The organism is Nitrosopumilus piranensis, assembly GCF_000875775.1.
Classification (GTDB): Archaea; Thermoproteota; Nitrososphaeria; order Nitrososphaerales; family Nitrosopumilaceae; genus Nitrosopumilus; species Nitrosopumilus piranensis.
Genome location: NZ_CP010868.1, coordinates 1,221,975 through 1,334,487 on the forward strand (window position 1 = coordinate 1,221,975; position 112,513 = coordinate 1,334,487).

Below are 112,513 nucleotides of genomic sequence, written 5' to 3' on the forward strand. Positions count from 1 at the left end.
CATTAGAGAAAAAAAGTCAAAACTTAGATCAGTGGTTTTAACTAGATTGTAATTTAATAACTAGTTGTTACAATTTTAAAAAATGCCACAAACGGAAGCAAGAAAAACACTCAAAGATGCACCAGTAATGTGGAGAAGAATCAACTCTATTGGGGCAATATTAGATTGTAATTCCACATATGCTTCAAATCTAGGATATGCCAAATCCGAGATTTTAGGTAAAACAATCTTTGAACATGTACCTAAAGAAGAATGGGAGACTATGAATAATTCCCTCAAAACATGGTTTGAAACAGGCAAAGTGACAGATAGAAAAATTACCTTTAAAAGACAAGATGGAAGTACATTTCCAGGATTATTGCAAGCCACTAGCCTATATGATGAAAACAAGAATCTTCTTGGAAGTAATACAGTTATTTTTGATTTAACTCAAATGACAGATCAAAAAATTAACGAATATCAAAAATTTTTCAAAGATGCAAATGACAGATTAGATGAGATTAAAGAGAAAGAATACAATGAATTTGACAAAGAATCAAAATCAGAATATGACGGACTAAAAGAGATGTTCAAAATGTTATCTACTATGGACTTAAAAAGTCTTTAACAATTAATCTGAATTTTGTATTGATTTTTGAATCTCATCAAATGCTGTTTGCACTTCAGTAACAGCAGCACCATCTTCCAAAGTACTAACATCACCAATCTTTTCATTATTTCCAATTGCCTTTAATAGTCGTCTCATAATTTTTCCACTTCTTGTTTTTGGTAATTTTGATACAAAGTAGATTTGTTTAGGCGTTGCAATTGCACCAACATCATTTCTAATCTTTTCAAATAGTTCTTTTTCTAAAATTTTTGTGTCAGTGGCAACACCTTGTTTGAGAACAACAAATGCAATTATTACTTCACCTTTTACTTCATCAGGAATCCCACATACGGCAGACTCTGCAACATCATCATGAGACACAATACAGCTCTCAAGTTCTGCAGTTCCAATTCTATGACCTGCTACTTTGAGAACATCATCAGCTCGTCCAAGCAACCACAGATATCCATCAGAATCTTTTAGTGCATAATCACCAGGATAGTAACAGTTTTTGTATTTTGACCAATACACCTTTTTGTATTTTTCATCATCACCCCACAATGTCAAAAGCATCCCAGGCCAGGGGTTTTTGATGACTAGATATCCCTTAGTGTTAGGTGCAACGTCTTCTCCATTTTCATCTACAACTGTAATATTCATACCTGGAATTGGACGAGTTCCAGAACCAGGTTTCAGAGGGATTGTCTCCAGGCCAGGCAAAGGGGAAATTAGCATTCCTCCAGTTTCAGTTTGCCACCAAGTATCAATAATTGGACATTTTTCTTTGCCAATAGTCTTGAAATACCATTTCCATACTTCTGGATTAATTGGTTCGCCAACAGTTCCAAGTAGCCTCAATGAAGAAAGGTCAAATGAATTTGGAATATCATCTCCAAATTTCATAAACATTCGAAGTGCAGTAGGAGTTGTGTAAAAAATAGTTGCGTTGTATTTCTGTAAAATATCCCACATTCTAGATGCATCTGGAAAATCTGGTGCACCTTCATACATAATTTCAGTTGCACCATGTAGCAGTGGAGCATATACAACATAGCTATGGCCTGTCACCCATCCAATGTCAGCAGTACAAAAAAATACATCAGAGTCCTTAATGTCAAATGCCCATTTGAAAGTAGAATAAAGATGAGTTAGGTAACCACCAGTACCATGTAAAACCCCTTTTGGCTTACCAGTAGTTCCCGAAGTGTACAAAATGTAAAGTGGATGTGTGCTTTGTAATTTTTCAGGAGGACATACATCGGATGCATCTTTCAGCAATTCATCCCAAAGTTTGTCTTTGTCTGTTATTGAAATTTCATTTTTTGTTCTTTGCACAACAATTACATTTTCAACAAAATCAAATCCCTGTATTGCCTCATCAACTACCTCTTTTAGTGGCACAATCTTTCCACGTCGATACCCACCATCTGCAGTTACAATGACTTTAGATTTTGAATCATCGACTCTATCTCGAATAGAAGTTGCACTAAATCCTGAAAAGATAACAGTGTGAATAGCACCAATTCTAGCACAAGCCAGCATCGCAATTGGCAATTCAGGAATCATTGGGAGATACAAAGTTACACGATCTCCTTTTTGAACACCTAAAGATTTGAGTGTATTTGAAAATTTTTGAACTTGGGCAAACATTTCCCCATATGTAAGAATTCTAGAATCACCATTTTCACCCTCCCACAATATTGCGGGTTTTTTAGATTTTGAGTTTTGATGGACATCCAACGCATTGTATGAGGCATTAATTGTGCCTCCAACAAACCATTTTGCAAAAGGTGGATGCCAATCCAATGTTTTGGACCAAGGCGAAAACCAACTCAAGTTACGTGCCTGCTTATCCCAAAAGGAGACATAATCAGAGTCAGCATTTAGCCTAGTTTCAGCATCATTATTTCCAAGTCCAATGTTATAGGTCTCAGACATCAAAGAGTGTATGTACTAAGATCTTTCTAAATGTTAAAAAAATAATTAAAAAAATTATTGTGCTTCCATTCTAGCAAGCCAATCATTATCGTTGTTATCTTTTGGAGTTTCTGCTGTCACCTGTTGGGGTGGTTCTGGAAATGCAAATGTTACTTCAGATTCTGTTGGAGGTTCTGGCATAGGGGCTGCCTCAGCTTCAATTGGTTCTGAAGGTGTTTGAACGGGTTCTGTTGGTGCTTCCGGAAGACTTGTTTGAACAACTTGTTGTGGTTCATTTGTCTCCAGATATGAAACGGCGGATTCTTGGATGTCTGGTGTTGGAGGGGCTGTTATTTCTTGCACTTCCAATCCTAAATCTGCAATTCTACTCTTAACATTTGCAATTTCTGCTGTTTCGTGAGTTACATGCTCAATTACCTCAGTTGTGCATGATTTCACAGTTTCAAATGTTTCTTCAGAGATTTCATTGCTCTTGAATTGTACTTTTGCATCAAACAATAACATTTTTGCAGACTTCATTTGTTCATCTAGCTCTGTCAATCTTGCCTCAAGTTTGGCTTTGATTTCACTTTCTGTCTCATCTAATGATACAAGTTTTGACTTGTATTTTTCATGAATGATTTCTGCATCTTCTTTCATGTCATCATTTTCTGAAACAATATCAATCAAGGCCTTTAGACGACGTAGAGTTAGTTGTTTTTCACGAATGAGTCTTTGAGAGTCGAGTCTCCATTTTGGAATGTATATAACAACATCACCTTGAACTACCAGTTGCTCATATTGGATTTGCTGTAATCCTTGAGAACCGCAGTCAATGCCGACGGATTGAATACTACCATCGATGTCAGTTATAGTTCCTGCGACTTTACCCATGAATGTTCCGTACATGTCTTTGACGTTTTTACCGATTATCTCGATATCATCTTGGGTCATGTGAGTAACTTTAGAGATACGTATAACCGACAAAGTGTAAGGAATCTTTTTAGTTTTAGTAAGATTAATTTCACTAACTCAAAAACACGAATTTTATAGTAATTTTAAAATTTAGAGGCCAAATAGTAGGCTCATGATTCAAAGAGAAGAACTAGAGCAGATTTTGAGTTTTGTATCAAATAGATGGACTGAAGTCAGTAGAGAAAAAGAAAGCAAAATCATGGAAAATCTGCCAAGTGACTTTTGGATGAATTCTGTAGGAGGAAAAACTGCCAATGGCGGATTTTGGGTAACAACTTTGATGTATACCGAAAATGAAGCTGATGCAGCTGCATTTAAAGAAGTTCTACTCAGATGGCAAGCTAAGGGTCAAGACAAGGACAAAGACAAAGGACCCGATCTAATTCAAATTGGAAAAAAGAAATAGACTATTAATAATTGAAAATCCTGACAGGAATATTGTCAGAATTTTCATCTAATGAAAAAAAGATTCTATCAGAACATTTTTCAAATACGGATGGAAATGTGTTTGCCATAATTACTCCACAACAAGTTGATCGTGGAGCACTGATGTCAAGATACAGTAGAACCGACAAAAGTATGAGACGAATATTTCTTGATGAGTTTTTGAAAAATAAAAACAGAGGGGAGGAATTTTACAACAGAGTTCTTTTAGAATATGGGGACGACTCTGTTGCAGAACTTGGTGAAGCACAAATTGCAATTGAAGGGTTATCAAACATTGCAGTAAAAAAAATTGAAGATAGAAGAATTGGATTATCATATTTAGAAAAATCATCAAGATATGTTGCATGGAATAAAAAAGAAAATGGAAAATACAGATTTTATCGAGACCCAAAAATTATGAAATCGAGATTTGCAGATAGGTATGAAGAAACATGTAACTTTTCATTTGATGTTTATTCAAAAAATATTGAACCCATGATAAATTATGTGAGAGAAAAATATCCAATTGAAAAATATAGTTTTAAAGATTCTAAGGATGGAAAAGAAAAATCATTTTCTAAATTAAAAAATGAAAATGATATAAAATCAGCAAACATGATTTACAAAGGTTCAACAAAAGCCAAAGCACTAGATATTTTGAGAGGATTACTGCCAGCATCAACTTTGACTAATGTAGGAATTACAGGCAATGGAAGAGCGTTTGAATATTTATTAACAATTTTAGGCTCATCAAATCTCAAAGAAGAGCAAGATTTAGCCTCAAAAATCAAGAAAGAACTAGACAAAATCATCAAATCATTTGTTCGAAGAGCAGATGACAAACATGGAAAAGCGTTTCAGAAATACCTTCGAGATGTAAAAAATAAATCAAAAACAATTTCTGCCAAAGAGATCAAGTCCAAACCAAAAAAAGGTAATAGAACAAAATTAGTAGATTATGAATCAGAGAAAACTGCAATTGATAAAATAATTACCAGTATAATGTATGAACAATCCCCGAGTACATCGTACCAAGACATTTTGCAGCAAGTAAAAAAAATGTCAATTAAAAACAAAACAAAAATTATTGAAGAATTTGCAAAACTTAGAACAAATAGAAGACATAGACCATCACGTGCATTTGAAAATGTATACTATACATTTGATTTGTATAATAATTTTGGAATGTTTAGAGATTTTCACAGACACAGAGCACTAACATTAGAAAGACAGTTACTTACAACAGATCATGGGTATAATATCCCCAGTGAAATTAAGATTCTAGGTATTGAAAAAGACTTTAAAGATTGTATGAATAAAACTAAAGAAACATTTGATAAAATCAGAAAAAAGTATCCAGAACAAGGACAATATGTAGTAAACTTTGCATACAACTATCCCTATTTTATGAAATTTAATCTAAGAGAAGCTTGTCACTTAATTGAACTAAGAACTGTGCCACAAGGACATGTAGATTATAGAAGAGTTGCACAACAAATGTTTACACAAATCAACAAAGTTCATCCGAACTTGAGTAAAATTATGAAGTTTGTAGATATGAAAGAGTATGACTTAGAGAGATTTGAGTCAGAAAAAAGAACAGAAGAAAAAAGAAAGAAGTTGAAATAGAAAAAATTCAAATATTTTAAAAAGGAAAACATATCATGACAGAAAAGATCACAAAAACTACAGAAGAATGGAAAGAACAGTTAACTCCAGAACAATATGAAATTTGCATAAATCATGGTACAGAACCCCCATTTTCAGGAAAATATAACAATTCAAAACTAGAAGGAAAGTTCAAGTGCACTTGCTGTGGAGAAGAGTTGTTCTCATCAGATACAAAGTTTGATTCAGGTTCAGGATGGCCAAGTTTTTGGAAGCCAATTTCAGAAGACAAGATTGAGTATATTTCAGATACATCATATGGAATGGTAAGAACTGAAGTTAATTGTAACAAGTGTGGAGCACACTTAGGACATGTTTTTGATGATGGACCCAAGCCTACAAATCAGAGATACTGTATCAACTCTATTTCATTGAAACATGAAAAAGATGATGAAGAGCAGTAATTTCAAAAATTATTAATAAAACACATTTAATGATAAGAAAATCAAATGAAAAAGAAAATGAGCAACAATCATGGAAAAAGGAATGACGTAATTTGAGGATAATATTATGTGGATTTGGTGTTGTTGGCCAAAGTTTAGTGAAATTATTTGAGTCTAGATCAGAGGACTTGTATGCAAAATACGGACTCAAACCTAGAGTGGTAGGGGTTTTTGATAGTAAGGGAAGTGCTGTCAATTCTTCAGGATTGGAATTAAACAAACTCATTGAGGTAAAGAAGAAATTTGGAACTGTAAAAAATTATGGAGGTACAAAAAATTCAATGTCAGGCATTGATATGCTCAAAAATGTTGAGGCAGATGTTCTGATTGAAACTACTGCTAGTAATTACAAAGATGCAGAGCCAGGAATGACACACATTACAACTGCAATGAAAAAAGGGATGCATGTAATCTCAGTAAACAAAGGACCACTTGCGCTTGCATTTCCATCTCTAATGGAGCTTGCAACATACAACAGGGTTATGTTCAAATTTAGTGGAACAGTAGGCGGCGGAACACCAATTCTAGATTATGCAAAAAACAGTCTAAGTGGTGAAAGAATCACGTCATTTGCAGGCATCCTCAATGGCACTACAAACTACATCCTAACAAACATGGCAACTGGAACATCTTATGAAGATGCACTCAAAGATGCGCAAGACAAAGGATATGTCGAAGCTGACGAGGCATTGGATTTAGATGGTCTTGATGCTGCTGCTAAATTAGTAATTCTGGCTAATTGGATTATGGGAATGAAAGTTACAATGCCAGACATTAATTGTACAGGAATTCGCAAGGTAACAACAGAGGACATCAAAAAAGCTGCCAAAAATAACTGTGCAGTAAAATTAATCGCATCATGCAATAAAGAACTAATTGTTGCACCAAAAGAGATTCCAAATGATGATCCACTTTGTGTAAATGGAACACTAAATGCAATTGCATTTACATCAGAGCATTCAGGGACACAGACAATAATTGGAAGAGGGGCAGGAGGAATGGAGACTGCTAGTTCCATACTAAGAGATTTGCTAGACATAAGACAAGAGATTGCTAGAACTTGAAGTCAAATTTAATTTCAAAGAGTGAAACATCTGCACTCTTGAAAACAGTTTCAGAACAATGGGGGATTGAATTTCCTAAAATTAAAAATCTCAAAGTACATCAAATTCTAGACAATGCACAAATTATTACAGGTAATGGGATTAAAATTCTAAAAATCAATGACGAGTATCTCCCATTTTTATCAGAAACTAAGATGTTGGAGAGATTTCCAAATGTAACAGTGGACATGGGGGCAGTCAAATTCATGTGTAAAGGTGCAAATCTGATGAGACCAGGAATTAAATCATTTACAGAATTTGAAAAAGATAAACTAGTTTGCATTGTTGAGGAATCTCAACACAAGGTTTTGGCAGTAGGAAAATCAGTGGTGTCAAGTTCAGAACTAGAAAAAATGGATAAAGGTGAAGTTCTAAAAAATCTTCATTATATTTCAGATAAATTCTGGGAAACAGGAAAAACAATTTACGATTAAAAAATTTATTTTATTTCTTCTGTAAATTCTTCAGTACCATCTTTAGTAATGACAAGAACATCCAAGCCATCACCACTAGCAGAATCTCGTAAAGATGCAGCACGTACTGCACGTTTTGCCAAATCAATTGCTTCATCCTTAGTCATGTTTGGCTTAAATTGTGGATCAAGTACGCCTAATGCCATTTCAGCTCCAGTTCCAACTGCAGCATATTCATCAGGAAGAACAGAACCCAAAGGATCAAGAGTATACATAATTGGTTTATCAACAACTCCGCCAACAATTACCTGAGTCAATAACGGAAAGTATCTTCTCTCATACATCATATTTGACATCATTTTAGCGACAGTGTTTGGAGGAACATCACGTTTAAGTTCCATTTTTCTAATTTTTGCAAGAGCAGCAATTTGCAATGATAAGATTTGCATATCTGCGACAAGACCAGCACATGTTGCTCCAACTTTAGGAGTTATAGGAAATGTCTTCTTGGTTGTTTTGCTAACAAGAAAGTTTCCAAAAGCGATCCTTTTTTCACTGGCAAAAACTACACCACCATCAAATGTAATTCCAACAGCAGTTGCTCCTGGCATATACATGGACATATTTCAAATAATTTTGCAGCATAATAAAGGGCTTTCTACATTCCACACAGAAATAATAGGAAAAATAGTTATACTGAAAAAAGCTGTTAGAGTGCATGGCTACTAGTGAGATTAGCAAAAGAAGCGTAGTAGACATTTCGTTTATGGGATTACGATCATCAATTGGAGTAATCTTTATTGTTGCAGGCATGTCCAAACTAAGCAATCCAGGATTTGGAGGATTTTTGAGCAGTCTTGGCATGCCAGCAGAGATGCAAGTTCCAATTGCATTAGCAGAATTGATTCCAGGAATTTTGTTAATCATAGGTGTTTTGAGTAGATTATCTGCATCATTATTATCAATAATTATGCTAGGAGCTATTTTCCTTGTAAAGGAAGCTCAAAGTCTAACAGGAGATGGAGGATATCGTATTGATTTGATCTTGCTAGCAGCATGTCTGGTAATTATTGCAGGAGGTCCAGGTAGAGTATCATTATCTCACATTGTGAAAAAATTACCTAGATGTCTTCACTAGTCTTTACCAAAATTTTCCATAATTATACACATACACTTTGTTGTCTTCTTTAGCAGATCAATTCTTGCAAACTCATTTGGGGAATGAATTCTAGCAAACATGTATGTGCTTCCAATTGCAATGCATGGTGCCTTTAGAACATCAACAAATGAGTACATAGGACCAGTACCAGCATTTGAGACATTGAGAATTGATTTTCCAAAAGACTTGTCTGCAGCCATCTTTACCTGATTTACAAAGGGTTCAGAAGAATCAGTCCTTGCAGCTGCCTCCCCATGAAAAACTTTGATTTTAACATCACCAAATCCTTTGGATTTTAGATGTTTTTTTAATCGCATAATCTGCTTTTTTGGTTCCATTTTTGGAATTAATCTAAAATCAATTTTGACTAATGCCTCGCCAGGAAGAACAGTTTTTGCACCATCCCCAGTATAGCCAGAAACAAATCCGGCGATGTTACATGTTGCATCTCCAACTAGAGCTTTTTTTGCATCCAATCCTTTCTTAGCACCAACAAATGATTTGATGCCAAACTCTTTTTTGAAAACATTTTCATCAAAGGGCTCTTTTTTTATAATTTCTAAATCATTTTTTGAAAGTGGAGACACTTCCTTGTACCAATCTTTAATGAGAATTTTTCCATCAGAGTCTCTAAGGGTTTTTACAGCATCAATTAATCGCCATGCAGGATTTTTTATTAACACTGCCAAGCTGGAGTGGGCATCTCGAATTGATTCTTTTACAGATAATTCAACAAACAGCAATCCCTTCATTCCAAGTCCAATAATGGGTCTGTTTTTTGCATCAACATATCCAAATTCCCAGATAACACCATCGCATGAAAATTTCTTTTTGTATTTTTTCAAATATTCTTCAATATGAGCACTGCCAGTCTCTTCTTCTCCTTCAATTACAAATTTTATGTTACAAGGGACATCACCTGTTGTTTTTAGACAAGCTTCAACTGCTTTGATTCTAGTAATCAATTCACCCTTGTCATCAGTAGCTCCGCGTCCAAAGATTTTGTTTCCTTTACGAGTTCCACTAAATGGAGGAGCATCCCACAGTTCAAATGGTTCTGCAGGTTGGACATCATAATGATTGTAAAACATGAGTGTTTTCTTTGGATTTTGTTTTGATTTTATTTCTCCATAAACAATAGGTGCAACACCTTTTTTTAGTCGTAGAATTTCAGATTTTATTCCAGATTTTTTTAATAATTTTTGCACCAATTTTGCACATTCTTCAATTCCTTCATTTTTTGCAGAAACACTTGGTTGTCTAATCAGGGTTTGAAGATCTGAAATTAAATTTTCCATGTTAGTATCAACATGTTTTAGAGGGTTCATTGTATCACACTATTTTATCAAAGGGTTTCATAACTAATGGAATCTCGGATAAGAGATCCATAGAAGTCATATGCAATCCTAATTTCTTTTGCACTACCTTTCCTGCCAATCCATTGATGAAGGTCGCAGCTGCTGCAGATTCCAAGGGCTTTCTGTTTTTAGATAACAATCCTGCAACCAATCCAGACAACACATCGCCAGTTCCACCAACAGTCATTGCAGGAATTTTTTTCTCATAAAGATAAGTTGTAGTTCCATTAGAAATTACATCAGTTGAGCCTTTTAGTAATACTGTAATTCCAAATTTCTTTGCATTTTTTTCTACTAGTTTAACTCGTTCGTTTTTTGAGGAAGGTGGAGATTGTCCAAATAATCTCTTAAATTCACCAGCATGAGGAGTAACTACCACATTTTTGTTTGCTAAAAGTGGCAAGACATCAGGAATCAATGCACTAGCATCAAGAGACAATCTAACATCCCGATCAAGAAGGGATTTTACAAGGTGTAAAAGAGAGTTTTTCTCCTGAATTGCCAATCCCATTCCAATTGTAGCAGAATCAAGATTACGTGGCAATGCACCCAATAGTTTGTTTACCGCACCACGAGTCAATTTTTGATCAACTAAGGGAATTACAATCAGGTTTGGAGATACTGATCTAGTTGATGCAACGTTAATTTTTGGAACAGAGGTGTAAACCAAATCAGTACCAGACCTCAATGCCGCAATTGAAGATAAAATTGGGGCGCCATGGTAAATGTAACTTCCTCCAACAACTAGAACAATCCCATTTTCTCCTTTACGTGATTTTGATTTTCTAGCAGGGATGAATTTTTTTACAATTGTAGAAGTTAGAGTTTTTTGCGCCAATATGATATCTCTAAAGAATAGATGAATAAATCTTGTTTTGAAGATTATGATGATTTTTTACGTGTCTTTTTAGCAGTTTTCTTGGCAGGTTTAGTAGTGGTTTTAGTTTTAGTAGGCTCTTTTGATTCTCTTCCAAAAAACGCCTTTCTTGCATAACAGAGGTATGTAGTGTGGCCTATGCCTTGAAATGAATGTCTTGTCTTTCCTTCTCGAGCTTCTATTGTACGTAAAACATGTTCTGTTGATTCGATATCAGTAAACTCATTTTCAACTAGAGCCATAGTTAATTTTTCTAATTGATTCATAGTAGGGCAAATAGCAAAAATTGAGCCACTGCCCTTTAACATTTTTCTTACTTGTGGAATAACTATCCAAGGATCACCAAGATCAATCAATGCAACATCCATATCTGCCAGAGGCATTTTCTTGACAGTCTTCAAATCCAAGTTATGCTGGGTGACATATTTCGAAACACCTGCCTTTTTGATGTTTTTTTCTGCAATTTTCATAAAGTTTTCATCAACATCAAATGTGTAAACATGACCACGGGGTTTTACAATACTTGCAACACATGAAGTCAAAGAGCCACTGCCAGTTCCAATTTCTAGAATCTTTTGACCGCTTTCAATTCCTGCTCTTGCAATGATATAACCAATGTCTTTTGGATAAACAATCTGAGTGCCATGTTGGATTTTCATTACATAGTCATACATCGTAGGTTTTAGCAGATAGACATACTTGTCCTTGTTTGTGACAAGTCTAGAACCATACTCCTTACCTATGGCATCAGAGTGTTTGATGACTCCAATATGAGTATGAAGGGATTCTTTTTTAGATATTTTTACAAGCCATTTTTTTGAATGATTAAAGTAGAATAGCACTGGTGAATTTTGTTTAATTTTATCCATAGAGTTTGCTAAGAAATTTTAGATAAGAATCTACTGGTTTTTCATCTTTTAACTGATATCCACTACTGTTAAAAATAGCCAAGATTAGATTGAAATCATGACACGAAAGAAAAAAGATTTGAAACAACGCCAGAACCTTCAGTGTCATTGGCATTGCCCGTGCGACGATTGCAGAGCTGATGAAACTCAGCAATATGCTTAAGTTGATAATTAGCGCAAAAAATTCATGGATCTTAACGAGTTACACCAAAGAGAGATAGATTCGCTTAGAGATGAAAATATCGAATTAAGAAAAAAGATAGAAGAACTAGAGGCCAAAGTCAAAGAATTAGAGAGCAAAAAATGAATTTCAACTGCGTATTCCCAGATTGCAATTACAAGCAAAACGATATTACAGAAGATGAATTTCTAAAACACTTGAAAGAAAACCACCATGAGGAGATTATTAGAATTTCAAAAAAGGAAAACATACCAATCAAGATGGCAGAGATGATTACAATATCAAACTCCAAAGTATTCATTAATTCATAGATTAGAATTTTCAACAAGTTAGCATTAGGTGATAATCAAGATCAATCTTAAATATCAATTTGGCGTATAATTAGTGACGAGAAAACCGTTATTCTGCGTCGTAGAATAAAGGTATGGAAAGCATTTCATGTTAGGTTTGCGTCCTAGGAAAAACATGCTTTCCGTGTGTCTCGTTGTTTTCTAAAAATCCATTTTAATACAAATAGTATTTTAATGCCAAAATAAAGAACAATTTGAAATGACTGAATTAAAAGTTCAAGGTTCTGGAGGATACGTAATAGCAGATTTAACAGAAGAACAAGCAAAAAAAGCAGATTTAGGGGTTGGAAAATTATTTTTGGCTCCAATCGGAAAGATTGAAACTGAAAAAATGCTTAAGCATTATTGCAATAATTGTGAAACAGAATTTGATAGTCCACCAAAAATTCAGTTAGAAGAAAGTCCTAATGAAGAAGTTGCAGATAATTTGATCCTAATTGAAAGAGGTCAATACGTCTGTGAAAAATGCAGTTCTGTTATCGGCGAATACAGAGAATTCAAAAAGAAAGACGAATCAAGCGATGTTGGAAATGCAAAACCTACTGGATGATAGGCATATAATTAATCCGTATTCAATAAATACAGCAAATTTTGATTAAATGCATGGCAAATCAAAAATGCGTTTCTTGCGGCATAGGATTTTTCTCACCAACAGGTTCAGACAAATGTTCTAGATGTGCAGGAAAAGAAACAGAGGGTCATGGAGGACATGATTCCTGTGGTTGTGGACACAGCCATTAGTCTCTTTTTTCTATAACATGCATATATTGCACAAATGATGAGTGGTTTTATGGTAAAAACTTCAGAAGAAATGAAAAATCTTGTTGAAGAGTTTATCAAAGTAACTAAGATTAATTATGAAGACCAAACAGAAAAAGTTAGAGAGAAAAGTCAGTTAATTGAATGGCAATTCCGAGTCGGAACAAATGTTATTGTCAGTAAAAATGCAAACAGAACAGATAGAATTCATTTGAATGTAAACATGAGATTTCCAGCAGAAGATGCAAAATTATTGGTGATAAAAAATCCATCATTTTCAAAAGCAGTTATGGATATTAGTGAAATTTGTACAATGTGTAATGTTGGACATCAATGGGTTAAAGACAAAAACGACATTGTAGGTCTAGCAGTATTCTCACATGTAGATGAAGAGATTCTAGACAGAGTTTCATTTCATGATACGTGGGATAATGTGGCACGAGTCACAGCACATATACAAAAAATCTTACGTTCAAATTTTAGTGGTTTTTCAGGACAGCCAAACCCAGCAGATGAAACTACTGAAAAATCAATGTATGGATAATTTAGTTTGAGTTAATCATCGGTTTTGTGTTTTTTGTGAGTTTTTTCATGTGCCAATACTTTATCAAATGAGTCAGGGAATCCTTCCCAAGAAAATTTACAATCTCGACAGTTGTACTTCATTTGTTTTCCTCATTTTGGAATTGTTTCTGAAACATCAAATACCCAAATCCACATTTTGTTGGTTTTTTAGTCCTTTGAATCGATTTCTTATGGTAACTTCTGTAACGTTGGCAGCTTCTGCAAGGTTTCGTTGAGTCATGGCTTCCTTATTTTTAAGGCAAGAGATGTACAATGCAGTGGCTGCAAGCCCCATAGGGTCTTTTCCAGCAGATTCTTTGTTATCCTGAACATCTTGAAGAATTTTTACTGCATGTCTTTTGGTTTTTTCTGAGAGTTCCAGTTTACTTGCAATTCTTGAAATACATTGGATTGAGTTTACAACAGGCATCTTTAGTTCCAATTCATGATGGAGCAATCTGTAGCATCGTGCAATATCTTTTCGTTTTACATTTGCAGCAGTAGATATATCATTTAGAGTTCTGGGAGTTTCTGTATCGCGACATGCAGCATAAAGGGATGCTGCAATCATTGCAGAGATAGATCTGCCTCTAACTAGTTTCTTATCCAAAGCCTTTCGATACAGATAAGCAGCCTTTTCAAGAACATTTGCAGAAAGTGCAATCTTGTCTTTTAATCTAGATAATTCGTTAAGAGCTTGTCGAAGATTTCTATCAACAGGGGCATGAGATTGACTTCTACTATCCCAGGTTCTTAACCGCTCAATGGTGCTTTTCATTGATGTAGAAAGCGGTTTACCTGTTGCATCCTTATTTTGAGGATTAATTACGGTAGATAACCCCATATCATGCATCAAAAGAGAAGAAGGGGCACCGGCTCTTGCAGGATTTACATTTCCTTCGGTTGAAAAAGATCTCCATTCAGGACCAGATTCATTTGATTTTTCAGAAACAACATACCCACATTTTGAACAGAACTGTTCTCCAGTAACATCATCAGTTAGCAAAGAATTTTTTCCACAGCGCAAGCAGTTAGAATTTGTGGTTGAAACTACCATGTAAGGTGCTGTTATGCCGCCACCTTTTTGATTGTGTTTTTAATCAAGTGGAAATCTTTTTTAAAATTTTTAAATTCTGTAGTTTCAGCATCACCTATCATGGTATCTGAGGAAATGGTATTTTTAGTTGTTAATGCATCACGGAATTTCTCCAACATAGTTCCATCCATGTTAGCTTTGAAAAATAGAAATTCTAACTCTAATCTCTTTAGTCGATTCATTTCTGCTAATTCCTCTTCGATTCTTTTTGTCATAATTCTATTTCAGTTCATTTCATTTAAGAATGATTGTTTTTTAGGCAGTTACAACCACAGTCAAACATTCCTGCTTTTCCCATGCATTGATCATGATGTTCATTATAGCATTTATTGCAAATTAACAAAATATTTCGTTTATTTCCCTATCTCTTTTGCGCAGTTTGATGAGCATGTGGAATCATTAGTCAAACTTTCATATTCCAATCCACAATGAACACATGTTCTAAAAGACATGTTATCTTTACTTGTTCATACTATAAAAGACAGATAGATTTGTGAATAATTTTATCATCACATTTAGTCACTGAAAAATGATGTATTTTAGGTCAAAAGAAGAAAAATTAGTTGAAAAACAAAAAAAAGTTCAAGTTAATTCAAATAAAACAAAGAAATCCAGGTTAGGGATTGAAAATAACAGGCATTCAAAATTTTGACATTCAATACCAACGTTAATAGCATTAGAAAGGCGTAAAATGCGTTGGGAAAACGACAAGTAAAAAATGAAAGTGCTCTAAAAGAAATCAGACTTCCTGAAACAGATGAAGAGATGTTTGGCAGAGTCATCAAAATGTTAGGGGGAGAAAACCTTCTAGTCAAATGTCAAGATAAAATTGTAAGAAGAGGTCGAATTAGAGGCAAACTAAAGAGAAGAGTTTGGATAAGAGACAACGATGTAGTAATAATTGCACCTTGGACTTTTGGGAAAGAGGAAAAAGGGGACATTTTGTGGAGATACACATTATCTCAAGTTGAATGGTTAAAGCAAAACAAACACATCCCGTTGGATTTTTAGTTTACAGATTAATTTAGAATTAATAATGCACCACGAAAATGCTTTGAAACATCCTCAATAGTACTTGGAAAATGAATCTTTTCAAATCTGGTGAGTTTTTTCAATCCCATAATGATTAGATCTATATCATTTTTTTCAGTGAATTCAAGAATTGCTTGAGAAGGCATGTTGGTTTTAACCAGTTTAGATTTTAGTGAAACACCATGATCTTTTGCAAAAGATGCCAGTCTTGAGTGTTCTTTTAGGATCAACTCCTTTTCTTTTTCAGATTCTTTTTTGTTAGTTTTTGTCTTAAACAAGCCAAATGTAGATTTATCTTCCATACAAGTCAAAATGGTGATTGTGGAATTTTCCAATACTGCTAAAGATATTGCTTTTTTGAATGCCTTTTGACTGCCTGGGCACCCATTATAGGGAACCAAAATATTGTTAAAGGCTTTATCCATCTTTCCTCATAAAAGTCATAATTACAAATACCTTCTGTTTAAAACAATTAAGCAAAATAAAATAGTCAATATTTTCATCTAATATCGCCTCCTATGTCACCTACAATTTCTTCTAGTAGATCTTCTATTGTGATAATTCCTTGCAAATTCTCATTGTCATCTAAAACAACGGCCATATGGCTCTCATTTTTTTTAAGTTCCACAAGCAAAGCACTGATTTTTTCATCAGAATAAACAAAAAATGGTGTTCGCATAATTTTTCCAACTTTTATTTTGGCAAATTTATTTTCAGGAATTTTTGCAATATCCCAAATATGTAATATACCAATTATGTTCTCAAATGTTTTAGAATAGACCGGTATTCGAGAAAACCCTTTTGTAACAATTAATGAAAAAACCTCAGATAGTAGGATTTGATCATCTAATGAAAAAATATCATTTTTGGGAGTCATTACATCAATGATAGGTTTGTCATCAAATTCAAGGGCTTTTTTTACAAGTCGATGCTCTTCTTTTTCAATAGCTTTTTCTGACAAACCTAGATCAACAACTTCTTGAATGTCTTCTTCAGTAATGGGTTTTGGGTAAGATTGTCCTCCTATCAATTTCAAAAATGATTTCGTTAATTTGTCTAAAAACCAAACAAATGGGTACATGAGATATGTAAATGCTAGAAGAAAATTACTGAAACGTAAAGCCATTTTTTCAGATTGTATATGAGAATATGTTTTTGGAAATATCTCTCCAAACACCAAAATAATAAAAGTCATAATGCCTATTGCAATTCCAACACCCTGATTTCCCAGCATTTTAATTGCAACATCTGCTGCAAGGACAGATGACGCCACATTTACCAATGTATTTCCCAGATTAACGCTCGAAGTCATCATACTTGGGTTTGATTTTAATTTGTAAAGAGCTGATGAGCCACGTATTTTTTTACGATATAATCTCATAACCTTTGAACGTCGAATTCCAACTATGGCAATTTCTAATCCACTAAAAAGTGCGTATAACCCAATGAGAATGATTATGGCAGAGATCTCAATTAAAAGAAAATCCAATTAATACCAGTGGTTTTGTTATAAGTTAAAAGATTTTTAGAATATCATATTTGAGAATGAATTACAAATAAAATCATTAATTAAATTTTTTGAGTTAATTTGGTATTTTTGACATTAGAAAATATTTGAGTCATTATTTGTCATTTTTACTTCGGCTGATTTTCACTTCATCATGAAGGTCTTTGACCATAGATATCAATAATTCCACCTCATGTTTCTCAAGATTTTCAATCTCCCGAATTTTTTTGATAATTAGAGCTTTTGTAGATGATTCAACGGATTCATGTTTTTTTAATCTAGAACCAATAAGCATAGCACCAAATGCAGAGATAAAAGTACCAATTATGGCAATTCCAACAAACATTAGCCCTATTCCCAATAATCTTCCAGCTTCGGTGACTGGAACAACATCACCATATCCTACAGTAGTGACAGTAGCAGATGCCCACCAAAAAGCGTCAATTAGATTTGTGATTTGAGCGTCATCATGAGGAGACTCAATAAGGTAGATGGCAATACCGCTTCCCCCAACCACAAGAAATGAAACAATAAATAGGTAAATCAGTAATTTCAACGAGTATTTTATCAAGACATCTTACTAAAACTAAATTAAGATTTTCAACTCGGAGAATATGACTACTTTTTTTATTAGATAAAACATATCACATGGGATGGAGATAAGGTCTTTTACACATTCTATTCCTCAAATAAGATATCTCATAAAGAAGAAGCTTTGGGCGCAGGTACTTGTAGCGCTATTTGTAGGATTGTTAGTAGGCCTTGCATTAGGACCAGAGACAAATTGGGTTGAAAAAGAGACTGCTGAAACAATTACAGAATGGCTGTCAATTCCTGCCAATCTATTTCTAAAAATTATTCAGATGATTATAGTGCCTCTAATTTTTGCATCAATTATCAGAGGCTTGACATCATCAGGTAGTATCGAACAACTCCAAAAACTTGGATTTGGTGTTGCGATATATTTTGTAATTACTACTGCAATTGCGCTTACCATCGGAATCTTGATTGTTACAACAATACAGCCGGGCAATTTTATTGACAGTGACTTGATTAGAGAAAGTTTTGGGATTGAAGATTTAGAGATAGTTGAAAGTACGGATCTTTCGATTCAAGATATTCCTCAAAGCATAATTGGTTTGATTCCAAGCAATCCACTTTCTTCGTTTATGTCGGGGGAAATGCTGAGCATAATCATTTTTGCATTAATTGTGGGTGTTGCAATGATTACGTTACCTCCAAAAAGCTCAAAGTCTATTCTGGATTTGCTAGAATCCATACAGGATTTCACAATGAAAGTTGTATCTTGGGCAATGCGTCTTGCACCATTTGCAGCATTTGGCCTTATGGCAGGAATTGTTTCAAAGGTTGGGCTTTCTGCATTAACAGGACTTGGGGCATACATGGCAACAGTAATTGCAGGATTATTTGTAATGATGATAGTCTACATCATCATCATCAAGTTTTTTGCAAAAAGACCACTTTCATCTACATTGACAGCAATACGAGATCCACAGCTTTTGGCATTTTCAACATCTAGCTCTGCTGCAGTAATGCCAGTATCTATCAAAACAGCAGAAGAAAAATTAAAGATCAAACCTAAAGTTTCTCAATTTGTTATTCCCTTAGGAGCAACAATTAACATGGATGGTACTGCCATGTATCAAATAATTGCAGTATTTTTCTTGGCCCAGCTCTTTGATGTGAATCTAAGCTTTACAACCATAATCCTAATTGCATTAACTGCTCTTGCCGCATCAATTGGTGCACCATCAGCTCCTGGAACTGGAATCGTAATATTATCAACAATATTAATTGCTGCAGGAGTTCCAGCTGTAGGAGTCATTTTACTTTTAGGAGTTGACAGGTTATTAGATATGACTAGAACGATGATAAATGTGACTGGAGATCTCACTGCCTGTATGTTCTTTGATAAGAGACTCAAGATAGATGATAATAAGAATCAAAATCATGAGGTAATTAAAAAATGAAATCTATGATTTGTGATGCATTATCTTAAAAGTTTGATTTTTTGATATATTCAGATGTAAAAATCTACAATTATTTTATAACTTTGACACAGTATAAGTTACCAAATGGAAATAATTGTGATAAGGGCAAAAGACTACAAGGATTTGCCTGATCTAGAATTGTGTGTTGAGGGATTAAAAAAAGATGGAATTCTAAAAGCCCTTGGTGAAAAAAATAACATCACAGTTGAAGAGTTATTAAAAAAACCATTTTTAGAAAAAAAGGCTATAATTTTTGAAGATACAGAGTATACTGATTTTAAATCAGGAGATATTCTTATTTATCAAAATGGGAATTTTAAAATCTTTACAGGAATTAGTAGAGATGAATAAAGAATAGTAATTGTTTTCAACAATGATAATTTCAGATGGGTTTAATTGTAGATTTTAGGGATTAAAATCATGGAACTAAAAGGAATGTACATGCTAAACATACCAGAGTACACTGAAGAAAAAGTTCAAGAATCACTCAAATTATTATATACAGATAGACAAAATGAATTTAGCGTAATTGCTGAAGTGTTTCTAGGAAAAGAAAAATTATCGCAAAATCCCAAGTGGAAGGAATTTGTGTTGAATTTTTGTCTAGATGTGGAAGACTCTTTTAAAACGTGGTCTGGTCAAAAACCACCATCTGCGACATCCCCACAAAAGGCTTTGACTATTCTAAGACAGATTGGTAAGGATATGAAATCAATGAATCAATTAACGCACATACTAAATATTTCATATAACATCTCAAAAGAATTTAAAGAGATTTACAGACGCCTGAAATAATACATTGAATTCATCTTAGCCCTGCTTAATTAATAATCAAGTCTATAATGATTGATAGGTTTCAATTTGAATTAAATTCTTGATTCAGCATATAGAGTCACATAATTGATCTATATTGTTATCAACAAATTCCTAAAACGAATAATGGTTTTGAAATTATTATTGAGTTAAATATGATTAAAACGGTAATCACTTATGGCAATTGGAATTTACTTTGGCTCACAAACCGGCAAGACTGAGATGGTATGCGCCAAGATAAAAAGTGAGTTAGGTGACGCAGTTACAGATCCTAAAGATGTTTCTGAGATTGGAGGAGATCCAAGTCAATTTACAGAAATGGACGGTCTCATTTGTGCTATCCCTACATGGAATACAGGCGAGGAGGAAAATAGATCAGGTACTGCATGGGACGACCTATTAGAAAAAATTGGCAAGTTAGACCTCAAGGGAAAACCCGTTGCAATATGTGGCCTAGGTGATGCTGCAGGTTATGCTGACAATTTTGTTGATGCAATGGAGGAATTACACAGATATTTTGAAAAAGCAGGGGCAAAAATGGTCGGACATGTAGGTACAAATGGTTATACTTTCACAGGTTCAAAGAGCATCATTAATGGAAAGTTTTGTGGACTGCCAGTTGATGAAGACAGTGAATCAGAACATACAGATGAAAGAATCACAAAATGGTGTTCCCAACTAAAATCGGAAATGGGTTTGTAAAAATAATTCCATTTTCTGTCATTATTTACAATCTAAATTCTAGAAGTTTGAATCGTTCATGAGGATTAATTTTGAATTTTAAACCCGAGTTCTTTTAGTTCGTCTCGAATATTTTGCTTAATTTGATCCAGTTCTGCCTTTGGGATATCAAGGCTAACCATTTTTACAATTTGATTATACATAACACGACCATCCCGATCATCAGATAGTTTTTGCCCAGACTCTTGAAATGTATAATATGCTTTCATAATTTCTAATCTTTGCTCTCTATCATCGTCTTGAGGATTTTCCATCCATTCATCAATCATTACTCTCAAGTCTTGCTGAGTTACAGGTGGGACAGGTTCTGGTTTTGTATCAATAAACCCAAAGTAGGTATCTTTGTTTTCTCTAAGATTAGAATTAGTCAATGCAAGTACAAATACAGTAATGGCAATTGCTGCAATTCCAATTCCCACAAGTGTTGTTTTGTTCACAAGATGTTTAGAATTTGTAATTATTTAGATGAATCGATAGAAGTTTGAATCATTTTCGGTCTTCAAAAAAGGCCTGTCAAATTGTTACAAGACCCCAAACAATAAGATCCAGAATAATTAAGAATTGGAAATGAACATTAAGAACAAACAAGATTATTGATTTAGTGTTTAAAATAATTTCAATTATATCGTAACATGCTTCCAATATTTTGCTTTCGTGATAATACAACTAAAGAAAATACAGATATCGTTAAAATCACTAAAACTATTTCGCCAAATTCAGGAACAATTGTTGTTCCGTCCACAACAATAATTTTAGAGTTAGGAGGTATATCATTTATTTCCAAAATAATCATATCATTTTCAAATTCTTGAGAAAATGTTTCAGAAGATACACCATCAATTGTAACTGAATTAATACCATTAATCAAACCAGATGGCAGTAATAGCATCAAGGAGTTATCATCGCTGAAAGTATTACCTTTTAATTCAAATACAATGGATTTGGATTCTTCGACAACGCTCACATTATTAATCAGTCGATTGAATTTGTATTCTACATCAAAAAATGTTGTTCCATCTCCAGCATCCATTCCAACATTTGATAAAGTTCTATAGCCGCTAACTACGCTAACCATACCAGTTCGCCATGGATGAATTGTACAATAATATTCAAATTCACCGATTTCAGAAAATGTTCTTTGGAAAAATTTGCCAGGTTCAATAGTGCTATCAAAAATTCCATCAGGTCCAGTTTGAGGGTTTCCCGAAGTTATAGTATGAGAAACAGAGTCCGCATTTTTCCAAAATATAGTGTCACCTACAATAATTTCAATAAATCCAGTTGCATCACCATCTTTTTCACTTGACCAATGAAAGGGGGCATTTTTATCAGATGAACCAGATGGGATGTTAATATCATATTGTGATTCAGAATATGCATCATAGATTGGAAATAGTAAAAATATCATCAAAGTAAAAACCATGAGTAATTTCAAGTAATTTTGTTGGTCAGATTAGAATTTAAAAATTGCTAAAAATCCCACCAGTGAAAGTCCATGAGTAAAATCCAAACATTTATGGCTTAATTAAGATTAATGAACAGTAATTGGTTTGCACGCCAACAACCCAGTGAGACAGCCAACATTCGTGTAGTGCACTCACTGGGACATTACATTTTATCAGGAGCAGTTATTCCAAGAAGGTCTAATGCCTTTTCTATTGTAATCTTAAATGAGTTTACTAAACACAGTCGTGAATTTTCCAGTTGTTCATCTCCTAAATCAAGTACTTTAGATTTTTCATAAAAAGAGTTGAATGCTACTGCCAAATCATGACAATACCTGGAAATTACTTTTGGAGATAAATTATTTACAGCATCACGAACTTGTAAATTAAAAAGACCAATTGTTTTTACTAAATCAATTTCAGAGTATTCTTTTAGTAAAGAAAAATCAACATCAATAGAGGGTGTACGGCCTGACTTTTCTAAAATCCTTGATGCTCGAGCATGAGTATATTGGATGTATGGTGCAGTGTCACCTTCTAAGCTAAGAGATTTTGTTAAATCAAATGTAATAATTTTGTCTAAATCTTGTTTTATCATTTCGTAACGTAATGTTGCAACAGATACCGAATGGGCAATCGAATTAATTTCAACATCATCCATTTCAGGATGTCTCTTTTTTGTCTCTTCAATTGTTTTTTCTTTTAATAGATCATAAACAGAATCTGCATTAACATACAGTCCTTTTCTACCAGACATTTGTGTTTGCTTTCCGTCAGTCTCCAAACCAAGAACTTTGGCAGTGTCAGAACTCAATGTAACTGATTCATAGCCAAGATGAACATATGCATCAGGAACTGATTTGAATTTTCCCATAAGAGATGTGATGATTTTTTGTAATCTTGCCTGTCTTGAATCAATTACCGTAATTACTTTGTCACCAGAAAAGTTTTGAGGTTTTGAATCACTGCCATATAATGTGGTTTGCCACAAAATACGGAAATTTGGTTGCGCTTTCTCATATTTTTCATAATTGAATGGATCATCAAGTAATCCCAATTTCCAGGCAGCATATGGAATATCTTTTGCAATATAGGTTGCAGTACCATTACTTCTAACAATCACTTTATCTTCTTCCTTACCTTTACCGCGAATAACCCAGCATCCAGCATTTTTCCCCCCATTTTCAAATTCTATTAGGTTCATCTTCTGTAATTTCTCAAAGATACCATTCCACAATCCTGAACGGATTATTTGTGACTCAAAATTCAGACAGTCATAGTATACCGCAAGATTCCAGCAGGTTTCAAGCTGGTTTGACAACACACGACGAGTGATCTTATCTGCAAACTGTGCAGTCTCAGAATCTCCATCTTCTAACTCTTTGAGAATGTTTTTTCTAATTTCTTCAAGACTAGGATCTTGGTCATATTTTTCAGTGGTCTTTACATAAACATCATCCCCACAATAATGATCAAACTTCTTTCCGTTTGGAGGTTCTATATCAAACCCAAAATGTTTGAAACCAACAATAATGTCAGCAACTTGAAGTCCAGAGTCATCAACATAATTTAGAACATTAACTTTGTAGTTTGCTTTTTTCAAAATTCTAGATACAGTATCACCAATTATGATATTGCGTATATGGCCAATGTGTAATGCTTTGTTGGGATTGACACTTGTATGTTCAACTACAATTGTAGAGTTTTTTCCAATATTTACATCACCAAATTCTGGAAGATGAGATTCAGATAAAATTAGTTGGTTTAATTTTTCCCAATCAGCATAAAAATTCAGATATCCAGAGGGATGAGATTCAGATTTTGAAACTAATGTACTAGTACATTGAGAATATTTTTCAGACAGCATTTGAGAAATTTCTTTTGGACTTTTCTTGAGTTGTTTTGCAAGTAAGAAAGAGACATTAGAACTGACATCACCAAATCCAGGTTTTGCAGGTTCTACAGAAAATTTTACATCATCAATTGAAAAGTCATCTAAAATCTTGTTAAGATTATTTTCAACTTCATCAATTATAGATTTGAAAGTCATAACTATATTTCAGATAATCTAGGTGCTAATTTATCTAATGCTTCAAGGACACCATCGCCAGCATGTGCAGATACAGTAATTGTGGCCTCAGATTTGACATCATCTGACGCATTACCCAAAGCAACACTTGTTTTTGCTACCTTGAACAATGGAACGTCAGTTGCACTATCACCAATTGCAATGACATCGTCTTTGGAGATGGCGAATCTTTTCATAATTTCTTGAAATCCAGTACCCTTGTCAATTCCAGAAGAGTTGATGTGGTAGGCATACTGACTATCAGACAATTTTACATCCAGATTATGTTCAGATAGTATATCCCTAGCCAGATCTAGATCAAATGTCCTTTGTAAAACGACTTCAGTCATTCTAGGAAAAACGTATTTTTCTTCTACATTATCTAAATTATTTTTTAGAACATCTAGTGCATTTTTGCACTCATCAATATTGCCCAGCAAAACGTGATCGTTTGAATCAAGAGTGATACATCCACCATTTTCACCCACAGCAACTTTGGTCATTCCACCAAAAACTGAGAGCAAAAACCCTTCAACAGACGATCGTCCGGTAACAAAAATTACATCATGACCCATGTTGGTAAGACGTCTTAATGCATCTAGGGCATCTAAGTGAATCCTACCACCTCCATTTTCAGTTATAGTTCCATCAATGTCTACTGCAAAAGTTCTTTTTATCACATCAATGATTTTTTGTACTGAATAATATTTGCTACGCATGAAACAAGATATCAAAAAATTTTGTTTCACACATAGCAAAAAAGAAATGCGTATTGTTCATTAATGCAGTGATTTTAGTGGAAATGTGGTAAAAAAAGGAGCAATAGAGGAGATTTTCAGTAAAGCAAAATTTGCAGATGAATCAAAATCATACAAAATTTTCTATAGAAATTTTGAAAAAACTGTTGAAACCACATTGCCAGAATTTTTAATTCAGTCAGACAACTTGCAAACCATACCAATAAGCAGAATAAAGAAAATTAAAAAAAATAATACGGTTTTATTTGAAAAGAAAATAGCAAGAGGTGAATAGTATTGGGAATTCCTGAAAAAATTAAAGCCATTCAAGATGAAATGGCAAAAACGCAGATCAACAAAGCAACAGAGCACCATCTAGGATTACTAAAAGCAAAGATTGCAAAACTCAAGCGAGAGCAAGAAGAAAGTGTTGCAAAAAAATCTGGAATGAAGTCAGATGGATTTGATGTTAGACGAACAGGGGATGCAACAGTGGTGTTTATTGGATTGCCAAGTGTTGGAAAATCTACACTACTTAACAAATTAACTGGAGCAAAATCAGCTGTCGGGGCATTTCAATTTACAACACTAACAGTGGTTCCAGGAATGATGGAGTATAGAGGAGCAAAAATCCAAGTACTAGATCTTCCAGGAATCATAAAAGGAGCATCAACAGGTAAGGGACTTGGAAAGAGAATCCTCTCAGTGGCAAGAACTGCAGATCTTGTCTTACTAGTTCTAGATGTCTTTCAGCCATATCACGAAGATGTACTAATTAATGAATTAGGAAACATTGGAATTAGATTAAACCAACTTCCTCCAAACATAACAATTGAGAAGGCATCGATGGGAGGAATTGCAATTGCCCAACAAGTTAAACTTACAAAAATTACAGAAAAACATCTAAAAGACATTTTACATCTTTATGGAATTGTTAGCGCCCGTGTTGTTGTCAGAGAAGACATAACATCTGAGCAATTGGCAGATCACATTGCAGGAAATATTAGTTATTCAAAAGCACTTACAATTTTAAATAAAATCGATCTAGTTGACAAGAAGTTTTTGAAGGACTTGAAAACAAAAATAAAATCAGATGTAATTGAAGTGTCTGCAAATTCAGACATAAACATAGAATTACTAAAGGAGAAAATTTACGAGAAATTAAAATTCATTAGAATATACATGCGTCCAAAGGGTGGCGAGACAGATTTCAAAGAACCATTAATTGCAAGAGAAGGAGATTCAGTTGAAGATATTTGTAACAAGTTGCATAGAAGAATGAAAAGGGAGTTCAGATACGGATTGGTGTGGGGTAAAAGTGTAAAGTTTGGAGGACAGAGAGTAGGATTAAATCATATTTTACAAGATGAAGATGTATTAACAATTATCAAAACTCGTGGAACATAATCAAAAAGAAAGTGCAATATGGATCAAGAATTTGAACATCGATGGTGCAAATTTTGCATGACAAAAACAAAACAAGAACTAGTTTTTCTTCCAGAAATGGCAACATACAAGCGCAGACGGAAGTACAAATGCACAATTTGTGGAAAAACTAGTTGGTTGCAAGGTAGAAGACCATCAGCTGAAGGTGTTTACTGAAAATTTTACGATCATGAAAAAATTTTTTACAAAAAAATTACTTGACAATTTGTAATCAATTTGTGTAAATTTCTTTAGTTTAACCACTGAAAAACAATGAAAATGTCGATCCAACATGGCAGCTAAACGAAAAGCAGCTCCAAAGAGAAAAGCAGCTCCAAAGAGAAAAGCAGCTCCAAAGAGAAAAGCAGCTCCAAAGAGAAAAGCAGCTCCAAAGAGAAAAGCAGCTCCAAAGAGAAAAGCAGCTCCAAAGAGAAAAGCAGCTCCAAAGAGAAAAGCAGCTCCAAAGAGAAAAGCAGCTCCAAAGAGAAAAGCAGCTCCAAAGAGAAAAGCAGCTCCAAAGAGAAAAGCAGCTCCAAAGAGAAGACGATAATCTCGTCAGTAAATTAACAATCGTCACAAAGACGAATTGTTTTCCATTTTTCTAACAGCGATTAGTGAGAACTGTACAAAAATGAAAAATATTTTAAAAAAATATTTCTAAAAATTAGTAAAGATAACTCATTAGTTTGATTTGGTCTTCAGTGGAAATTACATTTTTCTCAGTTAATATTTCCAATAATTCTTTGAATAATGCTTTTTGTTCAGAAGACATTCCACCTGCAGGACCTTTTTCTCCTGGTGGACCGGGAGGACCTCTTGGACCTGGGGGACCTACCGGGCCTTGTTCTCCACGTGGACCTTGTTCTCCAATAGAACCAATCGGACCTGTTGGGCCACGTTCACCTTGAGGACCTTGAATTCCTTGTGGGCCTTGTGGACCTTTTTCTCCCGATGGACCTGTTGGACCACGTTCACCTTGAGAACCTTGTGGACCTACCGGGCCTTTGTCACCGGGTGGACCCGTAGGACCAGTTAATCCTTTTTCTCCTGTGGGTCCCTGTGAACCTTTTTCTCCTTTTTCTCCCTGAGGACCAGGAACTCCTGTAAGACCTTTTGCGCCAGCTGGACCTTGTGGACCTTGTGGACCTTTTTCTCCAATTGGTCCTTCAGTTCCTCTAACACCTTTTTCTCCAATTGGTCCTGGAGGACCTACCGGGCCTTTGTCACCGGGTGGACCCGTAGGACCAGTTAATCCTTTATCACCAAGCGGACCTGGAGGACCAAACGGACCTTTTTCTCCTGCGGGACCTATTGGACCTTTTTCTCCAATTGGTCCTGGCGGTCCTTGAATTCCTTTTTCACCTTGAACACCTGTTTGCCCTGTTGGACCTTTTTCTCCGGGTGTTCCAATTGGTCCAGTTAATCCTTTTTCTCCGGGAGGACCTTGGGGACCTTTGTCACCTTTTTCTCCTGGAGAACCTCTTAATCCAGATAAACCTTTATCGCCAGGTGGACCTGTTGGACCTTTTTCTCCTTTATCACCAGTAGGTCCTTTTAATCCAGTAGGACCTTTATCACCAATTGGTCCTGTTGGGCCTTTGTCACCTTTGTCACCGGGTGGACCAGGTACACCTTTGTCACCTTTATCACCTTTATCACCAGTAATTCCTTTTTCTCCAGTTAGTCCTTTATCACCTGAAATTCCTTTGTCACCTGGGGGACCTTTGTCACCAGTAGGTCCTTTGTCACCTGGTGGACCTTGAGGACCTTCAGGTCCTTTGTCACCTGGTGGACCTATTTGTCCAGGTGGACCTGGGGGACCTTTGTCACCTGGTGGACCTTGAGGACCAGTGGCACCTTTGTCACCGGGTGGACCGGTTACACTAGAACTTGTTTTAGTAGAACGTTTTTGTTTAGGAATTTCAGAAATTGTTTTAGTTTCAGTAGATGTTTGAGTAGATGTGGTTGATTTTGATTTTGATAAAGGAACATCAAAAACAGAATACAATGATGAAAATAGATCAGTTACAACTATCCATATTGTATCTAATTCTAATACAGAAGAAGGAATTGGGTTTTCAGGGGTGCCAATTGTTTCAGAGAATACTCCATCTTTTACTCTAAGATGAAAATTACCACGCCAAAGAGAAGTAAACTGTTTTGACTTTATTTGTTCATCAGTAGGTCTACTTCCAGTAATTGAGATTTGAGTCTCATATACACCTGATTGCTTGAATGGTGCCTGGCCTTGGATTTCTAATTTAGACTGAGATGACACAATCGTTTGTTTATACTTCAAGTATTTCTGTATTTAGATCGCATAAATTGATTCTAAATCAAATTATTTTCAGGCTCGCGGAGGATAGTATTTATCTAGATAATGAGGCATTTTGAGCTAGTGAAGAAACCATTCGGAAAAAAATCAGAGGAAAAAGAAGATGAGACTAGTTTAGAAAAAAAGAAAGAAGAGACCGCACTAGTCGATGTTGACTATAATCGCAAGAAACTGTTCAAGAAAGGGGTCAACTTGATGGCAGATGAAAAACTCGAAGAGGCCATCGTAGTCTTTGAGCAGGCCCTGAGAATAGATCCGGACAATGTAGAGACATTGCTAAAATTAGGATATGCAAGATTTCACATTGATGATCATAATGAAGCATTAAAGGTATATGATAGAATTTTAGATATTGATGTAACAAATCCAGAAGCTTGGAATCTTAAGGGATTGGTTCATTATGAACAAAAAAATTATTCAAAAGCTTTGGATTCAGTTGAAAAGGCAATTGAGACTGACCCAACATATGGAATGGCATGGTACAACAAAGCATGTTTCTTATCATTACTAAATCAAGTTCCAGAATCACTAGAAGCATTAAAGCGCTCAATTGAAATTGATGTAAAGAATGCAAGAAAATCAATTAGAGACAAAGATTTTGTTAATGTTAGAATCGAAGAGGGATTCAAAAGAATTCAAGAAGTTGTAGTTTTAGAATCAATTAGACAAGGATACCACACATTGGGTTCAATTGTATGGACAACATTTCTAGATAAAAAAGATGCAGAAACTGCATTAAGAAAATTATTAGAAAAAGGATTGATTGTTCAAAATGAAAAAAGAGATGGTCTAAGTAAAATTCCAATATATGATCTTGCACCAAATGTTGCAGAAAAAATGGGTAAAGAAAAGAAAGGTTTGTTTGGAATTACAAGAAAGAGATTACCAAAACCAGTAAAGAATCTCAAAGAACTAAGCCAAGCAATTCAAGATGCAAGAGAAGCAATTGAGGAAGAGAATGCAGAAAAAGCAATTGAGATATTTGATGAGTTTGTAGACCCTAAAAAATCAGGAGAACAGATGATTGAAAATTTCTTTGATGAACACAGAGAAATAAGATTGTGGAAAATAAGACTAAAAGATAGAGGCGATGATTACATTGCTGAAAACAAAGAAAAGATGTTAATGTTATTTGGTAATGTCGAAGTTACAATCACAAAAAAACTTAGAAACGAAATTTCTTAATTATTCAGCAGACAAATCCCAGTAATTTGCATCTTCTTGTTTTGCAGTAGGTTTTTGAAGATTCTTCCATTCCTTAAAAGAGCGAACATACAGTTTGGCATTTGGCAGTCCAGCAGTTTTTAGTGCATAATAGGCCAATCCAGAAAGAGTTCCCACACTTCCACAGTACGTAATAATTTCAGAATTCCCAGTCACGCCACGATTATCAAGCAAGCGCTTCATGTCATCTTTTGGTCGTAAAATTTTATCATCTGATGCAAGGGTTCTGTATGGAAGGCTAATTGCCCCAGGAATATGTTGCTCAAGGAAATTTAGACGCTCTCTATTATCAATTAGAATCACATCATCTCTTTGTTTTGCAGTCTCTAGATAATCAGAGGTGGCCAAAATATCAGGCTGTAATTTCAAAGAGTGTCCCTTACTTTGTACGTCAGGAGTCTGAGAATCACTTTCCAATCCAAGAGACTTCCAATTACTATAAGTTGTTTCAAGAAGACTAACATCTGCATGTCCAAGATATTCTAATGTCCAAGCAACTCTTGATGCTAGAGCACCAAATGTATCATCATAAACTACAACACGAGTCTCATCATCAATTCCCATTGAATTTACTAATTTTAAAACACGATCAGGGCTGTCATCAGACAATAGATTTGCCAAGGGTAAATTTACAGCAGTAGAGATATGATCTTTTTTGTAATCATCTTCTCGTCTCACATCAATTACTCGAACGCTCTTATCTCTAATCTCAGAACGTAAAGAATCTACGTCGGTTGTTATTTTACCAGATTCTGTCAAGCAGCGCATTCACCCTTTCCAGTTTTAGTATGGTAACTAGTATCGCTGCCATAATCAAGATAGAAATCAGGATCCTCATCTTTTGTTGGAGGAGTTGTTAGTGGTTCAATTGCTTTTCTAATGTCATTTATGGATTTGATTTGTGAGTCCTCACTATTATTTACAATTCTATGAATCCAAGATTTGAGAGTATCATCAGATTTTTTATTTTCTTTGAACAGTTCAATAATCTTCAAAATTACTGGGATTACTCTTTTTGCAGGAACTCTGTGACAAATTTGTCCTAACATTGTATCTCCATCAGAACGACCACCAATCAACATCTGGTAGTTTGCATACATGTCTTTTCCAAGACGTGCACCTCCACCAAAGAATCCAATTGTTGCAATCCCATGTTGACCACAAGAATTTGGACAGCCACTAATTTTGATAGAGGAATCACGAAGATCATCATCTTCATCAAGTTTTAATTCCAAGAATTTTCTTTGGATTTCTTTTGCTAGTCTATGTGAATTGGTTAATGCAAGATTACAAGATGTAGTACCAGAGCATCCAATAGGAGCAGTCATGGTAAGGGCACCAGATTTTGCCAATCCAATCTCAAGGAGTTTAGAATACAAACGTGGTAAATCATCTTCATGGACATAACGTAATGCAACATTTTGAACAAAGCCTGCACGTGCTTTGCCTTCAGAAGAAAAGTCGCGAATAATATCAGCTAGTGCTTTTAGTTGATTAGAAGTGATATCTCCTGCTTCAAGAGTGATAAAGACTGTGCGATAATCAGTTTGTTTTTGTTTTTCAGTGTTTGTTTTTAGCCATCTCGCATAACCATCAGGTGTTCCACTTCCACTCTCATCACTAATTCGAATTGGTCGTTTAATTTCATCAGGAGTGTGGTCTAAATCAAGTTGCGTAACTATAGATTGTGTAGCTTTTACAACAGCTCTCTCTTTTAAGACAAGGTTCTGGAATTTCTCCCAACCCATATCATTTACAAGATAACGCATTCTATTTCTTGCAAGATTTTTTCTATCCCCTAATCTATCAAATATTCTCAATACAGCAATTGATGTGTAAAGTAAATCTTCTTCGGGAGTAAAGTCTTCTAATTGATGTCCAACAAATGATCTATTTCCCAATCCGCCACCAAGGAAAATTTTGAATCCCCTTTGAGGAGTTCCATCTATTTCTTTGATTTGAGGAATTAATCCAACATCTACCATCCTTACCATTCCATGTTTCTCACAACATGTGAAATTGAATTTGAATTTACGAGGAAGGTTTTGAGCCATTGGATTTCTCAAAAAGAATTTTGCAGTAGCAAGTGCATATGGTGTAGAATCAAATTCTTCATCAGAACAAACACCAGACATTGGACTACACATTACATTTCGAACACTATTTCCACATGCTTCCCTTGAAGTTAATCCAACATCAGCTAATCCTCTAAAGATTTCTGAAACATCTTCAAGAATTACCCAATGTAGTTGAATGTTTTCTCTTGTTGAAAAGTGAGCACTTCCAATGGAATATTGTTCGCTGAGTTGAGAGATCTTTTCAAATTGATGAGGATAAATTTCACCTGCAGGAAGTTTAATTCTAACCATTGCATAGTCGCCAGTCATTCTAGTACCATATGCACCATGTTGAAGTCTAAATCGTCTAAAACTATCTTCGTCATATTTTCCCTGACGGAACAGTTTTACAGTTTTTGCAAAATTATCTGCCTCTTCCATTCTTGCCCAATTAATTTTAGGCTTGGGAGAATCAGCTGCAGATTGTTTAAGATCAGATATTGTCAATACAAGGAAATTCCTTTGTGTTGTGATATAAATTTTTGAGAAATGGAGGTTTTAGGGCTTAAACTTTCATGGACGACACAATATTTCCTATATTTTTTGAATAGTTATTTTACCAATATAGAATAATTAGTTGATCCTAATTTTTGATGTGCGTGGGAAAGTATTAATGGGTTCTAGGTAACAATTTTTTCATGCAAGAAGCTACAGTAGCAGAACAATCAACAAAAATATTTACTGATGTTCGCGAAGTCGAAATTACTCAAGCTATTGCAAATGAATTTCATGAGGTTTTAATTGACAGAGCAGAGTCTGACGTTATCATTATTGGTGCAGGTCCTGCCGGTCTTACTGCAAGCAGAGAACTATCAAACTTGGGTTTCAAGGTTTTAGTTATTGAACAAAACAACTACCTAGGCGGAGGATATTGGCTAGGAGGATATATGATGAATCCAGTTACTGTAAGAGAACCTGCACAAAAAATTTGGGATGAATTGGGGATTCCATACAAAAAAGTAAAGGAAGGATTGTATTTGACACCAGGACCACATGCAGTATCAAAATTAATTGCAGGCGCATGTGATGCAGGAGTAAAATTCTTACAACTAACAAAGTTTGATGATTTAGTTCTAAAGAACGGAAGAGTTGCAGGAATTGTTGTAAATTGGATGCCAGTTTCAGCATTACCACGCAACATTACATGTGTTGATCCAGTTGCATTTGAAGCCAAAGTAATCATTGATGCTTCAGGTCATGATTCTGTTGCAGTAAAAAGACTAGTAGACAGAGGTCTTGCAGAATGGAAGGGAATGGAACCAATGTTTGTAAACGATGGAGAAGAACATGTAGTTCACAAGACAGGGGAAATATATCCAGGACTTATTGCAGCTGGAATGTCAGTTACTGAAACTCATGGTTTGGCAAGAATGGGACCTACATTTGGTTCAATGTTGTATTCTGGAAAAAGAGCAGCTGAAATTGCAGCTGAAAAAATCAAAGAGCTAGAAAGATAAAGCAATTCGTTTGTTACTAATCTTTAATTAACTTGAAAAAAATGCGATGTAATTACAAATCAAAATCTACTTTGTAATGTTTTCATGCATGCCCCATTTGAGATGATATTCCTTTTCCGTAATTGGAATTCTGGATTTGCATTTTAGACACCTACGAATTTTGTTATGTTTAGAATATCTCCAAACATGGGCTTCACTTTTTTTATGACAGTTCATACTATTGTATGGCATACTAGTATTTAGGAAACGAGACATAGACGGTATATTTTCTAATCAAAAAGTGTAAGAATTACGCCGGTATATATCAAGGGAAAACTACACATAGTATGTTTAAAAAAATTATTGAAAAATTACGATTTGGTTCTTCCAAAATCAAAGCAGTAAAAGATGTAAATGCATTTGAAGAATCCAAGAATAAGAAATCCAAGGATGCAGGAAAATAAATGACATATCATTGCAAACATTGCAATTTTACTTGGGATGCATCAGAAGATAATTTTCAGAAATTACTTCTCCATGAAAAGAGTCACAAAAGAAAGGTTTCAAATTGATGTCAAGTGTCAATGAACCCAATAACAAATATCACATAGATATCAAGCAATTCAAATTACAAGTTTTTGTAAAAGGAGTTCTACAAAATGAAGTACAAATGTAAGGAATGTGATTTTCATTGGATTGGAACATCATACACATTTGATGAGGTACGTAAACATGAAAAAACTCATTTGAAAAGCAAAGTTAAAACAATCAAGCCTAAAATATCCAACACTCAAAATAAGATTTCCAAAAAATAATAGAATGATTTTGAATTAGATTATTACTTACGTTTAGAACATTATTTTTATTGTGAATTCAGTGAAGGCAGACCTACATCGCATGTATAAGGTAGCTGTCTTATCACGAATTCACTAATCAATTATGTCATTTGTTATTATTAAAACAGATTAGAGTTGATTTAAGTCTGGATTAGATCATCTTACTTATGGATTATATCCATAATTGATCTACGGTCACTCATGAAACAAATGAGAAATCAAAAAGCAATAATTAATACACAAATCGGTCCCATGTTGCCATCATCTCAAAAAATTAATCAAGATATATCAGATTTTCAAGAGTCATTTAAAACAAATGCCACAATAGCAAAAGATTTTGTGATTAAAGAAAAACGGGCTAGACTAAAAGATTTGAATGAGAAAATTACCAGTATTCCAGACAAGGTATCAACATCAGAGTACTGGAATAAACTAAAAAATTCTACAAAAACAACATCTAAAATTATTCAAAACGCTACTAAAGATGGATTAAAAGAGTCAAGAGGCCCCATAAACAAATTTAAAAAATTTGTTACAGGCATGTTCATCAGAGAAAAATATCCTGGAGAAAGGGATCTTGAACTTTTAACAAAACTTGCAGAATTAAAACAAAAGAAAATAATTACTCAAAAAGAATTTAATTCAAAAAAGAAGAAAATTCTTGCAAAAATCTAAGAAAGACTTGCACAGATATCAATTAGAATCCATAACTACTTATCAGCATCTGAAAAACATAAGAGATGAATAAAAATATCCTAATTTTTTCATTAGGAGTTGCCATAACAATTTTGATTGGCATTGTGATTGTAACTAATTTTGATTGGTTTTCACAAGAGTGGTTGATAGGATTGGCCATAATTGTGATAGGTTTTGCAGCCATTGGGATTTTTGTGTATTCAAAAATTAAAAAGAACATATAATTTCTAATTGCTACCTTAAATTTTGTAAAATAGCATTACATTGATTTGATTAAATTTTTTCAACATCAATCAAAGTTACAGGGCAAGATACGTTTTCAACTACTTTTCGAGATACACTACCCAAAGAAAGCAGTTTCTTGACTCCCTTTAACTTCCTACGTTTTGCCATAACAACTAGATCTACATTTTCATTCTGCACAATATTTAGAATTTTTTCTGCAGCATTTCCCATTTCGACTTTAACTTGAACATTTATGTTTTCATCTTTGCATTCCTGACTTCTTTGTTCCATCTCTTTTACCATTTCTTGACGGATTGATTCATTAGCTTCTTGTATACTGTTTAACATTTTTTCTCGTTCTGATTCAGATAAAGCAAATGTGGCAGGGTGTTGAATTTCTTCAATTACATGTAAAAGGATAATTTTAGAAGATGATTCCTTTGCGGCATGTATTGCATGTTTGAGTGCAAGATCTCCAGCTGGAGTTCCCCCATGAGGTACTAGAATTGTTTTGTACATGTCGAATTCTCATTGAATTAGTAAATAAACTATAAAGACATTTATCAAAAAAGAAATTTTGTCGAAATAAATATTGTAAAGGCAGAAATCAATCCAATAGCCATAGCATTAAGCACGAGACCATGTTTTACCATTGCTTTAATTGGAATCTGTGCTTTTTCATAAATTAAAGCATTAGGGGGAGTGCCCATTGGAAGTAAAAATGCAAACGATGTGGCAACAGTTATGGCAAATAAAATTGGTAATGGAGTCCACCCGTTAAGTAATGCCATGGTTCCTACTATCGGAATGAATATTGCTGCAGTAGCAGTATTTGATTTCACATTGGTTAGAAACATGATCATTGCTACTAAAATGACAATCACAAACTCAAATGGATAATTCCCAACAAATGCAAAATATTGTGCAATCCAGTTTGCCAAACCAGAATCTACAAATGCTAATGATAATGCAAATCCCCCTCCTAACAAAAACAACAATCCATAAGGAAGTCTTTCAATACCAGCCCAATTCATTAAACTTTCAGAACGGGTTTTTGGTAAAACAAAAAGAGAGATACCTCCCAAAATAGCAATTACTGAATTTGTAATAAAAGAATTATCTGGTTGCCATAACGGAATAGTAAACATTAGCACCAACACCACCAACAGTACTACCAGAACTGTTTTTTGTTCCAGGGTTATTTTTCCAATTTGTGATTTTTCAAGTAACAAAGTGTTTTTAATTTCAGATGTGGTTTCAAAGTTAGATTTCCCAATTTGTCTACTCATATAAAATCCACAAATTATTAGCATAGAAAATGCTAATGGAGCTCCAAACAGAGACCATTCTGCAAATGTCACTTTATGTGCAAACATCTCCATCACAGTTGCAGCATAAAGTAGGTTTGGAGGAGCACCAATTAAAGTTGCAACACTACCAATTGATGAAGCATAAGATATAGACAACATGAAAATAATTTTAAATTTTGTTGTAATGAAATTAGTTTTTGTTAGTGCTGTCAAAATAATGCCTGCTACTGGAAGCAATATCAAAACCACTGTAGTACTCATAACAACAGTAGATAACAAAGCAGTTGTTATCATAAAACCCCAAAGAATTCTCTTGGGAGAATATCCAAACACAGAAATTAATTCAAAAGCAATCTTCCTATGTAAGCCAGATTTTTCGATAGCTAGTGCTATCATAAACATTCCAAGAAGCAATACAATTATTGGATGCATATATTCAGCTGCAACTTGTTTCACAGGTAAAACACCTAGTACAGGAATCAATCCTATAGGAAGAAGTGCGGTTGCATAAACAGGGATTGCTTCTGTGATCCACCAAACAATCATCCAGACAGAAATAGCAAGAACAGATTTTGCATTTTCAGACATACCATCAGGAGTGGGCATGAATAAAATTAGAAAAAACAGTAAAGGTCCTAAACCCATCCCAAAGCGTCTAAGATTAAATTTCATTTTTTGCGTGCACCCTATTAGTAATTATCAGTGTTATTCTTGAGATAATACATCCGTATTTTCTATTTCTTCAAAGCTTGTACCTTTGCATTGGGGGCATTCTGAAATATTTGTAACACCTGCTTTTTTAGAAAAAACATTACCACAGTTCTTGCAAACACGTAGTTCCTCAAGTAATACCATTATTCAAAATAACTTCTCTCAAATTATTAAAGTAGTTGCTAAAAATCATGGCAGATATTCAAAAACAGTGTAGGGTTACAAGACATTAGAAAAATCATACGTAAAAACTATCTAATTTTAAAAAAATTAACGTTAGAAAGATATGCAATCATGTTATTTTGTACATGTTGAACATTAAAAAAATTATCATTTATGATGAACCAACTGTACCTGAAATTAAAATTAATGAGGTAAAAGAATTCATCAGCAAAACCTTTCATGTCAATGTGGAAATTAGACCAAATTTCTTTGAAAATACAAATGGAGAAATTTTCCAAAAAATTGCAACAACTCGAATTTTTGAATTAAAAAAACCATTTGAAAAACACAATCCAACAGTCCAAGAAATACAAATGGAAGAAAGTAATACAGATAACTCACAAAATGAGGAAAGAGTTCTTTATGATGGATTTGAATTTCAAAAAATAATTGAAAAATTCATTTCACCAAATGAAAGCAATCAAGAAATACTGCACATAATTTTTACAAACAAACTTACATGTACTTTTGATAAAAGTGATTACAGATATCATGCAAGGGCACTGATTGGATCAAATCCTACAATCATATCAACTACAGGGATAATAGAGGCACCTGCTAAACCAAAGCAATACTATCTAGACTTGATGACAAATTTAAAAAAAGAAAATGAAATCAAGGAAAAATACAAAGGCGAATTTTTAGAATACAATGATTCAAGAATATCAGAAGTTGTTAAAGGTTATCTCCTACAGACAATCATGTATTATGAAACAGGAGAAGTATTTTGTGATGATAAGAAGTGTAGGCTATACAATGCACATTGGCAAAAAGATCTTATTTATTCACAATTAAAAAATAGAAAACTCTGCAACAAGCATCAACAAAAGTTACAGAATATAGTAAATCATTGATGAATAGATTTTATGTAATTACGAATTATTTCAGATGATTTTTTCAAAGAGGATGACTCTGTGTCATCAAGTTTTACTTTTTGTATCTCAGATACACCATTTTGATTAATTTTTACGGGCACACCCATTGCAACATCATTTTCTCCATATTCTCCCTCAAGAACAACGGATGCAGGTAGGGCAATCTCTTTTTTACCTAAAATTGCATCAATTACATCAAATGTGTTTTTAGCAATGCCAAATTGAGATCTGCTCTTAAAATTTCTCAATGTCTTCCAATAATTTCGTACATTTTCAGTGATTGTGTCCCTTCTGTCAATCATTGAAAAAAGAGGGTTACCACCAACAGATACGCCTGAAAAAACAGGAACCATAGAATCACCATGCTCCCCTAAAACAAGAGCGTTAGAAATTGAGGACTGTGGGACAGATAGTGTCTCAGAAATGTAATAACGAAATCTGCTAGTATCAAGACTAGAAGCAATACCAATCACTCTAAATCTGGAAAAACCACTTTGTTTTTGAAAAAAGTAAGTTAGGACATCAAGAGGATTTGAAACAATCAAAACTATGGCAGAAGGACAGTATTGTTTGATTTTATTTGCAATATCTTTTATCATTTTGACTTGCAAATCCATGTTTTCAGTTCTGTCCTTGGTATAAACTTCAACACTTGCAGTTATTACAACAATATCAGAGCCAACCAATTCAGAATAGTCATCAGTTCCTCGAATAGAAAATTTAGAATGTGCAGGTATTGCACTTGCAATGTCTAATGCCTCGCCAAGGGCTTTTTCTTTTGATCGATTTACAAGTAGCACGTCATCTAATCCATTTGAAACACAAAGAAATGCAGTTGATGCGCCAACTCTACCACTACCAACTATTGAGATCAATAATATCACCAGGACTATTTTACTATAAGAACCGGACACTTTGCTTTTTGAGAAACGCCGTTTGCAACACTTCCCAAAATAGCCTTATCAAAACCAGTTCTACTATGAGACCCAATTACAATTAGATCATGCTTTCTAGATTTTGCAAATACCACAATATCATTTACAACTGATTTTGATGTCAATATGTGAGATTTAACAGAGACATTATTTTTTTTAGCAATTGCCTCTAATTTTTCAAGATGTTGTTGTGAAACCTTTTTTTGTTTTTTAATTAATTCAGAATCAGCTCTTGCATCATAGAACTTGTGATGCCATGCATCACCCTCAAGGCAGGTCAGAAGAGTAAGTTTTGATCGATATTTTTTTGCAACGTCTACTGCAGCCTTAAAGGCCCTAGTAGATTGTGCAGACAGATCAAATGGAACTAAAATATTCTGAAACATGGTTAATCCTTCCTCTTACGAATACTTTCTCTTTGACGATTATCATCATGTTTTGGCATTTCTCTCTCTAATTTTTTAATTAACTGATCACAAATTTTTAGAATATCCCATCCAGATTCAGTATAGACTAGTTGTCTTTTTGAGGTTTTTACAGTAGCAGTAACATCATAATGAGTTCTAGAACCTTCAGGATTTTGAGATTTTACAGAAATTTTAGCCTCAATTATATCAGACAATACCTGTTGAACTTTCTCTAACGCATCACCAAACTTAGACATTAAAATTTCGCTGGCAGGTTCATCTTTAGATAAACCAATTATGTATAATGGAATTTTTTCAGACATAGATAAACTCTTGAAATTACAATTAAAAACTCTTTTAGTAATTACTAGTCGTGATTTTCATGCATGGTATTAAGAATGACATATTTAATGAATATTAGAATAATAATCACATGAATCTAAAAGACTCGAAATTAACAAAATTACTAACAAAACCAATTACAGTTGGACCAAATGCAACCCTTGTAAAAGTAAGAGAGTCACTTCTAAAAAACAAAGTAAAGAGAATAGTTGTAGTTGACAAAAAAAATCCAATAGCAGTAATTACTGAAAAAGACATTGCAAAAAAAATTTATGAATTAGGCAATAATCCAATAAAATCAGTAAAAGCAAAAAATTTCATACCAAAAAAATTATTCACACTTACCAGAGAAAATACAGTTAAAGAATGCGCACAGATTATGAAAAAGCACAGAATAAGTGTGGTAATTATTCTAAATGATGACAAAACACTTGGTGGAATTATAACAAAAACAGATCTAGTTAAAATATTTCTAACAAAAGGTTCTGAATCACTCAAAATATCTCAAGTGATGAAAAAAGATTTGATTACAGCATCCCCAAGTGATCCAATTTTGCATGTCGAAAGTATGTTACTAAGGTATGGAATATCCAGAGTGATAATTAAAGGAAATCAAAAGCCAGTGGGGATTATCACATTCAGAGATTTTGTTCCTGCAAAAATTCCACAATGGATTGCAGAATCAGCTGATCCAAAGGAAGTACAAGAGTACAAATTCAAAAAAGGATTAACAGAAGGGCACGCAAATCAAATGAGTTATCTTTTTCCATTCCATGCAACAGACATTATGACAACAAACCCAGTTACAGTTGATGCTGATGAAGAAATCAGAGCAGCAATTACGCTTATGATAAAACACAACATTAGCGGATTGCCGGTTGTAAAAAAATCAAAATTAGTAGGAATTATTACAAAATCAGATATTGTAAGTGTTTTAGCAAACTAGACTTACTTTACAATGAACAAAGAGCATGGAGAATGTTGAGCAAGTTTATTTGAAACACTGCCAAGCAAAAATCTTGTAACTGCACCAAGGCCTTTATTTCCAACAATTATCAGATCACATTTCTCAGATTTTACGGTTTTTTCAATTTCAGAAACAATATTTCCTTCTTTAAGAAATGATTTTGTAATAATTCCTTTTTTAGATAGTGTCTTGTTTGAACGCTCTAGTGTTTTTTTCCCAAATTTTCTAAGAATTGACAGATATTCTTTACGATCGAGTAGGTTGATAGTAGGAGATTTTTCAACAACATAAATCAAAATAATCTTAGAACCAAACGCATCAACTAATTCACATGCACGTTGCAATGCTTTTTCAGAATATTTAGAACCATCAAGAGGAACAAGAATTTTTTTAAAGTTTGTAGCACGTATGGTCATTTTACAATAAGTACAGGCTTTTTTGATTTGTGTAAAACATAGTTAGAAACACTTCCTAAGAAAAGCTTCTTTGCAGAACTTCTGCCGCGAGCCCCAATTACAACCAAATCAATTTTATTTTTTTTATTATTTACAAATCGTGCAATGTCATATCCTGGATCTCCAGACATTGCTTTAGGAATTAGTTTAATTCCTTTTTTTGCAGCCCTTAGTTTTGCAGCATCAAGAATTTTTTTTGCTTCCTTTGCAGAGTTAAAATCTAAAAATCCCAAAGGATGAATGGCATATATTCCAGGCACAGATTTTACAGTTAAAGCAACAACTACTCCCTGAGATTGTCTTGCAACATGTATGGCCATGTCTAAACCACGAATAGAGTTTTTTGAGCCATCAAGAGGCACTAAAATTCTCTTTGTCTTAATGACCATGTTTTAGAATAAGCAGATTACCATTAAAAGGATTTAACGATTATCTGATTTGATTTTCAATTATGATAATTTAGAATTTAAGTGATATAATTGGGATAGGCTAATAGAACATGGACAATACATTTGTCAGTCAAGTAATGAGTAAAAACGTCCTTACTGCAGACAAATCAACATCATTACAGGATGTAGCACAAAAGATGAAGAAAATGAGTGTTGGGTGTGTTGTTGTCACAGATCAATCAAAACCAATAGGCATTGTTACAGAAAGAGATTTTGTTACAAAAGTTGCTGCTGAAGGAAGACCATTATTTACTGAAATTGGCGAAGTGATGTCATCACCACTAATCACAATTAGCCCAGAAGAAACAATTTGGGAGGCATCAGAAATAATGAAAGAAAAAGTAATTCACAAACTCCCAGTAAAAGAAAATGACCAAATTACAGGAATGATTACAACCACAGACATAGTTAAAATTTCAAGTGTTGGATCTGATTCTCAAATGCGAAAAATATGTGATCAGATTCTAATGAGAATGAAAGATGATTAGTCAAAAAGGGATATTCACTTAAATTATTGAAACTAAAAGATGATTTACTATGATGGCAGCAGATTCAGGTGCAACTGTACTTGAAACAAATGATGACAATCCAAAGATGCCAGACAAAAAGAAAACAAAATTTGATGTTATCATAATTGGTGCAGGACCATCAGGATATACTGCTGGAATTTATTGTTCCAGAGCAGGTTATGACACATTAATTTTATCAGGAATATTACCAGGTGGACAATTGGTCAATACAACAGAGGTTGAAAATTATCCAGGGTTTGAAAACGGCATAATGGGGCCAGATTTGATGATTGAAATGAGAAAACAGTCTCAAAGAATGGGAACTACAATAATTGATGATGAAGCAGTTGATGTTGATTTTAGGCGAAAACCACTAAAAGTTTTGACAGCATCTGAAGAATACGAAGGGCGTGCAGTCATTATCGCCACAGGTGCAAATCCAAGAAAATTAGGATTGGAAGGTGAAGAAACATTTGGTGGAAAAGGTGTATCATATTGTGCCACATGTGATGGGCCATTCTTTAGAAATCAAGAACTAGTTGTAGTGGGCGGAGGTGATTCTGCAATTGAAGAGGCAACATTTCTTACAAAATTTGCAACTACCGTACATCTAGTACACAGACGAGATGAATTACGTGCAAGTAAAGTGATGCAAGAAAGAGCCTTCAATAATGAAAAAATAAAATTTCATTGGGATTCAGCTGTCATTGACATTAAAGGTAATGAAAAAATGCAACAAGCAGTTCTAAAAAATCTCAAAACAAATGAAGAAGCAACATTAGATGTAGGAGGCCTATTTGTTGCAATTGGCCACGTCCCAAATACAAAATTGTTCAAAAATCAAATTGATTTGGATGACGAAGGCTACGTGGTTTTAAAAGACAAAACACACACAAATGTTGAAGGCGTATTTGCAGCAGGGGATGTTCATGATAGAAGTTATAGACAAGCAATTACTGCTGCAGGATTTGGATGTATGGCAGCAATTGATGTTGACAAATATCTAACAGAAAGTGCAGACAAACAAGAATGAAAAATGCACAATGCAAAAAATGCTTAAACAAGTTTCTTGAAAAAGACATCTATACAATTCAGCAGTTTCAATATCGAGAAGAACCACCATACAAATGGTCAATAGATTATTTCAAAAAAATAGGAATAGGAGAATGGGATTCATTTTGTGAAAAATGTATACTAGAGTATTCCAAAGAATCCCTTGACTCGTGGAATAAATCAAAAATCTAAACTCTTTATTGGAATAGAATTTACTGATATTCATGAGTGCTGAGGCAGAAAATAACAAAAAAATGATCAAAGAGCAGAGTGATAAATTGGCAAAATTAGGCAGAGAATTAAGTAAAATTCAATTCAGTTACAAAGTAGAAGAAAAAAATTCTAAAGAATATTGGCAAAAAAGAATTAAAAATTTTGAAGAGTACAACACAAAAAGTTTAGAGTATTACAATCAGATATTTTCATTAGTAAAAATCACTAACAAAGAAGAAGCAAATAGATTTCTTTTACAAATAAGCAAATTTCGTCAGTTATCATTATCGTTAATAGGTACTATGAAGAAAATTCAAGAAAATCCATCAATAATTAATTCTAAAGATAAACAACAGAGCCAATGGAGCAGAGAAATTAAAAATGCTATTACAGAACAGAGTAATAATTGTCTAAACCATGAAAGGGATATGAATTCATTTTTTAGAGATTTTTATGAGAGAAATTTGAAAAGCATTCTAGGGTAATTTAGTATGCTAATTCAGACATGTGTTTTGCATCTTTAAGACAATTTTCAAAATCATCTTCAGACATTACATTCTGATTTGCATAAACACTCTTGAATTTTCTTCCATCATCAGCAAAGATTCCAACAACACATGCATCTCCTTGGATAGGGTATTTTTTCATACATGCATAAACTGCTGCAGAAGATGGACTAATCAATAATTGATCTTTTTCAAAGACTTCCTTTACTACAGAGAATGCCTCACTGTTATCAACAGAAATCCAATCATCAACTACATTTTCTCTCTTCAAAAACAAATCAGGTTTTGCAGATTCCTCAAAGTTTCTCCATCCTTGAATTAAGTGATTTTGTTGTGGCTGGCATCCGATAATTTTTACATTTGGATTTTTTTCTTTAAGGAATGCACCGATTCCAGTTATTGTGCCACCAGTACCTACACCAGTAAAGAAATGAGTTACTTTGCCTTCAGTTTGTTTCCAGATTTCAGGTCCAGTCCCAACATAGTGTCCTTTGAAATTTGCTTCGTTTGCATACTGATTAGGTGAATAGTACGTATCTGGCCTCGAGGATGCAATTGAAGTTGCAAGGGCAATACTTTGATCAGTACCTGCACCAACTTTAGGACATAAATCATCACTTGTCTCAAATACCTTAGCACCTAAATTTCGAATAATATCTTTAGTTTCATTGCTTGCTTTTTCAGGGATTACAATCTCAACTTTGTACCCCCACAAATTTGCAATTCCAGTTAGTGCAATTCCAGTATTTCCAGATGTAGGTTCTATGATAATGCTCTTACCTTTTGTTAAAATTCCTCTCTCCTCACCATCTTTTATCATCCAATATGCAGCTCTGTCCTTTACTGAACCAAATGGATTGTGCCCTTCTAATTTTGCAAAATAATCAGTGTTATCATGTGAAAGAGAGTCTAGTTTTACAAGAGGAGTATTGCCTACACGACTCAAAACATCTGTATCAGTGACGGTGGTCATAATTTTGGTTATTTCACCTTTTTAATTTGAAAAGTAATAACATCGCCATCTTTAGACATGTCTAGGAGTTCATGACCATTTCTTGTAACCCATCTAGAAATATCATCTTCAGCAGCAGGATCATCTGCAGAAACAGTTAACGTTTCACCTACTTGCATTCTTTCAATTTCAATTTTGGTTCTAAAAACAGGTTCTGGACAAAACAATCCAGTTGCATCTAATTTTTTTTCTGAGGATTCAGACATAGTATCTAATTGAAAAAGAGCGTTTTGTCATATTAAAAGCTATTTGAGTTAATTAGATTCATTTTTGATCATAACGCCATTTTAAACATAGTTGGAAGATACCTATCTTTCATGAAACTTGGATCATGATTTTGAAAATTAATTTTTTGGGAAATTCTCTTCATAAAATAAATTCCAAGTTTATAGAACAAAGTCCATGCATGACTGTTTGGATTTGAATCATAGAGTTTCAATAACAATGAAAAAAGCCATTTTGTACTTGGGTAATGCTCAGAAATATAATCAAAAATGTATTCTTTTGAATTGTTGATTTTGTATCGTAAGTGATCAAGAGTTTCATTTTGCAAAGCATATCCAGTTTGGGAAATCGAAATCTTACCTTTTTTCATTGCACGTAAAATATCATCAAGATTATTTTCTGAATCAATTACATTAACACATCTACCAAGAGTGGATAAAACATGAGAGTCACTTCCTGCAACTTGAGTCATATTGTTATCTAGAGCAAATTCAGTTGCACGTGCATTAGACAAAATATCAATATTGTTACTGTTAAAGACCTCAACCATATCACATTTTTTTGCATCATTGCGTAATGCATCAAGCAAACTAAATGGATGAGGAGCAGATGAAACACCATCTTGTTTTCTTACTTCATCAATAATCTCTTCTAAAGAAAGACCAGGAGAAATTGCATCATGAATGCCATAAGCTAAAACATGCGCTCCTGTATCAGTAGTAATTTCTTCAGCTGGAAAAACATCAATGTTTTTGAATTTAGCGTGATCATTTTTGTATTCCAATAATTGATTATATCCATCCAGCGTGTTGTGGTTTGTTACAAAAATTGCATCTAATCCTAGATTATATGATCGCTCTAGCTGATCTCGTATAGAAATATCACAGTCATATGGAGGTTCATCATCACCAACATGAAAGTTTGAAAAGGAATTGTGGCAATGTAATTCTGCACTTATTGGCATTTTCAAATAAAATTTTTCTTCTTTAGGTAATAATCTTACTGAAATTAGAGAAATTCATCTAAAAAGATCTTCATGCTCAGGACGAATTAATTCATGTGTTCCAGTATCTCCTTTTGTGAAGGAGTAATTACGAATAATTGCTACAGGGGTTTTCAATGTTTTTCCCATTACTAATTCAGATGCAGCTGAAAGTTCATCAGCAATTGCAATCGCAGTAACTCGTAAAGTTTTTCCAAATGTATCTTTTGTTCCCTCATAATCAATAATTGGAACTAATCCAGAAATACCTATAGCACAATTAGTTTGTCCCATTCTAAATGGTCGTCCAAAGGTATCAGAAATTATTACTGCAACATCTTTTTTTGTGTGCTCATAAATTTTTTCACGAATAGTTTTTGCTGATTTATCAGAATCTAATGGCAATAATGTTGCAAACCCCTCTTTCACATTACTCTCATCAATTCCAGCATTTGCACATATTACTCCACCATTTGTTTCAACAATTAGAATTCCATTTTTCATTCGAATGATTCGTTTTGATTCAGATAAAATTAATTCAGTTATTCGAGGATCTTTTTGATACTGAGAGCTTATTCCTTCAGAAAGTAGTGAAGGAGTTACTGTAGATAGATCAATTAAGCGCCCTTCCTGTTTTGAAATAATTTTTTGAGCAATTACAATGATATCACCATCTTGAATTTTAGATGAAGATGTAATTAATTGAGAAATATCATCGGATTTCTCAATTTCTTTTTCAATAGTTACAGGGATAATTTCCAATTAAAGTATCTCAAGTGTATGGACTAAAAAATTGTTTATGCAGGTGTTGGAACTTCTAATTCTAATTTGTAGTGTTTATTGATAATGTCAAGTATTTTGGAAAGATCTTTTTCTTCCAAAGTCGTTGTTGCTAAATCCTTAACTAAATCCTGTGCACGATATGCGATGCCCAGTCCACAAATATCAAATAATTTGACATCATTGGCACCATCTACAACACAAACAATATCTTCTTTCTTTTCACCCCATTCTTCAATTTTTATTTTTGCAGATTTTGACTTGTCTGAATCAACATTGATTTTTACTCCATCAAGTTTACCATCTTTGAAAATCAATTCATTACAAAAAACATAATCAAGGTCTAATTCTTTTTGTAATCTCTCCATCATCAGGGTGAATCCTCCTGAAACAGCCATCAATTTCCAACCAGCTGCTTTTAATGCTCTACATGCTTCTTTTGCACCAGTCATGATTGGTAATGTATCTGAAACTTCTTGACATGTTTTTTCATCGAGTCCTTTTAGGGCAGCAACTCTAGTTTTTAGTCCATCTTCCCAGTTAATTTTTCCTTGAATGCCTTGTTTTGTAATTGCCCAAATCTCATCTTGTTTGTTGACCTTTTCTGCAAGAATTGGAAGGTATTCTTCATCATACAAAACACCTTCAACATCAAAAATTACTAACAATTGATTTCTGTTTTGCAAAAATTTGCTAATTATATTAAAGTTTAAACTTTTTTGAGATCGAAAAAACGTTAGTAATAAATCACCGGAGTTAGTCGTATAGTCATGGGCGAACTAGAACACAAATTTGAAGTAGAAATTCAAGAACGAGAAGGACGACAAAAACTACCAGATGACGTAAAAGCTGAGCTAAAAGCATCAGGAATGATGGATGATAAAGGAAAATTGAAGTTAAAGGGAGTCAGTCCAAAAATGCTCAAAAGAATGAAACAAGAATTTGTAGCTTGTCCTGTTCTAAAAGATGACATTCATTTTATCCAGTGCTTCGTATGTCCAAACTTCCAAAGTAGAGTAACAGGAAAAGTCCTCTGTAAAGGCGACCCACTCAAAAAATAGAATCATTGTTCACGAAAGGCTCATTAGTTAATTTATTCTTAAAATTTTAGTTTGAGTAAAGAAGACGTTGGCATCACGGTTTCAAAAAAAGATGATTTTAGTGAGTGGTATACTCAAGTAGTGCTCAAAGCCAAATTGGCAGATTACGCACCTGTAAAAGGATTAATTGTACTAAGGCCAGACGGATATTCCATTTGGGAGTCATTGAAAAACACGTTTGATAAAAAATTTGCAAAAAATGGAATCAGAAATGGATTTCTTCCAGTATTAATTCCAGAGTCACTTTTAGGAAAAGAACAAAAACATTTTGCAGGTTTTAATCCTGAAGTTTTTTGGGTAACACATTCTGGAACAAATGAGATAGGGGACAGATTGGCTTTAAGGCCAACATCTGAGACATTGGCATACACATTGTATTCTAAATGGATTCAAAGTTGGAGAGACCTACCATTAAAAATTAATTTCTGGAACACTGCTTTGCGTGCAGAGATAAAGGCAACAAAACCATTTTTGAGAACATCAGAATTTCTGTGGCAAGAAGGACATACAGTACACACAACACAAGAAGAAGCAGAAAAAGAAGTGATGAAAATTTTAGAAATTTACAAAAATACTGTTGAAGAGGAATTGGCAATTCCGGTTACAACCGGAAAGAAAAGTGAAAAAGAAAAGTTTGTAGGAGCAGTGTATACAACTACTATGGAATCCATAATGCCAGATGGCAAAGCACTGCAAATGGGAACATCACATTTCTTAGGACAAAATTTCTCAAAACCATTTGAAGTAAAGTTTGCAGACAAAGATAATGTAGAACATTTTGCATGGCAAACATCATGGGGAGTGTCATGGAGATTAATTGGAGCTATGATTATGGCTCATGGAGATGATCAAGGTCTTGTTTTACCACCCAAAGTTGCACCAACTCAAGTAGTAATTGTTCCAATTTACAAAAATGATGAAGGTAGAGACAAAGTAATACCAAAAGTAAAAGAGATTCAAGAAAAATTAGAATCAAAAGATATTCGAATTCAAGTAGATGACAGGCAAGGATTGTCACCAGGTTACAAATTCAATGATTGGGAAATGAAAGGAGTACCAATGCGTATTGAAATTGGACCAAAAGATATCGAAAAACAGAGTGTCGTTATTGCAAAAAGATACAATCGTGAAAAATTGAATTTAGAATTTAACAATATAGAAAAAATTATTACTATTTTAGATGAAATACAAAAAAACATGTTAGAAAATGCACAAATACAATCAAAAGAAAATACAAAAAATATTTTAGATTATGCAGAGTTCAAATCAAAAATTGAAGATGGCGGATTCTTCAATGCACCCTGGTGTGGAAAATTAGAATGCGAAGAGAAGATAAAAGAAGAAACAGGCGCAGATATACGAGTCATTCCATTTGGAAGTGAAAATACAGATTCAAAATGCATCTATTGTGGAGAGCAAAGCCAGTCAGTTCCAGTTTTTGCTAGAGGATACTAAGAATTATTTTCAATTGAACACAAATTCATTATTTTGTGTGCCATCTTGTCAATATCCACATCAGATTCTGCAGATACAAACAAAACTACATTATCTAATGGAAAAGTAAATGTTACAACTTTTTTTCTTCGTGCAGCAGCATAAGATACAGATCCAAGATTATCATCAAAATCCTGCCTCGTTCTAATACGCAATACAGCCTCAATGAACATCTTCTTACGTTCTTCCTCAGTTTTTAGAGGTTTAACGTCATCACGGAATGATCCTACAATCAAATTTCCCATCATATCTAAAAATCCTGCAAAACGAATTTCAGGTTCTTTTAGCAAAAGTTCACATTTTGAAGTAAAATCATCAGACATGCCTTCTCAAGATAAGCTAAAGATAAAAAGAATTTTCAAATTCCCAATAATGAATCTATGGTCAGATATAATAGTGGAAAAAACTGATAAAAAATTATGACTAGCAATGCAGAGCTAGAAGTAAAAAAACCACTATTAGAACAATTCAGAGAGACTAGAAGTAGAACTTTAGAGTTAGTGAAAACGCTTGAAAAAGATGATTTTGTTGTACAGACTGCAGTTTTCATGAGCCCACCAAAATGGCACATAGGGCATGTCAGTTGGATCTATGAAGCAATTATGAGTAAATTGGACAAAAATTATGAGTTCTATTCAAAAGAATTTTCAGAATATTTGAATTCTTATTATCAACAATTTGGAGTTCCACAAGACAAAGGACTGCGTGGAGTAATTTCCAGACCAACAGTTGATCAAATTTTTGAATATTTTAACACAATAAATCAAAGGGTTGAGAAATTCATAGAAACCCAATCTTTGAGTGATGATGCAGTGAGATTAATTACAATGGGTTTTCATCATGAATGCCAACATCAAGAGCTTTTAGTTTATGATTTACAGCATCTTTTAGCTGAGCAATACAGACCAGTACGAAAAAACAAAATAAAATCACAAAATAGAGTTGAAAAAAAATCTGTGCAAATTAAAGGTGGCTTATACACAATGGGATTTAATGGAAAAGAATTCTGTTATGACATCGAGCTCCCAGAACACAAAGTTTACCTTAATGATTACAAGATAGATGTTTTTCCAGTTACAAATGAGGAATATTTAGAATTCATCGAAGATGGAGGATACGAGACATACAAGTATTGGTTATCAGATGGATGGGAAAAGGTAAAGGAGAACAATTGGAAAGCTCCAATGTATTGGGGAAAAATTGATGGTAAATGGCATACTAGAGACTTTTTAGGAATTAGAGAAATCAATCCAAACGAACCAGTTTGCCATGTTAGTTTCTATGAAGCAGATGCATATTGTAAATGGGCAGGAAAAAGATTGCCAACCGAAGCAGAATGGGAAAAAGCTGCTTGTTGGAATGAAGATAAACAAGAAAAAACAGTCTTCCCATGGGGAAACGATCAACCATCAGAAGACAAATGCAATATTCTTGAATCATATCATTGGGGATGTGCTGAGATGGGAGCATATCCAAACGGAGTTAGTTCTTCAGGTTGCCAACACATGATTGGAGATGTATGGGAATGGACATCCTCAGAATTTGCAGGCTATCCAGGATTCAAAACAGGTTTTGATGAATATAATGACAAGTGGTTTACAAATCAAAAAGTCTTGAGAGGAGGCTCTTTTGGTACTCCAAGAATGTCAATTCGTGGAAGTTACAGGAACTTTTTCAGACTAGACGAGAGATGGTTGTTTTCAGGATTTAGATGTGCTGAAGACATCTAGTTTTTAGAGACCAAAGTCAGTGAGAAGTGTTTTTTATCATCTAACCAAGTATGTTTTAATTCAAATCCAACATCGTCAAGGAGGTCATGAATTTGAGATAGACGATATTTATGAGAATATTCAGTATGAATCAATTCATCTTTTTGTAATTTTAACTCAAGATCAGATTTTGAAACAACGATAGACTGGTCAGCCAAAGATTTCAAATACATCTCAATACGCTGATCTTTTTCGTTGTAAATTGCATAATGTGAAAAATTTTTTAGATCAAAATCTGCATCAAGCTCATCATTGATTCTAGATAAAACATTAAGATTGAATTTAGCAGTTATTCCTTCTGAGTCATTATATGCAGATTCAAGAATAGTTTTGTCTTTAACAAGATCAAGTCCAATTAAAAACAAGTCACCAGGTTTCATTGTGGAGTAAACCTTCTCTAAAAATTTGTAACCATCAATTGGTGAAAAATTACCAAAACTAGAACCTAAAAAGATAATAAGATTTTTCTTGTCATCATATGTTTTTAGGAATTCTAAACCACCCTCATACGTATCGATTATACCAGTTATCGTTAGATTTTTGTAATCATTTAGAAGTTCCTCAGAGCTTTCTGTAAGAATTTCAGAGATATCTATTGGAAAATATTCAGTGTTTTTTTGAGAGCTAGTAAAAAAATCCAAAATCAATCGTGTCTTTACAGATGACCCACTACCCAATTCCACTAGTCTAAAATCTTCATCTAAAAATGGAGGTAACTCAGTTTGTAGTTTTTGTAAAATAGAGATTTCAGTTCTAGTCGGATAATATTCTGAAACAGAACAGATTTGTTTAAACAATTCAGAACCTTTGTTGTCGTAAAAGAATTTAGGATGAATGGATTTTGAATTGGAGCCTAGAGTTGAAGATATTTCTTCAGCAAATGTTTTTTCAATTTTTGTAGCATGAGGCTTAAAGTATTGTAATCTAGAGTCAACTACAAATTTTTTGTATTTTTTGTTTTCTTGTAGAGCATTATTCAAGTATTAAAATTCCATTTACTCGACTTAAAAGTTTTAAGCCAATTATTTACGCATAACTATATCTCTTGATATACTTCTAAATTCAATAACATTTGTTGGAAGAAATTCTTCGAATTGAACATTTGAAAAAATATTTTTCTAAAAAAGGAATGTTTGGGAGTAGTTCATCGACAGTCAGAGCAACAGATGATATTTCTTTTTCGGTGAACAGAGGAGAAGTTTTTGTTTTAGCAGGTGAATCAGGTTCTGGAAAATCAACTATTGCAAAATTAATTTTAAGATCAATAGAACCAGATTCTGGAAAAATATTTTTTGAAAATCAAGAAATTGACAACAGACCTGAAAATTTGAAAAAAATTAGGATGAGTTGCCAAATGATACATCAGGATCCCTATGATTCAATTAATCCAAGAATGAAAATTGGAGATATTGTTTCAGAACCGTTGGAGATACATAATCTTGGAAACAAAGAAGAAAGAAGGAAAAGAGTAATTGAAGTTCTTCACGAAGTAAAATTAGAGCCAGCCGAAGAGATTATCAAAAAATATCCACATATGTTATCAGGTGGACAAAGACAAAGGGTGGTTCTGGCCAGAGCATTGTCATTAAAACCAAAAGTGATTTTGGCAGATGAACCTGTTTCAATGCTAGATGTGTCAATAAGAGCTGAAATGCTTGAATTAATGCATGAATTACAAAAAAAATACAACATTTCATTCATCTACATTACACATGATTTAGCAACAGCCAGGTATTTTGGTCAAAGAATAGGAATTCTGTACTTAGGAAAAATTGTTGAGATAGGTCCAATTGACAAAGTACTATTGAGCCCAAAGCACCCATACACACAAGCACTAATTGATGCAATATCAGAAATAGACCCAGATAATCTACATAGAGAAAAGAAGATTAGAATTAATGAGCCAACAGACATAGATATTCTTCACGGCTGTAGATTCAGAAATAGGTGTCCATACATCATAGAGAAATGTAGTGTTGAGCCCGATTTAGAACAAACAGATGAAGGACAATTTTCAGCTTGTCATGTCAAAATAGACTAAGAGTTTCTTACTGAAGGCATACGTTTGTCTTTGTATGTAACAACATTTGAGACGCCATTTTTTGGGAACACACCATAGATCAGTTTTGCTTTCTGGACAACAGAATCTTTTAGAGATACCATAATGAATTGACTTTCTTTTGAACGTTCTTCCAAAATATTTGACAATCTCTCAGAGTTTGGAGCATCAAGGTGTGCATCTACCTCATCAAACAAGTAGAATGGAGATGGTTTGAGTTTTTGCAAAGCAAGAACAAATACAATTGCAGCTAGAGTTTTCTCACCACCACTAATTGATGTAGATTCTCTCTTTGGTTTATTTGGGAATTGAATTAGATAAGAAATTCCAGAATTAAAAATGTCATCTTCATTTTGTAATTCTAACCAGGCATTTCCACCAGTCATTTTATTGAAAATTAGTTTTATTTCTTTATCGACTTTATCAAATGCATCCAAGAATGTTTGACGTTTATCCTTTTCAATATCTTCAATAAATTTAACAATAGAGTTTCTTTCTTCCTCAAGTGAGTTCTTTCTTGTAGACATTGAGCGGTATCCATATGATACCTCAAGATATGTTTCAGGAGCTTTTGCGTTTAAGGCATTCAATGAGGCTAATTCTGCAGACAATCCTTGAACAATAGATTCCACATCAAATGTTTCCATGTCCTTATCAAAGCCAAATGCAGAAAGAATTTGCTTTAATTTGTTCTCATTTTCAGTCAAATCATGCAGATCCCTATTCAAGGAATCAGATTGCCTCTCTAGGGAATTGATTTGTTTGGTTAATTCTCTATCTTTTTCAGACAATACTTTGAGTTTATCATCAAACTCTTTGAGTTGGCCAATAGAGGAACCAGAGGTTTCAATAAGATCTTGTTCTTTTTCTCTTAATTTGACAAGAACCTCGTTTTTAGATTCTTTTTGAACTTCTAGTTCACTAATTTTTGTTTGTAATTCCTCTTTTTCTAAATTCAAAGAACGTTCTTCATCATTAAGACGATTGGATTGTGATTTTTCACGATTATCTTGAGTTTCCAGAGTTGTCAATTGTGAGGATTTGTCACGATATTCATTTGCAATAGTTGTGTATAGTTTTTCAATTTCTGCTTTCTTTAAATTAATTTTAGATAATTCATTTGCAATACGTGCTTGTTCGCCACTTGCATAGTTGTCTTCTACAATTGAAATTCGTTCTAATAGTGATTCTACTTGAGATTCAGTAGTGAGGACTTCAGATTCTATTGTTTTATCACGTGAAGTTAAATCAGAGATTCTTTTTGTGAGTTGTTCTTTCATTGCCAATGTAGATTCAATTCTGGGTTTGAGATGAGAATAGTTTTCATTTACAGATGCTAATGATTGCTCAGAAATTGAAAGTCTATCAGAATTTGATTGAATAGCATCATCTAATTTTTTAATAGAGTTCTTTTTTATCAGCAAGTATTTCTTTACAGCATTAATTGATTGAAATAATCCATCAACATCACTGGTCATAGAAATTAATTTTGTGAGTTTTGATATTTTTGAATCAATATCAATGACCACGGTACCTCCTTTTGCCTCAAAGTATTCACCATCCAAAGTGACTGCCTTGTATCCTGATTGGGACACATTGTATGCAGACTCTCGAGTTTTTGTAAGAACAATATTGCCAAACAGGAATGTTTTGAGTTCAGAATAAGTAGGATTACAACGAACAAAGTCAGCAAGTACACCTATGACACCTGATTCTTTGGGCAACTTTAGTTTGAATTTAGGAATTGCATCAAGTGGGATAATCTTTAGTTTTGGCAATTTTCTGGATCTAGCAAATTCTGCAATTCCAAGAAGAGTTGCAAAGTCTTTTACAATTATGGCTTTAATCCAATCAGAACTCACAGCCAGAATTGGACGTTCATATTGTTTGTCCCAAGAAATCATTTCATAAACTAAACCTTCAATGCCAAGTTTTTCTGCATCCTCTTTTAATTTTGCAACGGTATAATCTTCATGCATGAAGCCTTTGACAGTTTTAATTTTTGATTCATAACGTGTTGCAGCTTTGTTAGATTTTTCTAGAATTTCACCCCACTCATCCATATCAGAAACAATTTTAGATTTTTTTAGTTGTAAATTCTTTATTCTAGATTTTAATTCAACAATTGTTGCATTATGATTTTTAATCATAGATTCTAATTTAGATTTAGAAGATGTAAGCTCTTCAATGCCATGTTCAAGCCCTTCTAACTTGGCAGTGTTTAATTCTATTTTTCTTTTTGATTCTTCTTGTTCATGTTGAAGTTTAGAGAGTTTTAGTTTGGCATCGTTTAATTGATTTGTAAGGGTTCTAATTTTTTCATCAATTTCAGATTTTTTGGCAGCAGCTTGTGATTGCTCATCTAAAATTTTATTTCTTTGAGAATCTATAGATTCCAAATCAGAATTAATTTTATTTTTCTTAGTATTGGTTTCTTCAATAGAATCTTTAATTTTTAAAATCTGAGTATCGATATCACTTCTTGCGGTATTAATTTCTTCAAGTTCTTTTTGTATTTCTGGAATTCTAGAATTGATTTGTTCTATTCTTTTCTTTGATGCAGATATTGCACTGTTATCTATTTCATATTGTTCCATAGCTGCTGCAATTTCAGCATCAAGTGAAGATTTTGCTTTAGTGTAATCATTAGCTTCTGTCATCAATTTTGATTTTTCAGATTCCAAAGTTCCAATTTCGGTTCTCAAAACACTTCTTTCTTCATCAAAAGTTGTAATTTCAGAGGTTACTGATCCTAAAGTTGATTCCTTTGACTCTTTTTGGCCAGATATTACCTTTAGTTTGTTGGCAGCAGCTATTGCTTTGTACCTGTTTAATTCACGCTCAAGAATGTCATGTCGGAGTTTTTGATTCCGTTCTTCTTCAAGTTCATCTATTCTTTTCTTGATTTCACCCATTTTAGCAAGTGCAATCTCAAGTCTTCGATCGGCCTCATCAAGTTGTTTTACAGATTCAGCCTTTTTTTCATCAAAATATGAAAGTCCAATCAAATCTTCAATTGTCTTTCTTTTTTCTTCAGATGTGAATTCAGATATTCTAGTTACAGTTCCTTGTTGCACGGCATTTAGTTGACCCAATCCAGCGTTTGCCATATCCAATAAATCAAGAATGTGACTTCGATTGGTTTTCTTTTTATTCAAATAGTATGTGTTTTCGCCATTAGCATCCATCTCTCTTGTAATTTCAACAACATCAGAGTCAACAGGAATCTTTCGATCAGAATTATCAAAGTGTACACTTGATCTTGCCATTTTTGGTCCACGTCTATTCCCTTCAATATCATGAATCAGTGATCGTAATTTGTCAACTCTCATTATTTTGGGTTTGTTTTCACCCATTGCAAAAATTATGGCATCCAGAATGTTACTTTTACCAGAGCCATTAGGACCTGAGATCGATACCAGTCCAGGTTCAAATTGGACAGTTGTATTCTTAAAACCAAATGACTTGAAACCAAAGATCTCTACTTTTTTAACATGAACCAATGACGTTATTCTTTCAAATGGTGAGATAATCGATGTTTAACAAGTTTAGTTGACACTATTGCATAATTTTTCTTGTTGTAGTATGATATTTTTCGTAACGGTGAGCACAAACAAATTAAGAAATGATTGTCAGTGTGCCTACTTATAATTACCAAATAGCTATTCAAAAAATATGGTAAAATTAGGAATAATTCAAACGATTTCATATCTTAATAATCAAAAAGGAATATCCAGAGCAGCCCATATCCTAAGAAAGTTGGGTAGGCAAGAAACAGATATTGTTTGTCTGCCTGAGCAATGGCTTAAGGATAACATAATTTCAGACTTTGATTCAGAATTTGCTGAATTCAAGGAAATTGCTAAAGATTTTTCAATGACCATAATACCAGGCGCATTTTACGAAGTCAATAAAAGGAATTCATCAATAATTGCACCAGTAATTGGTCCCAAGGGAGAATTCATAGGCAGGCAAGAAAAGATACACCCATTTGACTATGAAAGAGACAATGTCAAGCCTGGAAAGGAGGCTAAGATTTTCAATACAGCCTGTAAGTTTGGAGTGATAATTTGTTATGATATGGTATTTCCACAGGTTGCAAATACTTTAGTCAAAAAAGGGGCTCAAGTCTTACTATCTCCTAGTAGAATAGTCAGAAGAGGAATAGAACCATGGCAGATGTATGTTCAGGTTAGAGCATTGGAGAACAGAATTCCAATCCTTGCAGCAAATGTAGAAAATAGAAGGTTTGGTGGAAATAGCATCATAGTAGATTTGGCAGAGAACAACAAAGTTGTCAACACCAAAATCACTAAACTAAAAAATGAAAATTCTATTTCAAAAGAATTCAAACTGGAAAAATATGAGAAAAGTAGAAAAATCAGATTTTCAGACGCAAATAAATTCAGATAGTTATTCGTCTGCTACAAACTGTTCACAAGCAGCTTTTGCTTTAACATCTGATGTTTGCTCAATGGGATGCTTCATCAAGTATGCACTTGCAGGCTTGATTGGTCCGCCAACCCCTCGATCAAGAGCAATTTTTGCAAGCCTAATTGCATCAATTACAATTCCAGCTGAATTTGCCTTGTCATCTACTTCTAAACGAACTTCCATATTGTAAGGGATATTTGCCCATTGGCGTCCTTCAATTCTCATAAACATCAATTTTGTATTACCTAAGAATGGAATAAAGTCAGAGGGTCCGACATAGATTTGATCATCATCTAGTCGTTCATCAAGTTGACTTTGAACACTTTCAGTTTTAGATATTTTCTTTGAAACAAGTCTATCTTGTTCCTTCATGTTTAAGAAATCAGTATTACCACCAACGTTAATTTGGTAAGTTTTTTCGATTTTGGTTCCCCTATCATTACATAATTTTGCCAAAGTCCTGTGAACAATAGTTGCTCCAACTTGTCCTTTGATATCATCTCCAATACAAGGAATATTTTTTTCTTCGAATTTTTTTGCCCATTCAGGATCTGATGCAATAAAGGAAGGAATACAATTTACAAATGCAGTGTTAGTATCTAGGCAAATCTGTGCCCAATATTCAGTTACTTTGTCAGAACCTACAGGCAGATAAGAGACAATTATTTCAACGCCAGTATCCTTGATGACTTTTTTAACTTCTTCAGTGATTTCTTCTACAGATTTTGGATTTTCAACAGGCTTGATTCTGTTTTCTACCCAAAGTCCAACACCGTCTAGAATGGGGCTTTCGTAAATTTTGGCATCAGTTTTTGGTAACTCATCTTTTGGAATCCAATCAACCATGTTTGGATAAGCATAGATTGCCTCATGGAGAGGTTTACCAACTTTGTTTTCACCAACATCAAATCCACAAACAAAATCAATATCATGGATTCCATATCCAGCTAATTTATCATGAATAATTCCAGTAACTTCCTGTGTAGGATTTTTTCGATAATATTCAATACCTTGAATTAAACCTGAAAAACAATTTCCGATTCCTACTAGTCCTACCTTTATTCTACCTGCCATTCGAAAATTGGTGTTATTAGACGGGTTTAAAGTTTTCTTAGAGAAATAAAAAAAATTAATGAAATTAAGGCAGGATTTTATACTTGACATCAAGAATTAAGATCATGATAGAACCAGGGCGCCCTGTAAAAGATATACAAATTGATTCAAACACATCAATTGAAAAAATTTTTGAAGAGTTGTCTCAATCAGGGGGTTTTGAATCAGTAAATCTTTCAACAGGGGTAGAAATTTTAGCAGAGATGATTTCAGATAAACAATGTCTTAGATTCATTTCATTTGTAGGAGCAGTTGTTTCTACAGGGTTAAGAGGAATTCTAAAAGACATGTTAAAAAACAAATGGTTTGATGTTGCAATTACAACATGCGGTGCACTAGATCATGACATTGCAAGACATTTTTCACATTACAAAGAAGGTTCCTTTACAATGGATGACAACGAATTAGCAGATCAAGATATTCACAGATTAGGCAGTGTACTTGTGCCTATGGACAGTTATGGGCCATTAATTGAAGAGAAGATGCAAGCATTTTTGGAAGAGGAATATCAAAATGGTGTAAAAGAAATGACTACTGCTCAAATCTGTAAAATGATTGGGAAGCATTTAGGAGAAGATTCATTTCTTTATTGGGCATACAAAAATGACATTAGTGTAGTAGTTCCAGGAATCATGGATGGTGCAGTAGGAAGTCAGATTTGGTTATTCACACAAAAGCATAATGATTTTAAATTGAACATGGCAGGTGATGCGGATTTACTTTCAGGTTTTATTTTCAAAGCTGAAAAATCAGGAGCATTTATGATTGGTGGAGGAATTTCAAAACATCATACTTTATGGTGGAATCAATACAGAGAAGGGTTAGACTATGCATTTTACATTACAACTGCACAAGAATTTGATGGTAGTCTTAGTGGCGCACTAGTCAGAGAAGCAATTTCCTGGGGAAAAGTTACACAAAAAGCAAAGCAATCAACACTTCATGCAGAAGTGACAACCATATTGCCATTCATTTATTCATCACTAGTATCAAAATTAAAAAATTAGACAAACCCTATTATCTAATAAAAACAAAAAACAATCATGCTTCCCAAAATAAGAATTAAGGAATTCAAACCACTCAACTTAGAAGGAGGATACCTAATTGACGGATTTCCATCAGCAGGTTTTAGCAGCGCTATTGCATCAGAATCAATGATACACACATCCAAATTGAAATTAGCAGGAATTATTGATTCAGAACTATTTCCTCCAATTAGTATAATTAAAAATGGAAAGCCAAACTATCCATCAAGAATATTTGTCAATGAAGATTTGAAAGTTAGTATCTTCTTATCATATCTCACACTTGATCAAGCACTACATAGAACAACAGCTAAAACAATGCTCAAATGGGCACAAAAACACAAAATCGGTTTAATCGTAAGTAGCATCGCAGTAAAATCTCCAGAGGGCAATGAAGAAATTATTGGTATTGGAAGTACTGATGCTGCAAGAAAGAAAGTGAAAAAAGCAGGACTCAAAGTATTAGCACATGGAACGGTACCAGGAATCCCTGGAATGCTACTAAATGAAGCAAGCATAACAGGACAGGATGTTATTGTAATTATTTTTCATACAGATGGAAAAGGTCCTGATTTCAAATCCAGTGCACAATTATGTTTGGCAATGTCACAATTGATTCCAGGAGCTTCATGCGATATTCCATCTCTACAAAAAGAGGCAGAAAAAGCAGAATCAATAATCAAAGAAGCTGAAGAAGGATCAAAACACATGAAAGACATCATGTACAGATAATTTTTAGATTATGTTTAATTCATAATCATTATAACAAAAATTTGAATTAGATGGAGCAATTTGTAGAATTTGCAGTATTAGTAATAGTCATATCAACATCAGGAGTAATGGCACCAGGACCACTTTTTGCAGCTAACATAGCATATGGGTTAAAAGGAGGTGCAAAATCAGGCATCAAGTTAGCTACAGGTCATGCAATTGTTGAATTGCCGCTTGTGATATTATTAGGGATTGGAGTTTTTTCATTAGAAAGTTTTCCAGAATTCAGAACAATTATTTCTATTTTAGGAGCATTGACGCTTTTTACATTTGCAATATTGCAAATTAGATCAGTCTTAAGGGAAAAAGAATTATCAATTTCAAATATAAAACAAGGGGCTTTAATTACAGGGGTTTTACTAAGCGGATTAAATCCATTTTTCATTATTTGGTGGTTGACAATAGGATTCAAATTAATATCAGATGCCATGCTAATTTGGGCATTTTCAGGTATGTTAATCATGTTTGGATTACATATTTGGATGGATTTTGCTTGGTTAGGAGCAATTTCATTTTTGGCATCAAAGAGTACAAAAATTCTTTCAAACAAAAATTATAAAATATTAATGATAGGACTAAGTATCATGTTAATTTATTTTGGAATTACATTTTTGCAAGAAATATAGTATTAGCCACAATCAAGAATTTCTATTTCAGGTTTGCAACTATCATTAAACAAATCAATTTTTTCAACAATTACTTCACAAAATTCAGGATCAAGTGTTTTTTCAAAAGAATTTATTTCGTTTAAAATTTGCATATGTTGTACACCACAAGAATAATTTGAAAAAAATATTAAAACTGCTGCAATTAAAATTCCACCTATGATTATAATCGGGATTTTAAAATTATTCTTTTGAAATGTCAATTTCCATGGTAGAGACATTACGTTGCTTACCATCTTGAGAAGTAAGTGAATCAGATGAAATTCTTACATCACTAATTACATACCCAACAGAGTCCATTCTTTTTACAATCATTTGCGAGACATCAACAGCTTGAGTAATTCTTTTTCCTCTTGCTTTTATGGTAACAGTAGGTCTTGTTGAAAGTTGAGTTAAGGTTGCAGAAACATAAGTCATTATAGGTTTTGTTCCAACAAAAATAACATTACGTTCTTCAGGATGTTTAGGAGTTTCCGGTTTACTAGATTGTGGTTCAGGTTCTGGGGACTCTAGTTGTGGTTCAGGTTCTGGGGACTCTAGTTGTGGTTCAGGTTCTGGGGACTCTAGTTGTGGTTCAGGTTCTGGGGACTCTAGTTGTGGTTCAGGTTCTGGGGACTCTAGTTGTGGTTCAGGTTCTGGGGACTCTAGTTGTGGTTCAGGTTCTGGGGACTCTAGTTGTGGTTCAGGTTCGGGTTCAGATTTAGTTCTAGAATCAAACTCTGATAAAATATCTTCTGCGTCTTTTGATTTTCTAGTGTCACTCAATTCGTAATTCCTTTAATAACAAAATTCTCTCTCGCTTTTATTTAATTTTTCAGGTCTTGTGCCTTAAGATAGTCATCAAATAATTTTTCTAGATCGTCATCATTGTCAATTTTCTTGATTTTTTCAACGAGATCTTTTTCTTCAATCTCATAGCAATTCATTACATCCTGAGAATCTTTGAAAACCAACATTGCTTTTTCTTTGAAAATGCAGTGGTAAAGTTTCTCTTTTTCCATTTTTTCAGGTTTTATTTTTACGCCATTTTCATCAACAGAAATTGGATAATCCATGAAACTGATGAACCAAATGAGTATTTAGATTAATGCACAATATAGTAATAATCTAAAGTTCATTACAAAGTATTGGAAACAAGAATAGTTTTCCACATAGATTTTGATTATTTTTATGCCCAGTGTGAAGAGATAAGATCACCAGAATTAAAATCAAAACCAGTTTGCGTATGTGTTTTTTCAGATAGAGGTGGAGATAGCGGAGCCATTGCAACAGCAAATTATACTGCAAGAAAGTATGGAGTAAAATCAGGAATACCGATAGTATTTGCTAAAAAAAGATTGGATGAAAGAAACGATGCTGTTTTTTTGCCTGTGGATTTTGATTACTATTCAGAAATATCGGAAAAGGCGATGAAGATTATGGAAGAGTTTGCAGATATTTTTGAGTATGTTGGAAGAGACGAAGCATATTTGGATGTAACAAAAAGAGTAGAAGGTGATTTCCACAAAGCAAGTCATTTGGCTCAACAAATTAAAAATTCCATTAGAGAGAAAACAAAGCTCAGTTGCTCAATTGGAATTTCGCCAAACAAACTAATTTCAAAGATTGCTTCTGACTTTCAAAAACCAGACGGACTAACAATAGTTTCATCAGAAAAAATTGATGAATTTTTAGAGTCATTAAAAATAAGGGACATACCAGGTATTGGTAAAAAAACAGAACAAAGATTTGCAGAAATGAATTTGGAAACAATCGGCGAGTTAAAAAAACTCGATGTATTTACATTAAATAAAGAATTTGGCAGAAAAAGTGGAACATACATCTACAATTCAGTGAGAGGAATTGATAACGAACCAGTACACAAAAGAGAGCCAAGTATTCAACATGGAAAAATTACAACTCTAAAAAAAGATTCAAAGGATTACTCTTTTCTTTTAGAGAATCTATTAGAATTATGCAAGGAAGTTCACGAGGTCATTAAACAAAAAAATCAAATGTTCAAGTCAGTTGGAATAAATTTTGTTCAATCAGATTTATCAAATAAGTCAAAATCAAAAATGCTCAGAAACCCAACTATGAGTTTGGAGGAATTGGAAAAAACAGCAGAGCAATTACTAAGAGAAGCATTAGAAAACCAAACAATCACAATTAGGCGGCTTGGGGTAAAAGTTTCAGAACTTTCAGAGAGTCAGGGACAGAGAGATATTACGAGTTATTTTTAGACGGCAATTTACCTTGTTTCTCTAGTTTTTTCAAACGTCTAGATTCTATCAAAATGACAACTAAAATGAATGCAAATAGCCACGGCAGGAACATTATTTCACCTGCGATTTTGTGATATTCTTCCCATGCGACAGGATCAGTTGTCACTTTGAGGGCATACCAAGATAATGAGAATATTCTAATTAAATTTACAGTAATTGTTCCAATTATACCTAAAACAAAATACATTGATTTTCTTGCTCTAGGAATATTCATCTTTAACATGAATGCCCCAATTACCAATGAGAAAATTATGATGCTGTGAACACCTGCTGATGGCCAGAATACTTGAAGTGCCATAGAACCATGATCACCACGTAGGAACATGACGTTATCTCTTGCAATGGCAGTACCAAGATCAAGTGCAGTAATTACCCAAACATTTGCTTGTACAAAGTATGGAACAATGTATTGTAAAGGTCCAAGTGTGTCATAAGGGAAGAAAGCATCAAGAGACAAAATAATTGCAGTTCCAGTTAAGAAGATAGGTCCGGCAGGTGCAATTCGAATCCATCTCCTTCCAAAGAAAATTGATAATGCAACAACAATGAAAATTGCCATAACAATAAAGTCCCACATCCATGTCCAAGAATAGATTAATTGAACATCAAATTGTTCTGCAGATGCAACTAAGTAATCGCGTAAACCATTTTCTAATGAAACCAAATAGGAAATAGTAAGTAGTGCTATTGGAATTACTGCAAGTAATCGTTTTTTTGAAATAACAATTTTTAGACCAACAAGTTCAGCTACAACAAAAACAAGTGCAAAAAGATATCCTCCTCTTCCTTCATTCCAACTCCAAGCTATAGAATCAGGATATGCGATCATAGAAAACAGGATCGGACTGGCAATTATCAAAATTCCAGCAATCATACTCCAGTTTTGCATTAAGTTAAACTTGAAAAAGGCAAATAAATAGCTCGACTTTGAAAATTCTAAAAATTCAATTATTCACAATACAAATGGGAAAAAGATGCTTACTCTTCAGCATCTTCTATTTCATCAGCTTCTGGATCTCTCCTACTTGGCCTAATTGGAACATAAATGAATGTCACACCAATAGTTTAACGGACTTTAAGATACATCCGAAGGTCGAAAACGTTTGCCTAAATGGTAATTTCTTGTACATCAAATCAGGATTCTATCTTACATTCAACTTTGAGTGATTTTACTGTTGTAAAGTAAGTAATTGCCAGTATCCCAATTGCAGCCAGTCGGATTGGAATCTCATAATTTGTTAGAAATGCAGTTGCAGTAGCGCCAACAGAGCCAAAGGTTGAGATCACTGCAAACCCAATTGGTCCACAACTACAAGCACCAGCTGCAGCCCCAATTATAGAACCAAAAATGCCACCACCCATTTTCTGTTTTGAGCCTTGGAGTAATTTTATTCTAAAGACATTCATTGGAATTACCAACGCAGATAAGGCAGATAAAATGACAATCAAAATAAATCCAAATTCAGTACCAGATGGAAGATGGCTTACAACATAAGGCTCCAGAAAAATATATTCAGATAATATCAGAAGTCCAATTAGCATTGGAACAAATATAGAAACAGACAATACAACATATCTAAAATTTGAAAAAACAAGTTTGACTGTGTTTGTCATTTATACCATGGGATCCAAAATTTGCTTAAACACAGAAAATGGTTGTGCACCGCCAATCTGGTGTTGCCCATCAGGACCTACAATAAAGAATCCAGGAGTTCCTCTTACACCATGATCTCTTGCTTGTTGACTATTGTATTGAACACGTTTAGAATATTTTCCAGAGTCAAGACAACTCTCAAACAATTCCATATCCAATCCCATTGAAAATGCAAAAGCCTTTAGTCTTTCAGTATTAGCCCAACCATTATCAATTTGAGGTTCTTGGGAATTGTAAAGTACATCATGATACTCCCAATACATTCCCTGATCTTCAGCACAGTATGATGCTTGAGCAGCTTTTGGTGAATCCTTTCCCAAAAATGCCAAATCAACAAAAACCAAATTGGCTTTTCCTGTGTTAATATAATCACGAGTTATAGCAGGTTTAGTGTTATGAAACCAATTATAGCATTGATGGCATTGATAATCACCAAATTCAACAATAGTTACAGAAGCAGAAGGATCACCAAGTATAGGAGAACCCATGGCAGTAGAGATAGTTCCATGAGTTCTAGTCATGTCAAGATTTACAGTTTCAGTAGGGGTTGAAGATAATGATGCTACAATTCCAGCAATAATGGCAATAGATGTGACGCCTATAATTACACCTTTTTTATTCATGTTCAAAATATCTGAGATGAGTTAAAAAAACTTATTCCAAATTATGAGATGATTTTCGTCTAAACAGATTGGTAAATTTTGCAATAGCAGTATCAATTGGACAAACCTCACATTGAACACCAGAAGAGTGACTATCAAGATGTTTTTCAAATTGCTCTCTTGATTCAAATACAAGATCACATTTTTCACAATAGACCTTTGTGACATTGTTTCTTGGTGGTTTATCCATAATAATTAATCAGAATTAGTGCTTATAAAGATCCTGTTAAAAATCAACATGTGAGAAAAATTCTAGATAAATTTGTTACAGGATTCTTTGTAGTTACACTAGGAATTATGTGGTATTGTAGTACAAAATTCTATGTTAAACCAAACAGACATTCAATAGTAGTTTACGATATTTTTGGAAAAGAGACAAAACTAGATGGAGTCAGAGTGGATTTTAAAACACAAAATATTGCACAAAGTTACATTTCAGAATACAAAAAAAGATTTCCACATTATAATTTTGCAATGAGAATGGAGATACCAGAGATTAGAAAAAATACAATACCTAGAATTTTTAAAAAGATTCAGAGGTAATGGATTCTCATATGAGTATTGAGTTCAACTTGATATCGAGTTACAAATCCACAATGTGAGCATGAGAACATTTCTTGTTGTTGAGTAGATTCTCTTTCAATAACTTTTCCAGACACAGAAGTGATACTGATGAAATTGTTATTTCCTATGACAGCAAAATTACGTCCTTCCCCAATAGAATCTAAAAATTCTTTGATTGCAGTAACTACAGTATTGGTGTCAATTGCCTCATCATCCAAAGTTGATAAAGTAAATTGGTTATTTTTTAGTGTAGGTATGGCTGCAACTTGATCTGAGACATATACTACAAGTTCATTTTTGATTGGTAAAACATCTTTACAGTCAATTGTAAGCATGAATAATTTGACGCAACTCAATATTTTAGTTTAACAATTATCGAAAATGATTATTATGGTTCAATATTGTGAATTTTGTAATGGGAGATTCAGAAACTTTTGGGATAGAGAAAGGTCATGGCCAAGAAGTAATTGCGTGGTTAAATGAGCAAGCAAAATCACAAAAAACAAAACTTGAAGCAAGATTGTATGGGTATACGGTATCAACAAAGAATTTTGGAGACTTTGAGATGTTTTCATGGGTTGGAGATGTTCAAGCAGCTAGAAAGATGATAATTAAAGCAAGTAAGAGATTCAAAGTAAAAGTTATCGAAGGAGGATACAAGCCAAAAGAGAAAGTGCTAAGTATGAAAAAATTTGATTTTGCCAAAGTCAAAAAGAGTGATAAAACAATAGGACAGTTAAAATTTGTAGCACCAAGATTTGGAAATAGTCAATGGGAAATTGAAGATGAGGAGCGTCATTAGAATATGAAAAATATAGGAATCATAGGTTTAGGGATGTTAGGAAATGCAGTTGCATTACACTTGTTAGATTCAGGTTACAAAGTCACTGTATTCAATAGAGATGAAAAAAAGACCATGCAGTCAAAAGAGAAAGGAGCTACGGTTGTTGATTCACCAAAAGATGTTGCAAAAAAATCAGATTTAGTAATTATAGTTGTAAAGGATGCGGATGCAGTAAAGCAAGTCTCATTTGGTAAAAATGGAATCATAGAGGCAGAAAATAATGAATTAATTGTTGCAGATATGAGTACAATTGATCCTTCAGAATCAAAAAATATTTCAGAGAAATTTCAAGAATACAACATTAACAAATTAGACATACCAGTAATGGGAGGCCCCAACGTAGCAATTACAGGCGATTTGGTAATGATGGTTTCAGGAGATAAAGAAAGTTTTGAAGAGTGCAAAGCCATATTTGAAAAAATTGCAAATAAGGTATTTTTCTTAGGAGAAAGTGGTGTTGCACATTCTATCAAGCTAGCCATGAATCTGCAAATCACCATGCTTGCACTTGCATTGTCTGAAGGAATAACACTAGTCAAAAAGACAGGAGTAGATCCTAAAAAATTTCTCGAGATTTTAAATTCGACTTATTTTAAAACTGGGATGAGTGAAAAAAAGGCATTTAAGATGATAGATAGAAACTATGATCCAACATTTACACTTGCAAATTTAAAAAAAGATATTTCTACAATGACTAGTGTTGCAAAAGATTTAGGAATTGAACTGCCCATGATACAAAAAGCTGAAGAAGTGTACGAAAATGCGATAAAAGAAGGACTAGGGGAAATTGACTATACAGGAATTATTGAATATCTTAAACGAATTAATGAATCCAAATAATCAGGAACGAAATTTAACAAAAATTCTATAAGTTATTAGAAATATACCAAATCATGAGATTAAAAGATAAAGTAGCCATTGTTACTGGTGCTTCTAGTGATATTGGTAAAGGAATTGCAAAGAGATTTGCTGATGAAGGTTCCAAAGTTATTCTTATTGCAAGGAATCTTGAGAAATTAGAAGAAACCAGAAAAGAGATCGGAAACGAAGATTCCACTGTCTCAATGACTTGTGATTTAACAGATGAATCTCAAACATTACAAGTTGTAAATCAAATCATGGACACATATGGAAAAATAGACATCCTTGTAAATAATGCAGGGGCAATCAATGATCCTATTCATTTTCACGAAATGAAAGATTCGGAAATTAAAAAATTGATTGATGTGAATCTGTTAGGAGTGTTCAATATGACAAAATCTGTTTTGGCAAAGATGTCAGATGTTAGAAGTGGGGCAATTGTAAATATTGGTTCTATCTCAAGTGAGAGAGCTATCCCACGAGTACATTTAGCAGTGTATTCTTCTACAAAGGCAGCAATCCCCATGTTCACAAAATCAATTGCAGTAGAATATGCAAGAAGAAACATTAGATGTAATTGCATCAATCCAGGAATTATTAACTCAGGCTCTATTAAGCCATACCTTGATGATCCTCAAGCAAGAAAAGTTCTAGAAGAAAGATTACCTCTTGCAAGAGTTGGAGAACCAGAAGATGTTGCAAATGCAGTGTTATACTTGGCTTCTGATGAAGCAAGCTGGGTCACTGGAGCAATTCTTAATGTTGATGGCGGAAAGACAGCTTCAGAAGGATAATCCTTTCTCAAGTAATGTTTTTGCCAAAAGTTGAGAGACCCTAATTGGTTCAGGAACTGTTCCATGTAATGTTAAATCATTGAGAAGATGTTTTACATCATTTAATGTGCAACCTTCTTTTCTAACAAAAACATCATAAGATGTACTCAAGGTAATTTTTTTACGTTTTCCCAGTTTAGCATACTTGTTTAGTTTTGATTCAAAAGAATTTGGGAAATGGTGTTTTATTGAATCCTCTATCCCATCTGAATCATGATAAGATACTCCAATAAGTGGAATTTTTAATATATCAAATAATTTTTTGATGTCAATGATATTATACATTGAAACAATTAGTCCTGAAATCAGAACATAACTGATATCAGACCTGTTTAGGTCATAATACATCTTCAATATTGCATCAGTTGCATCATCGCCTTCTAATGTAGCGCTTCCAAAAACAAATCCATCTATAACAAAATCTCTTCTCATCACAATACCAGAAAAAACAGATTTTCTAGAGTTTTGTTTGAAACTCTCAGCAATAGCTAATCCACGCAGACCTTTTTTTTCAAGATGAAGAGATCTCATTTTTCTTCCTCATATATGCACGATAGCTTAATCCAGTGACAAGCATAATGATTCCAGTAACTGCAGACCACATTACAAAAGATGAGATTTGAGATTCATCCATGAAAAATAAGAGATTTTTAAACATCTAAAGTTTCGGATCAGAAGACTCGTTTTTGTCTGAAACATCTAAATAGATTTGATATTGATTAAAATTATGCCTGAATTCATATGCCCAGACTGTGGTAAACGTCTATTTCATGAGAATGAAACCACACTAAAAATTGAAGAGACAATTCATTCAAAATTCTGTAGAAAAACAGAAGGGGAAACTCACAGTTACATGCATAGAGATCCAGCACATATGAGCACATTTGATTCAGAAAGAGAGAATGATTCAAACGGTGTGCCTGTATTGAAAAAATAGTTTTTCAGGTTTTCCTCAAAATTATATCCTAGATATTATTGATTCAAACCAATTGTCTGACACATATGATTATGATTTAGTGGTTGTTGGTGGAGGTCCTGCAGGATCATCAGCCGCATTTGAAGCTGCAAAAAACGGCACAAGGGTTGCATTAATTGAAAAAGAGGAATCGATTGCAGAAACTGTAAGGACTAGCGGAGTTACATGGATTAAAAATATCAAAGAGTTTGGAATACCAGATGATTGCTTTAATCCAATTAGGAATTTTTCATTTTGTTCCCCAAATAACGAAGTTACAATAAGTGATTCAGTTCCAAGAGCTGCAGTATTAGATGTTAGAAAAACATACAGATGGCTAGCAAAGCAAGCTGAAAAATCAGGGGCAGATATTTTTGTTAAAACAAATGTTAATGAAGTAATAAAAAATGACAAAGGGGACATCATAGGGGTCAGAGCTTCAGAACCTAATGGAAAAATTACATTTAACTCCAAAGTAGTCATTGATGCAAGTGGATTTCCTTCAACCGTTTGCAAAGCTATGGGATATGTTACACAATGGGAGAGATTCGGAGCGGGTGCAGAATATGAAGTAAAAGCTGAGAACGTTGACTCTGAGACATGGTGGCTTATGGTAGGACAACAGTATTCGCCTGCAGGATATGCATGGATTTTCCCATTAGGAGACAACATTGTCAGAATAGGGGTAGGAGTTGGAAAACCAGAATCCGATGTGGATCCTACGCAAAGACTCAATGAATTAATTGACAACAGAGTGGGTCCAATAAAAAAACTAGGAAAAATAACCCAACTAGAATTTCATTACGGATTAATACCAAATGATGGACTGTCAAGACAAACTGTCTTTAATAATTTGATTCTAGTAGGAGACTCTGCAGGTCAAGCAAACCCACTTGTATTAGAGGGAATAAGATACGCAATCAGATTTGGAAGAGTTGCAGGAAAGGTAGCATCAGATGCTATCAAATCAGGCAATACTGACAAGAATTCATTGTATCCATATGAGGATCACTGGCGAAAGGAGATAGAGTCAAAAATTAATTCTGCTGGAAGAGTTCAGGACAGATGGATAGGACTCACAGATGAAGAATGGGATAAAGAGTTAAACATCATTAAAGAACTAAAATCTGAAGAATTCCTAGATTTTATAAAAGCAGATTTTGGATTATCAAATATGGTAAAATTAGCAACACGTCACCCAAAACTTGCTGTCAGACAATTATTTAATTTAGTCAAGGGCAAAAACTAGTCTTCTTTTTGCAACAAGATTCTAAAATCAAGCCATGGTAACTACCCCAGGGTAGTTGCAGGACTTGAAATAGGGCACGGTATTGGTCTGGTCTGTCTTTACAGACATACAAATTGAATGAAATTGCTCAGCAGTACAAAGACTACAATCTCTACAAATCATGATGTTAGGTTTCATACAATGAGCACATTTTGTGTGCTCTGTCAATTTTCCACCACATCTTCTGCATGATTCATCAGGCATTTCTATTCAAAAGATATTTAGAAAAATTGAATATAAGCAGCACGTAGAAATTATTCATATCAATGATCAGTAAGACGAAGATTATAATGTAATTTAAAAAAACAAATTCCATGGATAGGGTTAGAAAAACATTTGATGAGTGGGCTCAAAATGGCAGGGCCGAATTAATGGAGATAGAACATGGAAAAAACGTATCTAAGTTTTTAGAAAAAGTGTCATTTGACAAACCTTTTAGTTTTCTTGATGTAGGATGTGGAAATGGATGGGTCGTAAGAAAAATTTCCAAAGAAAGTAACTGCAAAAAAGCAGTAGGGATTGATAAAAGCAAAAAAATGATCATTCAAGCAAAAAAGAAGAAAGATAATAAAAATCAAGAATTCATTCATACAAATATAGAATCATGGAAATATAGAGGAAAATTCAATTTCATTTTTTCAATGGAGACTCTATATTATTCAGATTCCATAGAGGAAGCACTCAAAAAAATTTACAGATTGTTAAAATCAGGAGGACAGTTTTTTTGTGGTACAGACTTTTATGCAGACAACAAAGCAACTGCAAGGTGGGCAGATGTAATGAAAATACAGATGCATTTGCACTCAAAAAAAGAATGGAAACAGTTTTTTGAAACTGCAGGATTTCATGTAAAAACTAAACACGTCAAAGATTTGAAAAGTAAAAAGAAATGGAAAAGAGAGTTTGGAACTTTGTTCATCATAGGCACAAAAGTCTAAGGTAATATTCAAATTCAATAAACAGATACCATAACTATGTGAGCTGGAGCACGACACGCTGCTACGGCAGAGGAAACTCCTCCCTCCATACAGGAAATGTGATCTGGAGATAGATAATCAGAGATGATTGGCAACGGAGCAGAAAAAAATCCAATATGGCGCACTATGATGGCAAAACCTGAGGTTTCCATAAAAGGAATGAAAAAGCCGACCCACATGGAGCAAAGCCAAACAGAACTGTAAGTTCCTGTACCAAGTTCAGGTAGGCTGCAAAGCGAAATATCGTGAAAACAGAAGGAGGGTTACTCCCAGCACACACTTTTAATTTTTAATTTCATAGTATTCAACTGGATGAGAAAACTGTCTGTTATAATCAACTTCTCTCCAAAATTTTTCTTCGTCAATTTTTTTGCCTTCAAAAATCCAAACGTTTAGAATTTTTTGCATGTACATTTGTGTAGTCTCATCAATCTCAGGTCTAGTACCAGTTTCTTTTTCTATTCTATCCCTTTCTTCTTTGAATGTTTTAAGTAGTCCTTTGAGAGTTTCCCCATTAATTTGAGCTGCCTTTTTTGCTTTAGCAAATTTCAAATCTTTTTTAAAATTGGATAAAAAACCCATAGTAAAACTAGAAAACTTTTCTAAAAATCTAACTCATAGAGTTGGCTTGTTCTTTACAGATTTCTGCATTACATCCACATGTTGCATCACACAAACATGCACCTTGCATTTCACAATCACATTCAGATCCCATATCGGCTGATGCTGCACACCCACATGCTGCCTCTTCAATTGCACCCTCAGGTTGTGGAGGATTTGGTTCAGTGGGTTCAGATGTTTCATCATAAACACTACGTGTCTGCTGATAACCAGCATCGTCTTTTAGTTGGGCTTCTCCTCTGTTGGTCTGATAACCACCTGATGAGGCGCTAGTTTGATAGCCTTGTAATCTACTTGGATCAATTCCTTGCTGACCCTCTTTTGTGTTCTTTAGTTGACGATTACTAAACATAAAGAATGCACCACCTGCAATTGCGGCAATTGCAGCCATTCCATAAATAATCATAACAGGGAAATCACCTGTAGAAGTCGTAGCATAATCTTCTGGAGGAGTTGGAGTTACACCTGCAATCTCTACACCATCAAAAATATCTAAAGCACCAAATCCAATTGCATACAAGTTTCCTTGATCTGAAGATTGAACACTTCTAACAACATATGGTTGGTCTGCAACAATTTCTGCTTCAAAGACTCTTTCGACTTGTCTTCCTTCTCTAATACTACTTTCACCCATAGTCCAACTAGAAACTACAAATCCAGAAATTTCTTGACTTAGACCAAAGGTTCCAGCATCAACATTAATTCCTGTTGGATCAAATAAGAAATGCCAGTTTGTTAATGGTTGTTGCAAGATAAAGTCAGCATTAATGAGATTTTTTCGTAAAACATCTTCAGCCTCAGTGCCTACAAAGAATGCTGCAGCTTCAGGTTCTACTTCAAGTAAAATGTTTATTGGAAAATTAATTTCATGTCCGTCAATGACAACATCACCATTTGCAGTTAGTCCTCTCCACCCCAAATCAACGAGTGTTTTTTGAGAGTCTTTGGTAATCACATAATTTGTTAAAGTTCCTTCAAGGATTACTCTATAATCAACAGATGTGTTGATGTTTCTTGCTTTAAGATGGATATCATAAGAAACATTCAAGTCAGAAATATGAGCCTGACTTCCATCTGCTTTAATTTTATCATTAAGTTGTCTTATCAAATTTTGAACACCAGGATCTGATGAATCAGCAGTTCCTTCAATGGTCCATTCTTGGCCTCTTAAGACATCAAAGAGTTGGCCACCATTTGGGTACTCGATGAATACGGTCTTTTGATAATTCATCTTAAATGGAGAACTTTCACTGTTTGGATTGATTTTTGCATCCATTTGAGCAGCCCATACAGGACTAGTAGAACCAATAACAAGTAGACCAGCAAGTAAAATTGTTAAAGTGACTGCCCTAGACACGATCTAGAAAGCAATTATTTGTAGTAATAAACTTATCCAACGTAAAGATCGGTATTTTTTGAAAAAGTAATATGGAGTAAGGTCTTCAGACTTTGCAGTTTTAGGAGAAAATGGTATGATTACAGTTTTAGCAGGAGGGACAGGTTCAGTCAAACTAGTCAGAGGATTAGTTTCACAGGAATCCAAAGTTAATGTAGTCAGCAATGTGGGAGACAATTATTGGTTGTATGGACTGTATGTATGCCCAGATATTGATACAATTGTTTATGGATTAGCAGATTTGCTTGATCAAGAAAGAGGTTGGGGAATTAAAAAAGACACATTCAATTTTTTGCGTCAGATGGAAGTTTTTGGAGAAGAGACATGGTTTAGAGTAGGAGACAGAGATGCTGCAACACATCTAATTAGAACAAACATGTTAAAGAACGGAAAAAATCTTAGCGACATTACAAAATGGATGTGTGAAAAATTTGCAGTTAGTGCAAACATCATTCCAGTTACAGACAACAGCATTGAAACTAGAATTATTACAGATAAAGGAGAATTACATTTACAAGAATATTGGGTAAAGCATAGAGGAAAAGATCCTGTTGAAGGAATTCAATACATCGGAGCTGACAAAGCCCGCCCTAATCCTGAAGCAGTAAATGCAATACACGATGCAGACATGGTAATTTTAGCTCCAGGGAATCCATTGACTTCAATTGGACCAATGCTCCAGATCAAAGGAATTAGAAAAGAGTTATCCAAAATAAAGAAAAAAGTTGTAGCAATTAGTCCATTAATCGGAGATAATGCAATTAGCGGTCCTGCTGCAAAATACATGCAGGCTGCAGGCATAGAGTCAAATGCTTATGGATTAGCAAAGATGTATTCTGACGTATGTTCTAACATAATTGTTGATACCAAAGATAGAATGTTAGTAAAGAAGATTCAAAGTCTAGATATGAAAGTTTTTGAGACAAAAATTACTATGAAAAATAAATTAGCCGAAGATGCATTAGCAAATTTCATCCTAAAACAAGTACACGTATAATTTGAAAATAGCTGCAATAATTCCTGTAAAGACTTTCTCTAATGCAAAAACGCGTTTAGATTTATCTCCTCAAAAAATTGAAGATTTGTGCAAAGTGATGTTAGAAGAAATTCTACATACAGTTTCGATTTCCCCACAAATTGACAAAGTCATCATGGTGACAAAAGAAGAAAAAGCAATTGAGATAGGCAAAAAATTTAACACTAATACCATAATTGATGAAAAAGAAGAAAGTGTAAACAGCGCAGTTGTACTTGCAGACAAGTATCTCTTAGAGAACAATTATGATGCATCCATTGTTTTTCCTCAGGATATACCATACATCAAAACCCAAGATATTGATTTTATGCTAAATTACAAGTCACCTCCCAATTTTGCCATAATTGTTCCATCAAGAAGATTTGATGGCACTAATGCACTAGTCAGAATGCCAATCGATTTAATGGAGACTCATTATGATGAAGACAGTTACAAGATTCACATGAATACTGCAAAAGAGCACACACTAAATGTTGCAATGGTATTTGTAAAAAGAATCATGTGGGATATAGACAATTCCGAAGATTTGAAATTCCTTTTAGAGCAAAAAGAAAAACCACACATTGCAGAAAAAATTAAAAATATTTTGGAAATAGACTAAAAGAATCAAAAAATATCCAGAAAATTACCTTTTTTTTAGGTACGATCACCAGCAGACTTATAAGGTATGGTTTAGAAAATGTTAAATATTATCATAAAAGGTTTTGGGAGATTAAGATGGTTAAAACAGTAAATCCAAAGGACAGATGTCCAAGATGCGGAAAAGGCACACTAGTTACCGATGCCAATACAGGAGAGAATTTTTGTGGCAAATGTGGATTTGTAATTACAGATAAAGTTGAAGAGTCAGGTCCAGAATGGAGATCATTTTCAAACGAAGGTGAAAACAAAAGCAGAGCAGGTGTTCCAACATCACTTGCGATGCACGATATGGGACTGGCAACTGTAATCAATCCCCAAAACAGAGATGCTACAGGAAAACCACTAACAGCTTCTATGAAAAGCACCATTGAAAGATTAAGAACATGGGATAGCAGAAGTCAGGTTCATGAGCCAGTTGATAGAAACTTTAGACAAGCATTCAGTGAATTAGACAGACTCAAAGACAAACTTGCAGTAGGTGATGCAGTTATAGAAAAAGCAGCTTATATTTACAGAAAAGCACTTGAAAAAGGACTAGTTAGAGGTAGGTCTATTTCAGCCCTTATTGCATCAGCACTTTATGCAGCATGTCGTGATACTGAAACTCCAAGAACGCTAAAAGATATTGGTCAAGCAAGCAACATCAAAAGAAAAGACATTGCAAGATGTTACAGACTATTGTTAAGGGAATTAAATTTGAAGATGCCCGTTGTGGATCCAATTAAATGTATTTCAAGAATTGCAAGTAAAGCAGGACTATCAGAAAAAACAAAAAGAAAAGCAACAAAGATTTTACAAACAGCTGAAGAAAATAAAATTTCAGCAGGAAAAGATCCAATGGGATTGGCGGCGGCTGCACTTTATGTTGCATGTGTAACAAATGGTGAAAACAAAACACAAAGAGATGTTGCAGAAGCTGCAGGGGTTACAGAAGTAACAATTAGAAATAGATACAAAGGATTGAAAGTAGCCTTAAATCTCTAGTGCAGATTCTTTTTTGAAATAAAATCTACTTAGAAACAGCATCGCCACAGAGAATATTCCAGAGGCCAAAAGTAACAATTCTAAAGTAGACATTAGAGAATGCGAAAATGCGTTTTCAATAGATATAGAATTAATCTGTGAGATAAAAGTCGCATAAGAGAATATGAAGTAATTTGTTGCCCAATGAATTAACAGGGATGCAACAAAACCAAACCTAAGATAGACCCATCCTAAAATAATGCCACCCGCAGTTGCTTGTGCAAACTTGCCTTCACTCCAAGAATCTCCAAACGCAATGTGTGCAAATCCAAATAAAACACCAACAAAAACAATCAAGAATATAGCTTTTCTAGAATCATAAACATCAAGATTTCTAGGAGACCACAAACATTTTAGAAAATATTTTGGAGATGTTCTGTGAGAATAGAGTGCAAATAATGGAATTCCAAGTAGAATTAAACGAAACCCAACTTCTTCTATCAAAGGTGCAAGTGAAACATAGAAAAATTGAATCAAATCATTGTCATCAAGTGGAGGAACTGTAACAATACCAAATTGTTCTTGAACAAAATTAATCACCACAGAAACTAAAACTAAGATAGAAAGCCATTTTGTGACACCAATCATATAATTTGAAGTGGCATCATATTTTCCAAAAGAGATGATAGAAGTAAATGATTTTAAAAATCCTGTTTGGGGACCCAAAAGTGCAATTACAAACAATACAGCATAAAAAATCCACAAGACAACAAAGACATCACCTATGCTGATATTAGAAAAAGTCTGGTGTATTGAAGTTCCTTCAAAAAGTGCTAAATGAGTTACAGGGAAATCATAATTGATATCATTTCCAACATCACTTTCAAATATTACAAATGCGCCTATAGGAAAAGATACAAGAAGTAATCCAAAAATTACTGATAGTAATGCAGTAAAAGGAATTCCAATGGCTTGGAGTAACTTGGTTTTATTTTGCAATTTGCTTTAATGCAGTTCTATACTTTCTTCAGCAAAACCTAGGTTGGTCAATGTATCTTTGATGGTATCACGATGATCACCTTGTAAGAAAATATAACCTTCTTTGGCAGTTCCGCCACATGCATATTTGCTTTTGAGTTCTTTTGCAACAGTCTCTAAATTATTTAATTTAGGATCCAAGCCCTCAATCATAGTACCTTTTTTCTTAAATCGTCTTGTTTCTAATCGAATTATAATTTTGGTGCTATCTTTGGCAAGTTCACCGCATGCACACAAGTCCTCTGGAAGACCACAAGTATTACAAATTACTGCCATTCGTTCGAAATGAATTCAATTATACGCACTATTAAGCCTTGTTTGAATATAGAATATTTTAAAAAATAATGAGATTTTTTAGATAGAAAATACAAGAAGAACCGTGTCAAAAGATCTGACAAAAAAAGCAGCAGAGATGCTGTTGCAAGGGGCAACACTGCTTAGTGAACCCTGCCCCTACTGTAAGGGAGTAAGAGTGATGAAAGAAGGCCATGCATTATGCATAAGCTGTGGCCGTGAACCTGAAAAAAAAGAAATTCCAGAAACAAAACCAATTGAGGCTCAATCTCCAATTCTAGGTACTTTAGAAAAGAAACTACAAGTCCTATCAAAGGAATTAGAAGACGAAAAAAATCATGCTAAGCAACAAGAAATACTAAAATCAATAAATTCATTGTTAGAAACGATCGAAAAGATAAAAGACAAACAATAAAGTTTTTATGTCAAAATCCTTGTTTTGAGATAGAATGGCAGATAAGAAATCAGCACCACTCCCAGCATCAAGTGGAGGTCTCATGAGATTCTTTGAAGATGAGACAAAAGGATTCAGAGTGGATCCAAAAATCGTAGTATCAATTCCCATCAGCCTAATTGCAGTATCATGGGCAATCGATATCTTTCTAGCTCCGTGAAGAAACAATGGAAAAAGCACCAGATGATGTATCAAATATCCACAACAGGTTTTCCCTTACTCTAGTCAATCCGTCTTCACATTACTTTTCACTATTTGTCTCATTAGGGGTTGCTGCAATAATTTCACTGGCAACACTTTTGGGCTACTTTGGAACTAATATAGAAGAAACATGGCATGTAGTTCTTGCAGTAATCACGGTACTTTTCTTAACACAATTACTTGACACCAGATTCACAAAGAAAAAAGAATACTCAAAGTCATTGCATTCATCATTATTTGCAAACATGTTATGGGCAGCAACAGTATTGTTAGGACTACTTGCAAGTCTAGTGTTATCCAAAGAGCCATCATTGTTCTTGATCACATTTGGTATGTTTCTATTTGCAAGTTTTAGAATCGGGATTTACACAACAACACTTGGTGTAAGCATAAAGAGAGCATGGGCAATTTGCTTTGTTCAACCACTAGCAATGTTTTTGGCCTTAGTACCACAAGACCAATGGATTCCAATGCTAAGTGATCCACTTGCATTAGGATATGGAGTCTCATTTATGATCATTGCAAGCGTATGGTCCATTCTCACAGACAGAGCTGGAAGACCAGGAATGGAAAGCACACACAAAACAATTCAAGCATATTTGGCATCTCAAAAAAATGATCATACAGAAGCTGAAGAAATTATGGAACAACGCTCAAGTGAGACAAAAGTTGCAACATCCCAAATCAGATTATCACCACAAAACGGAGGTAAAGAATTCAGAATGGTGTTACCTGAAATTCATCCAGGGCCATACCATCCTGTTGGAGGAAGCAACATACCATATCTAATTTACAAAAATTTGTCATCTTCAGCCATGGTAATGCATAGCATATCAGATCATGCATTAAATCTCCCATCAAAAAATGAAGTTGAGAATTATCTCAAAAATTTAGAAAATAGTAAAATCAAAGAAGAGGGATTACAGTGCACAGAACCAGTAACAGTACAAATCAACAAAGCAAGAGTAATCGGATTACTTTTTGGAAAAAATCCATTATTGTTTTTATCATTGTCACCTCACGGAATGGAAGATATTCCAAATTACATGAAAAATGAAATCGAACAATATGCTAAAAATAGAAACTATTCAAAACCACTAATCGTTGATTGCCACAATGCAATGGGCGAAGAGATTTCAAATGAAGATGGAGAAGATATGCTAAAGGCTGCAAAATCATGTCTAGACACTCTAATAACAAAAGATAGTTTTCCAATTGAATTTGGTTATGCAAACTCAGACAACATGGATGTATGGACCGAAGATCTAGGAATGGGAGGACTAGGAATTGTTTGTCTCAAAATAAATGAAAAAAAATACTTTCTAGGGTGGGCGGATGCAAACAATATGGAAAATGGAGTTAGAGAAAAAATCATAGATTTGTTTGCAAAAAAAGATCTCCAATTACTTGAAATTTGCACTTCAGATACTCATTACGCCCCTGTTAAAGCCAGGAATAGAAACGGATACTATCAATTAGGATTAATCACAAGTGCAGACAAACTTGCAAAATGGTTCTTAGAGATTGCAAGTAACGCCGAATCAAACACTTCAACTGCAAAATTTGAGATTTTAGAAAACGAGACAAAGGTCAAAGTTATGGGTCAAGGAATCTACGAGGATTACTCTAGGGCACTAGATAACTCGTTGAAAATTACCAAAGTATTCATGATTGGAGGAGTGGGGTTCTTCATTACTAGTCTTTTTGTATAGTTTTCATTTGATCAATATTTCCATAAAACTCATCAACAAATGAAGAGAATTGAAAAATAGGTACTATGGGTACATTTTCAATAAAATCTACTTTGTCTTGATACAGCGTAACTATTACAGGCACAGCAATTGCGCCCTCTGTTTTTGCAACATATTGTTTTGTTCTTTCGATTTGTTTTTTTACAACAGAAGAAAGGGACGACGTACTATAACGCTTCCAGTGTTTACAATCAATTAAAATTGCAATTCCTAACCTGATTCCAACTACATCAATTTCCATTCTGGGTTTTGTTAAGATCATGTTTTTTATTACAGCAAAATTTTTTGATGATAAAATTTCAGCAGTCAATCCTTCAAAATCTTTCCAATCAAGAGCGATTGAAATTTCATCAATTGGGAGTCCCTTTTCAAGCAATGAGATGGCTATCTTTAGTTTATCCCCATCTTCAAAATAATAGAAATTGTCATGTTTTGTTCCAATTTGATTTTTGACAAATTCATCTAAAATTATTTTTGAATCACCCTCATTTATCTTTGTAACAGCAGAAAAATCTTTGACAGATACACCACCTGGAATTATACCTTGTAATCCAGTAATCATTTTTAAATTAATTTTCAATGGGATTTCGTGAGACATGAAAGGAATTTAGGTTTTAGGAAATAAGAACGACAGGGTATTGTGATATAGGTTTTATTATAACCCGATTAAATTAGCGGTATGAAAAAATTGCTAGTTTTCATACTAGCTCTTTCAATTGTAGTTGTTGTAAACAATCAGTCATTTGCTGAAAAAAGTGTATTTGTTGATTCTGTGAAATTTATTCAGTATTTAGATGAAAATACTGCATTAGAAGAAGTTCGAAATGGGAATTTAGACATTTATTATTACAGAATTTCATCAGACAGATTAGAAAGCAATCAGTCAAGAGAAGGATTACAGGTCTTTGATTCAACTGGTGGCTCTTATAGTATTCTTGTAAATCCAGCAGATGCTGAAAAGTTTAATCCATTTTCAATCAAAGAAATCAGATTTGCATTAAATTATTTGGTAGATAGAAAATTAATTGTAAATGAATTAATGGGAGGATATGGTTCACCCATAATTTCCTATTACAGCACTTCAGATCCGGAATATCTAACAATTTTAGAGGAGTTGGAGATATTTAACTTCAAATACAATCCAGGGCTTGCAGAAGAAATTATTACAAAAGCTCTCAAAGAGAAGGGGGCAATCAAAAAAGAAGGAAAATGGAAGATAAATGAAAATTCAATAGAAATTAAAATTTTTATCAGAAGTGATGACCCCGTTAGAAAATCTATCGGAGAGATTCTTGCAATAGAGTTAGAGAGAATAGGATTTGTAGTCAAAAAAGATTTTGGTGATTTGAATAAAGCATTTGTTGTTGTATATGGTTCAAATCCATCTGAGTTACAATGGAGTCTATACACTGAAGGGTGGGGACGTTCGGCATTTGTGAAATATGATTCTGTAGGATTGGGTCAAATGTACTCTCCATGGTTTTCAAACATGCCAGGATTCAATGATCCATCATATTGGAATTATGAAAATAACAAACTAGATGAGATTACACAAAAAATTTACACAGGAGAATTCGAAACATCTGAAAAAAGATCAGAGTTGATTCGAGAAGCAGTAGTTGAAGGAATTAATGAATCTGTAAGAATTTTCTTGGCAAGCAAAATTGATCAGTACGTTGTAAATGAAAGAGTCAGTGGAGTTGTTAATGATTTTGGAGCAGGAGTACCAAGCAGATTTACACCAATTAACGCACAAAGTGATAGTGACGAACTTGTGATTGGGGTCAAACAGATCTATCAAGGTGCATGGAATCCTGTTATGGGATTAACAGACAGCTACAGCAGACATATTTGGGGCACGATATCAGATCCTGGAACATTCAAGCATCCATTTACAGGAGAAACATTTCCAATTAGAACAAGTTGGCAAGTTGAAACAGCAGGTCCAGATGGAAATCTCATAGTTCCTACAAAAGCAATAATGTGGAATCCAACATTGCAAAAATGGGAAAATATCAAACCAGAAACAATGGCAACAAGCAAAGTTGTTTTGGATTTTAATTTTGGAAATTGGCATCACGGTCAGAGAATAGACATGAATGATATTTTGTATTCACTATACTTTACAATTGAATGGGGGACACAAATAGATGAAAACGATAGAACCTTTGATACAGAGTTTACACCAAGGGCTGCTCAAAGTATTCAGACAATAAAAGGGATAAATCAAATCGATAAAGACACTATAGAAGTTTATGTTGATTACTGGCATTTTGATGAAGGGGAGATAGCGGACTGGGCAGTTATTTGGAATACAATGCCATGGGAGATTTCTGCTGCAATGGAAAAAGCAGTTTTAGATGGCAAGGCATCATTTTCCAGATCGGGAGCTACAAGTAAGAATGTAAATTGGATTTCATTGATAGTGCCAAATGATGCAAATCTAGTCAAAGATTATTTGAGTGATTTTAGAAACTCGAACTACATACCTATATCATTAAAACAAAATAATTTAGAATCAAAATACTATCAAGAAAGATTTGAATCAGCAATAAAGTGGATTGATGAAAAAAACCATGCAGTAATTAGTAATGGTCCATTTTATTTAGAGTCATATTCACCAGAATCACGGACAATTTTAGTAACTGCTTTTGATGATGATTCATATCCCTTTGAAATTGGAAGTTGGTCTGAATTTCAAAATGCAGCATTTCCAATTATCAGAGAAATTAAATTAAAAGATGTGATTCAAAAAGGAGAAGAATTTTCAGTAGAAATAGAGGTTGAAAATACAGATTCTATCCTATACTTTTTATTAAATAGTCATGGAAATATGATATCATCAGAATCCATACAAGTGGATAAAGACAAAATAAATCTCAAAATAGATTCAGAAAAATTACTGCCTGGAACAGGTAACATCAAAATTTTTGCTGTTTCAAATTCAGTTCTTAAACCAGATTTTTATGAATCAAGTTTTATTGTAACTGAAAAGAAAACAGAGTTACCAAGTAGTTCTTCTGATAATATAGAATTTTCAGAAGATGGTATAAAATACGAGGTTTTGATTATTCCCATAATCATTATTATCGGAATTATTATTTTATTAAAAAAACATCATAACAACCCATAATCTTTTAGAATTAATTCAACTTGTTCTTCCTTTTCTAATTTGGAATATTCACCCAAAAGGTTTTGATTAAGTTCATAGAATGTATGTCCCCACTTGAATTTATCAAGCAACTCTAATCCCTGTTCGTTATGTCCCAAAATAAACAAAGATGCTGTCAAGGCTTCAGCAGTAGTTAATTTATTTAATTTAGCATAGTTTACTGGATTTCCTGCAAGCAACGGGGGCAACTTTCGTTTTATTCCATTAAATTTTTTTGAAAATGCTTGATCTGCTAGATTCCAAGAGCAATCAATTCCAACTATAGAGTTGATCAATGACCTGTCTTTTGGCATCAAAGTATTTTTTGAAAAGGGATCTAAAACTAAACCTTTTATTCCAATCTTTTTAATATTTTGAGCAAGACCAAACTTTATCATTTTTGCAGCAGTACATTTTTTTGGATCATCTTGATAAAACATCAAAACCTGAAGTTTCATTTCAAATAATTTTAGAATGAAGAGTATTTTGAATTTACTCTACAGTCTTGTATGTTACCTTGTAATAGAATCGAGATACCTGATCATCTTTTATTATCTCCACATTCCAATCAGAATCAAGTAAGAAATCTTCAGAGGATTCAGGTAAAATACTGAATTTTTCTAGGCGAACATCAGGACCACTATATCTAACATTTAGGCTCATTCCATCCACCTCCACAACATCATAGATTTGACCAGGTTTTCTAGTAGATTCACTAACAAGGCAATCAGCATCAGGACCAATTACACAAATACCACTTGAAGATGAAATTTTGAGATTAACATCAGAAATATCAGATCTTAAAGGAGTTAGCAAAGAACCTGAAATAACTCTTGGCAACAGAGTCACATCATCAACAGTTTTTTCTTGTGCAGATACAGAAATGATATTATCAGCAATTCTATTTTCTTTTTCAATTACTGTTTCCAATTTTGGAGTAGGTGGTTTTTCAACAACATTAAATCGGATATGTTTTGTTTCAAAGTCAGCATCAATGGTCACCTCATATTTTCCAATTGCAGATGCAGTGTTTGGTATTTTATATTCATGAGTAAATGAACCAGATGGGCTTGGGCGAATTGATTTAACTGCACCAGTATGAACTCCACAAATAAAAGAGCCACAGGTAATTTCGGTATCAGACTTTTTAATTATGCTTACATCATATGTTTCTAGATAGATGAGTTTGTTTGGCTTTCCAGAAATTATTACAGTATCACCAGGGTGATATTCAGGTTTATCAGTAGAGACTAACAAAGATACAGGATCATCAATACCAAAAGTAAAATCATTAGCAACACTAAAGGTAGCAGTTGCTCTAGCAGTAGAATAGACTGCCTTGACAGAATAAAATCCTTCACTAAATACGGTTGCAGGTAATTCAAACAAACTTGAAAATTCACCTCCAGGCTTTGGATAAACAGCAGATTCATGAATAATTTTGTAAGGGAATACACCATCCAGAATTTGGATTGTTACACGGTCAGGTACAACAAGTCCTTCATCGCCCTGTATTCGTTGAATTACATTTCCCACTACCTTGAGTTTTTCTCCTGCTTGGTAAAGGGGTTTTCCAGTTGTTACAAATATAGGAGTTTTTGAAATAGAATCATTTGCAGGATCTGCTGAAACCTTAAAAAATAGTGTTTCACCATAGGAGTCAGTTCCTATGTTTATTTTATAAAGACCAAAATTAGAAGAAGATGTACTTCTACTATCATCTCCTTTAATAGTTTGATATCTTTCAGAGACAGGAGTGGTCCAGGACCATGAAAATCTCTGATTATCAATTGGAGCTCCATATGTTGTGGTTGTTCCATCAGGTCGTGTTACTGAAATTGTTACGGCTCGATCACTAGTAGGAATAATTCCGTTAAGAGAGACCTTTTCTCCTAATCCATATACCTCTTTGTCAAGGGAGATAGTAAGGCCACCAGCCAAATCATCAACAACTTCAAAAGTTGCAGTGGCCAAAAGATCAAGATATTGTGCAGTAATTATGTATGTCCCTTCAGAAAATATTAATCTGCTAATATCAGTTGCGACTTCAAACGTTCCACCAGCTTCAGGAATTGCAGTAAGCTGGTAATCTGCTACTACAGATCCTTTTCCTCCAGTAGCACCTTGATTTACCCCTCCAGGTACCCCAAAAATCGAAAGAGGTTTTCCATCTTCAGTTTTTATTGAAATCAACACTGTAGGAATCTCAAAACTTGTGCGTTCAACAAGGTTCTTTATTTTACCACTAATTACAAGTTCTTTATCCAAATTGAAATCATAAACAAGTTTGTTAGTTGTAATAGCCAAAGGTTCAGTTATCTGAACAAAATTTTCAGGATCTACTACCGCTTTTATGGTTTTTTTGACAGAGCCAACATCTTTTGAAACTTTAATTTTATAATCTCCTAACCGCATATTCTCATTAGGAATGGTAAATGAGTATTGGAATTTTCCATTTCCATCAATTCTAACGACATCCAAAATTTTTAGGACAGAGCCGCCACCAACTTTACTACCAGTACCTAATGAAAGGCTCTTTGTTTGTACTATTTCTAAATCAAGTGCAGGAATCCAAACATCATTTAGTCTTCCTGTAATAGTAACAACTTCACCCAATCCATAAACTTCTTTATCAGTCCACAAAGATATTGGAACTGTTTCTTTAACATCTTCTACTACCTCAAATGTAGCAATTACAGATTTGTCAAAATATTCCCCAATTATTTGATAAGTTCCATAAACTGGGTTGACAGTAGATATGAAAACATTAGTTTTGAATTGGCCATCCACTGGAAACAAATTTCCATTATAGACAACATTATCAGAAGAATCAGTTACTGTGAACTTCATTCCTTGAAGAGGTATAATTTCAGTAGTAGTGCCCATAATTGAAACAAGTTCACCAGGAAGGTATTGAGATTTGTTCGTAACCAAACTTAGATAACCATCCTGTTTAGATTGTTGTTCCGTTATTTCAAAACCTACAGAAAACGAGGTACTTGCAGTAGCACCAGCATAACTTACATTTACATCATAATTTCCTTCATTAATACCTAAAACTTGGTGTAGACTCAAAGTTGTTTTATAATTTAATTTTAAATCAGGATGCAAAGTCAAAGTTCTATCAAAGTTTGGACCAGTAATTTTTACAGTAATTACTTCAGGTTGGAAGAATGGTTTTTCAATAAAGACTTTTTTTGAGACACTTCCTTGAATTATTACAGTTTCTCCAAATGAATATGAAGACTTTGGAGATGAAACTGTTACAGTGGTTTCTTCTGCTTTTTGTTCTTGTATTAATTTCCCATTAGTAGAGCCAGATGTAGAGGTTACAAATTTCCAATCATCATAGCTGTCAAAATCATAGCCATCATAGATTCTTTGCCAAGATTTAAAATCATTTTGAATGTCAGATAGAACAGGAGTCTTGTCAATTACAACACCATTTTCATCTCTCAACTCAACTGATTCACTCGAATCAGTGAACCAAACACTTTGATATGAAAACGTTAAGAATTGTCCAGGATTAATAGTTGTCCCAGATGGAATGGTCATAGTTTTCTTTAGAACAGTAGTTGATGCAATCTTCCATCCACTCAAATCAATTGTAGAGTCAGTGGGATTGTAAAGTTCTACCCATTCAGAAATAGATTTTGAATCATCTCCAGGGGGATTGATATCAACTTCATTAATTACAACGGTTTGATCAGTTTGGGCATATGCAGGTACAATTACTCCTGCAAGTAAGAATATGAAAAATACTATAGGCAGGTTCCGATTCATTGCTGTTTCCTACTTTTTTGGGCCAGAAGAGTCATTTTAGAATGAAATTGAGGAAAAGTTGAGCTAGTTGTTAAAGTCATATATCTTAAAGACATCAGGAATTTTAGTAGTTTTTCAGTTTTAAGGCATACGTAGGAATCATTCCTGAGAATAGTCACAGTTTGGACATTTTTTCTCATGTATTTTAGCCCCGCACTCAAGGCATATGCCTTCACCCACATCCCTTTGAATTAACTGTCGTCTCTTTGCAACATAGATTTTGATTCCAAAATACATGATAATTACAATAATTGCAGCATATGCAGGACTCATAAAGGGAATAAGACCAATCATAAAAAGCAATAATCCTGCAATCAAAATTATATCTCGTCTCTCAAATTTCAATGAATCAAGACCTCGATGAATTGATAAAAACATGCCGGAGCTCAGAGCCATTAGTTTACTTCATATCAAAGTCATTACTCTAACTCTTCTTCATTGCTCGGCAGTAATAATATGAATTGATTTGATAATAAGATAATGGTGGGATCGGCGAGATTTGAACGCGCGACCTCTGCGTCCCAAACGCAGAATCATACCAAGCTAGACCACGATCCCAGTAAATCCTAAAAGTTGCCCAATTTAAGCTTCACAGATAATCATTTTAAAGGTACACAAAGGAGCAGAATTGTGCAAATAGAAGAATACATCAAAGCAGGAAAAATTGCATCTGAGGTAAGAGAGATAGTCAGGGTAAAAGATTGGATTGGAAAAACAGTTTATGAAATTTGTGAGTCGGTAGAAGATGAGATTAAAAAACGTGGTGCAAAATGTGCGTTTCCAGTTAACACAAGTATCAATGAAGTAGCAGCTCACTACACTGCAGAGCCAAATGATCCCATCACTATCAAAGATACAGACTTGGTAAAAATTGATCTTGGTGCACAGATTAATGGGTACATTGCAGATACCGCAGTAACAGTATGTTATGATCCACAGTATGACGGACTAGTACAAGCAGCAGAAGAAGGACTAGCAAATGCAATGTCAATGATAAAAGCAGGAGTAAAAGCAAGTGATGTTGGAAGAACCATTGAAACTACAATAAAGCAAATGGGATACAAACCAATTGCAAATCTTAGTGGTCACTCCCTAGAACAGTACACAATACATGCAGGGAAATCTATTCCAAATATTTGGTCAATTGGAGGATTTTCACTTTCAGAAAATTCAGCATATGCATGTGAGCCATTTGTGACAACAAGTGATGGAGGGGGGTTTGTCAGAAACGGGCAGATAAAAAATATTTTTGCAATAAATTCTAGAAAGAAGACAAAGGATCCGGAAGCAGACAAGATGCTTGATTTTATTTGGGAGAATTTTAACATGTTACCATTTGCCTTAAGGTGGATTACAAAAGAAAGAGATGAAAAAGAAGCAAGGGATTTACTCAACATATTGATAAAGAAAAAAGCTGTCCAAGCATATCCAGTTTTAATTGAAGTCAATGAACAAAGAGTTGCTCAAGCAGAACACACATTCATTCCAACAGAAAATGGGGTCACCGTTACTACCAAGGCATAGATTATTGTTCAATAGTTTCTCCAAATATTTTATCAATCACAGTATCACCATCACAAGAGTTACATTTTGATATTTTAGAGAACAATACATCTCCTTCAGCAAATTTTCTTTTCTTTTGTATTCCACAACCTTCACATTTTTCAATAGTGTACGCAATCGTGATTTTTTCTTTTGAGAACATTATTGAGGAACTCCCACAGTATTGCCAACACCTATGATGGCTACAGATTGACCTTCTTTTGTATTCTCTCTAATCATTTCATAGACTTGTAAGCGAACATCATCGGCTTGGTCTGCAATTTCTTTTGTCATCAAAGTTATTGCCTCCTTAACAGACTGTTTTACTACAATAGAAAATATTGGAATTTGTTTTTTAGTTGCAATTGCCTCAATGTGGAATTTCTCAGTTCCAATTCCTCCAATGGCTGCACCAAATCCTCGTGCAACAGATGCAGAGTCCTCACCTTCCATTTTCAATGCAGCATCAATCATAATTATTGCATCCAATTTATTTTCTGAAATTATTGATTCTAGTGCATCAGCAGGTCTTCCAACAGTAGAACCAGGACCTTCTGCTTTTAATAAAAATAATTTTCTGCTTTCAAACTCAGTTTTAGCAACAGCAGTTTGAAACGCAACAATTTCTTTTGGGCTATGTAACATCATTTTTCCAACAACCATGGGTCCAATTCCATCACCCACAGGTTGTCCTCTTTTAAATACAGGAATTGCTTCTTTCATTGCCTCTGCCTGCTCCATTATAAAAGGCAGAATCATCTGAAGTGGCAAAATTAAAGGATAGTTATTTTGTTTTTTAGCAGTCAAAAACATGTGATTGATAATTTTATGAATCATCTGCAAGGATGATGCAATTTCAAGCAAAGTTTGAGTTTTAGATAATTCTACATCATTTATTTCAGAAAAAAGTGATTTCACATGTTCTCGGGTATAATCTTCTCTGGATCTTACTGTATGCTGGACCTTCTCAACAATTCCATTCGGATCCATATCAACAGGCATTATAGTAAAATAATCTAGAAATTGATCAATTTTCTTTTCAGGGTTATCTTTTGGATTCAGATGTTTATTGACATAATTAATTAATTCATTTCTTGATTCTTCCCTGAATCCACCTAGTTTTTTAATTCCTTTTTTAATTTCACCTGAAGTTACATACAATTGAATTCGTTGACCATAAAAAATGAAGATGATAATTGGCAAAATCCAGATCAGCATCATTAAGGGATTGGTATCATCTTTCATTCCAAACAGCTGATCAAAATCAAAATTTGTAAAATCCACTAAATCCCCGATCGTCAAATCTCAATTAAACCATTCGTCTGCTACAAAATCAAGCCAAAAAATTGTAGAAAATGCCTCTAGATGTGAAAAAATATGGCGAGTGCTTTTATTATAGTTCAAATACAAAAAAATCGAATATGCCACAAACCAAACCTATCGTAAGTGTGGAAAATGTAGTAGCTTCTGCATCTGTAGACCAAAAGATGGACTTAAATGAGATCACCAGAACATTTCCAGATGTAGAATACCATCCGGACCAATTTCCAGGATTAGTTTTTAGATTAAAGAGTCCAAAAACTGCAACATTAATTTTCACTTCAGGTAAAATGGTATGTACTGGTTCTAAATCAGAAGAGATGGCAAGAAAAGCCGTAAAGACAGTTGTTCAAAAACTTCGAAAGGGTGGAATCAAAGTAAAGAAAGATGCAGTTGTAGAAATCCAAAATATAGTTGCATCAATTAACCTCGGCGGAAAAATCCACCTAGAACAAGCTGCAAGAACATTGCCACGAAGCATGTATGAACCAGAACAATTTCCAGGACTTATTCATAGAATGCTAGATCCTAAAACAGTCATTTTGCTATTTTCCTCAGGAAAACTGGTCTGTACAGGTGCAAAAAAAGAGCCAGATGTTTACAGGTCTGTAAATAATCTGCATGCATTACTAGAAGAAAAAGATCTAATGATTTATGACTAGTCATAAATCAAATATATTTTCATTAATTTTCTAATTATTTAGTTATAAAAATAATCAAACTTTAATGCAAAATCTACAACATTAATCAGATAATCAAAGAAATTATGGCATCTAAATAACAGGTAGAAAACACATTGAATAAAAGACTAGCATTCCCTTTCAAAAATTAAATTATTTGATAGGGCTTCCTAAAGGAACGTCTTCTTCCACGGTCAACCAGAATGGTCTGTCATCTACATCTGCAGCTAAAAGCATTGCATTAGATTCCACTCCTGCCATCTTTTTTGGTTCCAGATTTGCAAGAACAATTACAGTTTTTCCAATAATATCATCTGGTTGAAAATATTGAGCGCCACCAATAATCACATCACGTTGATCATCATTTCCTAAATCAATTTGGCCTTTGATTATTCTTGTTTTTCCTTCAATTGGCTCTGTTGCGATAATTTTTGCAACCCTAATATCCAATTTTGCAAAATCATCATATGATACATTTGACATGAAAAGACATTAATTTTGCCTGTTAAATGAATTTCGAATTACTGTAAATCTTTTTTATCAATTCCACTAGTTTCAATCTCATATCGCAATGCAGCTGGAAGTTCCATATACTTTTTGTTAACCATTTGAATAATTTGGTCTTCAGGCACATTGACTTTTTTTAATAATTTTCCACGTTGATGCGCATATGCATTTTTCCAAAAACCAGCACCATCAAAGGTTCCTATTTTTGGCATGTATTTCGAGGGTTTCATTTTCTTTCAAAGATTAATTGACTGTGACGGAAGAATGGCAAATGCCATTAGAACTGGAGTTACTGTTCTGGATTTTAGGCATGTTGCCCATCACAGTCTATATTCTATGAAATCGGAATCTAATATATTTGATGAAGCTCAAAAGTTGCAATATAATACTTAGAATTTACGAGTAGATCAGGAATAACAAATAGTACACATGATTCTAGGATAGCGTTTTGTATTCCATAGAAGATATACACATTCATCATCTAAGAGAAATTTTGTTTTGCACTTACGACAAACATATTCACATAAGGGTTCAGGGAGTCTATCCCCACATTCATGTTACAGATTATTACATATTTAATGCAGGATGAATAATTTTACCTCATGGCAAAAATAGAAGTCAAAGTCCAAATTATTGCTCCTGTTGAAAAAGTATGGGATATTGTTTCAGATATCGATAATGAACCAAAATTTTGGAAGGGGACAAAAAAAGTAAGAAATATCTCAAAGAATGAAAATACCATCAACAGAGAAATTACAATAGCATTTCGTGATCAAAAATGTCTACAAGAGATCACCATAGAGCCAAAGAAGAGAATTCATGCAAAATTCACCAAAGGAATAATCAATGGTGAAAAAATTGTCACTTTAATTCCAGAAGAAGGTAAGACCATTCTTCAAACTGTCTGGGACATTAAATTGACAGGAATGATGGGGATGTTTACTGGAATGATAAAAAAACACATCAAAAGCGGTACTGAGCAAGCTATGCAAAGTATCAAAGAAGAGATTGAGAGATAGTTCATGGACATAGTATTTGATGTTTTTAATTATTCATTGTCTGCAATTCTAATTGGAATATGTGGAGCTTGGACATATCTAATAAAATCAATGGTAGATTCATTTCGATTAACACCATATTTAGATAGATTCAAAAACACTGCACAAGCATCACCAAAAGTATCAATAATTCTTCCAGCAAGAAATGAAGAGGAATTTCTTGGTAGATGTTTAGATTCATTAATCAATCAAGATTATGAGAACTATGAGATTATTGTAATTGATGACTCATCAGAAGATTCCACAGCAAACATAATTTCAGAGTATGCCAAGAAAAATCTAAAAATTATTCATGTGTCGGCAAGACAAAAACCAGATGGATGGATGGGTAAGAATTGGGCATGTATGGAAGGGTACAGAAAGGCAACTGGAGAACTTTTACTGTTTACAGACGCAGATACAACACATCAAAAAAACGTTGTATCACTTGCAGTGGCACACCTTCTTTCATTTGATTTAGATGCATTATCAACTATACCCAAAATGAGAACATTTGATTTTTGGACAAAAATTACACTTCCAATGATCTCAACATTTTTGCATACGCGATTTTCTGCATTAAATGTCAATAACCCTTCAAAAAAGACAGGGTATTTTTTTGGTAGTTTTTTCATTTTAAAGAAAACAACATATGAACAAGTTGGAATGCACGAAGGTGTAAAACATGAAATAATTGAAGATGGTGCACTTGGTAAAAAAGTAAAGGAATCAGGTTATAAAATGAAGATGGTTAGAGGAGAACATCTTATTGATGCAGTTTGGGCAAGAGACAAAACCACACTTTGGAATGCACTAAAAAGATTGATGATTCCTTTATACCTTCAAAGTGGAAAAATTGCGATAGGAATTTTCTTTGCAGTAATGTTTTTGCTCTTTGTTCCATTTCCAATTTTGGTGGCATCAATTTTATTACCTGCTGAAACTTTATCTTCAAAAATTCTTTGCATCACATCACTAATCGGATCACTTTTGATTTATACTGGAGCAATAATCGAAGCCAAAAAAGGATTGGAGTTAAGATTTGCTCATGCATTATTTGCCCCACTAGGCAGTTTGGTGGTAGTTTTAGGATTTTTGACAGGATTACTTCAAGCCAAAAAAACGTCATCAGTTACTTGGAGAGGAAGAAGTTACTCTATGAAGGATCATACTCAGAGTTCAATTAGCGTATAGCAAGCCTTTTAGATACAAAATAAGAAATAAAAAATCTCATGGACAAATCAGGCGTATTTGTAGGTGGGGCCATAGGAGCTGCAATTGCAATAGTAGTTTTTGCAGTGTTATTTGTTTCACCACCAGAATCAGTAAAGCCAGACATTATTGTTAGTAATGGACATAGTCCAAGTACTGTTGGAGAAACCACCCCAGCATACACAAAAAAATTATCATTAATAGAGATATTTGAAAAATCAGAACCAGGAGTCGTCAGAGTTAATGTTCAAAGAGGTGAAACTGGCGATTCAGTTGGAGGAGTTGGCTCAGGTTTTGTCTTTGATAAAAATGGTCATGTAATAACAAACGCACATGTGATCAAAGAGTCTCAAAAAATTGTTGTAACTTTTCTTGATGGAAGATCATATAATGCAGAAATTATTGGAGTAGATACGTTCACAGATCTTGCAATAATCAAAGTTAACGCAGATTTATCATTGCTACAACCATTATCAATTGGAGATTCTTCAAATCTCAAAGTTGGAGAACCAATAGCAGCCATTGGTAATCCATTTGGACTATCAGGGTCCATGACATCAGGCATTGTTAGCCAATTAGGAAGATTGCTTCCATCAGGTTCAGGATATTCAATCCCAGATGTTATTCAAACAGATGCAGCTATCAACCCAGGAAACTCTGGAGGCCCATTATTGAATATGAGAGGAGAGGTAGTTGGAATCAATACTGCAATTCAATCAGCAACAGGGGAATTTACAGGTGTAGGATTTGCAATTCCATCACAAACAGTTGCAAAAATAATTCCTACATTGATTGAAGATGGGGAATACAAACATCCATGGATAGGGATTTCAGGCAGAGATATCGACCCTGATCTAGCCAAAGTATTAGATCTTCAAGATGCAGTGGGCTTTTTGATAGTAACAGTAGTAGAAGATAGTCCAGCATCCAAAGCAGGATTAATAGGATCAGAGAAAACTATTGAGGTAAACGGAGTCAACTATCCAATGGGGGGGGATATTATTTTATCAGTTGATGATGTTGAAGTAAGAAAGATTGATGATATTTTGATTCATCTTCAAAGAGCAAAATCAGTTGGGGATGAGATGATTTTAGAGGTGTTACGAGATGGTAGAACCACAGATGTTTCAATTATTCTTCAAGAAAGACCAAATGGGAATTAAGTAATATAAAAATAAAAAAATTAAGTCTGAAGTAGAGTAATCTAATAAAATTTTAAAATTATTTGAGAATCACATCAAGTAGATATTTCTTTTAATTGGATATTAAAAAAATCAATGTCTGTCATCATGAGATGGTTCATTTCATCAATGACTTTTTGGACAACTTCAGTTTTTGATGTAAAAAATCCTTTAAACCAATCACCTTTTTCAACACCGCCAATATCTTGAGCAACTAATGCAAACAAGTAATCATTATGTTTAGAAATTACAATCCACATATCTTGAAGAGTGGTTCCAGCACATGTTAAAATTTCAGCCTTATCAGGTGGAGTTTGTGGTGCAAAGAACGGGTTATCAAATCCACCAATAATCCAAGCCTTTGGAATATTTTTTAACATTTCCAAATATCTATTTTCAACATATTTGTAAAGATGTTCGGTTTCAAATGTTGCAACTAGTGGCGCATATGCTCTTTGTGCATGCTCCTCAATCATCATACTAAGCCTATAGAGATCAGTTCTCTTCACTTTGTCAAAATTCAAATATTCTGCATTAATGTAGGACATAAGAGTATCAAACCGATTTCTATCAGTGACATCCACTAACGAAGTATCTCTAAGTTCAGGAAATTGATTTGTAATGCTCTCTAAAAATTTCACCATATCAGTTCTCCATTCTAGTTGTGTCTGGGGGACGCCTTACCAGTAATTCGTACGATATCTGGATCAGTTGCAATTTTTTCAATATGTCTTACACCCATCAAACCAGAAAATATCACACCATCTCCCCATTTGTTGGTAGTAATTTCAATTGGGTATTTGTCTCGACCTTCCTCTTGTTTTTTATGTAAATCTGTCCCTTCCTTATAGGTGGCAGTGATATTTACGTGTGGAATGTCTGGACCAACATATCTTTTTAGATTTAATTCAAACAACAATACACGAATTAAAAGTTCAGGATCAATTGTGGGATGGCTATTCATAACATTATTTAAGAAAACACGAAAGTGTTCAGAGATTGTTAATGTTTGACTCATACAGGCTTCACGTCAAAATCAAATTTAAGGGACATGACAAACAAATCAACTTTGGCACTAGGAATTGTTTTTAATGCTGAATAGTACTCAGAAATTAATCAGCAACCACACAAGCATAAATACTTCCCATCAAGAATTCTTCTGTTGAACAAACTTGTACTGAATTCTGAGAGTTTAAACAATGTTTTAGACAATAGGGGAATTTCGCGTCAAAATATATTAGAAATTTATCAACATGCAATAAAAGATCCAAATGAGCTTTTTTCAGCAGCACAAATTTTAAGAAAAAAATACAAAGGAAATGCAGTTACATTTTCAAAAAAGGCATTTTTCAATATTGTTAATCTATGCAAAGATAGTTGCTCATATTGCACATACAAAGCAGAGCCAGAGGAAGAAAAATTATCACTAATGTCAAAGCAACAAATTACAGAATTACTTGAACTGGCAAAAAAATACAGATGTGTTGAAGCATTATTTGTAACAGGTGAACAACCCGAACAGAGATATCAGGAAGCAAGAGATTGGTTAAAAGAAAATGAGGTTACATCAACGTCAGAGTATCTAATTCATGCATCAGAAATAGCATTAGAAAAAGGGTTGTTCCCACATACCAACGCAGGCAATCTAAATTTTGAAGAGATGAGAGAGTTAAAGAAAACAAATATTTCGATGGGATTAATGCTTGAAAATGTTAGTGAAAGATTAACTGAAAAAGGAATGCCTCATTTCTTGGCAGCAAGTAAAAGACCAAAGGCAAGATTAGAGATTTTAGAAAACTCCGGAAAATTACGAATTCCAATGACCACAGGAATTCTTGTAGGGATTGGAGAAACCATAGAGGAAATTATCGATTCATTACTGGCAATAAAACAATTACATCAAAAATACGGAAACATTCAAGAAATAATTTTACAAAATTTCCAACCAAAACAAGACACTAGAATGAAAGACGAGCCATCAGCTGATGAGAAATATTTCAAGATTGTAGTGGCGCTATCTCGAATCATCATGCCAAAAATGAATATACAGATTCCACCAAATCTCTCTCCAAGATCATATCAAAGTTTTTTGTCAGTTGGAATAAATGATTGGGGAGGAATTTCTCCTCTAACACCTGATTTTGTAAATCCTGAATTTTCTTGGCCAGAAATAAACAAGGTAGAAGAAAATTCAAAGAATGCAGGATTTAATTTGAAATGTAGATTTCCAATATATCCTGAATTCTCTTCTTTTATTAGTAAAGAGTTACAAGATAAAATGGAAAAAATTCAAGATGAGGAAGGTCTAGTAAAAGAGGAGTATTGGAGATGACAGCAAACATAGACTCACTTTTTAAAAATTCTGATCCAATTATTTCAGAAATTCTAAACAAGGCACTTTCAGAAAAAGAAGTATCAACAAAAGAAGGGCTAGCATTATACGATGCATCTGGAATTGATTTTCATTTAGTAGGATTGGTTGCAGATGAATTGAGGAAGAGAAGAGTTGGAGACATTGTTTCGTATGTGGTAAATAGAAATATCAATTTTACAAACGTCTGTATCAAGCAATGTGGATTTTGTGCATTTAGTAGAGATTTTAGAGAGGAAGAAGGATATTTTCTTCCAACAGAAGAAATTGTACGTAGAACAAAAGAAGCATATCAATTAGGAGCAACTGAAGTTTGTGTGCAGGCAGGCCTTCCACCAGATATGGAGGGAGATGTGTATGAGAATATTTGTAGAGAAATAAAGAAAGAGGTCCCAGATATTCATATTCATGGTTTTTCACCTGAAGAGATACTATATGGAGCAACACGTTCTGGAGTTAACATTGAAGAATTTCTCAAAAGAATGAAAGAAGCAGGAGTAGACACACTCCCAGGAACATCAGCTGAAATTCTCGATCAAGAACTAAGAGATAAAATTTCACCAGGTAGAATAAGTGTAAAGGATTGGGAAAAAGTCATCAAGACTGCCCACAAAATGGGAATCAATACCACATCAACTATGATGTTTGGACATTTGGAATCACTTGAAGACAGAGTAAAACATATTGAAAAACTCAGAGAGATTCAAAAGGAAACCAATGGATTTACAGAATTTGTTCCACTAAATTTTGTTCATACAGAGGCACCAATGTACAAACACCAATTGCATGAAGGAATTAGACAAGGCGGTAGCGGAAATGATGTCTTACTAACTCATGCCATTGCAAGAATTATGCTCAACAATTGTATAAACAACATACAGATGTCTTGGGTCAAAGAAGGACAAAAAATGTCTCAGCTTTTACTGATGTGGGGAGCTAATGACTTTGGGGGAACGTTGATCAATGAAAGTATTTCAACCTCTGCAGGTTCAGAACATGGTCAATTATTAAAACCAAAAGAAATTAGAAGGATGGTTAGAGAGATTAAAAGAACTCCTGCTGAAAGAAATACAAAATACAAAATACTGAAAAAATTTGAAGATAATGAAGAACCAGAAGAGGGACTAGATAAAATTACAAACACATCACAATTTGGCTCATATGTAGAATTGATTAAAATAAATAAATTCAATTATCAAAATCCAAGGAGAAAATAATTGTCTGCCTTAGAAAAGGCATTACAACATTCAAAGAAAAAACGAATCGATGAATGTGAAATTATTTTTGTGAAAAAAAACATCACCACAGTAAGAATAACAGATTCAGAGATTGCAGAAATCAAACAAAATTATGATGAAAGTTTTGGAATAAGATTAATTCATGAGAAAAAAATTGCAACAATCCAAACTACAAAAAAAGAAGAAATAGAAAATTCCGTGGATTTAGCATTTTCAACCATTTCAAATCTAAAATCAAGAGAATTTTGGAAAGGACTGCCTGAAACTGCACAAAATACAAATCTCAAAGGAACGTACGATGATAAATTAGAAAATATTTCAGGCTCAAATTCAATGGATATCGCACAATCTATGATAAATTCAGCAAATTCTAATAAAATTAATACGATTACAGGCTCATTAAACATTGTTTCAGAGCTTTTTGAGATAGAGAATTCAAACGGACTCCATTTCAATGACAAATCAACATACATTTCAGGAATCATTAATGCAGAATCAGAGCAAGGGATTTTACCAGTATCAGGAATAGGACACGCAAATTGCAGAACCCTATCAAATTTTTCAGCAGAGCAGATTGGTCAAGATGCAAAAAAAATGTGTATTGAATCAATAAATCCAAAAAAAATTAACTCAGATGTTTATTCAATAATTTTTGAGCCGTATTCTGTGGGAGAATTATTAGCGTTTGTTGTTGGATCAAATTTCAATTTTAAAACATTTTCAGAAAAGAAGAGTTGCTTTTCAAATAATTTTGAAGATAAAATAGCAGTTGAGGATTTTAATTTAACAGATGATCCACATATACCAGAAGGGATAGGAACAAAATCAGTTGATGACGAAGGAATGACTACAAGAAAAAACAGTTTAGTTGAAAAAGGTGTTTTTAAAAATACTTTTTCTAATCTTTTTGATAGCTACAAAGAAGATAAAGAATCCACAGGAAATGCTGCAAGGTTAAGCTCATTGATGGGCAGAAGTTCAGAACCTATTCCAATTTCAGCACCACATAACCTAAAAATTGATTCAGGAAAATCCTCGCAAGAAGACATGATCAAAGATACAAAATACGGATTGTTAATTGGAAGATTATGGTATACATATGCAGTAAATCCCATAAAGGGTGATTTTTCATGTACTGCAAGAAGCGGCATTAGAATTATAGAAAATGGTGAAATTAAGGGTCCGGGAAAATCTGTAAGAATTGTTCACAATCTTCCAACAATGTTAAAAAATATTTCAGAAATTGGAAACAATCAACAAAATGTTATCCAATGGGCATCATTGCCATCCATCACTCCTTCAATCAAGGCTGAAAATATCAAAGTAAATTCAATTTGAAACAAATCAGAACATTATTTGAAAAAAGTCAACAAAAGATATGCCACATATCCTATTGCCAAACCTACGCCCACGACTCTATTAATCACGCCTGTTTTAAGACCAATTAGTAGTGCTAGACTAAACAATATCATAATTGCATAGTCAACGTAAACATCAGCTGAAATTATTACACCGCCAAGTGCAGCACCGACTCCCATTATCATTAAGATGTTGTAGATGTTGCTTCCTATGATGTTACCAACACCAATATCCCCATGTCCCTTTTTAATTGCAATAACTGATGTGATCAATTCTGGAAGAGATGTTCCAATTGCAATTATAGTTAAACCAATAATTTTTTCAGATAACCCAAATTCTTTAGCAAGAATTACTGCATTATCAACTGTTAGAATCGCACCAATATACAAAAGACCAATACCAAGTCCAATCAGACCAATTGATTTTAGAAAGACATTTTCTTTTCCTTGAGGAAGTTCATCTTTGTTTTTTTGACGCTGTTTCATTGCATCCTTTAGAGTATAATATCCAAACACACCCAACCCAACAAGCAAAAGTATTCCATCATAATTAGATAGTTCACCATCAATTGAAATTAAAACAAGTAAGATAGAAACTCCCAACATGATTGGAATTTCTTTTCGAAGTAATGATTTTTGAATTACAATTGGAGCAAGGATTGCTGCAACTCCAATTACCATTCCAACATTTGCAATATTACTTCCAACAACATTTCCCAAAATGATTGCGCTGTGCTCACCTGCAGCTGCTACACTTGCTGCAAGTTCTGGCGTGGAAGTACCATACGCTACAATAGTCATTCCAATAACAAGATTGCTGATGCGGAATTTTCTAGCAATAGCAACGCCACCACTAACTAGCCAATTACCACCAAAGCACAGCATTACCAATCCTACAAGAGTAAGAACTGCACTGATTACGATTTCCACAAGAAACTTTCAGTTTATGATGGTTTAAAGTGAGACATTTACTATAATTTTACAATTCAAGCAATTCAAGCTATTCTAAATTCAAAGTTTAGGCTCAAATTATGACCTAAACGATTATTCGGATTCTTTTAGGGAATCAAGTTTAGTACTTGCTGTATCAATAATTTTCAAATAGTCTGCTCTAGGTTCAGTGCTTATTAGAAATAACTCATTTGAATTTATTGGAATGGTAATCATTGTTACTTTTTCATATTCTGTAATAGAGGATTTTTCATGACCTATCTTATAAGCCAGATTTGTATACAAATCCCGTTTTTGTAAAGCATAGTGAATAGACATTTTCACCTCATCACCAACCAGCAATTTTTCAACTTCATCTTTTTGCCCCCCTGCAATCAATTCGCCTTTATTATTTGCCACACCAGCAAATCGTACCTGAGGATCTAAATCAAGAATTTCTTTGGATAAAACATCATAATTAATTGCCAAAGAATACACCAAATCTACTTCTTTTTCTTTCTAAAGATTTCATCTTTTTCTTGTAATTCATCAGTGTACGTATCCATATCCAGCATGAATTCCTCTTCATCTGAATACGCAGATTCAGCATGTTCGCTGATATCAAGACCGACATCTTCAACTTCAGGTGAAACTCTAATTCCAATCAAATGCTTAATTATTTGCATCAGTATCCAAGTTCCTCCAAATCCTATTGCTGCTGCAACACCAACGCCTACTGCTTGAATCCATAGTTGATCAGGATTTCCAAATAGCAATCCATCCACGCCACCAGGGTTAATCATAGTACTTGCAAAGATACCAATTGCAAGAGAACCTACAATGCCTGCAACACCGTGAACTGAGCTGACATCAAGTGCATCATCAATGCGTAACTTCTCTTTGAATAACACTACACCAGAGTAAGAGATAACACCGATTGCAATTCCAATTACAAAGGCATGTTCAGCACTAACAAATCCAGATGCAGGTGTAATTCCAGCAAGACCAGCAATTGCACCATTAATTGTAGCAACAACAGAAGGTTTTCCTGTTCTTACCCATGAAAGTCCACCCCAAATCAGGGCTGAAACTGAAGAAGCCATATGTGTTACAATAACAGTATTTCCTGCAACACCGCCAGATGCTGCAAGTGCACTTCCTGCATTAAATCCAAACCAACCAAGCCACAACAAAGAAGAACCTAAGACTGCAAGTGGAATACTATGAGGAATCATAATAGCAGGACCGTAATTCCTTCTCTTTCCAAGAACTAGTGCAGCAGCTAAGGCTGCCATACCAACACTTGTGTGAATCACAATACCTCCGGCAAAGTCTACAACTCCTAGTTGAGATAACCAACCGCCACCCCATACCCAGTGTACAAGTGGATAGTAGATGAGCATAGACCATGCTGCAATAAATATGATAAATGAGCTGAACTTCATTCTTTCAGCAATTGTTCCTGTAAGAAGTAATGGAGTAATACATGCAAACATCAATTGGAATTTTACAAACAGCACTCCCGGAATTGTTGGTGCATAATCAAGTGGAGCGTCTGAGGGTATACCCTTTAGGAATACCCAATCCATGTTTCCTACAAGACCAGTATCAGATGGACCAAATGATAAACTAAAACCAAAGACAAACCACATTACACTCAAAAGTGCCAAACCGAAAAATATTTGCATGAAAATTGAAGCGGCATTTTTCTTTCTTAGTAAACCAGATTCAAAAAGACCCAATGCAGGGATCATAAGCAATACAAGACTTCCAGCTACGAGCATCCACGCGGTATCACCAGAGTCAAGTACCATTAAAAAAAAGACTCGTTTTTAATTAATAACAATATCTAAATTTGATTGTCAAATGATAATCATTTGGTCTACAAAATCAGAAATTATATTTATCAAGTTGAAACTATAGTTATCAAATGCTCAAAATACAAGCCATTCTTGGCGAAAATGACGTCATGGCAATAAGTGAAGCACTAAAAGTAGTTGGAATAGGGGGCCTTACTGTAACCAAAGTTAGAGGCAGGGGAAAGAGACCCGGTCCTGAAATTCACGCATCAAAAGGAAGTGAGATTTTTGTTCCACAATTTAATGACAAGTATTTTATCGAGGCGATCATACCAGAGTCAAAAGAGGACGAAGTGGTAAACATCATCAAAGAAAATGGCAGAGTGGGAAAGATTTTTGTTTCACAAGTATTGCGTGCAATAGATATTGCAACAGGTGAAGAAGGCGAATCAACAATAATGTGATGTGGTATGAATTTTCGTAAAAGTAAATTATTCCAAAGGGAAAAAATGCAACCAATTAAACCAAAAGATTATCCAAAAGTTGCAGCCATAGTAGGAATAATTGTTATACCACCAATACTTTTGTTGTTCATATGAAAGTCTCTAAAATTACTATTGCAAAATTAATAATGGCCGCAGTTGGTCTAACTTTAGTTGGATTGTGGTTATTTTCAGATTATATTTTCTAAAAATTAAAAATCTCCAAAATTGTTTTCATAAACAATTGTAGGATTTTTGAGTTGTTTTTCTAGTGCAGGTAAGGATTTCATTATACAATAATTTACAAAATCACTAAATGATTTTATTCTATAATCAGTTCGAAGTGTTTCTTTATTTTCCTCATAGATTACTTGGAGTTTATGTAAAGTAAATTTCTGTAATGGGACAAACCTACTTCGTTTTGGCAAAGGTCTTGATGCCACATTTTCTTCAAAAGTAATTTCAAGATCTTGTTTACCATCAATAGTTTCCATGTCAACAACTTCTTCCATTTCAGAGACAAAGATTTTTCCTCCATGTGTTGCAGACAAACCAGAATTTTTTGAAATCATCTCAACAATTTTTCGTGCATCTTTATCTGGAACAACAGTTTCAATTTTTGCAAGTGGTATAGATTTTAGGCCAGTTGAACCAACACGTGAGCCTTTTGATTCATCATAGATGTTACTGTCTTCGAGATTTCGTTTATCAATAATGTAAGTGCCAACCATATTCAAATGAGTTTTAATCGTAGGAAAATTTTTTCTTTTGATTACAGCTTCTATCTTCTTCACAAGTAATTTTCAAAAAAAGGGGCTATTTATGAGAATAGGCAGTTATCAGCAATAAATTCAGATCGAATTTAGACTTTAGATCTAAAATTAGAAAATATAGGCACGAAAGAGTGTAAAAAAATCAGCTAGAAAGTTCAACAAAGCTCAAGTTAAAGACTAATAAGGTAATGTACCGTACTGTACAGTATGATGAGAGCAAGACTAACATATGTACCACTAGAAGTGGCAGAACAATTCGAAGATTTCATAATCAAAAGAGATGAAGAAATTCTTGGAGCAGTAAAAGCAAGAACTAGAGATTACAGCACGTTATCTCTATTGAAATTATTGTATCAGTTAAGAGGAAACCCAATGACATTTTCGGAACTGTATTCAAAATCAAAGATCAGAATGAAAAAGTCATTTCTGAACTATCTTCACTTATGTGTAGATTACAACTTTATCAAAAAAGAGGCAGTTGGATCAAACATGATCTATACAATAACTGACAAGGGACATACAATGCTAGGTCTCTTTATGCAGAAAAATAATTGACATGTAAATTCTCTGCATCATACCAAAGATATGTTTCGACAATTAGATGAAAATATCTAATTTTGTAAACATCTCGTATGACAGGTTAAATTGCATTAGAGTTTTTTTCTTTATGTGTAAATTTTACAATTGATTTTGTTTTTACATCTTTTAGAAAACGCTCAATCATATCAAGTCCCTTTACAATTCTTGGTGCATTTTGATGAACAAATTCAAGTCTGGCAGATGCCGTAGATGGTTTTTTGGCAATCCAATTTTTCATTGCATTGTTTCCATCATAATCTACAAAAGCAATTCTAGCACTAAAATCAGTTCTTTCTAAAACAAGACTGTCCCCACCAACTAATGCAGTATGATAAGGGTGATCCAACAACGCAATAGAAAATTCTTGTGAGGTCTTGATGTTGTTTGCAGCAAAATCATCAGCATAATAATTAAAATTTGCAAGCAAATAGAAAGTTGCCTCAGGTTTTGTAGTGACTACGCCTTCAATTTCATTTAATCGATTGTACGTATACTCACCCATGATTTTATGCAGTTCACGAGTGACTTTGAAATAGTCATCCATCTCAACGCTATTTTCAAATCCTGCAATGGCAGCATGTTGGATAGGAGTAGAAGTTGCAGTATATTCAGTGGCAAGGATTTTTTTGAATTGCTCTCTGAAATTAACCACATGTTGAGGAAACAATACATAGCCAATCCTATATCCGCCTGCAGCGTGGGATTTGGATAATCCGTTCGTAACAAATGTGCCTTCTGGATAAATTTGCAACATGCTTACAAATTGACTAAAATCATAAGTAGTCATGGCATAAATCTCATCAGAAATTACAGTAATTTTTTGTTGTCGACACACATCAGCTATTTCTTCTAACTCTAGTTGTGAGTAAAATAATCCTGTAGGATTATTTGGATTGTTTAAGATCAAAATTTTTTGCCTATCATGCAATCTTAGTGCAAGATGTTTCAGTTTGTTTGGAGATATTTTTCCGTCTTTATTTACAGGTAACATGTGATAATTTTTTCTAAGAAATCTGATTTGTGGCAGATATCCCAACCAAGCAGGAGTAGGAAGAATTACGGTTCCATGTAAAAGTTCCAATAAATTAAAAATTAGTTCTTTAGTTCCAGGCCCGACAATAATTCGCTTAGGATCAACGTTAATGTGAAAATAATGTTTGTTGTATTTGGAAATTGCATTTTTTAATTCTGTAATTCCAGAGACAGGAGCATAAGTTCCTTTATCCGCATTTTTTACTAGTGCATCAACTACAGGTTTTGGAACAGGAAAAGGAGCTTGACCAAATGCAAATCCATAGTTTCCAAAATTACATTCAGGGTGAGAACAGTCTACACTAAACTCTTGCAAAAATGTGTTTAATTTGAGATTTTCAGGCATCTCAATATCTTCAACTTGTTGATCTATTACAAATCGATTAGAGTTAGGCGACGACATTTATTTCACTAATTAATATTAAAAGGAATAATTAAACTAGATGATATTGATTTTATCATAGCAATGCCAATCCAATTATGATAATTATGTTGCTAACATAATTAATGCAACATACTGAACTTTACCATTGTCTAACATAGTTGTAGATAGCTTAATATCTTCAACTTTACGAGATTGAATGCACTCGTTGATCATCTCATCTAATTCCGATACGCTTTCAGATTGAACAATTTCTACTTTCATAAACTACCACCAATGTTTTGGATGACAATCGCAAATACATCCAGAGGTACATTTCATCCTGGTACAATCCTCGCAAAGATTACTTACCATATGATACAGACTTTTCTTTTCAGCATAAGCAGTTGACCCCCTGTACGACTTTTTGTAAGATAGTGTGCCTCCAGCACTATCAGAATTTCCTTCTAATTTGAGATCACGGTATTTCCACGCATGTTTCATGAGTAATTATTGTAAATCAAGTTAATCAATTAGTTTGAAATTATCTAAAACCAGATCAGAGTAAACCAGTTGATAATATTCAGAACAAAGTCATTTCTAAATCTGCTTAATAATATTCTTGACAATTATCAATTGATAAAAAATGAATATCTACGATACAAAATCAGTTTACTGTAAAGACTGTGGAAAACCAATTGGTGAAATTGAATACGATGCCAATGTTATCCTACCAGAATGCGGACAGTGTGCGGATCCTATTCCCGAAGGAGACAAGATACTATACACTGTAAGTGCATTAAGTCAATCAAAGAAGATGATTGCAGCATGATTGAAATGATAGATTTAGGAATTTACCTAATAAGATGGTGCAAGGATACCATACAGTTCAGATTATATAAAAATTCCAATGCATTAACACACAATAGTGTATGAGGCAATCTTAGTTCCTCATACACACAAGAGCAAGGTTAGTTTTCATTTAATTTTTTGAAATGAAGGTTTTTCTTTCCGTATGATATTATCAACTAGGTTTTACCTACAAACCTTGTAACGGCAAATCTCAGATTTAATTCAGGGATTTAAACATAATGAATGACTTAGTTTACCTAGAATATGATTTAACAAAAAACATATCAAAAACAAAGTAACAAAAGTAATTAGATAGAACAAATCGACGTAAACAGTGACTAAAGAATTTCCTGAGGCTGAAGTCTTTGAGACAAAGAAAATTGAATTAAAAAGTCCCGTAATCTTTGCAGGGTTTGTAGGAGCAGGACTTGTTGGACCTGTTGCAATTAATCATATTATTGAAAAATTAAAGATGGAAGAAATTGGAGTAATGAGATCAAAATATCTTCCACCTTCAACAGTATTTATGCGAGGGAGGCTACGCCATCCGTTTAGGTTCTATTCAAACAAAGAAGGAACGGTCTGTGCCATAATTTGTGAAATAACACTACGTATGGAAGGATTGTATTCATTAGTATCATCAATTTTAGATTGGGCAGCTGAAAAAGGATCAAAGGAGATTGTAATTTTAGATGGAGTTGCAGGTGTAGAACATGATGATAAAGCATATTGTGCTGCCGAAGAGGATTTGGTAAGAACAATGGCAGATAAAGACATCAGTATGATTCCGCAAGGATTCATCACAGGTATTCCAGGAGGAATTCTAAATGAATGTCTAGTAAGAGAGATTCAAGGAATCACGCTTTTGGCCAAAGCAAATAAAATCGCTCCAGACTCAGAGGCTGCAGCCACATTAATTGAGGCACTAAACAGATTCTATGACATGAATATTGATACAAAAGACCTACAAGAAGAAAAAGATAGGATTCATTCAGAGTTTAGTGAATTATCACAAAAATACGTAGAACACAGAGAAGAAACATCTGGAATGTATATGTGATCGAAATAATAGGCAAATTCTTTTATTCATATCAAAAGGGCAACAAACTATGGTTCTAACCTACAAGAAAGCAGGAGTAGACATTTCTAAAATTAAACAGAGTCAACAAGCAATTGGAAAATTGATTTCATCAACTCACAAATTACAGAAAAAAGCAAAGATAACACACGGGTTTGGACATTATGCTGGGATTGTAGAGATTCCAGGAGGAGAACTTTTAGCTACACATACAGACGGAGTTGGAACCAAAGTTGTAATTGCAAACATGATGAAAAAATACAACACAATAGGAATAGACTGTGTTGCAATGAATGTTAATGATATAATCTGTATTGGTGCAACACCAATATCATTTGTAGACTATATTGCTGCAAACAAAAATGATGTGATAATTTTTAAAAAAATTGTAGAAGGATTAGTTGTAGGGGCAAAAAAATCTGCCATGCCAATAGTAGGAGGAGAAACTGCAATAATGCCAGATGTAATCGAAGGAAAAGGATTTGCATTTGATTTGGCAGGAATGGTTGTAGGACTAGTAGAAAAAAAACAAATGGTTCTTGGAAACAAAATAAAAGCAGGAGACGTAATTATTGGCGCAAGCAGTACTGGGATTCATTCAAACGGGTATTCACTTGCAAGAAAAGCATTACTAAAAAAATATTCAATTAAAGACAAAGTAAAAGGGGTTGGAACTATAGGAGATGCGTTGCTAAAGCCAACAGAAATTTACACAAAACCAGTTTTAGAAATGGTACAAAAATGCAAAATTAATGGTCTTGCCCACATTACAGGAGGAGCATTTACCAAGTTATTACGCCTCAAAAAGATAGGTTTTGAGATAGACAATCTACCAAAAACCCCACCAATTATGAAACTAGTAGAAGAACAAGGGGTAAAACCAGAGGAAATGTACAAGACGTTTAACATGGGAGTAGGATTCTGCGTGATTGCACCAAAAGATCAATCAACAAGAATAAAGTCAATATTCAAAAAACACAAGATCTCAAGTCAAGAGATTGGACAAATTGTTTCCAAAAAAGGAGTTTTTGTGAACTCTAAAAAAATTGCTTAATTTTACTACAGCAAAATAATTTTCAACTTGGTATCGCCTTATATTACAGATTTTTCCAGAATTATTAGATAAAAATGGCTGCAGAGGCACACTTCATTGAAACAATTATCGGAGTAGGTATACTTCTGTTTGCAGCTAAATTAATGGCAGAGCTCTTCTTGAGATTAAAACTTCCAATTGTATTAGGAGAGTTGTTAGCAGGAATGATTGTAGGTCCGTTTGCATTAGGATCATTTTTTGTTCTTGATGGAAAACAACTGCTTCAGATTAGTGATGAAATCAAAATACTTGGAGAGATGGGCGCAATTGTAATTTTGTTTATGGCAGGGCTTGAGATGACACCAAAAGAATTTCTCAAAGGGGGTAAGGCGTCATTTACAGTAGGAACTTTAGGGGTAGTAGTACCGTTTTTCGCAGGTCTAGTAGTATTCCAAATGTTTGGATTTGATGCATTACAATCAATGCTAATTGCCACAGCGCTAACTGCTACAAGTATCGCAATCTCTATTCAAGTACTCAGTGAGTTTGGAAAGCTAAAAGCTCCAGAAGCTAGACTAATCATCGGTGCAGCAGTTGTAGATGATATTTTAGCAATTGCAGTATTATCAGTTGTCACATCAATTGCAGGAAGCGATGGGGGAGTAGACAATATTGACCTCATGGAAGTAACTATCACAATCTTACAAGTATTAGGATTCTTTGCAATTATGCTCATAGTAGCAGTAGTTGTAATTCCTAAAATCATTACACCAAGACTGTGGAAAGCAAAAGGTAGTGTTGAGGGAATTGCAACAGCGTCGTTCTTTGGTGCGGCTGCGCTTGCAGGCTCTATCGGACTATCACCGATTGTAGGAGCATTTGCAGTAGGTATGGCATTATCAACTACCAAAGTATTTGAAAAGGTGGAAAATTATATTGGAAAGATTGGATTAATTTTTGCGCCATTATTCTTTGCAATAATTGGAGCTCAAGTAGATCTTCGTGCAGTCGATTTGAATATTTTGATGATTAGTGGAGTAATCATTGCAGTTGCAATTGTTACAAAACTGTTGGGTTGTGGACTTCCAGCAATGTTTTTCTTGAAAAACAAGGCTCAAGGAATGAGGGTTGGAATTGGGATGATTTCAAGAGGAGAAGTAGGATTGATTGTTGCAGGAGTAGGAGTGACAGCAGGAGTCTTAACATCAGAAGTATACTCTACAATCGTAATTATGGTAGCAGTAACTACAATCATCACACCAATCTGGTTGAAGATAGAGTACAGAAAAGAACAGAAAAGTGGAAACAGCGGATCAGAGCAAAACATAGAACAAAAACACGAATAATTTCTAACAAAGTCTTAAATTCAGCAAAAATTTTTGAAAAGCAGCAATGCTAGATGATCCAAGCAGTCAATCATTCAGAGAAAACATGATTGCAGAAATAAAACGAATTCAAAATGAATTAAACGAGATAAAAGCAATGAGAACTGAAATATCTGCGAAGAGAAAACCAGCTAAAAAGACTGTGAAGAGAAAACCAGCTAAAAAGACTGTGAAGAGAAAACCAGCTAAAAAGACTGTGAAGAGAAAACCAGCTAAAAAGACTGTGAAGAGAAAACCAGCTAAAAAGACTGTGAAGAGAAAACCAGCTAAAAAGACTGTGAAGAGAAAACCAGCTAAAAAGACTGTGAAATCAAAAAGAAAAACTAGGCGACGGTAGGCTCAAAATTAGCCAAATTATTTAACGAATTTATGTCCAATTTAGTGTGAGTACCTATGAGTAAGTTAGATTCAATATTTTCAAAGGCATGTAGTGAAATTACTCAAAATTTGCTAACAATTAATGAACCTAACAAAAAGCAGGTTAAAGAAGAAATTAAGAAAATTTGTGCCAAATATTCGTTAGAAAGAATTCCAAGAAATCATGAAATACTTTCCATGGCAAGTGAATCAGAATTTGACAAACTTAAAAAAGTATTACTAAAAAAACCTGCAAAAACAGCATCAGGGGTTGCCGTAGTAGCACTAATGCCAAAGCCATTTGCATGTCCACATGGAAGATGTACATATTGTCCAGGAGGTATTGAATTTAATTCGCCAAATAGTTATACAGGAAAGGAACCATCCACATTAAATGCAATTGAAAATGAGTATGATCCAAAATTACAAATAACAACAAAGATTGACAAGTTGATTGCATTTGGACATGATCCATCGAAAATGGAAATTGTAATTGTTGGAGGAACATTTCTATTTATGCCAAAAGATTATCAAGAAAATTTTATCAAATCATGTTATGATGCACTAAATGGTACAGACTCAAAAAATTTGCAAGAAGCAAAATCCAGCAATGAGCATGCATCAATTAGAAATGTAGGATTTACAATTGAGACAAAGCCAGACTATTGTAAGAAGGAACATGTTGATTGGATGTTAGATTATGGAATAACAAGAATAGAAATTGGTGTTCAATCATTACAAGAAAGAGTTTACGATATTGTTAACAGAGGACACAATTATAATGACGTGATAGAATCATTTCAAATTTCAAAGGATGCAGGATACAAAATTGTTGCACATATGATGCCAGGTTTACCATCAATGACACCAAAAGAAGACATTACAGATTTTAAGAAATTATTTTCAGATTCACAATTACGTCCAGATATGCTAAAAATTTACCCATCATTGGTTATTGAAAACACTCCAATGTACAAAGAATACAAAGATGGAAAGTACACACCGTATTCTGATGAAGACATGATCAATGTATTGACAGAGGTCAAGAAAGATATTCCAAAATGGGTAAGAATTATGCGTGTTCAAAGAGAGATTTCTCCAAATGAGATCATTGCAGGTCCTAAATCAGGCAATCTAAGGCAGATTGTACATCAAAACCTAGCAAAACAAGGCACAAAGTGCAAGTGTATTAGATGTAGGGAGGCAGGACTAAACAAAAAATCAGAGCCAAAAGACATCAAATTAAACAGAATTAATTATGATTCATCAGGAGGCAAAGAAGTATTTTTGTCATATGAAGACAATAACGAATCAATC

The 112,513-nt window shown here is 34.0% G+C and carries 138 protein-coding genes, 1 tRNA gene and 1 other RNA gene (2 of these 140 only partly in view); 72 read left to right on the plus strand and 68 right to left on the minus strand.

Annotation, left to right across the window (positions count from 1 at the left end):
• Both fen and NPIRD3C_RS07400 read left to right on the plus strand, forming a co-directional pair.
• Positions 1-41: the end of a flap endonuclease-1 gene (gene fen, locus NPIRD3C_RS07395; RefSeq protein ID WP_148703538.1), read on the plus strand. 982 nt of this gene lie to the left of the window's left edge; only the last 41 of its 1,023 coding nucleotides appear in the window; its start codon lies off the left edge, out of view; it ends in the stop codon at positions 39-41.
• A gap of 41 nt (positions 42-82) precedes the next feature.
• Positions 83-607: a PAS domain-containing protein gene (locus tag NPIRD3C_RS07400; protein WP_148703539.1), complete on the plus strand. Its 525-nt coding sequence runs from the start codon at positions 83-85 to the stop codon at positions 605-607.
• A 3-nt stretch (positions 608-610) separates the two neighbouring features.
• Here NPIRD3C_RS07400 and acs read toward each other — a convergent pair whose 3' ends face one another.
• Together acs and NPIRD3C_RS07410 are read right to left on the minus strand one after the other, a co-directional pair.
• Positions 611-2,527, minus strand: a complete 1,917-nt coding sequence (gene acs, locus NPIRD3C_RS07405) for an acetate--CoA ligase (protein ID WP_148703540.1) — start codon at positions 2,525-2,527, stop codon at positions 611-613.
• A gap of 54 nt (positions 2,528-2,581) precedes the next feature.
• Complete coding sequence (locus NPIRD3C_RS07410; RefSeq protein ID WP_148703541.1) at positions 2,582-3,460, minus strand: CdvA-like protein; 879 nt, start codon at positions 3,458-3,460, stop codon at positions 2,582-2,584.
• Between the two features lie 133 nt (positions 3,461-3,593).
• On the opposite strand from NPIRD3C_RS07410, the gene NPIRD3C_RS07415 reads away from it, so the two are divergent.
• The 5 genes from NPIRD3C_RS07415 (at position 3,594) to NPIRD3C_RS07435 (ending at position 7,555) form a co-directional block, all read left to right on the plus strand.
• A complete protein-coding gene (locus NPIRD3C_RS07415; RefSeq protein WP_148703542.1) occupies positions 3,594-3,887 on the plus strand; it encodes a hypothetical protein in 294 nt (97 codons plus the stop codon).
• 32 nt (positions 3,888-3,919) lie between these two features.
• Entirely contained in the window at positions 3,920-5,536 is a 1,617-nt protein-coding gene (locus tag NPIRD3C_RS07420) for an FAD-dependent thymidylate synthase (protein ID WP_148703543.1), read from the plus strand.
• A gap of 35 nt (positions 5,537-5,571) precedes the next feature.
• Entirely contained in the window at positions 5,572-5,979 is a 408-nt protein-coding gene (msrB, locus tag NPIRD3C_RS07425) for a peptide-methionine (R)-S-oxide reductase MsrB (RefSeq protein WP_148703544.1), read from the plus strand.
• Between the two features lie 92 nt (positions 5,980-6,071).
• Positions 6,072-7,082, plus strand: coding sequence for a homoserine dehydrogenase (locus NPIRD3C_RS07430; RefSeq protein ID WP_148703545.1), 1,011 nt, complete (start codon positions 6,072-6,074; stop codon positions 7,080-7,082).
• Complete coding sequence (locus NPIRD3C_RS07435; RefSeq protein WP_148703546.1) at positions 7,079-7,555, plus strand: PUA domain-containing protein; 477 nt, start codon at positions 7,079-7,081, stop codon at positions 7,553-7,555. Before NPIRD3C_RS07430 ends, NPIRD3C_RS07435 begins: the two co-directional genes overlap by 4 nt.
• 5 nt (positions 7,556-7,560) lie before the next feature.
• Here NPIRD3C_RS07435 and NPIRD3C_RS07440 read toward each other — a convergent pair whose 3' ends face one another.
• Positions 7,561-8,157: an Ntn hydrolase family protein gene (locus NPIRD3C_RS07440; RefSeq protein WP_237087638.1), complete on the minus strand. Its 597-nt coding sequence runs from the start codon at positions 8,155-8,157 to the stop codon at positions 7,561-7,563.
• A gap of 95 nt (positions 8,158-8,252) precedes the next feature.
• Here NPIRD3C_RS07440 and NPIRD3C_RS07445 point away from each other — a divergent pair, with 95 nt between their 5' ends.
• Positions 8,253-8,672: a DoxX family protein gene (locus tag NPIRD3C_RS07445; RefSeq protein WP_148703547.1), complete on the plus strand. Its 420-nt coding sequence runs from the start codon at positions 8,253-8,255 to the stop codon at positions 8,670-8,672.
• On the opposite strand, the gene NPIRD3C_RS07450 is transcribed toward NPIRD3C_RS07445, so the two are convergent.
• Genes NPIRD3C_RS07450 through NPIRD3C_RS07460 form a run of 3 tightly spaced genes read right to left on the minus strand, consistent with a single transcriptional unit; the run spans position 8,669 to position 11,797 of the window.
• Positions 8,669-10,021: a M20/M25/M40 family metallo-hydrolase gene (locus NPIRD3C_RS07450; RefSeq protein ID WP_148703548.1), complete on the minus strand. Its 1,353-nt coding sequence runs from the start codon at positions 10,019-10,021 to the stop codon at positions 8,669-8,671. The two genes, NPIRD3C_RS07445 and NPIRD3C_RS07450, sit on opposite strands and share 4 nt — an antisense overlap.
• A gap of 4 nt (positions 10,022-10,025) precedes the next feature.
• On the minus strand, positions 10,026-10,889 hold the full coding sequence (locus NPIRD3C_RS07455) for an NAD(P)H-hydrate dehydratase (RefSeq protein ID WP_148703549.1): 864 nt from the start codon (positions 10,887-10,889) through the stop codon (positions 10,026-10,028).
• A gap of 44 nt (positions 10,890-10,933) precedes the next feature.
• Positions 10,934-11,797 carry a tRNA (adenine-N1)-methyltransferase gene (locus tag NPIRD3C_RS07460; protein ID WP_148703550.1) on the minus strand — a complete coding sequence of 288 codons (864 nt, stop codon included), beginning with the start codon at positions 11,795-11,797 and terminating at the stop codon, positions 10,934-10,936.
• Positions 11,798-12,139: 342 nt separating this feature from the next.
• On the opposite strand from NPIRD3C_RS07460, the gene NPIRD3C_RS07465 reads away from it, so the two are divergent.
• The 4 genes from NPIRD3C_RS07465 to NPIRD3C_RS07475 all read left to right on the plus strand — a co-directional run bounded on the left by NPIRD3C_RS07465 (position 12,140) and on the right by NPIRD3C_RS07475 (position 13,670).
• Complete coding sequence (locus NPIRD3C_RS07465; RefSeq protein ID WP_148703551.1) at positions 12,140-12,328, plus strand: hypothetical protein; 189 nt, start codon at positions 12,140-12,142, stop codon at positions 12,326-12,328.
• Positions 12,329-12,566: 238 nt separating this feature from the next.
• Entirely contained in the window at positions 12,567-12,917 is a 351-nt protein-coding gene (locus NPIRD3C_RS07470) for a hypothetical protein (protein WP_148703552.1), read from the plus strand.
• 53 nt (positions 12,918-12,970) lie between these two features.
• Positions 12,971-13,108, plus strand: coding sequence for a hypothetical protein (locus tag NPIRD3C_RS10680; RefSeq protein WP_182126749.1), 138 nt, complete (start codon positions 12,971-12,973; stop codon positions 13,106-13,108).
• Positions 13,109-13,157: 49 nt separating this feature from the next.
• Positions 13,158-13,670 (plus strand): hypothetical protein, encoded by a 513-nt coding sequence (locus NPIRD3C_RS07475; protein WP_148703553.1) that lies wholly within the window; start codon positions 13,158-13,160, stop codon positions 13,668-13,670.
• Positions 13,671-13,826: 156 nt separating this feature from the next.
• Here NPIRD3C_RS07475 and NPIRD3C_RS07480 read toward each other — a convergent pair whose 3' ends face one another.
• Both NPIRD3C_RS07480 and NPIRD3C_RS07485 read right to left on the minus strand, forming a co-directional pair.
• Positions 13,827-14,747 (minus strand): transcription initiation factor IIB, encoded by a 921-nt coding sequence (locus tag NPIRD3C_RS07480; RefSeq protein ID WP_148703554.1) that lies wholly within the window; start codon positions 14,745-14,747, stop codon positions 13,827-13,829.
• Positions 14,748-14,758: 11 nt separating this feature from the next.
• Positions 14,759-15,001 (minus strand): hypothetical protein, encoded by a 243-nt coding sequence (locus NPIRD3C_RS07485; RefSeq protein ID WP_148703555.1) that lies wholly within the window; start codon positions 14,999-15,001, stop codon positions 14,759-14,761.
• A gap of 481 nt (positions 15,002-15,482) precedes the next feature.
• Here NPIRD3C_RS07485 and NPIRD3C_RS07490 point away from each other — a divergent pair, with 481 nt between their 5' ends.
• The gene (locus NPIRD3C_RS07490) at positions 15,483-15,797 is read left to right on the plus strand and encodes a translation initiation factor eIF-1A (protein WP_148703556.1); all 315 of its coding nucleotides are present in this window, start codon (positions 15,483-15,485) and stop codon (positions 15,795-15,797) included.
• 8 nt (positions 15,798-15,805) lie between these two features.
• On the opposite strand, the gene NPIRD3C_RS07495 is transcribed toward NPIRD3C_RS07490, so the two are convergent.
• The 3 genes from NPIRD3C_RS07495 to NPIRD3C_RS07505 form a co-directional block, all read right to left on the minus strand.
• A complete protein-coding gene (locus tag NPIRD3C_RS07495; RefSeq protein ID WP_148703557.1) occupies positions 15,806-16,243 on the minus strand; it encodes a universal stress protein in 438 nt (145 codons plus the stop codon).
• A 74-nt stretch (positions 16,244-16,317) separates the two neighbouring features.
• On the minus strand, positions 16,318-17,307 hold the full coding sequence (locus NPIRD3C_RS07500) for a hemolysin family protein (protein WP_148703558.1): 990 nt from the start codon (positions 17,305-17,307) through the stop codon (positions 16,318-16,320).
• Positions 17,308-17,440: 133 nt separating this feature from the next.
• A complete protein-coding gene (locus NPIRD3C_RS07505; protein WP_160272896.1) occupies positions 17,441-17,881 on the minus strand; it encodes a potassium channel family protein in 441 nt (146 codons plus the stop codon).
• A 97-nt stretch (positions 17,882-17,978) separates the two neighbouring features.
• On the opposite strand from NPIRD3C_RS07505, the gene NPIRD3C_RS07510 reads away from it, so the two are divergent.
• From NPIRD3C_RS07510 to fldA, 4 genes are all read left to right on the plus strand, one after another.
• Positions 17,979-19,316, plus strand: a complete 1,338-nt coding sequence (locus NPIRD3C_RS07510; RefSeq protein WP_148703560.1) for a dicarboxylate/amino acid:cation symporter — start codon at positions 17,979-17,981, stop codon at positions 19,314-19,316.
• Between the two features lie 105 nt (positions 19,317-19,421).
• The gene (locus NPIRD3C_RS07515; RefSeq protein ID WP_148703561.1) at positions 19,422-19,688 is read left to right on the plus strand and encodes a hypothetical protein; all 267 of its coding nucleotides are present in this window, start codon (positions 19,422-19,424) and stop codon (positions 19,686-19,688) included.
• 69 nt (positions 19,689-19,757) lie between these two features.
• Positions 19,758-20,132 (plus strand): hypothetical protein, encoded by a 375-nt coding sequence (locus NPIRD3C_RS07520; RefSeq protein WP_148703562.1) that lies wholly within the window; start codon positions 19,758-19,760, stop codon positions 20,130-20,132.
• Between the two features lie 195 nt (positions 20,133-20,327).
• Entirely contained in the window at positions 20,328-20,852 is a 525-nt protein-coding gene (gene fldA, locus NPIRD3C_RS07525; protein WP_148703563.1) for a flavodoxin FldA, read from the plus strand.
• Between the two features lie 65 nt (positions 20,853-20,917).
• On the opposite strand, the gene NPIRD3C_RS07530 is transcribed toward fldA, so the two are convergent.
• From NPIRD3C_RS07530 to NPIRD3C_RS07545, 4 genes are all read right to left on the minus strand, one after another.
• Positions 20,918-21,328, minus strand: coding sequence for a proteinase inhibitor (locus NPIRD3C_RS07530; protein WP_237087639.1), 411 nt, complete (start codon positions 21,326-21,328; stop codon positions 20,918-20,920).
• Between the two features lie 179 nt (positions 21,329-21,507).
• Positions 21,508-22,326 carry a PEFG-CTERM sorting domain-containing protein gene (locus tag NPIRD3C_RS07535; protein WP_148703564.1) on the minus strand — a complete coding sequence of 273 codons (819 nt, stop codon included), beginning with the start codon at positions 22,324-22,326 and terminating at the stop codon, positions 21,508-21,510.
• A gap of 173 nt (positions 22,327-22,499) precedes the next feature.
• Entirely contained in the window at positions 22,500-24,386 is a 1,887-nt protein-coding gene (locus NPIRD3C_RS07540) for an arginine--tRNA ligase (RefSeq protein ID WP_148703565.1), read from the minus strand.
• 2 nt (positions 24,387-24,388) lie between these two features.
• Positions 24,389-25,123, minus strand: coding sequence for a phosphoglycolate phosphatase (locus tag NPIRD3C_RS07545; protein WP_148703566.1), 735 nt, complete (start codon positions 25,121-25,123; stop codon positions 24,389-24,391).
• 85 nt (positions 25,124-25,208) lie between these two features.
• On the opposite strand from NPIRD3C_RS07545, the gene NPIRD3C_RS07550 reads away from it, so the two are divergent.
• From NPIRD3C_RS07550 to NPIRD3C_RS07560, 4 genes are all read left to right on the plus strand, one after another.
• Positions 25,209-25,436, plus strand: a complete 228-nt coding sequence (locus NPIRD3C_RS07550) for a DUF504 domain-containing protein (protein ID WP_148703567.1) — start codon at positions 25,209-25,211, stop codon at positions 25,434-25,436.
• A gap of 2 nt (positions 25,437-25,438) precedes the next feature.
• Positions 25,439-26,548 carry an OBG GTPase family GTP-binding protein gene (locus NPIRD3C_RS07555; RefSeq protein WP_148703568.1) on the plus strand — a complete coding sequence of 370 codons (1,110 nt, stop codon included), beginning with the start codon at positions 25,439-25,441 and terminating at the stop codon, positions 26,546-26,548.
• A 57-nt stretch (positions 26,549-26,605) separates the two neighbouring features.
• A complete protein-coding gene (locus tag NPIRD3C_RS10685; RefSeq protein ID WP_182126834.1) occupies positions 26,606-26,743 on the plus strand; it encodes a hypothetical protein in 138 nt (45 codons plus the stop codon).
• Between the two features lie 115 nt (positions 26,744-26,858).
• Positions 26,859-27,116 (plus strand): hypothetical protein, encoded by a 258-nt coding sequence (locus NPIRD3C_RS07560; protein ID WP_148703569.1) that lies wholly within the window; start codon positions 26,859-26,861, stop codon positions 27,114-27,116.
• 114 nt (positions 27,117-27,230) lie between these two features.
• Here the strand turns inward: NPIRD3C_RS07560 and NPIRD3C_RS07565 are convergent, their stop codons facing one another.
• Positions 27,231-28,844: a collagen-like domain-containing protein gene (locus tag NPIRD3C_RS07565; protein WP_148703570.1), complete on the minus strand. Its 1,614-nt coding sequence runs from the start codon at positions 28,842-28,844 to the stop codon at positions 27,231-27,233.
• Between the two features lie 120 nt (positions 28,845-28,964).
• On the opposite strand from NPIRD3C_RS07565, the gene NPIRD3C_RS07570 reads away from it, so the two are divergent.
• The gene (locus tag NPIRD3C_RS07570) at positions 28,965-30,086 is read left to right on the plus strand and encodes a tetratricopeptide repeat protein (RefSeq protein WP_148703571.1); all 1,122 of its coding nucleotides are present in this window, start codon (positions 28,965-28,967) and stop codon (positions 30,084-30,086) included.
• Here NPIRD3C_RS07570 and NPIRD3C_RS07575 read toward each other — a convergent pair whose 3' ends face one another.
• Complete coding sequence (locus NPIRD3C_RS07575; RefSeq protein ID WP_148703572.1) at positions 30,087-30,884, minus strand: sulfurtransferase; 798 nt, start codon at positions 30,882-30,884, stop codon at positions 30,087-30,089.
• The gene (locus NPIRD3C_RS07580) at positions 30,881-32,689 is read right to left on the minus strand and encodes a nitrite/sulfite reductase (protein ID WP_148703573.1); all 1,809 of its coding nucleotides are present in this window, start codon (positions 32,687-32,689) and stop codon (positions 30,881-30,883) included. The genes NPIRD3C_RS07575 and NPIRD3C_RS07580 overlap by 4 nt, the downstream gene beginning before the upstream one ends.
• A 191-nt stretch (positions 32,690-32,880) precedes the next feature.
• Between NPIRD3C_RS07580 and NPIRD3C_RS07585 the strand changes: the two genes are divergently transcribed.
• From NPIRD3C_RS07585 to NPIRD3C_RS07595, 3 genes are all read left to right on the plus strand, one after another.
• A complete protein-coding gene (locus tag NPIRD3C_RS07585) occupies positions 32,881-33,699 on the plus strand; it encodes a sulfide-dependent adenosine diphosphate thiazole synthase (protein ID WP_148703574.1) in 819 nt (272 codons plus the stop codon).
• A gap of 638 nt (positions 33,700-34,337) precedes the next feature.
• The gene (locus tag NPIRD3C_RS10690) at positions 34,338-34,493 is read left to right on the plus strand and encodes a hypothetical protein (protein ID WP_192827841.1); all 156 of its coding nucleotides are present in this window, start codon (positions 34,338-34,340) and stop codon (positions 34,491-34,493) included.
• Positions 34,494-34,715: 222 nt separating this feature from the next.
• The gene (locus NPIRD3C_RS07595) at positions 34,716-35,189 is read left to right on the plus strand and encodes an SHOCT domain-containing protein (protein WP_148703576.1); all 474 of its coding nucleotides are present in this window, start codon (positions 34,716-34,718) and stop codon (positions 35,187-35,189) included.
• Positions 35,190-35,211: 22 nt separating this feature from the next.
• Here the strand turns inward: NPIRD3C_RS07595 and NPIRD3C_RS10485 are convergent, their stop codons facing one another.
• The 4 genes from NPIRD3C_RS10485 to NPIRD3C_RS10695 all read right to left on the minus strand — a co-directional run bounded on the left by NPIRD3C_RS10485 (position 35,212) and on the right by NPIRD3C_RS10695 (position 37,600).
• A complete protein-coding gene (locus NPIRD3C_RS10485; RefSeq protein WP_160272898.1) occupies positions 35,212-35,394 on the minus strand; it encodes a hypothetical protein in 183 nt (60 codons plus the stop codon).
• A gap of 89 nt (positions 35,395-35,483) precedes the next feature.
• A complete protein-coding gene (locus NPIRD3C_RS07605) occupies positions 35,484-35,954 on the minus strand; it encodes a universal stress protein (protein WP_148703578.1) in 471 nt (156 codons plus the stop codon).
• A 44-nt stretch (positions 35,955-35,998) separates the two neighbouring features.
• Entirely contained in the window at positions 35,999-37,417 is a 1,419-nt protein-coding gene (locus NPIRD3C_RS07610) for an SLC13 family permease (RefSeq protein WP_148703579.1), read from the minus strand.
• 33 nt (positions 37,418-37,450) lie between these two features.
• A complete protein-coding gene (locus NPIRD3C_RS10695; RefSeq protein ID WP_192827842.1) occupies positions 37,451-37,600 on the minus strand; it encodes a hypothetical protein in 150 nt (49 codons plus the stop codon).
• A gap of 164 nt (positions 37,601-37,764) precedes the next feature.
• Here NPIRD3C_RS10695 and NPIRD3C_RS07615 point away from each other — a divergent pair, with 164 nt between their 5' ends.
• Positions 37,765-38,532: a DUF6775 family putative metallopeptidase gene (locus NPIRD3C_RS07615; RefSeq protein ID WP_342399200.1), complete on the plus strand. Its 768-nt coding sequence runs from the start codon at positions 37,765-37,767 to the stop codon at positions 38,530-38,532.
• Here the strand turns inward: NPIRD3C_RS07615 and NPIRD3C_RS07620 are convergent.
• From NPIRD3C_RS07620 to NPIRD3C_RS07630, 3 genes are read right to left on the minus strand one after another with little or no spacing between them, the layout of a single operon-like run.
• On the minus strand, positions 38,526-39,428 hold the full coding sequence (locus NPIRD3C_RS07620) for a malate dehydrogenase (protein WP_148703580.1): 903 nt from the start codon (positions 39,426-39,428) through the stop codon (positions 38,526-38,528). The genes NPIRD3C_RS07615 and NPIRD3C_RS07620 overlap by 7 nt on opposite strands.
• A gap of 14 nt (positions 39,429-39,442) precedes the next feature.
• Positions 39,443-39,874, minus strand: a complete 432-nt coding sequence (locus NPIRD3C_RS07625; protein WP_148703581.1) for a universal stress protein — start codon at positions 39,872-39,874, stop codon at positions 39,443-39,445.
• Positions 39,875-39,876: 2 nt separating this feature from the next.
• Positions 39,877-40,218, minus strand: a complete 342-nt coding sequence (locus NPIRD3C_RS07630; RefSeq protein ID WP_148703582.1) for a hypothetical protein — start codon at positions 40,216-40,218, stop codon at positions 39,877-39,879.
• A gap of 110 nt (positions 40,219-40,328) precedes the next feature.
• Between NPIRD3C_RS07630 and NPIRD3C_RS07635 the strand changes: the two genes are divergently transcribed.
• Positions 40,329-41,183 carry a CBS domain-containing protein gene (locus tag NPIRD3C_RS07635; RefSeq protein ID WP_148703583.1) on the plus strand — a complete coding sequence of 285 codons (855 nt, stop codon included), beginning with the start codon at positions 40,329-40,331 and terminating at the stop codon, positions 41,181-41,183.
• Positions 41,184-41,185: 2 nt separating this feature from the next.
• Here the strand turns inward: NPIRD3C_RS07635 and NPIRD3C_RS07640 are convergent, their stop codons facing one another.
• Entirely contained in the window at positions 41,186-41,620 is a 435-nt protein-coding gene (locus NPIRD3C_RS07640; RefSeq protein WP_148703584.1) for a universal stress protein, read from the minus strand.
• Entirely contained in the window at positions 41,617-42,048 is a 432-nt protein-coding gene (locus NPIRD3C_RS07645; RefSeq protein WP_148703585.1) for a universal stress protein, read from the minus strand. The genes NPIRD3C_RS07640 and NPIRD3C_RS07645 overlap by 4 nt, the downstream gene beginning before the upstream one ends.
• Positions 42,049-42,158: 110 nt before the next feature.
• On the opposite strand from NPIRD3C_RS07645, the gene NPIRD3C_RS07650 reads away from it, so the two are divergent.
• The 4 genes from NPIRD3C_RS07650 to NPIRD3C_RS07665 are packed head-to-tail and all read left to right on the plus strand — an operon-like array spanning position 42,159 to position 44,368.
• Positions 42,159-42,596 carry a CBS domain-containing protein gene (locus NPIRD3C_RS07650; RefSeq protein WP_148703586.1) on the plus strand — a complete coding sequence of 146 codons (438 nt, stop codon included), beginning with the start codon at positions 42,159-42,161 and terminating at the stop codon, positions 42,594-42,596.
• Positions 42,597-42,645: 49 nt separating this feature from the next.
• A complete protein-coding gene (gene trxB / locus NPIRD3C_RS07655; RefSeq protein ID WP_148703587.1) occupies positions 42,646-43,650 on the plus strand; it encodes a thioredoxin-disulfide reductase in 1,005 nt (334 codons plus the stop codon).
• Positions 43,647-43,862, plus strand: a complete 216-nt coding sequence (locus tag NPIRD3C_RS07660; protein ID WP_148703588.1) for a hypothetical protein — start codon at positions 43,647-43,649, stop codon at positions 43,860-43,862. The genes trxB and NPIRD3C_RS07660 overlap by 4 nt, the downstream gene beginning before the upstream one ends.
• Positions 43,863-43,894: 32 nt before the next feature.
• Positions 43,895-44,368 carry a hypothetical protein gene (locus NPIRD3C_RS07665; protein WP_148703589.1) on the plus strand — a complete coding sequence of 158 codons (474 nt, stop codon included), beginning with the start codon at positions 43,895-43,897 and terminating at the stop codon, positions 44,366-44,368.
• Position 44,369: 1 nt separating this feature from the next.
• Here the strand turns inward: NPIRD3C_RS07665 and NPIRD3C_RS07670 are convergent, their stop codons facing one another.
• From NPIRD3C_RS07670 to serB, 5 genes are all read right to left on the minus strand, one after another.
• On the minus strand, positions 44,370-45,362 hold the full coding sequence (locus tag NPIRD3C_RS07670) for a cysteine synthase family protein (protein ID WP_148703590.1): 993 nt from the start codon (positions 45,360-45,362) through the stop codon (positions 44,370-44,372).
• An 8-nt stretch (positions 45,363-45,370) separates the two neighbouring features.
• Entirely contained in the window at positions 45,371-45,607 is a 237-nt protein-coding gene (locus NPIRD3C_RS07675) for a sulfurtransferase TusA family protein (protein WP_148703591.1), read from the minus strand.
• A 68-nt stretch (positions 45,608-45,675) separates the two neighbouring features.
• Positions 45,676-46,590, minus strand: a complete 915-nt coding sequence (locus NPIRD3C_RS07680) for a PHP-associated domain-containing protein (protein WP_148703592.1) — start codon at positions 46,588-46,590, stop codon at positions 45,676-45,678.
• Positions 46,591-46,644: 54 nt separating this feature from the next.
• Positions 46,645-47,370 carry a coenzyme F420-0:L-glutamate ligase gene (cofE, locus tag NPIRD3C_RS07685; RefSeq protein ID WP_148703593.1) on the minus strand — a complete coding sequence of 242 codons (726 nt, stop codon included), beginning with the start codon at positions 47,368-47,370 and terminating at the stop codon, positions 46,645-46,647.
• A gap of 35 nt (positions 47,371-47,405) precedes the next feature.
• A complete protein-coding gene (serB, locus tag NPIRD3C_RS07690) occupies positions 47,406-48,056 on the minus strand; it encodes a phosphoserine phosphatase SerB (RefSeq protein ID WP_148704172.1) in 651 nt (216 codons plus the stop codon).
• A gap of 102 nt (positions 48,057-48,158) precedes the next feature.
• Between serB and NPIRD3C_RS07695 the strand changes: the two genes are divergently transcribed.
• Both NPIRD3C_RS07695 and proS read left to right on the plus strand, forming a co-directional pair.
• Complete coding sequence (locus tag NPIRD3C_RS07695) at positions 48,159-48,449, plus strand: hypothetical protein (protein WP_148703594.1); 291 nt, start codon at positions 48,159-48,161, stop codon at positions 48,447-48,449.
• A gap of 51 nt (positions 48,450-48,500) precedes the next feature.
• Positions 48,501-49,943, plus strand: coding sequence for a proline--tRNA ligase (proS, locus tag NPIRD3C_RS07700; protein ID WP_148703595.1), 1,443 nt, complete (start codon positions 48,501-48,503; stop codon positions 49,941-49,943).
• Here the strand turns inward: proS and NPIRD3C_RS07705 are convergent.
• Positions 49,940-50,305 carry a DUF6659 family protein gene (locus NPIRD3C_RS07705; protein ID WP_148703596.1) on the minus strand — a complete coding sequence of 122 codons (366 nt, stop codon included), beginning with the start codon at positions 50,303-50,305 and terminating at the stop codon, positions 49,940-49,942. The genes proS and NPIRD3C_RS07705 overlap by 4 nt on opposite strands.
• Before the next feature lie 96 nt (positions 50,306-50,401).
• Here NPIRD3C_RS07705 and egtB point away from each other — a divergent pair, with 96 nt between their 5' ends.
• Entirely contained in the window at positions 50,402-51,712 is a 1,311-nt protein-coding gene (egtB, locus tag NPIRD3C_RS07710) for an ergothioneine biosynthesis protein EgtB (RefSeq protein WP_148703597.1), read from the plus strand.
• On the opposite strand, the gene egtD is transcribed toward egtB, so the two are convergent.
• Positions 51,709-52,731 (minus strand): L-histidine N(alpha)-methyltransferase, encoded by a 1,023-nt coding sequence (gene egtD, locus NPIRD3C_RS07715; protein WP_148703598.1) that lies wholly within the window; start codon positions 52,729-52,731, stop codon positions 51,709-51,711. The genes egtB and egtD overlap by 4 nt on opposite strands.
• Positions 52,732-52,826: 95 nt before the next feature.
• On the opposite strand from egtD, the gene NPIRD3C_RS07720 reads away from it, so the two are divergent.
• The gene (locus tag NPIRD3C_RS07720) at positions 52,827-53,792 is read left to right on the plus strand and encodes an ABC transporter ATP-binding protein (protein ID WP_148703599.1); all 966 of its coding nucleotides are present in this window, start codon (positions 52,827-52,829) and stop codon (positions 53,790-53,792) included.
• Here NPIRD3C_RS07720 and NPIRD3C_RS07725 read toward each other — a convergent pair.
• Positions 53,789-57,313 (minus strand): chromosome segregation SMC family protein, encoded by a 3,525-nt coding sequence (locus tag NPIRD3C_RS07725; protein ID WP_148703600.1) that lies wholly within the window; start codon positions 57,311-57,313, stop codon positions 53,789-53,791. The genes NPIRD3C_RS07720 and NPIRD3C_RS07725 overlap by 4 nt on opposite strands.
• A gap of 172 nt (positions 57,314-57,485) precedes the next feature.
• Between NPIRD3C_RS07725 and NPIRD3C_RS07730 the strand changes: the two genes are divergently transcribed.
• On the plus strand, positions 57,486-58,223 hold the full coding sequence (locus NPIRD3C_RS07730) for a carbon-nitrogen hydrolase family protein (RefSeq protein ID WP_148703601.1): 738 nt from the start codon (positions 57,486-57,488) through the stop codon (positions 58,221-58,223).
• Here the strand turns inward: NPIRD3C_RS07730 and NPIRD3C_RS07735 are convergent, their stop codons facing one another.
• Positions 58,224-59,318: an inositol-3-phosphate synthase gene (locus NPIRD3C_RS07735; RefSeq protein ID WP_148703602.1), complete on the minus strand. Its 1,095-nt coding sequence runs from the start codon at positions 59,316-59,318 to the stop codon at positions 58,224-58,226.
• Positions 59,319-59,422: 104 nt separating this feature from the next.
• Between NPIRD3C_RS07735 and NPIRD3C_RS07740 the strand changes: the two genes are divergently transcribed.
• From NPIRD3C_RS07740 to NPIRD3C_RS07750, 3 genes are read left to right on the plus strand one after another with little or no spacing between them, the layout of a single operon-like run.
• Complete coding sequence (locus NPIRD3C_RS07740) at positions 59,423-60,364, plus strand: deoxyhypusine synthase (RefSeq protein ID WP_148703603.1); 942 nt, start codon at positions 59,423-59,425, stop codon at positions 60,362-60,364.
• Positions 60,365-60,400: 36 nt separating this feature from the next.
• Positions 60,401-61,114 carry a proteasome assembly chaperone family protein gene (locus NPIRD3C_RS07745; protein WP_148703604.1) on the plus strand — a complete coding sequence of 238 codons (714 nt, stop codon included), beginning with the start codon at positions 60,401-60,403 and terminating at the stop codon, positions 61,112-61,114.
• A gap of 50 nt (positions 61,115-61,164) precedes the next feature.
• A complete protein-coding gene (locus tag NPIRD3C_RS07750) occupies positions 61,165-61,779 on the plus strand; it encodes a LysE family transporter (protein WP_148703605.1) in 615 nt (204 codons plus the stop codon).
• A gap of 2 nt (positions 61,780-61,781) precedes the next feature.
• Here NPIRD3C_RS07750 and NPIRD3C_RS11005 read toward each other — a convergent pair whose 3' ends face one another.
• From NPIRD3C_RS11005 to NPIRD3C_RS07765, 3 genes are all read right to left on the minus strand, one after another.
• The gene (locus NPIRD3C_RS11005) at positions 61,782-61,913 is read right to left on the minus strand and encodes a hypothetical protein (protein WP_255464664.1); all 132 of its coding nucleotides are present in this window, start codon (positions 61,911-61,913) and stop codon (positions 61,782-61,784) included.
• An 88-nt stretch (positions 61,914-62,001) separates the two neighbouring features.
• Positions 62,002-62,583 (minus strand): DNA-binding protein, encoded by a 582-nt coding sequence (locus NPIRD3C_RS07760; protein WP_148703606.1) that lies wholly within the window; start codon positions 62,581-62,583, stop codon positions 62,002-62,004.
• Between the two features lie 41 nt (positions 62,584-62,624).
• A complete protein-coding gene (locus NPIRD3C_RS07765) occupies positions 62,625-62,873 on the minus strand; it encodes a hypothetical protein (RefSeq protein WP_148703607.1) in 249 nt (82 codons plus the stop codon).
• A gap of 72 nt (positions 62,874-62,945) precedes the next feature.
• Here NPIRD3C_RS07765 and dinB point away from each other — a divergent pair, with 72 nt between their 5' ends.
• The gene (gene dinB / locus NPIRD3C_RS07770) at positions 62,946-64,040 is read left to right on the plus strand and encodes a DNA polymerase IV (RefSeq protein ID WP_148703608.1); all 1,095 of its coding nucleotides are present in this window, start codon (positions 62,946-62,948) and stop codon (positions 64,038-64,040) included.
• Here dinB and artG read toward each other — a convergent pair.
• The 4 genes from artG to NPIRD3C_RS07790 all read right to left on the minus strand — a co-directional run bounded on the left by artG (position 64,024) and on the right by NPIRD3C_RS07790 (position 66,588).
• Positions 64,024-64,971 carry a thaumarchaeosortase gene (gene artG, locus NPIRD3C_RS07775; protein WP_148703609.1) on the minus strand — a complete coding sequence of 316 codons (948 nt, stop codon included), beginning with the start codon at positions 64,969-64,971 and terminating at the stop codon, positions 64,024-64,026. The genes dinB and artG overlap by 17 nt on opposite strands.
• Before the next feature lie 245 nt (positions 64,972-65,216).
• Positions 65,217-65,696, minus strand: coding sequence for a hypothetical protein (locus NPIRD3C_RS07780; protein ID WP_148703610.1), 480 nt, complete (start codon positions 65,694-65,696; stop codon positions 65,217-65,219).
• Positions 65,697-66,359, minus strand: coding sequence for a DsbA family protein (locus tag NPIRD3C_RS07785; RefSeq protein WP_148703611.1), 663 nt, complete (start codon positions 66,357-66,359; stop codon positions 65,697-65,699).
• A 31-nt stretch (positions 66,360-66,390) separates the two neighbouring features.
• Entirely contained in the window at positions 66,391-66,588 is a 198-nt protein-coding gene (locus NPIRD3C_RS07790) for a hypothetical protein (RefSeq protein WP_148703612.1), read from the minus strand.
• 50 nt (positions 66,589-66,638) lie between these two features.
• Between NPIRD3C_RS07790 and NPIRD3C_RS07795 the strand changes: the two genes are divergently transcribed.
• On the plus strand, positions 66,639-66,941 hold the full coding sequence (locus tag NPIRD3C_RS07795) for a hypothetical protein (RefSeq protein ID WP_148703613.1): 303 nt from the start codon (positions 66,639-66,641) through the stop codon (positions 66,939-66,941).
• Here the strand turns inward: NPIRD3C_RS07795 and NPIRD3C_RS07800 are convergent.
• Positions 66,932-67,297, minus strand: coding sequence for a C2H2-type zinc finger protein (locus NPIRD3C_RS07800; protein WP_148703614.1), 366 nt, complete (start codon positions 67,295-67,297; stop codon positions 66,932-66,934). The two genes, NPIRD3C_RS07795 and NPIRD3C_RS07800, sit on opposite strands and share 10 nt — an antisense overlap.
• An 80-nt stretch (positions 67,298-67,377) precedes the next feature.
• Here NPIRD3C_RS07800 and NPIRD3C_RS07805 point away from each other — a divergent pair, with 80 nt between their 5' ends.
• From NPIRD3C_RS07805 to NPIRD3C_RS07815, 3 genes are read left to right on the plus strand one after another with little or no spacing between them, the layout of a single operon-like run.
• The gene (locus NPIRD3C_RS07805; RefSeq protein WP_148703615.1) at positions 67,378-67,764 is read left to right on the plus strand and encodes a hypothetical protein; all 387 of its coding nucleotides are present in this window, start codon (positions 67,378-67,380) and stop codon (positions 67,762-67,764) included.
• Positions 67,765-67,767: 3 nt separating this feature from the next.
• On the plus strand, positions 67,768-68,646 hold the full coding sequence (locus NPIRD3C_RS07810; protein WP_148703616.1) for an NAD(P)-dependent oxidoreductase: 879 nt from the start codon (positions 67,768-67,770) through the stop codon (positions 68,644-68,646).
• A gap of 53 nt (positions 68,647-68,699) precedes the next feature.
• A complete protein-coding gene (locus tag NPIRD3C_RS07815; protein WP_148703617.1) occupies positions 68,700-69,461 on the plus strand; it encodes an SDR family NAD(P)-dependent oxidoreductase in 762 nt (253 codons plus the stop codon).
• On the opposite strand, the gene NPIRD3C_RS07820 is transcribed toward NPIRD3C_RS07815, so the two are convergent.
• Positions 69,450-70,031, minus strand: coding sequence for an endonuclease dU (locus tag NPIRD3C_RS07820; RefSeq protein ID WP_148703618.1), 582 nt, complete (start codon positions 70,029-70,031; stop codon positions 69,450-69,452). The two genes, NPIRD3C_RS07815 and NPIRD3C_RS07820, sit on opposite strands and share 12 nt — an antisense overlap.
• Positions 70,012-70,134 (minus strand): hypothetical protein, encoded by a 123-nt coding sequence (locus NPIRD3C_RS11010; RefSeq protein WP_255464665.1) that lies wholly within the window; start codon positions 70,132-70,134, stop codon positions 70,012-70,014. The genes NPIRD3C_RS07820 and NPIRD3C_RS11010 overlap by 20 nt, the downstream gene beginning before the upstream one ends.
• 93 nt (positions 70,135-70,227) lie before the next feature.
• On the opposite strand from NPIRD3C_RS11010, the gene NPIRD3C_RS07825 reads away from it, so the two are divergent.
• The 4 genes from NPIRD3C_RS07825 to rnpB all read left to right on the plus strand — a co-directional run bounded on the left by NPIRD3C_RS07825 (position 70,228) and on the right by rnpB (position 72,998).
• A complete protein-coding gene (locus NPIRD3C_RS07825; RefSeq protein WP_148703619.1) occupies positions 70,228-70,437 on the plus strand; it encodes a hypothetical protein in 210 nt (69 codons plus the stop codon).
• A 52-nt stretch (positions 70,438-70,489) separates the two neighbouring features.
• A complete protein-coding gene (locus tag NPIRD3C_RS07830; protein WP_148703620.1) occupies positions 70,490-71,704 on the plus strand; it encodes an NAD(P)/FAD-dependent oxidoreductase in 1,215 nt (404 codons plus the stop codon).
• Between the two features lie 353 nt (positions 71,705-72,057).
• Positions 72,058-72,681, plus strand: a complete 624-nt coding sequence (locus NPIRD3C_RS07840; RefSeq protein ID WP_148703622.1) for a class I SAM-dependent methyltransferase — start codon at positions 72,058-72,060, stop codon at positions 72,679-72,681.
• A 38-nt stretch (positions 72,682-72,719) separates the two neighbouring features.
• Positions 72,720-72,998, plus strand: an RNA gene (gene rnpB, locus NPIRD3C_RS07845) — RNase P RNA component.
• Positions 72,999-73,002: 4 nt separating this feature from the next.
• Here rnpB and NPIRD3C_RS07850 read toward each other — a convergent pair.
• Together NPIRD3C_RS07850 and NPIRD3C_RS07855 are read right to left on the minus strand one after the other, a co-directional pair.
• Positions 73,003-73,272, minus strand: a complete 270-nt coding sequence (locus NPIRD3C_RS07850; RefSeq protein WP_237087640.1) for a hypothetical protein — start codon at positions 73,270-73,272, stop codon at positions 73,003-73,005.
• Between the two features lie 58 nt (positions 73,273-73,330).
• Positions 73,331-74,698, minus strand: coding sequence for a hypothetical protein (locus NPIRD3C_RS07855; RefSeq protein WP_148703624.1), 1,368 nt, complete (start codon positions 74,696-74,698; stop codon positions 73,331-73,333).
• A 115-nt stretch (positions 74,699-74,813) separates the two neighbouring features.
• On the opposite strand from NPIRD3C_RS07855, the gene cofD reads away from it, so the two are divergent.
• From cofD to NPIRD3C_RS07870, 3 genes are all read left to right on the plus strand, one after another.
• A complete protein-coding gene (gene cofD, locus NPIRD3C_RS07860) occupies positions 74,814-75,734 on the plus strand; it encodes a 2-phospho-L-lactate transferase (RefSeq protein ID WP_148703625.1) in 921 nt (306 codons plus the stop codon).
• Position 75,735: 1 nt separating this feature from the next.
• Entirely contained in the window at positions 75,736-76,374 is a 639-nt protein-coding gene (cofC, locus tag NPIRD3C_RS07865) for a 2-phospho-L-lactate guanylyltransferase (protein ID WP_148703626.1), read from the plus strand.
• Positions 76,375-76,490: 116 nt separating this feature from the next.
• On the plus strand, positions 76,491-77,399 hold the full coding sequence (locus NPIRD3C_RS07870; RefSeq protein WP_014962921.1) for a transcription initiation factor IIB: 909 nt from the start codon (positions 76,491-76,493) through the stop codon (positions 77,397-77,399).
• On the opposite strand, the gene NPIRD3C_RS07875 is transcribed toward NPIRD3C_RS07870, so the two are convergent.
• Together NPIRD3C_RS07875 and yciH are read right to left on the minus strand one after the other, a co-directional pair.
• On the minus strand, positions 77,388-78,377 hold the full coding sequence (locus NPIRD3C_RS07875) for a CPBP family intramembrane glutamic endopeptidase (RefSeq protein WP_148703627.1): 990 nt from the start codon (positions 78,375-78,377) through the stop codon (positions 77,388-77,390). The two genes, NPIRD3C_RS07870 and NPIRD3C_RS07875, sit on opposite strands and share 12 nt — an antisense overlap.
• A 6-nt stretch (positions 78,378-78,383) precedes the next feature.
• Complete coding sequence (yciH, locus tag NPIRD3C_RS07880) at positions 78,384-78,692, minus strand: stress response translation initiation inhibitor YciH (RefSeq protein WP_148703628.1); 309 nt, start codon at positions 78,690-78,692, stop codon at positions 78,384-78,386.
• Between the two features lie 103 nt (positions 78,693-78,795).
• Here yciH and NPIRD3C_RS07885 point away from each other — a divergent pair, with 103 nt between their 5' ends.
• Genes NPIRD3C_RS07885 through NPIRD3C_RS07895 form a run of 3 tightly spaced genes read left to right on the plus strand, consistent with a single transcriptional unit; the run spans position 78,796 to position 81,077 of the window.
• The gene (locus tag NPIRD3C_RS07885) at positions 78,796-79,125 is read left to right on the plus strand and encodes an Sjogren's syndrome/scleroderma autoantigen 1 family protein (protein ID WP_148703629.1); all 330 of its coding nucleotides are present in this window, start codon (positions 78,796-78,798) and stop codon (positions 79,123-79,125) included.
• Between the two features lie 34 nt (positions 79,126-79,159).
• Positions 79,160-79,324, plus strand: a complete 165-nt coding sequence (locus NPIRD3C_RS07890; RefSeq protein WP_148703630.1) for a preprotein translocase subunit Sec61beta — start codon at positions 79,160-79,162, stop codon at positions 79,322-79,324.
• Positions 79,325-79,331: 7 nt separating this feature from the next.
• Positions 79,332-81,077, plus strand: coding sequence for a DUF2070 family protein (locus NPIRD3C_RS07895; RefSeq protein ID WP_148703631.1), 1,746 nt, complete (start codon positions 79,332-79,334; stop codon positions 81,075-81,077).
• On the opposite strand, the gene NPIRD3C_RS07900 is transcribed toward NPIRD3C_RS07895, so the two are convergent.
• The gene (locus NPIRD3C_RS07900) at positions 81,061-81,714 is read right to left on the minus strand and encodes a hypothetical protein (RefSeq protein WP_148703632.1); all 654 of its coding nucleotides are present in this window, start codon (positions 81,712-81,714) and stop codon (positions 81,061-81,063) included. The genes NPIRD3C_RS07895 and NPIRD3C_RS07900 overlap by 17 nt on opposite strands.
• A gap of 81 nt (positions 81,715-81,795) precedes the next feature.
• Between NPIRD3C_RS07900 and NPIRD3C_RS07905 the strand changes: the two genes are divergently transcribed.
• Positions 81,796-84,249: an ABC transporter substrate-binding protein gene (locus tag NPIRD3C_RS07905; RefSeq protein ID WP_148703633.1), complete on the plus strand. Its 2,454-nt coding sequence runs from the start codon at positions 81,796-81,798 to the stop codon at positions 84,247-84,249.
• Here the strand turns inward: NPIRD3C_RS07905 and NPIRD3C_RS07910 are convergent.
• The 4 genes from NPIRD3C_RS07910 to NPIRD3C_RS07925 form a co-directional block, all read right to left on the minus strand.
• Positions 84,234-84,725: a DUF367 family protein gene (locus NPIRD3C_RS07910; RefSeq protein WP_148703634.1), complete on the minus strand. Its 492-nt coding sequence runs from the start codon at positions 84,723-84,725 to the stop codon at positions 84,234-84,236. The genes NPIRD3C_RS07905 and NPIRD3C_RS07910 overlap by 16 nt on opposite strands.
• A gap of 34 nt (positions 84,726-84,759) precedes the next feature.
• Positions 84,760-88,050: a lamin tail domain-containing protein gene (locus NPIRD3C_RS07915; protein WP_192827843.1), complete on the minus strand. Its 3,291-nt coding sequence runs from the start codon at positions 88,048-88,050 to the stop codon at positions 84,760-84,762.
• 138 nt (positions 88,051-88,188) lie between these two features.
• Positions 88,189-88,485, minus strand: coding sequence for a hypothetical protein (locus NPIRD3C_RS10700; protein ID WP_237087641.1), 297 nt, complete (start codon positions 88,483-88,485; stop codon positions 88,189-88,191).
• Between the two features lie 85 nt (positions 88,486-88,570).
• Positions 88,571-88,647, minus strand: a tRNA-Pro gene (locus tag NPIRD3C_RS07925).
• Between the two features lie 72 nt (positions 88,648-88,719).
• Here NPIRD3C_RS07925 and map point away from each other — a divergent pair.
• A complete protein-coding gene (map, locus tag NPIRD3C_RS07930) occupies positions 88,720-89,613 on the plus strand; it encodes a type II methionyl aminopeptidase (RefSeq protein ID WP_148703635.1) in 894 nt (297 codons plus the stop codon).
• Position 89,614: 1 nt separating this feature from the next.
• Here map and NPIRD3C_RS07935 read toward each other — a convergent pair whose 3' ends face one another.
• Together NPIRD3C_RS07935 and NPIRD3C_RS07940 are read right to left on the minus strand one after the other, a co-directional pair.
• Entirely contained in the window at positions 89,615-89,794 is a 180-nt protein-coding gene (locus NPIRD3C_RS07935) for a hypothetical protein (protein ID WP_148703636.1), read from the minus strand.
• Positions 89,794-90,915, minus strand: coding sequence for a DUF1512 domain-containing protein (locus NPIRD3C_RS07940; protein WP_148703637.1), 1,122 nt, complete (start codon positions 90,913-90,915; stop codon positions 89,794-89,796). The genes NPIRD3C_RS07935 and NPIRD3C_RS07940 overlap by 1 nt, the downstream gene beginning before the upstream one ends.
• 137 nt (positions 90,916-91,052) lie before the next feature.
• Here NPIRD3C_RS07940 and NPIRD3C_RS07945 point away from each other — a divergent pair, with 137 nt between their 5' ends.
• Positions 91,053-91,613, plus strand: coding sequence for a TATA-box-binding protein (locus NPIRD3C_RS07945; protein WP_012214981.1), 561 nt, complete (start codon positions 91,053-91,055; stop codon positions 91,611-91,613).
• A 171-nt stretch (positions 91,614-91,784) separates the two neighbouring features.
• Here NPIRD3C_RS07945 and NPIRD3C_RS07950 read toward each other — a convergent pair whose 3' ends face one another.
• Both NPIRD3C_RS07950 and NPIRD3C_RS07955 read right to left on the minus strand, forming a co-directional pair.
• Positions 91,785-92,114, minus strand: a complete 330-nt coding sequence (locus tag NPIRD3C_RS07950; RefSeq protein WP_148703638.1) for a tRNA-binding protein — start codon at positions 92,112-92,114, stop codon at positions 91,785-91,787.
• Between the two features lie 38 nt (positions 92,115-92,152).
• Positions 92,153-92,350 (minus strand): hypothetical protein, encoded by a 198-nt coding sequence (locus NPIRD3C_RS07955; protein ID WP_148703639.1) that lies wholly within the window; start codon positions 92,348-92,350, stop codon positions 92,153-92,155.
• Positions 92,351-92,740: 390 nt separating this feature from the next.
• Here NPIRD3C_RS07955 and NPIRD3C_RS07965 point away from each other — a divergent pair, with 390 nt between their 5' ends.
• From NPIRD3C_RS07965 to NPIRD3C_RS07975, 3 genes are read left to right on the plus strand one after another with little or no spacing between them, the layout of a single operon-like run.
• A complete protein-coding gene (locus tag NPIRD3C_RS07965) occupies positions 92,741-93,157 on the plus strand; it encodes a type II toxin-antitoxin system RatA family toxin (RefSeq protein WP_148703641.1) in 417 nt (138 codons plus the stop codon).
• Between the two features lie 3 nt (positions 93,158-93,160).
• Positions 93,161-94,369: a glycosyltransferase family 2 protein gene (locus NPIRD3C_RS07970; protein ID WP_148703642.1), complete on the plus strand. Its 1,209-nt coding sequence runs from the start codon at positions 93,161-93,163 to the stop codon at positions 94,367-94,369.
• 38 nt (positions 94,370-94,407) lie between these two features.
• The gene (locus NPIRD3C_RS07975) at positions 94,408-95,550 is read left to right on the plus strand and encodes a S1C family serine protease (protein WP_148703643.1); all 1,143 of its coding nucleotides are present in this window, start codon (positions 94,408-94,410) and stop codon (positions 95,548-95,550) included.
• A gap of 74 nt (positions 95,551-95,624) precedes the next feature.
• Here the strand turns inward: NPIRD3C_RS07975 and NPIRD3C_RS07980 are convergent, their stop codons facing one another.
• Positions 95,625-96,212 carry a hypothetical protein gene (locus NPIRD3C_RS07980; RefSeq protein WP_148703644.1) on the minus strand — a complete coding sequence of 196 codons (588 nt, stop codon included), beginning with the start codon at positions 96,210-96,212 and terminating at the stop codon, positions 95,625-95,627.
• A gap of 14 nt (positions 96,213-96,226) precedes the next feature.
• The gene (locus NPIRD3C_RS07985; RefSeq protein WP_148703645.1) at positions 96,227-96,586 is read right to left on the minus strand and encodes a KpsF/GutQ family sugar-phosphate isomerase; all 360 of its coding nucleotides are present in this window, start codon (positions 96,584-96,586) and stop codon (positions 96,227-96,229) included.
• A gap of 144 nt (positions 96,587-96,730) precedes the next feature.
• Here NPIRD3C_RS07985 and cofG point away from each other — a divergent pair, with 144 nt between their 5' ends.
• From cofG to NPIRD3C_RS08000, 3 genes are read left to right on the plus strand one after another with little or no spacing between them, the layout of a single operon-like run.
• A complete protein-coding gene (gene cofG / locus NPIRD3C_RS07990) occupies positions 96,731-97,900 on the plus strand; it encodes a 7,8-didemethyl-8-hydroxy-5-deazariboflavin synthase subunit CofG (RefSeq protein WP_148703646.1) in 1,170 nt (389 codons plus the stop codon).
• Positions 97,897-99,156 carry a 5-amino-6-(D-ribitylamino)uracil--L-tyrosine 4-hydroxyphenyl transferase CofH gene (gene cofH, locus NPIRD3C_RS07995; protein WP_148703647.1) on the plus strand — a complete coding sequence of 420 codons (1,260 nt, stop codon included), beginning with the start codon at positions 97,897-97,899 and terminating at the stop codon, positions 99,154-99,156. The genes cofG and cofH overlap by 4 nt, the downstream gene beginning before the upstream one ends.
• Entirely contained in the window at positions 99,157-100,515 is a 1,359-nt protein-coding gene (locus NPIRD3C_RS08000) for a TldD/PmbA family protein (RefSeq protein WP_148703648.1), read from the plus strand.
• Positions 100,516-100,529: 14 nt separating this feature from the next.
• Here the strand turns inward: NPIRD3C_RS08000 and NPIRD3C_RS08005 are convergent, their stop codons facing one another.
• The 3 genes from NPIRD3C_RS08005 to NPIRD3C_RS08015 form a co-directional block, all read right to left on the minus strand.
• A complete protein-coding gene (locus tag NPIRD3C_RS08005) occupies positions 100,530-101,465 on the minus strand; it encodes a calcium/sodium antiporter (RefSeq protein ID WP_148703649.1) in 936 nt (311 codons plus the stop codon).
• Positions 101,466-101,579: 114 nt separating this feature from the next.
• The gene (locus NPIRD3C_RS08010) at positions 101,580-101,954 is read right to left on the minus strand and encodes a DUF6659 family protein (protein ID WP_148703650.1); all 375 of its coding nucleotides are present in this window, start codon (positions 101,952-101,954) and stop codon (positions 101,580-101,582) included.
• Between the two features lie 14 nt (positions 101,955-101,968).
• Complete coding sequence (locus tag NPIRD3C_RS08015; protein WP_148703651.1) at positions 101,969-103,279, minus strand: ammonium transporter; 1,311 nt, start codon at positions 103,277-103,279, stop codon at positions 101,969-101,971.
• A 116-nt stretch (positions 103,280-103,395) separates the two neighbouring features.
• On the opposite strand from NPIRD3C_RS08015, the gene NPIRD3C_RS08020 reads away from it, so the two are divergent.
• Positions 103,396-103,728, plus strand: coding sequence for a P-II family nitrogen regulator (locus NPIRD3C_RS08020; RefSeq protein ID WP_148703652.1), 333 nt, complete (start codon positions 103,396-103,398; stop codon positions 103,726-103,728).
• Positions 103,729-103,734: 6 nt separating this feature from the next.
• Positions 103,735-103,863, plus strand: a complete 129-nt coding sequence (locus NPIRD3C_RS11015; RefSeq protein WP_255464666.1) for a hypothetical protein — start codon at positions 103,735-103,737, stop codon at positions 103,861-103,863.
• Between the two features lie 95 nt (positions 103,864-103,958).
• On the opposite strand, the gene NPIRD3C_RS08025 is transcribed toward NPIRD3C_RS11015, so the two are convergent.
• Positions 103,959-104,540 (minus strand): P-II family nitrogen regulator, encoded by a 582-nt coding sequence (locus NPIRD3C_RS08025; RefSeq protein WP_148703653.1) that lies wholly within the window; start codon positions 104,538-104,540, stop codon positions 103,959-103,961.
• 186 nt (positions 104,541-104,726) lie between these two features.
• Between NPIRD3C_RS08025 and NPIRD3C_RS08030 the strand changes: the two genes are divergently transcribed.
• Positions 104,727-105,074: a helix-turn-helix domain-containing protein gene (locus tag NPIRD3C_RS08030; RefSeq protein ID WP_148703654.1), complete on the plus strand. Its 348-nt coding sequence runs from the start codon at positions 104,727-104,729 to the stop codon at positions 105,072-105,074.
• Positions 105,075-105,159: 85 nt separating this feature from the next.
• On the opposite strand, the gene NPIRD3C_RS08035 is transcribed toward NPIRD3C_RS08030, so the two are convergent.
• From NPIRD3C_RS08035 to NPIRD3C_RS08040, 3 genes are all read right to left on the minus strand, one after another.
• A complete protein-coding gene (locus tag NPIRD3C_RS08035) occupies positions 105,160-106,533 on the minus strand; it encodes a pyridoxal phosphate-dependent aminotransferase (protein WP_148703655.1) in 1,374 nt (457 codons plus the stop codon).
• A gap of 84 nt (positions 106,534-106,617) precedes the next feature.
• Positions 106,618-106,776 carry a hypothetical protein gene (locus NPIRD3C_RS10490; RefSeq protein WP_160272900.1) on the minus strand — a complete coding sequence of 53 codons (159 nt, stop codon included), beginning with the start codon at positions 106,774-106,776 and terminating at the stop codon, positions 106,618-106,620.
• Positions 106,777-106,779: 3 nt separating this feature from the next.
• Positions 106,780-106,995 carry a hypothetical protein gene (locus NPIRD3C_RS08040; protein WP_148703656.1) on the minus strand — a complete coding sequence of 72 codons (216 nt, stop codon included), beginning with the start codon at positions 106,993-106,995 and terminating at the stop codon, positions 106,780-106,782.
• A 142-nt stretch (positions 106,996-107,137) separates the two neighbouring features.
• Here NPIRD3C_RS08040 and NPIRD3C_RS08045 point away from each other — a divergent pair, with 142 nt between their 5' ends.
• The 6 genes from NPIRD3C_RS08045 to NPIRD3C_RS08070 all read left to right on the plus strand — a co-directional run.
• Positions 107,138-107,323 (plus strand): hypothetical protein, encoded by a 186-nt coding sequence (locus NPIRD3C_RS08045; RefSeq protein WP_148703657.1) that lies wholly within the window; start codon positions 107,138-107,140, stop codon positions 107,321-107,323.
• 354 nt (positions 107,324-107,677) lie between these two features.
• Positions 107,678-108,403: a proteasome assembly chaperone family protein gene (locus NPIRD3C_RS08050; protein WP_148703658.1), complete on the plus strand. Its 726-nt coding sequence runs from the start codon at positions 107,678-107,680 to the stop codon at positions 108,401-108,403.
• A 49-nt stretch (positions 108,404-108,452) separates the two neighbouring features.
• Complete coding sequence (purM, locus tag NPIRD3C_RS08055; protein ID WP_148703659.1) at positions 108,453-109,475, plus strand: phosphoribosylformylglycinamidine cyclo-ligase; 1,023 nt, start codon at positions 108,453-108,455, stop codon at positions 109,473-109,475.
• A 74-nt stretch (positions 109,476-109,549) separates the two neighbouring features.
• Positions 109,550-110,800: a cation:proton antiporter gene (locus NPIRD3C_RS08060; protein WP_148703660.1), complete on the plus strand. Its 1,251-nt coding sequence runs from the start codon at positions 109,550-109,552 to the stop codon at positions 110,798-110,800.
• A 46-nt stretch (positions 110,801-110,846) separates the two neighbouring features.
• Complete coding sequence (locus NPIRD3C_RS08065; protein WP_160272902.1) at positions 110,847-111,176, plus strand: hypothetical protein; 330 nt, start codon at positions 110,847-110,849, stop codon at positions 111,174-111,176.
• A gap of 56 nt (positions 111,177-111,232) precedes the next feature.
• Positions 111,233-112,513 carry the 5' portion of an elongator complex protein 3 gene (locus NPIRD3C_RS08070; RefSeq protein WP_148703662.1) on the plus strand. 309 nt of this gene lie beyond the right edge of the window, so only the first 1,281 of its 1,590 coding nucleotides appear in the window; its start codon is at positions 111,233-111,235; the stop codon falls past the right edge of the window.

Coding starts and splice junctions, on each gene's coding strand:
- NPIRD3C_RS07400 (WP_148703539.1), top strand. CDS start 83: ATGCCACAAACGGAAGCAAGAAAAACACTCAAAGATGCACCAGTAATG.
- acs (WP_148703540.1), bottom strand. CDS start 2,527: ATGTCTGAGACCTATAACATTGGACTTGGAAATAATGATGCTGAAACT.
- NPIRD3C_RS07410 (WP_148703541.1), bottom strand. CDS start 3,460: ATGACCCAAGATGATATCGAGATAATCGGTAAAAACGTCAAAGACATG.
- NPIRD3C_RS07415 (WP_148703542.1), top strand. CDS start 3,594: ATGATTCAAAGAGAAGAACTAGAGCAGATTTTGAGTTTTGTATCAAAT.
- msrB (WP_148703544.1), top strand. CDS start 5,572: ATGACAGAAAAGATCACAAAAACTACAGAAGAATGGAAAGAACAGTTA.
- NPIRD3C_RS07440 (WP_237087638.1), bottom strand. CDS start 8,157: ATGTCCATGTATATGCCAGGAGCAACTGCTGTTGGAATTACATTTGAT.
- NPIRD3C_RS07445 (WP_148703547.1), top strand. CDS start 8,253: ATGGCTACTAGTGAGATTAGCAAAAGAAGCGTAGTAGACATTTCGTTT.
- NPIRD3C_RS07450 (WP_148703548.1), bottom strand. CDS start 10,021: ATGAACCCTCTAAAACATGTTGATACTAACATGGAAAATTTAATTTCA.
- NPIRD3C_RS07460 (WP_148703550.1), bottom strand. CDS start 11,797: ATGGATAAAATTAAACAAAATTCACCAGTGCTATTCTACTTTAATCAT.
- NPIRD3C_RS07465 (WP_148703551.1), top strand. CDS start 12,140: ATGAATTTCAACTGCGTATTCCCAGATTGCAATTACAAGCAAAACGAT.
- NPIRD3C_RS07470 (WP_148703552.1), top strand. CDS start 12,567: ATGACTGAATTAAAAGTTCAAGGTTCTGGAGGATACGTAATAGCAGAT.
- NPIRD3C_RS10680 (WP_182126749.1), top strand. CDS start 12,971: ATGGCAAATCAAAAATGCGTTTCTTGCGGCATAGGATTTTTCTCACCA.
- NPIRD3C_RS07475 (WP_148703553.1), top strand. CDS start 13,158: ATGGTAAAAACTTCAGAAGAAATGAAAAATCTTGTTGAAGAGTTTATC.
- NPIRD3C_RS07480 (WP_148703554.1), bottom strand. CDS start 14,747: ATGGTAGTTTCAACCACAAATTCTAACTGCTTGCGCTGTGGAAAAAAT.
- NPIRD3C_RS07485 (WP_148703555.1), bottom strand. CDS start 15,001: ATGACAAAAAGAATCGAAGAGGAATTAGCAGAAATGAATCGACTAAAG.
- NPIRD3C_RS07495 (WP_148703557.1), bottom strand. CDS start 16,243: ATGGATAAAGCCTTTAACAATATTTTGGTTCCCTATAATGGGTGCCCA.
- NPIRD3C_RS07510 (WP_148703560.1), top strand. CDS start 17,979: ATGGAGATAAGGTCTTTTACACATTCTATTCCTCAAATAAGATATCTC.
- NPIRD3C_RS07515 (WP_148703561.1), top strand. CDS start 19,422: ATGGAAATAATTGTGATAAGGGCAAAAGACTACAAGGATTTGCCTGAT.
- NPIRD3C_RS07520 (WP_148703562.1), top strand. CDS start 19,758: ATGGAACTAAAAGGAATGTACATGCTAAACATACCAGAGTACACTGAA.
- fldA (WP_148703563.1), top strand. CDS start 20,328: ATGGCAATTGGAATTTACTTTGGCTCACAAACCGGCAAGACTGAGATG.
- NPIRD3C_RS07540 (WP_148703565.1), bottom strand. CDS start 24,386: ATGACTTTCAAATCTATAATTGATGAAGTTGAAAATAATCTTAACAAG.
- NPIRD3C_RS07545 (WP_148703566.1), bottom strand. CDS start 25,123: ATGCGTAGCAAATATTATTCAGTACAAAAAATCATTGATGTGATAAAA.
- NPIRD3C_RS10685 (WP_182126834.1), top strand. CDS start 26,606: ATGACAAAAACAAAACAAGAACTAGTTTTTCTTCCAGAAATGGCAACA.
- NPIRD3C_RS07560 (WP_148703569.1), top strand. CDS start 26,859: ATGGCAGCTAAACGAAAAGCAGCTCCAAAGAGAAAAGCAGCTCCAAAG.
- NPIRD3C_RS07585 (WP_148703574.1), top strand. CDS start 32,881: ATGCAAGAAGCTACAGTAGCAGAACAATCAACAAAAATATTTACTGAT.
- NPIRD3C_RS10690 (WP_192827841.1), top strand. CDS start 34,338: ATGAAGTACAAATGTAAGGAATGTGATTTTCATTGGATTGGAACATCA.
- NPIRD3C_RS07595 (WP_148703576.1), top strand. CDS start 34,716: ATGAAACAAATGAGAAATCAAAAAGCAATAATTAATACACAAATCGGT.
- NPIRD3C_RS10485 (WP_160272898.1), bottom strand. CDS start 35,394: ATGGCTGCAAAACCTATCACAATTATGGCCAATCCTATCAACCACTCT.
- NPIRD3C_RS07605 (WP_148703578.1), bottom strand. CDS start 35,954: ATGTACAAAACAATTCTAGTACCTCATGGGGGAACTCCAGCTGGAGAT.
- NPIRD3C_RS07610 (WP_148703579.1), bottom strand. CDS start 37,417: ATGAAATTTAATCTTAGACGCTTTGGGATGGGTTTAGGACCTTTACTG.
- NPIRD3C_RS10695 (WP_192827842.1), bottom strand. CDS start 37,600: ATGGTATTACTTGAGGAACTACGTGTTTGCAAGAACTGTGGTAATGTT.
- NPIRD3C_RS07615 (WP_342399200.1), top strand. CDS start 37,765: ATGTTGAACATTAAAAAAATTATCATTTATGATGAACCAACTGTACCT.
- NPIRD3C_RS07625 (WP_148703581.1), bottom strand. CDS start 39,874: ATGTTTCAGAATATTTTAGTTCCATTTGATCTGTCTGCACAATCTACT.
- NPIRD3C_RS07630 (WP_148703582.1), bottom strand. CDS start 40,218: ATGTCTGAAAAAATTCCATTATACATAATTGGTTTATCTAAAGATGAA.
- NPIRD3C_RS07635 (WP_148703583.1), top strand. CDS start 40,329: ATGAATCTAAAAGACTCGAAATTAACAAAATTACTAACAAAACCAATT.
- NPIRD3C_RS07640 (WP_148703584.1), bottom strand. CDS start 41,620: ATGACCATACGTGCTACAAACTTTAAAAAAATTCTTGTTCCTCTTGAT.
- NPIRD3C_RS07645 (WP_148703585.1), bottom strand. CDS start 42,048: ATGGTCATTAAGACAAAGAGAATTTTAGTGCCTCTTGATGGCTCAAAA.
- NPIRD3C_RS07650 (WP_148703586.1), top strand. CDS start 42,159: ATGGACAATACATTTGTCAGTCAAGTAATGAGTAAAAACGTCCTTACT.
- trxB (WP_148703587.1), top strand. CDS start 42,646: ATGATGGCAGCAGATTCAGGTGCAACTGTACTTGAAACAAATGATGAC.
- NPIRD3C_RS07660 (WP_148703588.1), top strand. CDS start 43,647: ATGAAAAATGCACAATGCAAAAAATGCTTAAACAAGTTTCTTGAAAAA.
- NPIRD3C_RS07665 (WP_148703589.1), top strand. CDS start 43,895: ATGAGTGCTGAGGCAGAAAATAACAAAAAAATGATCAAAGAGCAGAGT.
- NPIRD3C_RS07670 (WP_148703590.1), bottom strand. CDS start 45,362: ATGACCACCGTCACTGATACAGATGTTTTGAGTCGTGTAGGCAATACT.
- NPIRD3C_RS07675 (WP_148703591.1), bottom strand. CDS start 45,607: ATGTCTGAATCCTCAGAAAAAAAATTAGATGCAACTGGATTGTTTTGT.
- NPIRD3C_RS07680 (WP_148703592.1), bottom strand. CDS start 46,590: ATGCCAATAAGTGCAGAATTACATTGCCACAATTCCTTTTCAAACTTT.
- NPIRD3C_RS07695 (WP_148703594.1), top strand. CDS start 48,159: ATGGGCGAACTAGAACACAAATTTGAAGTAGAAATTCAAGAACGAGAA.
- NPIRD3C_RS07705 (WP_148703596.1), bottom strand. CDS start 50,305: ATGTCTGATGATTTTACTTCAAAATGTGAACTTTTGCTAAAAGAACCT.
- egtB (WP_148703597.1), top strand. CDS start 50,402: ATGACTAGCAATGCAGAGCTAGAAGTAAAAAAACCACTATTAGAACAA.
- NPIRD3C_RS07730 (WP_148703601.1), top strand. CDS start 57,486: ATGGTAAAATTAGGAATAATTCAAACGATTTCATATCTTAATAATCAA.
- NPIRD3C_RS07735 (WP_148703602.1), bottom strand. CDS start 59,318: ATGGCAGGTAGAATAAAGGTAGGACTAGTAGGAATCGGAAATTGTTTT.
- NPIRD3C_RS07740 (WP_148703603.1), top strand. CDS start 59,423: ATGATAGAACCAGGGCGCCCTGTAAAAGATATACAAATTGATTCAAAC.
- NPIRD3C_RS07745 (WP_148703604.1), top strand. CDS start 60,401: ATGCTTCCCAAAATAAGAATTAAGGAATTCAAACCACTCAACTTAGAA.
- NPIRD3C_RS07750 (WP_148703605.1), top strand. CDS start 61,165: ATGGAGCAATTTGTAGAATTTGCAGTATTAGTAATAGTCATATCAACA.
- NPIRD3C_RS11005 (WP_255464664.1), bottom strand. CDS start 61,913: ATGCAAATTTTAAACGAAATAAATTCTTTTGAAAAAACACTTGATCCT.
- NPIRD3C_RS07765 (WP_148703607.1), bottom strand. CDS start 62,873: ATGGATTATCCAATTTCTGTTGATGAAAATGGCGTAAAAATAAAACCT.
- artG (WP_148703609.1), bottom strand. CDS start 64,971: ATGCAAAACTGGAGTATGATTGCTGGAATTTTGATAATTGCCAGTCCG.
- NPIRD3C_RS07780 (WP_148703610.1), bottom strand. CDS start 65,696: ATGACAAACACAGTCAAACTTGTTTTTTCAAATTTTAGATATGTTGTA.
- NPIRD3C_RS07785 (WP_148703611.1), bottom strand. CDS start 66,359: ATGAATAAAAAAGGTGTAATTATAGGCGTCACATCTATTGCCATTATT.
- NPIRD3C_RS07790 (WP_148703612.1), bottom strand. CDS start 66,588: ATGGATAAACCACCAAGAAACAATGTCACAAAGGTCTATTGTGAAAAA.
- NPIRD3C_RS07800 (WP_148703614.1), bottom strand. CDS start 67,297: ATGCTTACAATTGACTGTAAAGATGTTTTACCAATCAAAAATGAACTT.
- NPIRD3C_RS07805 (WP_148703615.1), top strand. CDS start 67,378: ATGGGAGATTCAGAAACTTTTGGGATAGAGAAAGGTCATGGCCAAGAA.
- NPIRD3C_RS07810 (WP_148703616.1), top strand. CDS start 67,768: ATGAAAAATATAGGAATCATAGGTTTAGGGATGTTAGGAAATGCAGTT.
- NPIRD3C_RS07815 (WP_148703617.1), top strand. CDS start 68,700: ATGAGATTAAAAGATAAAGTAGCCATTGTTACTGGTGCTTCTAGTGAT.
- NPIRD3C_RS07820 (WP_148703618.1), bottom strand. CDS start 70,031: ATGAGATCTCTTCATCTTGAAAAAAAAGGTCTGCGTGGATTAGCTATT.
- NPIRD3C_RS11010 (WP_255464665.1), bottom strand. CDS start 70,134: ATGGATGAATCTCAAATCTCATCTTTTGTAATGTGGTCTGCAGTTACT.
- NPIRD3C_RS07825 (WP_148703619.1), top strand. CDS start 70,228: ATGCCTGAATTCATATGCCCAGACTGTGGTAAACGTCTATTTCATGAG.
- NPIRD3C_RS07840 (WP_148703622.1), top strand. CDS start 72,058: ATGGATAGGGTTAGAAAAACATTTGATGAGTGGGCTCAAAATGGCAGG.
- cofD (WP_148703625.1), top strand. CDS start 74,814: ATGATTACAGTTTTAGCAGGAGGGACAGGTTCAGTCAAACTAGTCAGA.
- NPIRD3C_RS07870 (WP_014962921.1), top strand. CDS start 76,491: ATGGTTAAAACAGTAAATCCAAAGGACAGATGTCCAAGATGCGGAAAA.
- yciH (WP_148703628.1), bottom strand. CDS start 78,692: ATGGCAGTAATTTGTAATACTTGTGGTCTTCCAGAGGACTTGTGTGCA.
- NPIRD3C_RS07890 (WP_148703630.1), top strand. CDS start 79,160: ATGGCAGATAAGAAATCAGCACCACTCCCAGCATCAAGTGGAGGTCTC.
- NPIRD3C_RS07895 (WP_148703631.1), top strand. CDS start 79,332: ATGGAAAAAGCACCAGATGATGTATCAAATATCCACAACAGGTTTTCC.
- NPIRD3C_RS07900 (WP_148703632.1), bottom strand. CDS start 81,714: ATGTCTCACGAAATCCCATTGAAAATTAATTTAAAAATGATTACTGGA.
- NPIRD3C_RS07905 (WP_148703633.1), top strand. CDS start 81,796: ATGAAAAAATTGCTAGTTTTCATACTAGCTCTTTCAATTGTAGTTGTT.
- NPIRD3C_RS07910 (WP_148703634.1), bottom strand. CDS start 84,725: ATGAAACTTCAGGTTTTGATGTTTTATCAAGATGATCCAAAAAAATGT.
- NPIRD3C_RS07915 (WP_192827843.1), bottom strand. CDS start 88,050: ATGAATCGGAACCTGCCTATAGTATTTTTCATATTCTTACTTGCAGGA.
- NPIRD3C_RS10700 (WP_237087641.1), bottom strand. CDS start 88,485: ATGGCTCTGAGCTCCGGCATGTTTTTATCAATTCATCGAGGTCTTGAT.
- NPIRD3C_RS07935 (WP_148703636.1), bottom strand. CDS start 89,794: ATGTTCTCAAAAGAAAAAATCACGATTGCGTACACTATTGAAAAATGT.
- NPIRD3C_RS07945 (WP_012214981.1), top strand. CDS start 91,053: ATGCCACAAACCAAACCTATCGTAAGTGTGGAAAATGTAGTAGCTTCT.
- NPIRD3C_RS07950 (WP_148703638.1), bottom strand. CDS start 92,114: ATGTCAAATGTATCATATGATGATTTTGCAAAATTGGATATTAGGGTT.
- NPIRD3C_RS07955 (WP_148703639.1), bottom strand. CDS start 92,350: ATGCCAAAAATAGGAACCTTTGATGGTGCTGGTTTTTGGAAAAATGCA.
- NPIRD3C_RS07965 (WP_148703641.1), top strand. CDS start 92,741: ATGGCAAAAATAGAAGTCAAAGTCCAAATTATTGCTCCTGTTGAAAAA.
- NPIRD3C_RS07970 (WP_148703642.1), top strand. CDS start 93,161: ATGGACATAGTATTTGATGTTTTTAATTATTCATTGTCTGCAATTCTA.
- NPIRD3C_RS07975 (WP_148703643.1), top strand. CDS start 94,408: ATGGACAAATCAGGCGTATTTGTAGGTGGGGCCATAGGAGCTGCAATT.
- NPIRD3C_RS07980 (WP_148703644.1), bottom strand. CDS start 96,212: ATGGTGAAATTTTTAGAGAGCATTACAAATCAATTTCCTGAACTTAGA.
- NPIRD3C_RS07985 (WP_148703645.1), bottom strand. CDS start 96,586: ATGAGTCAAACATTAACAATCTCTGAACACTTTCGTGTTTTCTTAAAT.
- cofH (WP_148703647.1), top strand. CDS start 97,897: ATGACAGCAAACATAGACTCACTTTTTAAAAATTCTGATCCAATTATT.
- NPIRD3C_RS08015 (WP_148703651.1), bottom strand. CDS start 103,279: ATGGTACTTGACTCTGGTGATACCGCGTGGATGCTCGTAGCTGGAAGT.
- NPIRD3C_RS08020 (WP_148703652.1), top strand. CDS start 103,396: ATGCTCAAAATACAAGCCATTCTTGGCGAAAATGACGTCATGGCAATA.
- NPIRD3C_RS11015 (WP_255464666.1), top strand. CDS start 103,735: ATGAATTTTCGTAAAAGTAAATTATTCCAAAGGGAAAAAATGCAACCA.
- NPIRD3C_RS08030 (WP_148703654.1), top strand. CDS start 104,727: ATGATGAGAGCAAGACTAACATATGTACCACTAGAAGTGGCAGAACAA.
- NPIRD3C_RS08035 (WP_148703655.1), bottom strand. CDS start 106,533: ATGTCGTCGCCTAACTCTAATCGATTTGTAATAGATCAACAAGTTGAA.
- NPIRD3C_RS10490 (WP_160272900.1), bottom strand. CDS start 106,776: ATGAAAGTAGAAATTGTTCAATCTGAAAGCGTATCGGAATTAGATGAG.
- NPIRD3C_RS08040 (WP_148703656.1), bottom strand. CDS start 106,995: ATGAAACATGCGTGGAAATACCGTGATCTCAAATTAGAAGGAAATTCT.
- NPIRD3C_RS08045 (WP_148703657.1), top strand. CDS start 107,138: ATGAATATCTACGATACAAAATCAGTTTACTGTAAAGACTGTGGAAAA.
- purM (WP_148703659.1), top strand. CDS start 108,453: ATGGTTCTAACCTACAAGAAAGCAGGAGTAGACATTTCTAAAATTAAA.
- NPIRD3C_RS08060 (WP_148703660.1), top strand. CDS start 109,550: ATGGCTGCAGAGGCACACTTCATTGAAACAATTATCGGAGTAGGTATA.
- NPIRD3C_RS08065 (WP_160272902.1), top strand. CDS start 110,847: ATGCTAGATGATCCAAGCAGTCAATCATTCAGAGAAAACATGATTGCA.